We start from the raw sequence: 114,788 nt of genomic DNA, 5'->3' as shown, positions 1-114,788 counted from the left end.
GGGAGTACGTGGCGGCCTTCGTCGCCCGGCACCTGCGGGCCCGCCCCGCGCCCCTGCTCGACGGCCCCGACCCCGCGTACCCGGAGGTGACCTTCCGCTGAGCCCACCTCCGCCGGGCGGGCGCACCGCCCGGCGGAGCCGGCTCAGTCGTCCGGGTCGACCAGCCCCGCCTCGTACGCGAGGATCGCCGCCTGCACCCGGTTGCGCACCCCCAGCCGGATGAACACGCTGGACAGGTAGCCCTTGACGGTGCCCTCCACCAGGTGCAGCCGACGGGCGATCTCGGCGTTGGACAGCCCCGCCCCCACCAGGGCGAGCACGTCGCGTTCCCGGTCGGTGAGCACCGCCGCGCGGTCCCGGGCCGCCGGCCGGCGGGCCATCCGCGTCCCGCTCAGCTCGATCACCCGGCGGGCCACCCGGGGCGACAGGTACGCCCCGCCGTCGGCGACCGCCCGGACGCCGGTCAGCAGTTCCCGGGGATCGCCCGCCTTGAGCAGGAAACCGGTGGCCCCGTCACCGAGCGCCCGGGCGACGTGGTCGTCGTCGCCGAACGTGGTCAGCACGGCCACCGCCGTGCCGGGCACCAGCCGGTGGATCTCGGCGGCGGCGGCCAGCCCGTCCAACCGGGGCATCCGGATGTCCAGCAACGCCACCCGGGGCCGGTGCGCGCGGGCCAGCTCCACCGCGGCCCGGCCGTCGGCGGCCTCGGCGACCACCTCGATCCCCGGGTCGGTGGCGAGGATGGCGCGGACCCCGGCCCGGATCATGGCCTCGTCGTCGGCGAGCAGTACGGAGATGGTCACGGCATCCGTCCCTTCTCGACCAGCCGGCCCTGCGCGAAGCAGAGCCGGTAGGCCGGCTGGGCCAACGGGAAGTTCCCGTCGGTGTAGTACTCGCAGCCGGTCGGCGCGTCGGCGGGGGCCTCCACCTGCCGGCGGGGCAGCCCGGCCAGCTCGGACCGGAGCTGACCGGGCCGCATCCGCTCGTACGTCCCCGAATCCAGCACCGCGTCGGCGGTGACGAACGGGTGGTAGACCAACGCGAGCAGCCCGGCCAGGGCGATCGGCGCCCCGACCGCGACGAGCAGGCTGCGGCGCACCCGCCGACGGGCGTCGCCGAGCCGCCCCGGCAACACGGCTCCCCCGCCCGGGGGCACGGGGTCCGGCTCCGGCGCGGTGGCCGACTCCAACGCGGCACCTGCTTCCGATGCGGTGGCCGGTTCCGGCGCGGTAGCGGTTCCCGGCGCGGTGGGCGGCTCCGGCGTGGTGCCTGCTCCCGGCGCGGTGGCCGACACCGGTGCGGTGGCCGCCCCGGCTGTGCCCGGAGTGCCGGGAAGGCGGGCCGCCACCACGAACCCGCCGTCGCGGGGACCGGCGTCGAGCGTGCCCCCGGCGAGCCGGACCCGTTCGCGCAACGCCAGCAGCCCGGTGCCGGCCGACACCGAGGCCGGCGGCGGCACCGGCGGCGGGGCGTTGCGCACCGACACCTCGACCCCGCCTGCGTCGCGCCGCACCGACACGGTGACCGGGGTGCCGGGCGCGTACCGGGCGGCGTTGGTGAGCGCCTCCCGGACCAGTCCACGCACGGCCAACCCGGTCAGCGCGGGTAGGTCGGCGTCGACCGGGTCGCCGCGCAGCGCGACCGCCATGCCCGCCGCCCGGGCCCCGGCCACCAGCGCGGCCACGTCGTCGACCGGATCCAGCGGGGACGGCCCCGCGTCCGTACGGAGCACCCGGACGATCTCGCCCAGCCGCGCGGTCGCGGCGGTCACGCTGGCGCGCAACTCACCCACGGCCGCCCGGTGCCGGGGGTCGAGGTCGCCGGCCAGCTCCAGGGCACCGGCCCGCAGGGCGATCAGGCTCAGGTCGTGGCCGAGCGAGTCGTGCATGTCCCGGGCGATCCGGGCCCGCTCCCGCAGCCGGACCCGCTCGGCCGCGCCACGCTGCTCCCGGCGCACCGACTCGGCCTGCTCCCAGCCGGCCAGCAGCAGCGCGTGCTGCTGACGGAGGTAGCGGCCGACCAGCCACGGGAACACCCCGGCGAAGATCAGCACGGTGACGAGCAGGAACCAGGTCCGTGGTCGGGCACCGAACAGCTCCAGGTTGAGCAGGGTGCCGCCGACCGCGAGCACCGCGAAGACGACCGCGGCGGGCGCTGCCCGGGGAGCCCGCCGGCCGACCAGGTAGCTGAACACCGGCAGGGCGAAGACGAAGTTCCCGTCGACGGACGAGCCGAGCACCACCAGCACCAGCGCCGGCAGCGGACGCCGCCAGGCCAGCGCCACCGCCGCGCCGAGCAGCAACAGCCCGCCGACCAGCAACAACGCGCTCCGACCGGAGTACGGCGGGGTCAGCCGGGGGTACGTGATCGGCGCGGCGAGCAGCACGCCGAGCAGCACGTCCCCCAACCGCCGCCGGCCACCGTCGAACCGCCGCCCGAGTATCCGCACGCCCTCGGAGGCTACCCACCGGCGGGACCGGTCGACACTGCCGAAAGTGGGTGCGGTCAGATCTCCTCGGCCCAGGCCCGCCAGTCGTCGAGCACCCCATACAGGGCCGGGGTGAGCCAGCCCGGGGCGGACCGGCGGAACACCCCCGGGTCCATCGCCCCGGCCCCGGTCGGCAGCGCACCGAGCAGCTTCGGCACCAGCTCGCCGAGGTTCGCCCAGTGCACCAGCTCCGGCTCGGCGGGCCAGGCGCCGATCACCACCCCGGCCGGCACCGCCCGGCGGTCCAGCGCCTCCAGGGTGAGCGCGGTGTGGTTCAGGGTGCCCAGCCCGGCCCGGGCCACCACCACCGCCGGCGCGCCGAGCGCCACGGCCAGGTCGGCGACGGTCCACGCCTCGCCGGAGGGACGCAGCCCCATCGGGACGAGCAGCCCACCGGCCCCCTCGACGAGCACCAGGTCGTGCTTGTCCGCCTCCTCGCGGACCGCGTCGACGACGGTGTACAGCTCCAGCGGCTCCAGTTCCGCCACCCGGGCGGCGGTCAGCGGGGCGAGCGGGTCGGGGAAGCTGGCCAGCGTCCGGCCGGTCAGCGGGGCGGCCAGCCGGGTCACGCTGTCGACGTCGGAGGGCTCGCCCGTGGCCGTACCGGTCTGGCCGGGCTTGACCACGGCGACCCGCAACCCGGCGGCCTGCGCGGCGGCGGTCACGGCCGCGGTCACCACCGTCTTGCCGACCCCGGTGTCGGTGCCGGTGACCAGCACCGCCCCCTGCCACGGGGCGGTCACGCGGCCACCCCGTCCCGCAGCCCCCGGGCCCCCTCGGGCGCGCACTCCACGACGACGTCCAGCGCCCGCGCGAAGTCGGCCCGGGGCACCCCCGCGTTGAGGGTCAGCCGCAGCCGGGACCGGGGATCGGGGGTGGACGGCGGACGGAAGCAACCGACCGCCACCCCCCGGTCCCGGCACGCCTCGGCCCAGCCCGTGGCGGCCTCCGCGCCCGGGGCGGTCACCGACACCACCCCGGCGGTGGGCGTGGAGACGGTCAGGCCGGCGGCGCGCAGCCGGCGTACCGTCAGGGCAGCCCGGTCGGCGAGTTCGGCGCGCAGGTCGTCCCGGGAACGGGCCAGGTCGACAGCGGCCCGCACCCCGGCGGCCACCGCCGGCGGGAGGGCGGTGTCGAAGATGAAGGTGCGGCCGGTCTCCACCAGGTGCCGGACGAACGGGGCGGGACCGGCCACCACCCCGCCCACACCGCCGAGGGACTTCGAGAGGGTCGCGGTGACCACCACGTCCGGCGCTCCGGCGAGCCCGGCGGCGACCACCGCGCCGGCACCGGCCGGTCCGGTCACCCCGAGCGCGTGCGCGTCGTCGACGAGCAGCAGCGCGCCGAACCGGCGGGCCACCTCGTGCAGCCGGGCGAGCGGGGCGAGGTCCCCGTCGACGGAGAAGACCGACTCGGTGACCACCACCGCCGGCCGACCGGGTGCGGCGGCGAGGGCGGCCTGCACGGCGGCCACGTCGGCGTGCGGGGTGACCACGGTCTCCGCCCCGGAGATACGGCAGCCGTCGATCAGGGAGGCGTGGTTGTGCGCGTCCGAGACGAGCAGGGTGCGGGGCTGGACGAGGGCCCGCAGCGCGCCGAGGTTGGCCAGGTAGCCGGAGGAGAAGACGAGGGCCCGTTCCACGCCGAGCCAGTCGGCGAGGGCGTCCTCCAGTTCGTGGTGCACGTCGGTGGAGCCACGCACCAGCCGGGAGCCGGTCGCGCCGAGCCCGTACGCCCGCAGGGCGGCCTCCGCGGCGGCGGTTACCTCGGGGTGGGTGGCGAGCCCGAGGTAGTCGTTGCCGGCCAGGTCGACCACGGTGTCGTCCGCGCCCCGGGGCCGCAGGCGCCGGGTCAGCCCTGCCTTCGCCCGCAGCTCGGCACGGCGTTCGAGCGCCGCCAGCCAATCCGCCACCGTCACTCCCCTGCTCACCGCCCGACCTCGGCCGCCGCGCCCGGCGACCGTTCCGCCGGGCGAAGTTACCATCCGTACCGGAGCCACCGGCGTGGCGCGGCTCGGCCCCCGCCGGAGCGCCACCCGGGGCCCCGCCGGGGGGCGGCTCGGTGGCGGCTGGAGCCGGCAGAAGCAGGCACACGTCCCGCCCCGGCGGCCTTGTAGGGTACGAGCCATGCCAGAGATCCTCGACCAGGCTCGGACCCAGGTGCTGGAGAACGGCGTCGGCCTCGACGAGGCCGGTGTCCTCGCCGTGCTGAACCTGCCCGACGAGCACCTGACCGCAGCGCTCCAGCTCGCCCACGAGGTGCGGATGCGCTGGTGCGGCCCGGAGGTCGAGGTGGAGGGCATCGTCTCGCTCAAGACCGGCGGCTGCCCGGAGGACTGCCACTTCTGCTCCCAGTCCGGTCTCTTCGCCTCGCCGGTCCGCTCGGTCTGGCTGGACATCCCGTCCCTGGTCGAGGCGGCGAAGCAGACCGCGGCCACCGGGGCGACCGAGTTCTGCATCGTGGCCGCCGTACGCGGGCCGGACGCGAAGCTGATGAAGCAGATGCGTGAGGGCGTGGCCGCGATCCGGGCGGCGGTCGACATCCAGGTCGCCGCCTCGCTGGGCATGCTCAACCAGGAACAGGTCGACGAACTGGTCGAGATGGGTGTGCACCGGTACAACCACAACCTGGAGACCTGCCGCTCGTACTTCCCGAACGTGGTCACCACGCACTCGTGGGAGGAGCGTTGGGAGACCCTGCGGATGGTCCGCGAGTCGGGCATGGAGGTCTGCTGCGGCGGCATCCTCGGCCTCGGCGAGACGGTCGAGCAGCGGGCCGAGTTCGCCGCGCAGCTCGCCGAGCTGGATCCGCACGAGGTCCCGCTGAACTTCCTCAACCCCCGGCCCGGCACGCCGCTGGGCGACCGGCCGGTGGTCGAGGGGAAGGACGCGCTGCGGGCCATCGCCGCGTTCCGGCTGGCCATGCCGCGCACCATCCTCCGGTACGCCGGCGGACGCGAGCTCACCCTCGGCGACCTGGGCACCCGGGACGGTCTGCTCGGCGGCATCAACGCGGTGATCGTCGGCAACTACCTGACCACCCTGGGGCGGCCGGCGACCGACGACCTCAAGTTGCTCGAGGACCTGAAGATGCCGGTCAAGGCGCTCTCCGCGACGCTGTGACGGCGGACCGAACGGTGGGCGTGCAGAGCGACGCGGCACCGGAGAGCACGGTGCGGAGTGGCGCGGCGCTGGACGGCGCGGTGGCCGGGGCCTGGTGCGACCGGTGCGGTGAGCCCGTCGGGGCGGGAGCGCACGAGCCGTGCCGAGCCGCCCGCGCGCTCGAACCGCCCCGGTTCTGCCCGTCCTGCCGACGCCGGATGAAGGTGCAGGTGCTGCCGACCGGCTGGCGGGCCACCTGCGTCGAACACGGCGCCACCGAGAACTGACCCGGATCGCGGCAGATTCCGTCGCCTCACCAGCCCGTCGGCACCCGCCGCTCGTGCTCGTCGCACGGCACCGCTGGATCTTGGACAGTTACCGTCGCCATCCGACGGTAACTGTCCAAGATCTGGCGGCGTGGCCGGTGGAGGCCGGGTCAGACTCGGCGGGATGTTGCCTGACCTTCCCCGCGACGACGCAGCGACGCTGGACTGGCTGGCGTTCGAACAGTCCGGCGTCCTCACCACCGCACAGGCCGCGGGTCTGCTCAGCGAGGGACTGGTCCGCAGCCGGATCCGCACCGGACGCTGGCGGTCGATCTGTCGGGGCGTCCTGCTGACCGGCAACGGCCGGCTGACCCGGGACCAGCAGCTCTGGGTGGCGGTCCTGGTCGCCGGGACGGGTGCCGTGCTGGCCGGGGCCACGGCGGCCACCGAGGCGGGCGTCCGCGGACTGCCCCGGGAACCACTGCACGTACTGGTCCCCGCCGAACGACGTGCCGCCCGGACGGTACTGCGCCGGCTGCCGATCGACATGGCACCCGTGCGTGTGCACCGCACCTGCGTGCTTCCGGCGGAGCATCTCCAGGTCGGTCGGCCGCCCCGCACCACCACCGCCCGTGCCCTGGTGGACGCGGCCGGCTGGGCGCGCGACGAGGCACAGGCGCAACAGGTGCTGGCTGCCGGTTGTCAGCAGCGCCGGGTGCTGCCCGAGGAACTACGGAAGGTGATGATCGCCCTGCCCCGGGCTCCCCGCCGGCAGCTCGTCCGGCAGACGATCGAGGACATCGCAGGCGGCGCGGAAGCACTCTCGGAGCTCGACTTCGTCCGCCTCTGCCGGCGGTACTCCCTGCCCCGGCCGGATCTCCAGCGACGACGGACCGACGCGGCGGGGCGAACCCGGTGGCTGGACGCGTACTGGCAGGCGTACCGCCTGCACGTCGAGATCGACGGCGCGCACCACATGGACGTACACCACTGGACGGCCGACATGCGACGACAGAACGACGTCTGGACGGCGGGTGACCGGATCCTGCGCTTTCCGGCATGGCTGGTCCGCACTCGGCCGGCGGAGGTCGCCGCCGATCTCCGCCGGGCCCTGACCGCCGCCGGCTGGCGTCCCACCGCGTGACGGCTCAATAAGGATCTTGGACAGTTACCGTCCGAATACGACGGCAACTGTCCAAGATCTGCGCAAAGGTGGGTCAGGAGACGGTGCAGGGTGAGCCGTTGAGGGTGAACGCGGTCGGCTTCGGGTTGCTGCCGGTGTGGGTGCCGTTGAAGCCGAAGCTGGTCGACGCCCCCGGCGCGAGGGTGCCGTTGTACGCCAGGTTCGTCGCGGTCACCGCCGCCCCGGACTGGGTGGCGTTCGCCGACCACGCCTGGACCAGCTGCTGACCGGCCGGGAAGCTGAAGCCGAGGCTCCACCCGGTCAGCGTGGCGGTGCCGGTGTTGGTGATGGTCACCGTTGCGGTGAACCCGGTGCTCCAGTCACTTGTGGTGTAGCCGACCCGGCAGGACGACCCCGGCGTGGCCGGCGCGGTGGTCACCGTGACCGTGGGCGAGGGGGCGGACGGGTTGCCGGCGGCGTCCACCGCGACCACGTAGAACGCGTACGCGGTCGCCGGGGTCAGTCCGGTCACCGGGTACGTGGTGCCGGGCACCGTCGCGACCAGGGTGTCCACCGGCCAGTCCTTGCGGTAGACCCGGTAGCCGGTGACGCCGACGTTGTCGGTGGACGGCCCCCAGGCCAGCGTGAGTCCGGTCGGGCCGACCGCCGAGGCGGTCGGGGTGCCGGGCGGGGTCGGCGCGCTGGTGTCCGGGCCGTCACCGGCCGGAGTGGTCACCGACACCACCGCCGAGGAACGCGACAGGTTGCCGGCCCGGTCCCGGGCGGACACCCAGAACCGGTAGTTGCGGGCCGGCATGAGCGAGGTGAGGGTCAGCGTGTTGGTGGTGGCCCGGTGCACGACCAGCGCGTCGCTGCCGACCATCTCCTGGACGATCTCGTAGCCGGCCACGCCGCTGCCGGTGTCGGTGGAGGCGGGCCAGGTCAGGGTGACGCCGGTGGCGCTCAGCCCGGACGCGACCGGGGTGCCGGGCACGGTCGGCGGGGTGGTGTCCGGGGTGGTGCCGGTCGGCTCCTCGCCCCAGACCCGCCGACCGCCGGAGTAGAGCGGCACCTTCGGGTTCGGGCCGGCGGTGGGCTGCCAGGACGGGTCGTTGGTCGGGTCCCAGGTGCCGCCCTCCGGCACCCCGATCTTGAACTGCACCTCCATCCGGTGCTGGGACTGACCGGCCGGGGCGATGGTGTGCCCGGTGCAGTCGACCTCGACGTACCAGAGGTCGCCCTCGACCTGGCGGGCGGTCGACGGGGACGGGCAGCCCTGGGTGTAGCCGGGGGTGACCTGCACCGGGGAGGTGCCGTCGGTGCGGAAGTAGTACCGGTACCTCGCGTCGGTGAGCGCGCGGGCCGGGAAGGCGGACTTGTTGTAGACCATGACCTTGAGCCCGACCGAGCGCGACTCGTTCTGCATGACCGTGGTCTCCACGGTCAGCTCGTCGATGTCCGGCTGCTCGGCGACCGGGAATCCGGCCAGCGGGGTGCCGCCGTACTTCGCGGTCAGCGCGGCCAGCGCGGAGCTGAAGCCGGCGTTGTAGTCGGTGGCCACCTCGTTCATGACGTAGTCCGAGCGGCTGTCGGTGTACGCGTCGTTGGCCGCGGAGGGACCGCCGACCAGCGCGCCGTGGAGCACGTGCCGGGTCTCGGTGGGTACGGTCTGGCTGTCCCACCAGGAGCCGTGCGCGGTGCGGTGGTGCGGGTTCTTCGGCGAGTTCGCCCCGAAGCCGATCTGGTAGCTGGAGTTGCGCGGGTTGTCGCCGAGCGCGTAGTTGATCTGCCGGACGCCGAAGTCGTGGTAGCGCGCCTTGCGGGTCGCGTCAGTGATCTTGTCGCTGTGCAGCAGCGCGACGAACGCGGTGTTCGCGGCGTAGCGCAGCGCGCCCCAGGAGTCGAGCACGGCCATCCCGCCGGGCGAGTACGGCACCCGCTGGCCGTTGACGCCGACGGTCCAGTAGTCGAGCCACCGGTTGGCGTCGTCGAGGTACTTCTGCTTGCCGGTCAGCGCGGCGAGCAGCACGTACGCGCCGAACTGCTTGTTGTCCCAGGCGATCGTCCACTTGTAGGACTTCGTGGTCGACTGGTTCTCGTTGCCGAGCTTGTCGTACTCGGCCTCGGCCTTGGCCAGGTAGCTCGCCTCGCCGGTGGCCCGGTGCAGCCAGATCGCGCCCCAGACCAGCTCGTCCTGGTAGCCGCTCCAGGAGCGGTAGAAGCTGGTCGCGTCGGTGATGCACTCGTGGTAGTTCTTCCGCACCGTGTCGGCGAAGGTGAAGAGCTGCCGGGCGTGGGTGAGCAGGGTGTTCGCGTAGGTCGGGTCGGTGGGCCGGAACACCATCGACGACGCGGCCATCGCCGCCGCCGTCTCTCCGGCCAGGTCCGCCCCGCCACAGCTCGCGTCGATCTTGTACGCCGGCCGCGCCATCGGCATCACCTCGGCCGGGCCCCACCACTTGTGGTCGTCGTCGCCCTTGCCGACCTGTCCGTAGAGGACGTTCGGGGCGGGGTGCGCCTTGATGAAGTAGTCGTTGACGAAGCGCAGGTTGTTGAGCAGGTGCGGCAGTTGGCCGGAGGCGGCGTAACCGGTCCGGTACTCGACCGCGCCCCAGGCGAGCATGGTGGTGCTGAACGCCATCGGGAAGCCGAACTTGACGTGGTCGCCGGCGTCGTACCAGCCGCCGGTCAGGTCGAGGCCGACGTCCGCGCCGTCGCGCAGCGCGGAGTCGCCCCGCCAGGAGACCCGGTTCCAGTCCGGCAGGTCACCGGACTGCTGGGCCTCGTAGAAGAAGAGGGACTTCTGGAGTGCCTCGGCGTAGTTGAAGGCGGGGGCGGCCGTGGCGGGGGTCGGCGCGACGCCGGTGACGGCGAGGCTGAGTCCGGTGGTCAGCGCGGCGCCGGCCGCGACGAGACGCCGGTACCAGGGTGGTGCGGACCGACCGCGGGCGGTGCGGAGACGCATACCGGTGCTCCTGTCCGGTAGGGCGCCCGGCGACGTCGGCGGGACGGCGGGTGGTGGCGCGACGCCGCCGGGCGATGGTGGTGGTGGTGAAGAGTCCGGGAAGCACCGTCCACTCGTACGTGGAAGCGCTCCCATGGATACGCGACAATGTAACGGTCGTCTCACCTGTTTGTGAAGAGCGGTCGCTCGCCGGCACCCCCGGAAGCCTCCGACAACCCCGCCACCAGCGGCGACCCGGCCCGGGGCGACCCCGACCCGGGCCACCCACCCAGGAAAGCCCTTTCCTGTCAAGCCGGAGTGAATCACACCATCGACAACTAAGAATGTAGTGTCTCCGTAGCAGCAGCTCAGCGAGGTTATGTACGGAACGGTGGGTCGACTTTCCGGCTCGCCACAGTGGACGGGTGTCCTGGCATACGAACGTACTGTTGCCGCCGGTGATCCGGGCACGGGACAGTACCGCCAAGCGGTGCCGTCGATGCCGCCGCTCCACTGGAAGACCCTGAGGAGATCGCGATGGCTCTACGACTCGCCGACGGCACCGCCTGGTCAGAGACCCTGGCCCGGGCCGTCCAGACCGCCCCCGAGGCGTTCGACCCCGCCGGCCCCGACGGCACCACCACGCTGCGCAACCTGATCGAGGGCGACTGGGCCTCGACGGGTACGCCCAGCCCGGTGCGCACCCCGGTCGACAACACGATCCTGGTCAACCTGCCCCGGCTGGACGCCGCCACGGCCCGCGCCGCCGTGGTCTCTGCCGCCGCCGCGCACCGCGACTGGGCCGAGACCCCACTGGCCGAGCGGAAGGCCCGGGTCAACGAGGCGCTCGACGCGCTGGGCGCCCACCGCGACCTGCTGGCCCTCCTGCTGGTCTGGGAGATCGGCAAGCCCTGGCGGCTGGCCTGCGCCGACGTGGACCGGGCGCTGGACGGCGTCCGCTGGTACGTCGACGAGATCGACCGGATGCTCGCCGACGGACGCGAGCCGCTCCCCGGCCCGGTCAGCAACATCGCCAGCTGGAACTACCCGATGAGCGTGCTGGTCCACGCCGAACTGGTGCAGCTCCTCGCCGGCAACGCGGTCATCGCCAAGACCCCCTCGCAGGGCGGCGCGGTCTGCCTCACCGTCGCCCACGCGCTGATGCGCCGCGCCGGACTGCCCACCACCCTCGTCTCCGGCGGTGGCGAGGAGCTCTCCGAGGTGCTCGTCCGCGCCCCGGAGATCGGTGCGGTGGCCTTCGTCGGCGGGCGCTCCAACGGCGGGAAGGTCGCCGCCGCGCTGCTCGACTCCGACAAGCGCCACTTCATCGAGCAGGAGGGCCTCAACGCCTGGGGCATCTGGAACTTCTCCCAGTGGGACATGCTCGCCAAGCACCTGAAGAAGGGCTTCGAGTACGGCAAGCAGCGCTGCACCGCGTACCCCCGCTTCGTCGTGCAGCGCGACCTGGTCGACGAGTTCCTCGACATGTACCTGCCGGTGGTCCGCTCGGTGCGTTTCGGTCACCCGCTCGCCGTCGGCGACGACTGGACCGCCGGTGACCCCCTGCCCGAACTGGACTTCGGCCCGCTGATCAGCTCGACCAAGGCCGACGAGCTGCGCCGCAAGGTCGACGAGGCGGTCCGGGGCGGCGCGGTCCCGCTCTACCGGGGCAAGCTCGACGGCGCACCGTTCCTGGCCGGGCAGGACACCTCGGCCTACGTGGCCCCGTCGGTGCTGCTCGCCCCGCCCGGCCGGTCCCGGCTGATGCACGCCGAGCCGTTCGGCCCGGTCGACACCATCGTGGTCGTGGACACCACCGACGAGCTGCTCGCCGCGATGAACGCCTCCAACGGCGCGCTGGTCGCCAGCCTCGCCTGCGACGACGAGGAGGAGGCGGCGAAGCTGGCGGTGGACCTCCAGGCGTTCAAGGTCGGCATCAACAAGCCGCGTTCCCGGGGCGACCGGGACGAGCCCTTCGGCGGCCGGGGCGCCTCCTGGAAGGGCGCGTTCGTCGGCGGTGACCTGCTGGTGCAGGCGGTCACGGTCGGCGGCGACGGACGCCTCTACGGCAACTTCCCCGACTACAACAGCTACCCGGCGACCTGACCGACGGCGGGTGGGGCCCGGCCACGCGCCGGGTCCCACCCGTCGGCCGTCGGAACGCTGGCCCCCGCGCGATCAGGCGCGGGCCGGGCTGGGCCGGGGGTCGAGCGGCAGGGTGACCGTCACCACGGAGCCGTCCCGGTCCAGGCGCATCGGGCGGCCCAGCCGGTGCAGGGTCCGCAGCATCGGCGTGTTGCCGGTGTACACGTGCAGCTCCAGCGCCGCGTACCCGGCCCGGTCGGCCCGGGCGACCAGCCGGCGCAGCAGCGCGCCGCCGAGGCCACGGCGCTGCCGGTCGTCGGCGACCAGCAGCGCCGCCTCGGCCTGGTCTCCCTCGCCGAGCAGGTTCGCCATCGCGACCACCGACTCCGCCGAACCGGCAGGGTCGGTCTCGACGGCGACCAGGGTGGTACCCCGGGCCGGGTCGAGCAGCCGCCGCACCCGCTCCGGCGACGGTCGTCCCGCCCCGGAGAGGTAACGGCGGTGCAGGCTCCGCGCCGAGCACCGCTCGTGCAACGCCAGGACGGCGGGAAGGTCGTCCGGACCGGCCGGGCGTACGACCACCTCGGAGCCGTCGGGCAGCACCAGGGTGACCTGCTCGGCGGCGCGCTGGACGACGGTGGCGGCCAGTTCGACGAGCGCCTGCGCCCGGGCGTACTCGGCCGGGGTGAAGTCCGGCGCGACGCGGGCCAGGTCGAAGGAGCCACCGGCTCCGTCGCCGAGGCGCATCCGGGTGCCGTCGACGCCGGCCGTCACCGTGCCGCCGACGCCGGCCGGACCGGCCACGCCGACGGGCACCGGCCGCCAGGTCACGGTCTCCGCGCCGAGCAGGGCGCGCAGCGCCTCACCGGTCGCGTCCGGGTCGCGGACCAGCCGGGTGGCCAGCCCGAGCACCCGGGTCGGCTGGTCGACCAGGCCGCGCGCCTCGCTGCGGGCCACCCAGCAGTTGCGGCCCCGCCCCTTCTCGACGGCGGCGAGCAGGTCGGCCTCGCCGAGGGTCTCCGGCGCGTCGACGAGGAAGTCGTCCACCGCGCCGGCCTCGGTGGTGTGCACCTGCACGGCGAGGATGTTCACCCCGCGCAGCGCGAGGCTGGCGGTGAGCACGGACAGGTAACCGGGCCGGTCGTCCACGGTGGCCCGGATCCGCCACAGGGTCACGGCCGCCCCCCGGGTGTCGGGGACGCCGGGGCGCCCACCAGGTCGAGCCGGTCGCCGAGGATCACCGCGCTGGCCCGCACCAACTGGGCCAACCGGTCCACCTCGGTGCGGTGGAAGGCCGCCGGGGAGAACATCTCCGTCGCACCGCGGGTCACCACGAGCACCAGCCCGGCCCGGCCGAACGGCGCGACCGCGTGGTGGCCGCCGTCGGGCGCGGTCAGCGCGCGGGAGCGCAGCGGGGTCACCTCCGGCAGGCTGGGCCCGGTCGGGGTACGCCAGCTCGCGTACCCGACGGTGGCCGTGCCGCCGCCCGAGGAGGCCCAGTCGACGGGGACCACCGCCGCCACCGCCCAGTCCGCCGCGAGCAGGCCGGGCACCGCGTCGACCAGGGTGGCCAACCCGTCGGCCGGGTTCGCCGCCACCTGGGTGAGCAGTTCGGCGTCCTGCCCGGTGGCGGTCGGCGCGCCGATCGCCCGCCACACCCCGTCCACCTGGACGCCGGGGATCGCGGCGAGGCCGGCCATCAGCCGCTCCAGCCGGCCGGCGCCCGGCCAGACCACGGTGAAGTCGTCGACCGCACGGCCACCGAGCCGTTCCAGCACCACCACCTGGACGATGTCGGCGCCGGAGACCCCCAGGGTGCGGGCCACCTGGCCGAGCGTGCCGGGCCGGTCCGGCAGGGTCACCCGAACTCTCAGCAGCATGTCTGTCCCCCATCGCTCGGCGGCCGGCGCGTGTTCCCGGCAGGCGGGCCGGTACACGTCCGGCAGGCTGGTCCCCAGCGTGTCCGACGGGCGTTTCGCCCCTGTTGCCGCGCGGTGTCCCGGGCGAAAAACACGTCTTGACACGATGAGCCGAGGTGCCATCAACTATTCGGATGACCGATCCGGCCGTCGACGCGCTCCGGCCGGGGACCGGCTCGGCCCCTCCCGCCGGGTCGCCCCCGCGCGGGCTCGATCTCGACCGGCTCGCCGGCTACCTGGCCACCCACCGGCCCGACCTGGCCGACGGCCCGCCGCGGGCCCGGCTGATCGCCGGCGGGAAGTCCAACCTGACCTACCTGCTGGCCATCGGCGGCCGGGAGGTGGTGCTGCGCCGCCCCCCACTGGGTCACGTACTGGCCACCGCGCACGACATGGCCCGGGAGCACCGGGTGATCAGCGCGCTCGCCCCGACCGGGGTGCCGGTGCCGACCCCGCTGCTGTTCTGCTCCGACCCGGCGGTCATCGGCGCGCCGTTCTACCTGATGGAACGCGTCGACGGAGTGGTCTACCGCGACCGCGCGCAGACCGACCGGCTGAGCGCCGGGCAACGGCGGGACCTGGCCACCGCGATGATGGACACCCTCGCCACCCTGCACTCGGTGCCGCCGGCCGAGGTGGGGCTCGCCGACTTCGGCCGTCCGGAGGGCTTCCTCGCCCGCCAGGTACGCCGCTGGGCCGGCCAGTTGGAGTCCTCCCGCAGCCGGCCGCTGCCCGGCGTCGACGAGCTGCGTGACCGGCTCGCCGCGACGGTCCCGGAGGGGGCGAACGAGGGCCGGATCGTGCACGGCGACTACCGGCTGGACAATCTCCTCGCCACCGTCGAGCCGGTCGCCGTCCGCGCGGTGCTCGACTGGGAGATGGCCACCCTCGGAGACCCGCTGGCCGACCTGGGGCTGCTGCTGACCTACTGGGACGTGCTCGGCGACTCGGACCTCGCCGCCGGCAACCCGGTGGCGGACGGGCTCGGGCCCCGCGCCGGTTTCCCCACCGGCGCCGAGCTGATCGAGCGGTACGCCGGCCGGGCCGACGTGGACGTGGGCCCGCTGCACTGGCACGTGGCCCTCGGCTGCTTCAAGCTCGCCGTGATCTGCGAGGGGATCCACTACCGGCACACCCTCGGGCAGACCCTCGGCGGGGGGTTCGACCGGATCGGCGATCTGGTGGCGCCGCTGGTCGCGCACGGGCTGGCCGCCACCGGCGGCCACGGCTGACCGGCACGCCGCAGGGGAACCGGACGGGACACGAGGGCGGCCCGCGCGCCGCTCGGGGAGGGACACATGGACTTCGGTTTCGACGCCCGCACCACCGAGCTGCGCGAGGCGCTGCTGCGGTTCCTGGAGGAGCGGATCTACCCGGCCGAGGCGGTGCACGCGGAACAGGTCGCGGCGGCCGGTGACCCGTGGGCGCGCCCGCCGGTGCTGGCCGAACTGAAGGCCGAGGCGCGAGCCCGGGGTCTGTGGAACCTCTTCCTCCCCGATCCGCGCCACGGGGCCGGCCTGACCAACCTCCAGTACGCTCCCCTGGCCGAGCTGACCGGCCGCAGCCCGCACCTGGCCCCGGAGGCGCTCAACTGCGCCGCGCCGGACACCGGCAACATGGAGTTGCTCGCCGCGTTCGGCTCCGGGGAGCAGCAGGAGCGCTGGCTGCGTCCGCTGTTGGCCGGCGAGATCCGGTCGGCGTTCTGCATGACCGAGCCGGCGGTCGCCTCCTCCGACGCCACCAACATCGCCACGCGGATCGTCCGGGACGGCGACGAGTACGTCGTCGACGGGCGGAAGTGGTGGTCGTCCGGCGCGATGGACCCGCGCTGCGAGTTGCTGATCGTGATGGGGAAGACCGACCCGGACGGCGAGCGGTACCGGCAGCAGAGCATGATCCTGGTGCCCCGGGACACCCCGGGCGTGACGATCCGCCGGGGCATGACGGTGTTCGGGTACACCGACGCCGCGCACGGCGGGCACGCCGAGATCGACTTCACCGATGTCCGGGTGCCGGTGGCGAACCTGGTCGGGGTGGAGGGGGGCGGCTTCGCCATGGCCCAGGCGCGGCTCGGGCCGGGGCGCATCCACCACTGCATGCGGCTGGTGGGGATGGCCGAGCGGGCCCTGGACCTGATGTGCCGGCGGGTTCTCGACCGGGTGGCGTTCGGCCGGCCGCTGGCCGAGCAGGGCGTGGTCCAGGAGTGGATCGCCGAGTCCCGGGTCCGGATCGAACAGGCCCGGCTCCTGGTGCTCAAGACCGCCTGGCTGATGGACACCGTCGGCAACCGGGGCGCGCACACCGAGATCCAGGCCATCAAGATCGCGGCACCGGCGATGGCGGAGTGGGTGATCGACAAGGCCGTCCAGGCGCACGGCGGGGCCGGGGTCAGCCAGGACACCCCGCTCGCCGCGCTCTGGGCGCAGGCCCGCACCCTCCGCCTCGCCGACGGCCCGGACGAGGTCCACCGCGCCTCCCTCGCCCGCCGCGAACTGCGCCGCCACACCACCGCCTGACGCTTCGGGGTGGCAGAGAACCACTCAGCGTGAGAACTCGCCACCCTTCCACCACGGGCACGCGGCGGGGCCAGGAGGCTGGCACCTGAGCCGCGCAGGGAGACGTCAGGCGGAGGCGCGGGGCACCATGTGGGTGTCGAGGAGGACGTAGGGTGCCGGCAGGTCCTCGCCGCGGATGCGGGAGACCAGCAGGTGGGCCATCTGCCGGCCCATCTCCTCCACCGGCTGGAAGACCGTGGTCAGCGGCGGATCCGACTGCCGGGCCAGCGGCGAGTCCTCGTACCCGACGACCGCCACGTCGTCGGGCACCCGTCGGCCGGCCTCCCGCAGCGCCCGCAACGCGCCGTACGCCATCAGGTCACTGGCGGCGAAGACGGCGTCGAGGTTCGGGCAGGACTCCAGCAGCCGACGCATGCAGGCCGTCCCGCTGCCCTCGCTGAAGTCGCCGTACGCGACCATCGCCGGGTCGACCTGGCCGCCGGTCGCCGCGACGGCCTCCCGGTAGCCGGTCAACCGGGCCAGGCCGGCGCCCATGTCCTGCGGGCCGGCGATCGTGGCGATGCGCCGCCGGCCCTGGGCGGCGAGGTACTCCACCGCCTGCCGGGCGCCGCCGACGTTGTCCACGTCCACGAAGTAGGCGGGCTGGGCCCCGGGTCGCAGCATCCGCGCCGGCCGGCCGCCGAGCACGGTGGGCAGGCCGCGCTCCTCCAGCAGCGTGGGCAGCGGGTCGGCGTCGTGCAGGGAGAGCAGCAGGACGCCGTCGACGTGCTGGTTGGTCAGGTGGTGCTCGACCCGCTCCCGCTCGACCGGCGACTGGGCCATGGCGAGCCAGAGCTGCATCGGGGTCTCCAGCAGTCCGGAGCTGATCCCCCGGACGATGCCGGCGAAGAACGGCTCGGTGAAGACCCGCTCGCCGGACTCGGAGACCACCAGGGCCACCGAGTCGGTACGCTGGGTGACCAGGGCGCGGGCGGCCCGGTTCGGCACGTAGCCCAGCTCGGCGATGGCCTGCTGCACCGCGGCCCGAGCCTCCGGGCTCACCTGCGGCGAGCCGTTGACCACGCGGGAGACCGTCCCGCGTCCGACGCCGGCGCGGGCCGCCACCGCGTCGAGGGTCGGGCGCCCGAGCGAGCGGGTGCGCTGGGTTGTCATCGTCTGCTCCTCCGACGTCGGACGCTTCCGGCGGACCCTCGGGAGAGGGCACCGCCGGAGCCGCCCGTTACTGGCTGGCCGTGCGGCCTATTGTGCGGCCAGACCGTTGCGTCGGATCACCTCGGCGTACCACCTGGCGCTGGACTTCGGGACGCGGAGCTGGCTGTCGTAGTCGACATACACCATGCCGAAGCGCTTGGTGAAGCCCCACGCCCACTCGAAATTATCCATCAGCGACCAGGCGAAGTATCCGCGCAGCGGCACCCCGGCGCTGATCGCCTCGTGCGCGGCCCGCAGGTGGGCGTCGAAGTACGCCAGCCGGTCCGGGTCGTCGACCCGACCGTCGACGACCGCGTCGACGAAGGCCGACCCGTTCTCGGTGACGTACAGCGGCAGGTCGGTGTACTCCTCGTGCACGCGGCGCAGCGTCTCCACCAGACCGGGGGCGTCGATCTCCCAGTCCATGTCGGTGACCGGGACACCCCGGGTGACGAAGCGCACCGACTCGCTTCCCGGCCAGCAGGACGGAGCCCGCCAGTACTTCTCCGGAGCCGTGCCCTCGACCGGCGCGGCGACCACGTGCCGGCTGTAGTAGTTGACGCCGACCAGGTCCAACGGGCTGGAGATGATCTCCAGGTCCTCGTCCCGGACGTGCCCGAAGTCGCTGACCGGACGCAGGTCGGCGACCAGGTCGTCCGGGTACCGCCCGCGCAGGATCGGGTCGAGGAAGAACCGGTTGGCCAACCCGTCGATCCGGCGGGCCGCGTCGGCGTCGTCGGGCGAGTCGCCGGCCGGGGTGACCGGGTAGAGGTTCAGGGTCACCCCCACCTCGGCGGCGTGCCGGCCGGCGCGCAGCGCCTGCGTGGCCAGGCCGTGCCCGAGCATCAGGTGGTGCCCGGCACGGACCGCCTCGACGCCGGCCGAGCGGCCCGGGGCGTGCGCCCCGGAGCCGTACCCGAGGAAGGCCGAGCACCAGGGCTCGTTCAGCGTCGTCCAGTACCGCACCCGGTCGCCGAGGGCGTCGTGCACGAGCGCCGCGTAGTCGGCGAACCGGCTGGCGGTGTCCCGCGCCGGCCAGCCTCCGGCGTCCTCCAACTCCTGGGGCAGGTCCCAGTGGTAGAGGGTCACCCAGGGCTCGATGCCGTGGGCGTGCAGTTCGTCGACGAGCCGGCGGTAGAAGTCGAGGCCCTCCTGGTTCGCCGGTCCGGACCCGCCCGGCTGCACCCGGGGCCAGGAGATCGAGAAGCGGTACGACCTGAGCCCCAGCTCCGCCATCAGCCGTACGTCGGCCGGCATCCGGTGGTAGTGGTCGCAGGCCACGTCGCCGGTGTGCCCGGCGACCGTACGCCCCTCGGTGTGGCTGAAGGTGTCCCAGATCGAGGCGGTCCGGCCGCCCTCGGTCGCGGCTCCCTCGATCTGGTAGGCGGCGGTGGCCGCGCCCCAGAGGAAGTCGGGCGGGAAGGTCAGCTCCGGGCGTTGGTCCAGCAGGTCGACACCGGGTGGGGTGGCGGGGTTGCTCACGACTTGACCGCACCTTCCATGATGCCGCCGATGATCTGGCGGCCGAACAGGATGAACATCACGAACAACGGCAGGGTGGCGATCAACGTTCCCGCGAAGATCTGCGAGTTGTCGGCGAAGTATGCCGTGTTCAGGCTGCGCAGCGAGATCTGCACGGTCGGGTTCGACGGGTCGGCGAGGACCACGAACGGCCAGAAGAACTGGTTCCACTGCTCCATGAAGGTGAGCAGGCCGAGCACCGCGGCGGCCGGACGCAGCGCCGGGGCGACCACGTGCCAGTAGATCCGCCAGGTGGAGCAGCCGTCCACCCGGGCCGCCTCGATCAGCTCGTTCGGCACGGCCTGTTCGGCGTACTGCCGCATCATGAAGATGCCGAAGCCACCGATCAGGAACGGCACCGTCACCGACGGCATCGTGTTCAGCCACTCCAGCTTCGCCATGAGGATGTACAGCGGCAGGACACCGAGCTGGATCGGCACCATCATCGAGGCGAGGATGACCAGCAGCAGCGCGTTCTTGCCCTTGAACTTCAGCTTGGCGAAGGCGAACCCGGCGAGCGAGCCGAAGAAGACCGTGGCGACGGTGATCGTCCCGGAGACCAGGAACGAGTTCATCAGGCCCTTGAGCACGTTCGCGTCGCCGTTGGCGAGCACCCGCTCGATGTTCTCGCCGAGCTTGCCGCCGGGCAGGAACGGCGGCGGCCAGGAGTTCGCCGCGTCGTTGGTGCGGGACGCGATGACGATCATCCAGTAGAACGGGAAGAGGGAGAGGATCACCCCGAGGACCAGGCCGACCCAGGTGAGCGGGCTGGCCTTCCAGAGCTGCGCGGCCTTGTGTCCCCGCTCGCGGCGGGGCGACGGCTGACGTACGGGGGGACGGAGCGTCGTGGTCGTCATCTGCGCACCCTCACTTGTCCGAGCTGATCCGACGGGCCAGCAGGTAGTTCACGACCGACATGAGCGCGATCAGCAGGAACAGCACGAGCGCGACCGCGCCGGCGTACCCCCAGCGGAAGCGGGTGTTCATCACGTCGAGCAGGTACATGGTGATGGTCTGGAACTGGCCTTCGGAGCCGCCCGAGATCCCGCCGGCCCCGCTGGTGAACAGCAGCGGCTCGGTGAAGAGCTGCAACCCGCCGATGGTCGAGATGATCAGCGTGAAGATGATCGTCGGGCGGAGCTGCGGGATGGTGATCGACCAGAACTGCCGTCGCCGGGACGCGCCGTCCAGGGACGCCGCCTCGTACATGTCCTTGCTGATCGACTGCATGGCGGCGAGGTAGATCAGGGCGTTGTAGCCGATCCACCGCCAGTCGACCATGGTGGAGATGGCGAACCAGGAGGCGTACCGGTTGGCCCGCCAGTCGATCGGGTCGATGCCCACCAGGTCGAGCGCCCAGTTGACCAGGCCGAACTCGCGCGCGTAGATCATCGAGAAGATGAGCGCGACCACGGCGGTCGAGGTGATGATCGGCATGGCGATGGCCATCCGGAAGAACGTCTGCGCGGGAAGCCGCCGGTTGAGCGCGTTCGCCAGCATCAGGGCGATCAGCAGCTGCGGCACGGTGGAGAGGACGAACATCCCGAAGGTGTTGTAGACCGCGTTCCAGAACTGCGGGTCGTTCGTGAAGAGCTCGACGAAGTTGTCCAGCCCGACGAAGCTGATCGTGGCGTTCAGCGGGGAGCGGTCGGTGAGCGCGATCCAGACCGTGTATCCGATCGGGTACGCGCTGAAGACGGCGAAGATGACGAAGAACGGCAGGACGTAGAGGTAGGGCGAGTACTTCAGGTCCAGCCGGCTCAGTGCGGCGAGGCGTCCCCGTTCGGCGGGGGCGGGGCGGGGCCGGCGTCCGTCGGGGGGCGCTTCGGCGTGCAGGTCGAGGCTCATCAGCGGTCCTTCACGTCAGGCGACGCCGCCCGTGTCCCGGCGGCGTCGGGCGGCACCGCGGGTGGCGTCGAGGCGTTTCCGCCGTCGACGCCACCCGTGGGCAGCTCGTCCAGGGTCACTTGCCGGCGGCCGCACCGTTCTTCAGCGCTGCTTCCCACTGCTCACCCGCGGACTTGCCCTGCTCGACCGCGCGCAGGGTGTTCTCCACGGCGGTCCGGACCGCGTTGTTCTTCGGGCCGAGGTACACCGGCTTCAACTCGGAGGCGCCAGCGGCGAAGATCTTGCCGACCGGGGCGTTGCTGAAGTACGGGTTGGTGGAGTCGGCGACCGCCGGGTCGGCCAGACCCTGCGGGGACGACGGCAGGTTGCCGACCTTCTTGAAGGCCTCGACGTGGCCCTTCGCGTCGGTCAGGAACTTGACCAGCTTGGCCGCCTCGGCGGCGTTCTTGCTGGACTTCGGCACGGCGAGGAAGGAGCCGCCCCAGTTGCCGCCGCTGCCCGGGGCCTTGGCGATGTCCCACTTGCCGGCCGCCGCGTCGCCGGCCTGCCCCTTGATCACACCGGTCATCCAGGCCGGGCAGGCGATGGTGGCGAAGGTGCCGTTCTTGAAGCCGGCGTTCCACTCGTTGGAGAAGGACTGGAGGTTGTTCGACAGCTTGGCGTCGATCATCTTGGTGGTGAGGTCGTACGCCGTCCGGACGTCCGGGTTCTCACCGATGACCAGCTTGTTGCTCTTGTCGTAGTAGGTGTAGCCGGTGCCGGCGCCGGCGACCTGCATCAGCACCACGTTGAAGAAGTTGGTCGCCGAGTCGACGAACTTGTGCTTGGGGTCGGCGGCGGCGAACTTCTTGCCGGTCTCGATGAAGGCGTCCCAGGTCGGCCAGAGCTGGGCGACCTGCTCCCGGTCGGTGGGCAGGTTGGCGGCCTTGAACAGGTCGCTCCGGTAGCACAGCGCCATCGAGCCGACGTCGGTGCCGAGGCCCAGCACCTTGCCGTCGGGGGTGGTGCCCTGCTCCCACTTCCACGGCAGGAAGTTGCCCTTGAGGTCGTTGGCGCCGTGGTCGGCCAGGTTCACGAACTTGTCGGCCTGGGCGTAGAACTGGACGATGGTGCCCTCCTCGAGGGCGACCACGTCACCGGCGCCGGACCCGGCGGTGATCTGCTGGGTCAGTCGGGTGTTGTAGTCACTCAGGCCGAGTCCCTTGCCCCGTTCCTGGATCGTCACGTTCGGGTTCGCGGCCTCGTACTGCTTGTAGAGCTCGTCGTAGCCGAAGCCCTGGTCGCCGAAGACGTCGACCACGAGGGTGATCTTCCCGCCGGAGCTGCTGCCGGTGTCCGAGTCGTCGCTGCCGCAGGCCGCGACGCTGGCGATCGCCGCGACGGACGCGAGCGCGAGGGCCGCGAACCGCCGGCGGCGGAAGGTGAGGCTCATCCTGACCCCTCTTTCGGTGAGGCTTTCGTGTGTGGTGGGGGCGCCTCGGGAGCGCTCCCATGAGATTGCCGGCGGGTAACGGACGTGTCAATAGATCGTGGGAGCGTTCCCATATCGTTACCGGAATCGGTGATCAACTCCGGACGCGGCAACCCTGGACGTCCGGGATGCGGGACAGCCCGGGACGTCGCATCCCGCGTCGGTCAACCAGGGAACCCGCCGGCCGGCGGGGGTGGACGGTGGGTCGGTCCGGCCGGAATCAGCAGAACCGGCGCAGCAGGGTCTCGGCCCGGCCGGCGTCGAAGACGGACGCGTCGAAGGGGCGGCCCAGCCAGTCGCGCATCGCGTCGTGCTCGGGATGCGCCGGATCGGCCAGGGCGTCGAGCAGGAGGTGGTATCCCGCCGGGCCGCCGACGTCCTCCGGCGGGCAGGCGCGCTCGCCGTCCGGGCAGGCCGGGTAGCGCCCGTCCGGGTCGGCGGTCAGCACGTCCTCCACCACCAGGTCGTGCTCCCACCAGTCGCCGAAGTCGTAGGTGTAGTGGAACCGGCTCCCCTTGCCCACCGCCGTGTCCAGCCGGGTGTCCAGTTCGTCGCGCAACGCCAGCCCGTCGTCCGGGTCGGGGGCGCCGTACTGCACCCCGTCGATCTCGAAACTGTGCAGGTGGCAGTCCCGCCAACCCATGGCGTGCTGCACCACGCGGTGCAGTCGGTCCAGGGTGTACCCACCGGGCACCAGCACCCGCCGCCAGACCGGTGGCCGGACCCCGGCCAGGGAGATCCGCAACTGGAAGATCTGACGCGGCATGCTGTCCATCCTCCCTCGGCATAGGCTGCCAGCATGATCTGCCGAGCGTGCCGGGCGAAACGGCACGGTGACTGCCCGGGCCGGAACTGGTGCGACTGTCAGCACCGTACCCCCGCGCCGACCCCTCCGGTCACCGGTCCGGCCAGCGAATGAGCGTCCGGATTCCGATCCACCGCGCCTGGCCGGGACCGGCCGACGGGCCGCTGGACGACGAGACCCTGACCGCCCTCTACGGTCGCGGCGACCGGCCCCGCCTCCGGGTCAACTTCGTGACCAGCATCGACGGCGCGGTCGCCCTCGACGACTACTCCGCCGGCCTCTCCGGCGAGCCGGACAAGCGGGTGTTCGGGTTGCTCCGGATGCTCTGCGACGCGCTCGTGGTGGCCGCCGGCACCCTGCGGCACGAGGGCTACCGGGCGGTACGCCTCGACGAGACCCGACGCGCCTGGCGGCGGGCGCACGGGCTGGCCGCGTACCCGACGCTGGTGGTGGTCTCCGGCTCGCTCCGCCTCGACCCGGCGCAGGCCGCCCTCGCCGACGCCCCGGTCCGCCCGGTCGTCCTGACCACCGACGACGCCGCCGCCCCCGCCGGGCTGACCGAGGTCGCCGATCTGGTCCGGTGCGGGACCGGCCGGGTCGACCTGGCCGCCGGCCTGGCCGAGCTGCGCCGACGTGGCCTGCACCACCTGCTCTGCGAGGGCGGTCCGCAGCTGTTCGGCGCGCTCACCGCCGCCGACCTGGTCGACGAGGTCTGCCTGACGGTCGCGCCGCTGCTCGCCGGCCCCGGCGCGGGCCGGATCACCGCCGGGTCGGCCGGACCGGCGCGCGACCTGCCGCTGCGGCACGTCCTCGCCACCGACGACGGGGTGCTGATGCTGCGCCACGCCCGGGACTGACCGGGTCGCAACTGGCAACCTGTCGTACCGCTGGGGCAGGATGCAGCACGTGTGCCCTGAGCGAATGCGACTGACCAGCGGAGCCCGGCGATGACCGACAGCCCGGCCGGCGGAGCCCGGCGATGATCGACGACGGCCCGGCGATGATCGACGACGGCCCGGTGACGGCCGACGACGCGTTCGACGGCTCCGGCGAGGCGGTGGGACGGGTTCTCGGCACCGCCGACGCCACCCCGCTCCAGTTCTGGACGGCGGTCTCCGACGACAGCTACCTCCAGCTCGACGACGTGGTGGTCACCCGGCGTGAGCTGCCCGACCGGGAGCCGGTGACCATCGCCGGGGTGGTGACCCAGGTCCGGGCCCGGCACGAGGGCGCCCAGTTCGACTCGGACGTCTTCGCCATCGCCGACGGCACCCTCCCGGCCCAGGTGCAGGAGGCCGCCGAGATCACCACCACCCGGGTCGACCCGGAGCTGTACGTCCCGCCCACCCCGGGCGCGGTGGTGCGCCGCGCCGAGGGCGACGCCCGGGCCCGGGCGCTGCACTTCGACCGGATGGAACGGCGCATCCCGATGGGGACGGGGCGCGACGGGGTGCCGGTCTACCTGAACGCCGACTTCCTCGACGGCAGCCGGGGCGCACACGTGTCGATCTCCGGCATCTCCGGGGTGGCCACCAAGACCAGCTTCGCCACCTTCCTGCTCTACTCGGTGTTCCGCTCCGGCGTGCTCGGCGGCGACGCGGTCAACGCCAAGGCGCTGATCTTCAACGTCAAGGGCGAGGACCTTCTCTTCCTCGACCACCCGAACACCCGGCTCGACGACGCCACCCGCGCGGCGTACGCGAAGCTGGGGCTCGCCGCCGGGGCCTTCCCCGACGTGCGGGTGCACGCCCCGCCCCGGGTCGGCGACTCCTCCGGCACGCCGGACGTCAGCAGCCGGCTCACCGGCGTGGACAGCTTCTACTGGACGCTGAGCGAGTTCTGCGCCGACCGGCTCCTGCCGTACGTCTTCGCCGACGCCGACGACGAACGCCAGCAGTACACGATGGTGGTGCATGCGGTCACCGCCCATCTGGCCCGGTACGCCCAGCCCGCCGACTGCGGGGTGAGCATCGACGGCGTCCGGCTGGGCTCCTACACCGACCTGGTCGACCACATCGTCGAGCAGCTCAACGACGACGAGACCCGCAGCGACTGGACCGGCAGCGCGGTCGGCATCGGCACGGTCAACGCCTTCGCCCGACGGCTGATCGGCAGCAAGAAGGACCTGGGCCGCCTGATCCGCGGCGACCTCGCCACCCGCCGTCCGCACTCGATCAACACGGCGGAGAGCGCCCAGGTCACCGTGGTCGACCTGCACAACCTGCCGGACCGCGCGCAGCGGTTCGTGGTCGGGGTGACGCTGCGCGGCGAGTTCGAGCGCAAGGAGAAGGCCGGCACCGCCCGGCCGTTGCTCTTCGTCGTCCTCGACGAGCTGAACAAGTACGCCCCGCGCGAGGGCTCCTCCCCGATCAAGGAGGTGCTGCTCGACATCGCCGAGCGGGGCCGCTCGCTCGGGGTGATCCTGGTCGGCGCGCAGCAGACGGCGAGCGAGGTGGAACGGCGGATCGTCACCAACTCGGCGATCCGGGTGGTCGGCCGGCTCGACCCGGCCGAGGCGTCCCGCCCGGAGTACGGCTTCCTCCCGCCGGCCCAGCGGCAGCGGGCGCTGCTGGCGAAGCCGGGCACGATGTTCGTCAACCAGCCGGACATCCCGGTGCCGCTCTGCCTGGAGTTCCCGTTCCCGGCCTGGGCCACCCGGGTCTCCGAGGCCGGTCACGCCCCGTCGGGGACGCTCCGGTCCATCACCCAGGCCGCCGACCCGTTCGCCGTGGTCGGCTCCGGCGGCGCCGACGACGACATCCCGTTCTAGGGGGATCGAAACCGGTGAGTGCGAGGAGTGCAGCGCAGCGGAGCCCCGCAGTCACGAACGAAAGGCCAGCACAGTGAAGATCCTGCACACCTCCGACTGGCACGTCGGCAAGGTCCTCAAGGGCCAGTCCCGCGCCGAGGAGCACAAGCAGGTCCTCGCCCAGGTCATCGAGATCGCCCGGCAGGAGCGGCCCGACCTGGTCGTGGTCGCCGGTGACCTCTACGACACCGGCTCCCCCACCCCGGAGGCCACCCGCCTGGTCACCCGGGCGTTGACGGCGCTGCGCCGCACCGGCGCGGACGTGGTCGCCATCGGCGGCAACCACGACAACGGCCCGGCCCTGGACGCGCTGCGCCCGTGGGCCGAGGCCGCCGGGATCGTGCTGCGCGGCAGCGTGCGGGACACCGACCCCGCCGACCTGGTGATCGACGGGACGACCCGGGACGGCGAGCGCTGGCAGCTCGCCGCGCTGCCGTTCCTCTCCCACCGGTACGCCGTCCGCGCGGTGGAGATGTACGAGCTGACCGCCGCCGAGGCCACCCAGACGTACGCCGACCACCTGGGGCGGGTGCTCGCCCGGCTCACCGAGGGCTTCGCCGAACCCGACCGGGTGCACCTGGTCACCGCGCACCTGACCGTGGTCGGCGCGAGCACCGGCGGCGGCGAACGGGACGCGCACACCGTCATGGGGTACGCCGTCCCGGCCACGGTCTTCCCGGGCACCGCCCACTACGTGGCACTCGGGCACCTGCACCGGGCCCAGCGGGTCGACGGGCCCTGTCCGGTGCGGTACAGCGGCAGTCCGATCGCCATCGACTTCGGCGAGCAGGAGAACGTCTGCTCGGTGACGCTGGTCGAGGTGACCGCCCGCACCGCCGCGCAGGTCCGTGAGGTGCCGGTCTCGGCCGCGGTGCCGCTGCGCACGGTCCGGGGCACCCTGGCCCAGCTCGCCGAGCTGGAACCGCCCGAGGGGTGGCTGCGGGTGTTCGTCCGCGAGCAGCCCCGCGCCGGGCTGCGCGAGGAGGTCCAGGACCTGCTCCCCCGGGCGCTGGAGATCCGGATCGACCCGGAGCTGGTGCCGGCCCCGGGTGGCGGGGCGCGCACCGCCCAGCGGGCCGGCCGGTCGCCGCAGCAGCTCTTCGCCGACTACCTGACCGGTCGCGGGCACGACGACGACGGGGTGCGGGAGCTGTTCGACGAGCTGTTCGAGGAGGTCGACCGCTGATGCGCCCGATGCGGCTGGACATGGCGGGCTTCACCGTCTTCCGCGAGGAGACCACCGTCGACTTCACCGACGCCGACTTCTTCGCGCTGGTCGGGCCGACCGGGTCGGGCAAGTCGACGGTGCTGGACGCGATCTGCTTCGCCCTCTACGGCACGGTCCCCCGCTGGGGCGGGGCGCGCGGGCTGGCCAACGCGCTCGCCCCGTCCGCCACCGAGGCCCGGGTGCGGCTGGTGTTCGAGTCCGCCGGGGACCGCTACGTCGCCACCCGGGTGGTCCGCCGGGACGGCCGGGGCACCGTCAAGACCGCCAACGCCGGGTTGCAGCTCATGCCGCCCGGCTTCGACGTCACCAAGCTGGACACCGGGCTCAGCCCGGAGGATCTCGGCGAGGTGCTGGCCGGCACCCCGGCCGAGATGGAGGCGGCGGTCCTGGAGGCGGTCGGGCTGCCGTACGAGCAGTTCACCAGCTGCGTGGTGCTGCCGCAGGGGCAGTTCGCGGACTTCCTGCACGCCAAGCCGGCCACCCGGCAGCAGATCCTGGTCAACCTGCTCGGCCTCGGCGTCTACGAGGAGGTGCAGAAGCGGGCCACCGAGCGGGCCGGGAAGGCCGAGGCGCGGTTGGAGCAGGTCGACCGGGTCCTCGCCGGCCTGACCGACGTCGACGACACGGCCCTGGCCGGGGCGGAGTCCGCCGTCACCCGGGCGCACGAGCTGGCCGGGGCGGTCACGGAGGCCGTACCGGAGCGGGACCGGGCCCGGACGGCGGCGCGGGAGGCACACGCGGCGCTGGCCGCCCTCGACGCCGACCTGGCGGTGCTGGACGCGGTGCGCGCGCCGGACGGGGTGGCCGAGGTGGCCCGCGCGGTCGCGGGCGCGCGGACCGGCGTCGACCAGGCCGCGAAGGCGGTGGCGCTGGCCGAGGAACGCGAGGAGAAGCTCCGCGGCGAGCTGGCCGGGGCGGGTGACGAGAGCGCCCTGCGGCTGCTGCTGAAGGCACACGCCGACCGGGACCGGCTGACCGGTGAGGTGGAGTCGGTGGCGGCGACGCTGGCCGAGGCCGAGGCGGAGCACGAGGCGACGGTGGCGGCGCTGGCCGAGGCGCGGGCGGCGACCGAACGGGCCGAGGTCGAGCTGGAGGCGGCGTTCCGGGCGCACGAGGACGCGAAGACCGCCGACCAGGCGGTGGCGCTGCGGGCGCAGCTGACCGACGGGGCGTGCTGCCCGGTGTGCGAGCAGATGGTGCCCCGGGTGCCGGCGGTCCCGGCCGGCTCGGCGGTGGCCCGGGCCGTGTCCGCCGGGAAGGCCGCACGGACCGCCAGCGACGCGGCGAAGCGGCGGGCGCAGGAGTGCGACACCGCCGCCCGGGAGCGGGAACGGACGCTGGTGCGCGTCCGGGCCCGGCACGACCAGCTGCGGGACCGGCTGGTCGAGGTGGACGCCCAGCTCGCCGGGGCCGCCACCGCCGAGGCGCTGCGGCACGACCTGGCCGAGCACGCCCGGCTGCGGACGGCCCTGGACGAGGCGGCGGGCGCGGTGCGCGCGGGCCGGGACGCCGCCCGGCGGGCCCGGGGCGCGTTCGAGGCCGCCGAGGAGGGGCTGCGGGCCGCGTGGCGGGAGTTCGACACGGTACGGGACCGGCTGGCCCGGTTCTCCCCGCCGGCCGCCGACCGGGACGACGTCGCCGCCGCCTGGACGGGTCTGGCCGAATGGGCCGGCGCGGAGGCGGACCGGCGGCGCGCGGACCGGGTGGACCTGGTGGCGTCGGTGACGGCGGCGGAGGCCGCCGCCGAGGCGGTGGAGGACCGGATCGCCGGCATCTTCGCGGTCGCCGGGTTGCCCCCCGACGACGATCCGGTCCGCGCGGCCACCGTGGCGGTGGAACGCGCCGAGGCGGCCCACCGGCGGCTGGTGGAGCGCCGCGAGCAGGCCGCCGAACTACGCGAGCAGCGGGCCGGGCACGAACGGGAGACCCGGGTGGCCCGTGCGCTCGCCGGTCACCTGCGGGCCAACAACTTCGAGCGGTGGCTGCTGGCGGAGGCGCTGGACGTGCTGGTCGACGGGGCGTCCCGGATCCTGCGGGAACTCTCCGGCGGGCAGTACGACCTGGTCCACGACAAGGGTGAGTTCTTCGTGGTCGACCACCACGACGCCGGCCTGCGGCGCGGGGTGCGGACGCTCTCCGGCGGGGAGACCTTCCAGGCGTCGCTGGCGTTGGCGCTGGCGCTGTCCGAGCAGTTGGCCGGCATGTCCACGACGGCGGCGAGCCTGGAGTCGATCGTGCTGGACGAGGGGTTCGGCACCCTTGACGCGGCCACCCTGGACACGGTGGCCGCCACCCTGGAGGGCCTGGCCGCCCGGGGCGACCGGATGGTCGGGGTGGTCACCCACGTGCCGGCGCTCGCCGAGCGGATTCCGGTGCGCTTCGAGGTCCGCAAGGACGCCCGCAGCGCCCGCGTCGAACGGGTGGGCCTGTGAGTGGGGCGGGGGGGCGTCCGCAGTTCTTCGTGGACGCGTGGGACCCGGCGTACGGGGCGTCGTTCGAGGCGTCCCCGGGTGGCCCGGCCGCGCCGAGCAGCGCCCAGGTCGACCCGGACGTGGAGCTGCCGGCGGCGGACTGGCGGGCGCTCGGTCCCCGGGACGGGGTGCACGCCCCCGAGGTGGTGCTCCTGGTCGACGGGGTGCGCCGGATCGACGCCAGCGTCTGGACGGCCGAGGCCGACGGGGTCTCCTACCCGGGCGTGGCGGCGTCGTACGCGGCCGGCGTGGTCCGCTGCGACCTGGGGCGGGGCGCGGCGGAGATGGCCGGCGCCCGGGTGGCCCGGGGGTTGTTCACGGCCAGCCCGTCGGCGCAGGAGATGGTCGCCGGGTCGGTGCGTTACCCGGTGTACCGGGTCGGCGGCAGCGGCGAGCTGAGCAAGCTTCCGGCCGCCGTGCAGGGTCCGCTGACCGCGCTGGAGGTGGCCGTCTCCGACGCCGCCCGGACCGACGGTGACCTGCTGGTGGTGGACGGTCCGCTGCGGGCCCGGCGGCAGTTGCCCCGCACCCTCGGGTACGTCAAGACCCAGCACAGCCAGTACCTCGACGCCCGGCTGACGGCGGTGGTGACGGCGATGGCGCCGGGGCAGCGGTGTCCGGTGTTCCGGCTCCGGGTGGGCACCGGCTGGGGTGGCTGGTCCTGGTATCTGCGGCTGCCGGTGGCGCGGGGCGCGCCGTGGGCCGGCATCGTCCGGGTGGAGTGCTCGCCCGACCTGGAGCCCACCGACGCCATCGCCCTGGCCGACCTCTCTCTGGTCACCCTCCCCCGGTTCGCCTCCACCCCGTACAAGGACCCGCGCGCCCCGCAGAACCTGGTCCCGATCGCCGGCCTGGAACGCCGGTTGCGCGCCCTGCTCGGCGACGCCCGCCTGCTGCACCGGGCGCTCTCCGCCGCCGCCCGTCGCCGCCGCTGACCGTCGGCGCGGAACACCCGGCGTGCGGCCGTCCGGCGCGACGACCGCCCCGGCGGTCGGGGTTCGGCCGACGGGGATACTGGGCCGCATGGGGCGCAGGCGGGACGCGGACCGGGTGGTCGAACGGGTCGACACCGGTGAGGCCGAGCTGGTGCCGGACCCGGACCGCCCCGGGTCGTGGACCCTGCTGCTCGACGGCGCGCCGCAGTCGCACGTCGACCTGACCGACCCCACCCACCTGGAGTTCGAGTACGTCCGCCGGCTCGCCGCCGCGCTGGACCTGGTCGCCCCGGCCGGCGTACCGCTGCGGGTGCTGCACCTCGGCGGCGGCGCGCTGACCCTGCCGCGCTACCTGGCGGCCAGCCGCCCCGGTTCGACGTCCCGCGTGGTCGAGGTGGACGGGGCACTGGTGGACCTGGTCCGCCGGGGCGTGCCCTGGCCGGCGCAGGCCCGGATCCGGGTCCGGGTCGCCGACGCCCGTGAGGTGGTGGCCACCACGCCCGACGCCGCGTACGACGTCATCGTCGCCGACGTCTTCGCCGGTGCCCGCACCCCCGCCCACCTGACCTCGGTGGAGTACGCCGCCGAGGTGGCCCGGGTGCTGCGTCCGGACGGCTGGTACCTCGCCAACCTGGCCGACGGCCCACCGCTGCGGTACGCCCGCGCCCAGGTGGCGACGGTCCGGTCGGTGCTGCCGGAGGCCTGCCTGGTCGCCGACGCGGCGGTGCTGCGGGGCCGCCGGTACGGCAACCTGGTGCTGGTCGCCGGCCGGGCCGAGCCGCCGGTCGCGGCGCTGACCCGGCGGGCCGCCGGGGACTGGTTTCCCGGGCGGGTGCTCGCCGGGGCGGAACTGGACCGGTTCGTGGGCGGCGCGACCGTGGTCCGGGACGCCGGGGCGACCGCCTCCACGCCGCCGCCACCCGGGCTCTTCTCCGTCCGCCGGTGACCCCCTCGGTGCGAACTGGCGGCGAGCCGGCCGGATGGGGTGTTGTCCGAGGTCATCGGGCCTACTGAGGCTCGTCCGGTTCGGGTTCGGTCGGCGCTGTTGCGGTACTCCGCTGCGGTACTCCTTCGGCGGTGCGGAGGACGTTCCGGGCGGCGGTCGCCACCGGGCAGCCTGCGGCCCGGCAGACCGGGCAGCGTCCGTCGGGTCCGGGCCGGTGATCGCGGAGGACGGTACGAGCGGTGAGGATCAGTCGGTTGCGGATCTGCGCCAGGGACAGGTGAGGGCCGGTCACCGCTGATAGGGGCGCGGCGAGGTCCCGTGGAAAGCCAACACCACCCGCCGCATCCCGTATGCGAGAGGCTACGGTCAGTAGCGAGCTGCAATGGGTCAGGTTCCTACCCCTGAATCAGTGGACGAGTCCGACCCTGGCCGCGAGGTCACGCGCGTCATCTCGGGTGGAACGCGGCCCTTCGAGTAGATCCAAGGTGATCTGACGGGCGTACCCGTTGTACCGGATGGTCTCCGGAGCCGACTCGTACGCCTGCCGCAGCGTCGCCACGGCCGATTCCCTGTCGTCCTTGCCGTAGTGCGCCCGCGCGACCTCGATGAGATGACGTGCCCGACGCGGCCTGGACGGGATCGCTGCCGCGTCATGTCGACGGGCCTGCCGCACCGCCTCGCCTGGCTTCTGCAACTCCACCGCCACGGTCACCGCATGAGCACCCATGATGACCCGGGAGAACGACGTCTGCGGCTGATAGAAGCCCTCCGGCAGACGCTGCGCCACCCGGTCCGCACGATCCCAGTACCGCCAGGCCCGCCCTTCCTCACCGGCACGAGCGGCTACGTACGCGGCCTCGAAGTTCAGCGCACCCCACAGCGCCAGCAGATTCGTGCTCCCGTCGACCGCTTGCGTCTCCAATGCCGACAGCACGTCGAGCGTCACGACCATCGCGGTGTCCCAGTCCCCGGCGTCCCGATGCACCTGGCCCAGGAACCACCCCGCACGTGCAATCGCCTCCGGATCACCGGACTCCTGAGCCGCCACCATCGCCCGGTCCGCCACCCGCCACAGCAACTCGGCAGCGGGCTGGTAGGCGATGAACATCTGCGCGAGCCCGAGCACCTCCGCCCACAAGGCTTGTGCCTGCCGACGTTCGTCGCCCTCGTACGCCAACACGGCGCGTTGCCCGTGCCGAAGCAACCCCGGCAACAATCCGCCCAGCACCGTACGGTGATCAGACGCCTGATGACGTGCCCGCCACGCCATCGCAAGCCGCTCCCTCAGACTGGACAACGACTCCGCCGGCACGTCACCGGAGAACGCGACATGGTTCACGGCATCCCGAACCGACACCAGCGCCGGATGCTCCGGCCCATTGACCACAGCAGACCGGTCACCCAGTTCCACAGCCAACACAGAAACATCGATCTTGAGAGCCCGCGCGATCCGATCCAGCATGTGGATACGCGGCGGCAGAATCCGATCGGTCTCCACCGCCTTGACCCACTCGGCGCTACGACCCACCAAACCACCGAGCACCGCCCGAGTCTTCCCGGACCGCTCCCGGTAGACCTTCAACCGCTGCCCGAACGTCAACTCCGGCAAGGAATCCACCCGGAACCTCCTCGCGTAACGCGGGACGCACCACCGACTCAACGGCGCAACCACACCCAACGCTACCGATCCGCAGGCCGCCCCATAACCCCTCACACGCCGGGAGGCTCCCTATGTCAGCAACAAGGCCATCCCCGCTCAGCGCTGGTTGGTAATCGACACTTGTTGTCCGAGGAACTCGCGGAGGAGCCGGCAGAGGTTCGAGATGGCCCGCTTGTGGTCGTCATCGCTGGCAAGACGGTCCTCGGTCGCACCCTCACCGAAGGTCTCCGCTAGCACCAAAGACCAGAAGGCAAGGCTGCTGCCACGGTGGCGGGCGGACATCCACTCTTGGAACGCCGCCAGCTCGCCCCGGCCACGCGCAAGGTCAAACCCCGTCAGCGCCGAAAACGCTCGCTCGTACCTTGGCAGCCCAACGTACATACCAAGCCGGTGGTCCACATGCCAGAGGAACTCTTCCCAGCTCACCGTGGCATTGTCCCTGACCACGACGGCTTCGGCGTGAAGGAACCACCAGCCGTCGATGAGCTGCGCCAGCAGCAGGGGCGAACGGGGGCGCGGCGGACCGGTGCCGCCAGCGGTCGGCGCCGGCCGTGGCAGAGTGTCCGGGTGACCGCCACCCGGATCCTGCGCCCGCCGCCGGAGCACCGGTTCGCCGAGACGGTACGCGCGCTGACCTTCAGCCCGTACGACCCGTGCGCCCGGATCGCCGCCGGGGCGCTCTGGTGGGCGACCCGTACGCCGGACGGGCCGGCGACCCTGTGCCTGCGCCGGCACGACGGCGACCTGCTCGCCGAGGGGCACGGGCCCGGCGCCGACTGGGTGCTGGAGCGCGCCGACGCGATCGCCGGCCTGCGCGACGACCTGACCGGTTTCGCCGACCTGGCCGGCCGGCACCCGGTGGTGTCCCGGCTGGCCGCCGGCCACCGGGGGCTGCGGATGCCGGCCACCGGCCGGGTCTTCCGGCAGTTGCTGCGCACGGTCCTGGAGCAGAAGGTCACCGGCAAGGAGGCGTACCGGGCCTACGCGGCGATGGTCCGGCACTTCGCCGAGCCCGCGCCGGGGCCGTTTACGCTGCTGCTGCCGCCGGATCCGGCGGCGGTGGCCGCCGCGCCGTACTGGGTGTTCCACCCGTTCGGGGTGGAACAGCGGCGGGCCGAGACGCTGCGCCGGGTCGCCGCCCTCGCCGACCGGCTGGAGGCGTGCGCGGACGCCGCCGAGGCGACCCGCCGGTTGACCGCGATCCCCGGCATCGGCCCGTGGAGCGTCGCCGAGGTGCTCCGGATCGCGTACGGCGACGCGGACGCGGTGAGCGTCGGGGACTACCACGTCCCGAACACGGTGAGCTGGGCGTTGGCCGGTGAGGCGCGCGGGGACGACGCGCGGATGCTGGCGCTGCTGGAGCCGTTCCGGGGACACCGGGGCCGGGTCTGCCTGCTGCTGGCCGCCGGCGGTGTCCAGGCACCCCGTTTCGGGCCGAGGATGCCGCTGCGCTCGTTCGCGACGTACTGACCCCGGTCAGCCGGCCCGCAGGCAGAGCCGACGCAGGGTGGCCGCCAGCCAGCGGGCGTACCCATGCTGGAAGGCCCGCCCGGCGGGGCCGGCCGCCCGCATGACCCAGCGCTCCGGACGGCTGAACGCGCGGATCTCGAACCAAACCCGACCCGCGTCGTCACGTTCCACCACGAACGCCTCCTCGCCGGCCGCCGGGTGACCGGGGAGCGTGCCGTACCCGAAACCGGCCCGGCGGTCGTCGTCGGCGGCCCAGACCACCTCGCACGGGGCGGCGAGCCGCAACGGGCCGACGCCCAGCCCGGAGGTGACGGCGACGCCCGGGGCGGCCCGGGGCGCGTCGGCGGTGATCCGGACGCCGGCGGCGCGGTGCAGCCGCCAGGTGAGCACGGCCGCGCCCGCGACCGCGAAGCAGCCGTCGGGAAGCCGGACCCGGTGCCGCACGTGCCGCCAGCCCGCCGGCAGGTCCCCGGTGCGGGTGGCCCCGACGTGCGGGTAGGTCAGCGGCACGGGCACCTCCGGGGTTCGGCGCGGACCCGGCAAGCGTACGACCGCCGTCGGCGGCCCGGGGCGGCCCGCGCGGACCGCCGGACCGATCGGCTCAGGCCGCCTCGCGCAGGTCGGCCAGGGTCAGCGGGGTACGCCGGGTCAGCAGGTCCGCCAGCTCCGGGATCGATCCGGCCTCGCCGAGGACATCCTTGCCACCGCCGAACTCCGGGCGGTAGCGGCGCACCAGCCGGTAGCGGTACCGGCCCCGGATCAGCTCCACGCTGACCCGCCAGCGCCCACAACAGCCGCAGACGAACTCGCGCACCCGGCGACGGTAGCTCTGACCTGCGGTTTTCCGGATCGGCCACCGGTGACGGACACCCCCGGCGCGGGACACACGACACCGGACGCGCCCGTGATGTGGCTCACCGTCGTCGGTGGTGTCTGGTTGACTGGTCGCCGTGGAGCTGCCGCTGAACCCGCCGGTCGAGCCGATGCTGGCCAAGAGCGTCGCCCGGATCCCCACCGGGGAGCAGATGACCTACGAGCCCAAGTGGGACGGGTTCCGGTGCATCGTCTTCCGGGACGGCGACTCCGTCGAGCTGGCCAGCCGGGGCGGCAAGATGATGACCCGGTATTTCCCCGAGGTCGTCGAGCAGGCCCGTGCGCAGCTGCCGGAGCGCTGCGCGGTCGACGGCGAGTTGATCGTGATCCGGCGCGACGGTCCCGACGGGCAGCCCCGGCTCGACTTCGAGCTGCTCGCCCAGCGGATCCACCCGGCCGCGTCCCGGGTGCGGCTGCTCGCCGAGACCACCCCCGCCGACTTCGTCGCCTTCGACCTGCTGGCGATCGACGACGAGGTGCTGCTCGACCTGCCCTACGCGCAGCGCCGGGCCCGGCTGGAGGCCGCGCTGGCCAAGGTGCGTCCACCGGTGCACGTCACCCCGGTCACCACCGACCTGGAGACCGCACGCCGGTGGTTCGACGTCTTCGAGGGCGCCGGGCTGGACGGGTTGATCGCCAAGCCGGCCGACCTGCCGTACGAGCCGGGCAAGCGGCTCATGTTCAAGGTCAAGCACGCCCGCACCGCCGACGTGGTGGTGGCCGGTTTCCGCTGGCACAAGTCCGGCCCGGTGGTCGGCTCGCTGCTGCTCGGCCTCTACGACACGCAGGGCCTGCTCCACCAGGTCGGGGTCTGCGCCTCGTTCACCATGGCCCGCCGCCGCGAGCTGCTGACCGAGCTGGAACCGTACCGGGACGTCGGCGACGACCACCCGTGGGCGCACGGCGACCACGAGCGCGGCCAGCGCATCCCGGGCGGGGTGAGCCGCTGGACCGGCGGCAAGAACCTGGAGTGGGAGCCGCTGCGCCCGGAGCTGGTGGTGGAGGTCGGCTACGACGCGATGGAGGGCGACCGCTTCCGGCACACCGCCCAGTTCGTCCGCTGGCGGCCCGACCGCGACCCACGCTCCTGCGGGTACGACCAGTTGGAACGCCCGGTCCGCTTCGACGTCGACCAGGTGCTGCGCGGTGATCCGGTGCCGACGACCGGGCCGAGCTGACGCCGACACGATCCTGGAGGGCAGGCTGTGCGCCGTAACCCCGATCCGCCCCCGACCCGTCGGGCCCGTTTCGCGCTGGCCGGGTTCGTCGCGGCGGCCCTGGTCGCCACCGGCTGCACCCTGCCGACGTTCGCGCCCCGGGCCGAGGTGGAGGGCGAGGCGTCGGTGGCCCCGCTGGGCGCGACCCCCCGGTGGCGGGCCTGCCCGGAGACCGCCGAACAGGTGGCCGGCCGCGCCGCGCCGGGCATGCGGTACGAATGCGCCCGCATCGCCGTACCGCAGCGGTGGGACACCACCGGCGGGCCGGCGACCGCCACCCCGGGCGGCGGCGCGACCTTCGAGATCGCGCTGCTGCGGGCCCGCTCCACGAAGCAGCGCGACCGGATCGGGTCGCTGCTGGTCAACCCGGGTGGCCCGGGTGGTTCCGGCGTCGACACGGCGGTCTACCTCTCCCTCGGGGAGCAGTTCGGCGGCCTGCCGGCCTCGGTGACCGAGCGGTTCGACATCGTCGGCTTCGACCCGCGCGGCGTGGCCCGCTCCAGTCCGGTCGAGTGCATCTCCGACACCGACCTCGACGCCAGCTTCGGCTACGACCCCGACCCGGAGTCGACCGCCGCCTTCGACGGTCTGGTCGCCCTCAACCAGCGGATCGGCCAGGCCTGCGGGGCGAAGTACGGCGACCGGCTGTCGTTGTTCGGCACCGAGCAGGCCGCCCTGGACATGGACGCGGTGCGCGCCGCCGTCGGCGACGAGAAGCTGACCTACCTGGGGTACTCCTACGGCACCCTGCTCGGCGCGGTCTACGCGCAGCGCTTCCCGGAGCGGGTCCGCGCGCTGGTGCTCGACGGCGCCATCGATCCCCGCCAGGACGCGGTGGAGGCGTCGGAGGGCCAGGCGAAGGGCTTCGAGCGGGCGTTCGGCAACTTCGTCCGCTGGTGCTCCACCAACGCCGACCGTTGCCCGCTCGCCCCGGACGCCCGGGCGGCGGTGACCTCGGCCATCGACAAGGCCCGGGTCTCGCCGGTGCGGGGCGCGGACGGGCGGGAGGCCACTGCCGGCTGGGTCTTCTACGCGGTCATCTCCTCGCTCTACACCGAGCAGGGGTGGCAGGAACTGGCCCGCGCGATCGACCAGTTGGCCGAGGGCGACCCGGCCGGTGTGTTCCGCCTCGCCGACGCGTACGCCGGACGGAACCCGGATGGCACCTACACGAACCTGTTCGACGCCAACCTGGCCGTGAACTGCGCCGACGACGAGGAGCGGCCGAGCCTCGAACGGATCCGCCAGCTCCAGGGGCAGTGGCGCAGGGCGTACCCGCTGTTCGGGCCGGCACTGGCGGTGGGACTCCTGACCTGCGCGAAGTGGCCCGCCGAGCCCGACCCGTACCCGACCGGGAAGGCCGACGGCGCACCGCCGATCCTGGTGGTGGGCACCACCGGCGACCCGGCCACGCCATACGAGCAGACCCCGGCGCTGGCCGCGATGCTCGGGGTGGGGCGGGTCCTCACCTGGGAGGGCGAGGGGCACACCGCCTACCCGCAGACCACCTGCGTCACCGAGGCGGTCGACGCCTACCTGATCGACCTGACCGTGCCGGCGGAGGGACTGCGCTGCCCGGCACGCTGACCCGCACCGCCCCCGTCACTGTCACCGGCCCCGCCACCCGCACCGGCCAGCCGGCTGTGCCATCCTCAGCGGCATGTCTGACCTGGTGTTCCGGACAGCGGTCCGGGCCGATCTGCCCGCAGTGGTCGCCCTGCTCGCCGACGACGTCCTCGGCCGGAGCCGGGAGGCCACGGTGGTCGACGAGGCGTACGAGCGGGCCTTCGCGGACATCTCCGCCGACCCCCGCAACCACCTCGTGGTCGCCGAGCAGGACGGCGAGGTGGTCGGCTGCCTCCAGGTCACCTACATCCCGGGCCTGGGCCGGCACGGCGCGGAACGTGCCCTGGTCGAGTCCGTCCGGGTGCGCGCGGACCGCCGGGGCGCGGGGATCGGCCGGGCCCTGATGACCTGGGTGGTCGACCGCGCCCGCGAGCAGGGCTGCGCGCTGGTGCAGCTCACCACGGACAAGCGCCGGGCCGACGCGCACCGGTTCTACGTCGGCCTCGGGTTCGTCGCCAGCCACGAGGGGATGAAGCTGCCGCTCTGACGCGGCTCCCGGCTCCCGGCTCCCGGCTCCCGGCTCCCGGCTCCCGGCTCCCGGCTCCCGGCTCCCGGCTCCCGGCTCCCGGCTCCCGGCTCCCGGCTCCCGGCTCCCGGCTCCCGGCTCCCGGCTCCCGGCAGGATGATGCCTCCACCGACGCTGTGGAGCTGCCCGCACAGACGGGGCAGTCGGTGCCTCCTTCCCTCGCCCCGGCCGCCACCAGCGGCGCTGCCCTCCAGCGGCCTCGCCCTGACCGTGTCGGAGGCATCGGTTCCGCGATCGTGGCGGCCCTCCAGCACGCGATCGGAACGACGGTCGCGGGTCCTGCTCAGCAGGCGGGGACGTACCGGTAGCACAGGCGGGGCAGCTCTACACTGCCCGAACCGATGACTTCCCTCCCGGGGAACGGAAGCGGGTACGCGCCGCCGCTCCCGGCCGGCACCAGCAGCCGGCCGGACTTCCGCACCGACCAGCGCCCGGACGACACCGGTTATGGGACGCCGGGCAGCGGGCCGCCGGCACCGAATGCCGGGCACCGGCGAGGAGGGCGCGACGGACGGTGCTGCACTAGATTCTCCGCATGGCACGGGCTCGGCTGGCACCGGCGGCGTGGACGGCACGGCTGCCTCCCGTGGCCTGGTTGGTTCTCGCCGCCGCGCTGCTGGTCACCGCCGCGTTCACCCGTTGGCGTACGGTCACCGGCGACCCGGTCGTCGCCGCGACGCTGGAGCAGAAGGTGGCCGCGGTGGGCGCGGTGGCCGGCCCCTGGCTGGTCGGGGCGACCACGTTGCTGGTGGTGACCCGGGCGGTGGCGGTCGCGGCCGGACGCCCGCAGCGGCTGCTCCGGCTGGTCGGCACCGCCCTGGCGGTCGTCCTGGTGGTGGTGCTCGGGGTCATCGCGGTGTCGCTGGTACGGACCGTCGATCCCTCGTTCGACACCGACCGGGGTCCGGTGTCCACCCAGCCCGGGCCGGCGCTGCTCCCCGCCGCCGGAGCGCTGCTGGCCTGCCTGGTGGGCATCTGGTCGGCACCCACGCGTCCGGCCGTCGCGGGGCCGCCCCGGTCACGCTGGCGGCGGGCCGGGGTGCTGCTCCTGGCCACCGGCTGGGCGACGGTCGCGGTCGCGGTCGGGCTGCCGTCCTGGCGACGCGAGTACCCGGACCGGGTCGAGGTGGACGCCAGCCTCGACCTGGTCTTCGTGGCGCTGCCCTTCGCCCTGGTCGGCGCGCTGCTGGCGGTGCCGTCGCTGCTGCGCACCGGCACGGCCCGCCGGCCGTGGCGGGAGGCGAGCCGGGGCTGGTCGATCGCCACGACGCTGGGCTGCGGCAGTTCGATCGGGGCGATCTGGTACTTCGTGGCGAACGATCCGTACCGGCAGGCGGCCGGCATGTCCTCGGCCCGGCCGGGCGCGGGCACCGCCCTGGCGCTGCTCGGCTGCGTGCTGATCGCGGTCTCCGGGGCGCTTCCCGACGACCGCTGAGGCCCGTCACCGACGGGCGGCGCCCACCCGGGCCGGTCGTCAGGCCCCGCAGAGGATCTCGCCGTGCAGGATGGTGAACCAGCCGTCGTCGGCGGCCGCCCACTCCCGCCACCCCGTCGACAGGCGGGCCAGGTCCTCCTCGGTGGCGAGGCCGGACGCGCGCACCTGCTCGGCCATGGCCGAGTGCCGGATCCGGTCGGCCCACATGCCGCCCCACCACTGCCGGTCCTCCGGGGTGGCGAAGCACCAGGTGCTGGCCGTGGCGGTGACGTCGGTGAACCCGGCGGCGCGGGCCCAGGAGAGCAGCCGCCGACCGGCGTCGGGCTCGCCGCCGTTGGCGCGGGCGGCCCGCTGGTACAGGGTGAGCCACTCGTCCAGCTCGGGCACCCGGGGGAACCAGGTGAACGCGGCGTAGTCGCTGTCGCGGGCGGCGACGATCCCACCGGGTCGGCACACCCGACGCATCTCCCGCAGGGCCCGGACCGGGTCGGCCACGTGCTGGAGCACCTGGTGCGCGTGGACCACGTCGTACGCCGCGTCGGGCAGGTCCAGCGCCTGCACGTCGGCGACCACGAAGTCGACGTTGTCCCGGCCCCGGGCGGTCGCCTCGGCCCGCGCGAGATCCAGGGCCTCCCCGGTGACCTCCAGCGCGGTCACCCGCGCCACCCGTCCGGCCAGGTCGACGGTGATGGTGCCGGGCCCGCAGCCGATGTCGAGCAGGGCCTGGTCGGAGGCGAGGTGGGGCAGGAGGTAACCGGCGGAGTTCTCCGCGGTACGCCAGCGGTGCGACCGCAGCACCGTCTCGTGGTGTCCGTGCGTGTAGACGTTGCGGGCGGCGACCATGACGGGACCTCCTCGTTCCGGATGCCCCGAACCTAGCCGCCTCTTCCCTGGATGCGGGACGTCGATCCCGCCAGGCGAGATACGCCGCCTCAGTCGGCCTCCGGCCGGGCCCGGGACGGCTGCACCCGTTTGGGCTCACCGGGCATCTTCGGGTGGTCCGGAGGGTACGGCAGGTCGCCCGAGCCGGCGGCGTCGTCCCGGTCGGCCCACTCCAGTAACGGGGTGATGTCCCACGGACGGTCGTCGATGCCGGCGTGCGGGTCGCCCCGCTCGGCCAGCCGCGCCGGCACGCTGCCGAGGTGGAAGTCGTCCGGGTCGACGTCGGGCAGTTCGTCCCAGTCGACCGGGGTGGAGACGGTGGCCCGGGCGTTGGCCCGTAACGAGTACGCGCAGGCGATCGTCCGGTCGCGGGCCATCTGGTTGTAGTCGACGAAGACGTGCGCCCCGCGCTCCTCCTTCCACCAGGCCGTGGTGATCAGGTCAGGGCGACGGCGTTCCAGCTCGCGGGCCAGGGCGATGGTGGCCCGACGCACCTCGGTGAAGGTCCAGCGCGGCTCGATGCGCAGGTAGACGTGGACGCCCCGGCCGCCGGAGGTCTTCGGCCAGCCCGTCGCGCCGAGTTCGTCGAGCAGGGCCCGCAGCTCGCCGGCCGCCGTCACCGCGTCGGCGAAGTCGGTGCCGGGCTGCGGGTCCAGGTCGACGCGGAGTTCGTCGGGCCGGTCCACGTCGGCGGCGCGCACCGGCCAGGGGTGGAAGACGATCGTGCCCATCTGCGCCGCCCAGGCGACGTACGCCAGGTCGACCGGGCAGAGTTCGTCGGCGCTGCGACCGCTGGGGAACTCGATCCGGGCCGTCCGGACCCACGGCGGCACACCCCGGGCCGGCACCCGCTTCTGGAAGAACATCTCTCCCTCGATGCCCTCGGGGAAGCGTTGCAGCGTGGTGGGGCGGTCCCGCAGCGCCCGCATGATCCCGTCGCCCACCGCGAGGTAGTACTGGAAGACGTCGGCCTTGGTGTAGCCCCGCTCGGGGTAGATCACCCGGTCCGGGCTGCTCAGTCGTACGGTGTGCCCGGCCACCTCGATCTCGACGGCCGATGCCTTCGTGCCACCCATGCCGCGACCATATGTCACACCGGTGACAGAGGACTTATTCTTGCCGGGTGAGTCTTTCCGAGAGCGAACTGCCCCGCACCGAGGACGAGTGGCGCGTCCGGCTCAGCCCGGAGGAGTTCCGGGTGCTGCGCCAGGCCGGCACCGAGCGCCCGTGGACCGGCGAGTACGTCGACACCAAGACCCCCGGCGTCTACCACTGCCGGGCCTGCGGTGTGGAACTCTTCTCCAGCGACACCAAGTTCGACTCGCACTGCGGCTGGCCGAGCTTCGACGACGCGCTGCCGGGTGCGGTCAAGGAGATCCCGGACAACACGCTCGGCATGCGGCGCGTCGAGATCCGCTGCGCGCGCTGCGACAGCCACCTGGGGCACGTCTTCCACGGTGAGGGCTTCACCCCGAAGGACACCCGGCACTGCGTCAACTCGGTGTCCATCCGGCTGGAGCCGCGCGAGGCCTGAGCCGCGAGGGCTGAGCCGCGCGCACCGGGCCACCCGACCGGACGTTTTCTCCTCCGTTCCGCCACCATGCCGTCGTCCGATGGCGCACCCTCAGGGCATGACTGTCGGTGGGGGGTTCCGTCATGGCGACCTGTGAGGTCTGCGGCAACGACTACTGGATGGCGTTCGAGGTCCGGACGGTCAGCGGTGACTCGCACACCTTCGACTCGTTCGAGTGCGCGGTGCACAAGCTGGCGCCGGTGTGCGAGCACTGCCAGCTGAAGATCGTCGGGCACGGCGTCGAGGTGTCCGGCCGGTTCTTCTGCTCGGCGCACTGCGCCCGTACCGTCGAGGGTGAGCGGGCCGCCGCGATCGCCGACACGGTCGGTGCGCGTCCGGCCTGACGGGCACCGGACGCGACCACCGCGGACCGTGCGTGTCGCACCGACCGTCGTCGCGGTGGCCGCGTCCGGCGGTACGTGTCAGGGCGTCAGCGCCCGCGATCCGTACCCGTACTCGGAGACCACCTCGCCGTCGGGTCCCCGCAGGGCCGCGCGGTCACCCTTGTCGTTCCAGATCGGGCGTCCGCTGCCGTAGGAGAAGCCGCCCCACTCGGGGTGGTGCTGGTTGGTGTAGATCCGGATCCGCTGCCCCGGCTGGAGCACCGTGCCGGGCGGGAACTCGAAGTCCTGGCCGGCGTCGTCGGCCCCGAGCGTCCAGCCGCTGATGTTCGCGGCCACGGTGCCCCGGTTGACGATCTCGACGTACTCGTCCGCCTGGGTGTACTTCACGTCGCCCCGGTTGCGCACGGTGGTGATGACCACGTCCGGCCGTCCGGCACGGGCGAAGATCGCGACGATGTCCGCGCTGTTCGCGCCGTTCTCCGGGCTGACGAACGTCCGGACGACCTGGCCACCGCGCTTGAAGCCGCTGATCACCACGCCGTACTCGACCCCGTCGATCGTCACGGTCTCCGGCGAGACGAACGTCGGCAGGTCGACCACGTCGTCCGGGGTCGGACCGTTGTTCGGGGTCTCGTTGTGGTGGAAGCGGAAGCTGAAGTCCGACTCGGTGCCGTCCTCGAAGGCCACCCGCACGACGAGGTCCACGTCGAAGTGCTGGGCCGGCATGCCCGTGATGGGGAAGTTCTCGTGCGTGTACGTGCCGAGGGTGAACTCGGTGCCGTCGGTCTGCACCTCGACGGAGCCGCCGCGGAAGACGTACCCGCTCTGGCCGGAGCCGGCCGGGGTACCCCACCGGACGTGCTCGGTGCCGAGTCCGTTGAGATTCGGCGGGCTGACGCTCAGGGACGACCAGCTGCCGGTCGTCAGGGCAGTGCTCATACAACCTCCATCGACGCCACGAATTCGGACTTTTCCGCACACAATGATATTTGTTGATTATTAACGGCATGCGAAGGGTGTCCGCTTGGCGACATGGGCTTGCGTCCGAGCGATCCTCCGGTCAGGCCGCCGACCGGGGGCACTAGCCTGGCGGGATGCTGCCCCGCACCCCGGTTCTCCGGGTCTCCTCGTTCGCCGACCTGGACGCCCGCACCTTCCACGACCTGCTGAAACTGCGCATCGACGTGTTCGTGGTGGAGCAGGCCTGCGTCTATCCGGAGCTCGACGGGCGGGACGTCGAACCGGGCACCCGGCACCTCTGGCTGGCCGAGGACGGCGTACCGGTGGCGTACCTGCGGATCCTGGCCGACCCGGGCGGCGTCGAGCGGATCGGCCGGGTCGTGGTGGCCCCGTCGGCGCGCGGCGGCGGCCACGCCGGGCGGCTGATGACCGAGGCGCTCGCCGTGGTCGGGCACCGCCCGAGCGTCCTGGAGGCGCAGTCGCACCTGGTCGGCTTCTACGCGCGGTACGGCTTCAACGCCAGCGGCCCGGAGTACGTGGAGGACGGCATCCCGCACACCCCGATGCGCCGGGAGGCCACGGCCTGACCGACCCCGGCCTCGACGATCGACCGGGGTCGGCGGCGACGCCGGAACGGATCAGGGCAGGGTGGCGACGATGTCGGCGATCGAGCGGCGACGGCCGGTGTAGAAGGGGATCTCCTCGCGGACGTGCCGGCGGGCCCGGGAAGCACGCAGGTCGCGCATCAGGTCCACGATCCGGTGCAGCTCGTCGGCCTCGAAGGCGAGCATCCACTCGTAGTCGCCGAGGGCGAACGAGGCGACCGTGTTCGCCCGCACGTCCGGGTAGCCACGGGCCATCCGGCCGTGCTCGGCGAGCAGCTCCCGCCGCTCGGCGTCGGGCAGCAGGTACCACTCGTAGGACCGCACGAACGGGTAGACGCAGATGTAGGCCCGCGCCTCCTCGCCGGCCAGGAACGCCGGGATGTGGCTCTTGTTGAACTCCGCCGGCCGGTGCAGCGCCATCTGCGACCAGACCGGGGTCATCGCCCGCCCCAGCGCGGTGCGCCGGAACCGGCCGTACGCGTCCTGGAGGTCGTCGCTGGAGGACGAGTGCCACCAGACCATCAGGTCGGCGTCGGCGCGCAGCCCGGCGACGTCGTAGGTGCCCCGGACCACGACGTCCTTCCCGGCCAGTTCCTCGACGAGGGCGTCGGCCTCGGCGACGACGTTGTCCCGCAGGGCCGGCAGCGGGCCGGTGGCCCGGAACACCGACCACATGGTGTAGCGGATGCTGTCGTTCAGCTCCCGCAGCCGGGCCGCATTGGTCTGCTCGGTCTGCTCGGTCATGTCGCCGCTCCTCCCAGTGCACTGATGATCTCTTCGGCCGCCGTCTCGCCGGACCGCACGCAGACCGGGATGCCCACCCCGTCGTACCCGGCCCCGGCCAGGGCCAGCGTCGGGTGTGCCGCCCGCAGCGCCGTCCGGGCCGCCGCCACCCGGTCGGAGTGTCCCGGGGTGTACTGCGGCAGCGCCCCACCCCACCGTTGCACGTGGCTGCCCAGTGGCGTCGGCAGCGTCGTGCCGAGCACGCCGGACAGCTCCCGGTGCACGGTGGCGACCAGGTCGGCGTCGGAGAGCTGCAACTGCTGCTCCTCGCCGTACCGGCCGACCGAGGCACGCACCAGCGCCACCCCGTCCGGCCGGCGCAGGTGCCCCCACTTGGTGGTGAAGAAGGTGGCCGCCTTGATCAGCAGCCCCTCGGTGCCGGGCACCAGGAAGCCGGAGAGGGCGGGCAGCTCCGGCTCGGGCAGGGCCAGGCTGACCAGGGCGACGCTGGCGTAGTCCAGCCCGCCGATCCGGGTCGCCGCCGCCGGGGCCGCCTCGGCGAGCAGCCGCGCCGCCGGACGGGCCGGCACGGCCAGCACCACCGCGTCGACCTCCACGGACTCCGGGTCCCGGGTGGGGCCCACGGTCAACCGCCACCGCCCGCCCAGCGGGGTGAGGTCGCGGACCGTCGCGCCGAGCCGGATCGTCGCCCCGCTGGCCCTCGCCGCCGCCTCGACCAGCCGGCTCATCCCGCCGGCCAGCGCGCCGAAGACCGGTGTCCCCGGGGCCCGGGGCGCGGCGGCCTGCGCCGCCCGGACCGCCCCGGTGAGGGTGCGCTCCACCCGGGCCGCGCGGGCCAGCGCCGGCATGGTGGTGACCAGGGAGAGGTCGTCGGCCCGGCCGGCGTAGACGCCGCCGAGCATCGGGTCGACCAGCCGGTCCACCACCTGGTCGCCGAGGCGGGCCCGGACCAGCGCGCCGACCGCGACGTCCTCGTCCGGGCCGAGCAACGGCTTCCCGCCGTCGAGGTCGGCCGCCGCGGTCGGCTCGGCCACCGTCGCCACCTTCTCCAGATCCCCCGGTACGCCCACCAGCGTGCCGCCCGGGATCGGGCGCAGTCCCCCGTCGACGGCGAGCGCGGCCTGCCCGACGGTCGGGTGCACGATCTCGGCGGCGAGTCCGAGCCGGCGGACCAGGGCCACCGCCCCGGACTCGCCGCCGGCCGGGTCACGCATCAGGAACGACTCCGCGCCGAACTCCACCGGCCCGCCGGCCAGGCTGCCGGTGCGCAGCTTGCCGCCGAGCGCGCCGGACTGCTCGTACACGGTGACCTCGGTGCCGGCGGGGGCGCGGTCGTGCAACCGGACGGCCGCGGCCAGCCCGGTGATCCCACCGCCGATGACCGCGATCCGCCACGGTCGCCGCATCGTCGCCTCCGGTCAGTCGACGGGCCGCGCGGACACCTCGTGCACCAGCGCGACCACCCGGGTCAGCACGTCGGGGTCGGTCTCCGGCAGGACGCCGTGACCGAGGTTGAAGACGTGACCGGGGGCGGCCCGGCCCTCGTCGAGGATGCGTCGCACCTCGGCCTCGACCACCGGCCAGGGAGCGAAGAGCACGCACGGGTCGAGGTTGCCCTGGACCGCGCGCTCCGGGCCGATCCGCTTCGTGGCGACGTCCAGCGGGGTACGCCAGTCCACGCCGACCACGTCGGCGCCGGCCTCCCCCATCGCGGTCAGCAGCTCGGCGGTGCCCACTCCGAAGTGGATCCGGGGCACCCCGGCGTCGGCCAGCCCGGCCAGCACCTTCGCCGAGTGCGGCTGCACGTAGCGGCGGTAGTCGGCCTCGGAGAGCGCGCCGGCCCACGAGTCGAAGAGCTGCACCGCGGAGACCCCGGCGGCGACCTGGACCCGCAGGAACTCCAGCGTCACCTCGGCGAGCCGGCCGCAGAGCGCGTGCCACAGCTCGGGGTCGCCGTACATCAGCGCCTTGGTCTTCGCGTGGGTCCGCGACGGGCCGCCCTCGACCAGGTAGCTGGCCAGGGTGAACGGCGCGCCGGCGAACCCGATCAGCGGGGTGTCGCCCAGCTCGGCGACGAGCAGCCGGACCGCCTCGTCGACGTACGAGACGTCGTCGACGGTGATCGGCCGGATCCGGTCGACGTCGGCGCGGGTGCGCACCGGCTCGGCGACCACCGGGCCGGTGCCCGGCACGATGTCCAGGTCGACGCCGGCCGCCGCGACCGGCACCACGATGTCGCTGAACAGGATCGCCGCGTCCACGCCGTGCCGGCGGACCGGCTGGAGGGTGATCTCGGCGACCAGCTCGGGACGGCGGCAGGACTCCAGCATCGCCACGTTGGCCCGGATCTCGCGGTACTCCGGCAGCGACCGCCCGGCCTGCCGCATGAACCAGACCGGCGTGTGCGGGCCGGGGCGCCGACGACAGGCCCGGACGAAGGGCGAGTCGACGGTGCGGGATGCTCCGCCCGCGCTCCGGCGGGTGTCTCCGTCTCGGGCAGCGCCGCCCGCAGTGGTGGTGGTCATCGCCGCAATCGTGCCACGTCCACCGTGACCGCCGGTCGCCCGGGTTGCGAAGGACACGCCTCCGAGAGCCACCGGACGGTCACGCTGCGCGTTCCCGGTAGCCGGTACGGCGACAGCGGCGGCGACGAGCGGTCCGGTGCCGGCGCGCCGTCCGCCAGCCGGACGCGGCGGCGGCTTAGGCTGCCCGCATGTCCCCTCCGATCGCGCTCCCGGAGACCTTCGCCCGCGCGGTCGCCGGGTTGCGGTCGGTGGCGACCCGGCCCGAGATCGTGATGGAGGAGGTGGGCGCTCCGAAGCGCCTCGCCCCGTTCGCCTTCGCCCTCTCCGCCACCGTGCTGCGCGACGACGACGAGGTCGCCACCGGGCGGCTGATCCTGCTCCACGATCCGGCCGGGCACGAGGCGTGGCAGGGCACGCTACGACTGGTCAGCTACGTCACCGCGGACCTGGAGTCCGACCTCGCCGCCGATCCGCTGCTGCCCGGGGTGGGCTGGACCTGGCTGACCGACGCGTTGGAGGCCCAGGACGCGGGCCACCGGGCGCTCGGCGGCACGGTCACCCAGACCATGTCCACCCGGTTCGGCGACCTGGCCGGCCCACCGGCCACCGGGGACATCGAGATCCGGGCCTCGTGGACCCCGCTCGACGACAACCTGGCCCCGCACCTGCACGCCTGGTGTGTGCTGCTCGCCTCGACCGCCGGCCTGCCACCGCCGGGGGTGACCGCGCTGGCCGACCGCCGGTCCGCCGCCACCGGCTGACGCCGGCACCGCGCCCCGGCGGCCCGAGGGTCCCGCCGGGGCGTCACCGCTGCGGGCCTCCCGGCCGGGCGTGTCCGGTCGGGCCGGACGCAACGGTCCGCAGGCCGGTCGCCGTGACACGACGACCGGCCTGCGGACCGACGGGAAGCGCGGTGGGTCAGAGGTACTTCTCGGCCTCGTCGCAGACCGCGTCGAGACCCTTCACCGCCTGGTCGTAGGCGGCCTTGTTGTTGGCCGCGGCGGCGGCCAGCGCGGTGGTGAGCTTCTCCAGGCAGTTCGCGATGACCTTCTTCTGCCGGGCCTGCTCGTCGCGGTCGTTCTTGGTGCCGGTGAGGTCCTGCTGGGTGTCGGTCAGCTTGTCCTTGGCGGTCTGCAACTCGCCCTTGAGCTTCTCGATCTCCTTGACCCGGGTGTCCCGGTCGGTCGTCCGGGCGACCAGGTTCTTCTCGGTGCGCTCCAGGTCACCGCTGGTGTTGAGGTACAGCCCGGTCATCACCCCGCCGAGGACGAAGAGCAGGCCGGCCACGATCGCCAGCACGAGCACCGCCCGGCCGCGTCCGCCACCTCCCCCCGAGGTGGTCGCCGGCGGGTACCCGGGCGGGCCGGACATCGGCGGGCCGTAGGGCTGGCCGGAGGTGGGCGTGTACTGACCTGGCACCGGCCCGCCGGAGGTCGGGCCGTAGGCGGCCGGTGCCGGCGTCTCGGCCGGCGGCGCGGACTGCGGGTAGCCACCGGGGTAGCCGGGCTGCTGCGGGTATCCGGCGGCGGGCGGCGCGGACTGCGGGTAGCCCGCCGCGGGTGACGCGGACTGCGGGTAGCCGGTCGCCGGTGGCGCGGACTGCGGATACCCGGCCGGCGGCTGGGCCGACAGCGTCGGGTCGACACCGAACTGCTGGGTCGGCTCGTGCCCCTGCGGTTCGCGCTGGGAGCCGTACAGCCCGCCGCCGGGGCCGGCCGGCGGCTGCTGCGGGTACCCCGGCGGGGGGTACCCGCCGGTGGGTGGCTGGGTCATGGCTACTTCCTCCGAGTGGGCTGGTCCGGCTCCGGCTGACGGGGCGGACCGGGCGGGTGCGGGGCGCGTGGGCGGACGGATCAGCAGATGTCGAAGCCGTCGCACGCGGTCTTGATCGGCACGGCCAGGCCGATGCCCTCGGCGTTGCGGGCCTTGGCGGTGGCGATGCCGACGACCTGCTTGGCGCTGTTGATGACCGGACCCCCGGAGTTGCCGGGGTTGATCGGAGCGTCGAACTGGATCACGTCACCGCCGCCGTTCTCCGCCTTGCGGAAGGCGCTCACCACCCCCGTGGTGACGCTGTCGGTGAGGCCGAGCGGCGCGCCGACGACGACGATCTGCTGCCCGGACTTCACCGGGGTGGCGGCGGTGACCAGGCCGGTGAACTTGGCCGCCGTCCGCAGGTGGGCGACGTCGTTCTCCTCGTCGACCTTGACGATGGTGGCCGGGAACCGCTGGTCGGTGCGCTCCAGGAACACCTGGCGCTCGCCGCTGGTCCAGAGCGACTCGACCACGTGGTAGTTGGTGAACAGGTTCGCCCCGCCCTCGGAGTTGGGCTTGCCGACGGCGAACGCGGTGCCGGTGGAGGTGCCGGCCCGGACCCGGAAGACGCTGCGCAGCACCGTCTCGGCGATCTCCTCCGGGTTGAACACCGTGCCGGCCTGCTTCTCCAGCTCCTCCGTGCGCTGTTCCACCCCGTCGAGGCGGACGCCGTCGCGGTCCTGCGCGGTGGCCAGGTCGCTGCGGGTGTCGCCGAGCCGGTCGTTGAGCACGTGGATCTGGTACGCCTGGACGCCGGACACCAGGACCAGCAGCAGCGCCAGCAGCAGGGCGGCGCGGGGCAACCATCCGGAGCGCTGGCGACCGGCGGGCGCGTCGACCGGGTAGGGGGTGCCCGGGAAGGCCGGGCCGGAGGCGGCCGGAGGCTGGCCGGGCGACCAGGTCGTCGGGGCGGGCGCCGGGGACCCGCCGGTCGCCGGGCGCGGCGGGGCCGGCGGTGGCCCGGTCTCGCCGGCGGTCGGCCAGGTGCCCCGGGGTGCGGGCACCGCGGCCGGGGCGGCGTAGCCTGCCGGGGCCCCCGGGTGTCCCCCGCCTGTCGGGGGCTGGCCGGGGACCGGGGCGGAGCCCGCCGGAGGCGCGGGCCAACCGCCCACCGCCGTCCGTGGCGGTTCCATCCGTGGTGGCAACGGACCCGGTCGACTCCCCTGCTCACCGGAACCGGGTGCCGGCCCGACCGGTCCACCGTCCTGCGGCCCGTACCCCGCCGTCATGATTGCCACGTCCTCCCCGGTGAGCTGCCTGCCGGCCGGCCACCGGCGCTGCGCCGGCGGTGGGCCCGATGGACCGTACCGGCCCGGAACGACATTGTCTCCCCTCTTGTCCACTCCCCCGACACGGCGGTACCAGGGGCGGCCGCCGACACGCACCGGAGGAGGCTGCGCGCACCCGATCGCCGCGCGCACTAGGGTTGTCAGGTGACCGACGAACCACCCCTGCGCCGTCGGGCCGCCGAACGCCGACCGGGAAACGAACCGCAGCACCCGCCATCGGCCGCGCCGGAGCCGACGGACGCGGGGACCGAAGCGACCGCCGAGCAGCCCGTACCCCTGACCGCCCCCCGGGAGGGCACACCCGCGCCGGCGGCCACATCGGCCGCGCTGGCCGAGGTGGTGGCCCGGTTCGCGGCGGGCACCGGACCGGTGGCCATCGACGCGGAACGCGCCTCCGGATACCGCTACAGCCAGCGCGCCTACCTGGTCCAGCTGCGCCGTGGCGGGGCCGGCACCGTCCTGATCGATCCGCTGCCCCTGCCCGACCTGTCCGCCCTCGACGCGGTGATCGGCCCGGCCGAGTGGGTGCTCCACGCGGCCAGCCAGGACCTGCCCTGCCTGGCCGAGCTGGGGCTGCGCCCGCGTCGGCTGTTCGACACCGAACTGGCCGCGCGGCTGGCCGGATTCGAACGGGTCGGCCTGGCCGCGCTTACCGAACACCTACTGGGTTACACCCTGGAGAAGCACCACTCGGCGGCGGACTGGTCGAGCCGGCCGCTGCCGGAGTCCTGGCTGACCTACGCCGCCCTGGACGTGGAGCTGCTGGTCGACCTCCGCGACGCGCTCGCCGCCGAGCTGGAACGGCAGGGCAAGCAGGAGTGGGCGGCGGAGGAGTTCGCCGCGCTGGTCGCCGCCGGCGCACGGCCGCCCCGGGTGCGGGCCGAGCCGTGGCGGCGCACCTCCGGCATCCACCGGCTGCGCGGCGCGCGGGCCCAGGCGCGGGTCCGGTCGATGTGGTACGCCCGGGACCAGATCGCCGCCCGGCGGGACGCCGCCCCGGGACGGGTGCTCCCCGACTCGGCGATCGTCGCCGCCGCCGAACTGGACCCGAAGGACGAGAAGACGCTGCTGACCCTGCCCGGTTTCGGTGGCCGGTCGGTGCGCCGGCTGGCCCGTACCTGGCTGGCGGCGTTGGAGGACGCCCGGCAGCTGCCCGAGGACGCGCTCCCGGTCAGCCCGGTGGTGGAGGGTCCACCTCCGCCGCACCGGTGGGCGGAACGGGACCCGGTGGCCGCCGCGCGGCTGGCCCGGTGTCGCGAGGTGGTGGTCCGGATCGCCGGGGAGCACCGCCTGCCGCCGGAGAACCTGATCGCCCCGGACTCGATCCGCCGGCTGGCCTGGACCCCGCCGGACGAGATCACCGAGGAGACCGTGACCGAGACCCTGCGTGGGTTCGGCGCGCGGAACTGGCAGCTCGGCCTGCTGGTGCCGGAGCTGACCGCCGTCCTGCCCACACCGTGACGGCGCACACCCACCCCGGAGGTCCGGGGTGGGTGTGGTGTGGGACACACGGAGGGCACGGGCACGCGTGGTTACCGGTGAGTAGCATGCGAGGAACCACGCCCGTGCCGGCGACCTTCGTTCGGTCCGGAGCGCCGCCTGTCGGCGCGCAGGCCGAACCACGGTCGAAAAGGAGGCTCCAGTGCCCCGTGAAGTTCGGGATGTCGTCTTCGTCGACGGCGTCCGCACCCCGTTCGGCAAGGCGGGTGGCATGTACGCCAACACCCGCGCCGACGACCTGGTCATCCGCTGCATCCGGGAACTGCTGCGGCGCAACCCGCAGCTGCCGCCGGAGCGGGTCGAGGAGGTGGCCATCGCCGCCACCACCCAGATCGGCGACCAGGGCCTGACCATCGGCCGGACCGCCGCCCTGCTCTCCGGACTGCCGAAGACGGTGCCCGGCTACGCCATCGACCGGATGTGCGCGGGCGCGATGACCGCGGTGACCACCGTGGCCGGGGGCATCGCGATGGGCGCGTACGACGTGGCCATCGCCGGTGGCGTCGAGCACATGGGGCGGCATCCGATGGGCGAGGGCGTGGACCCGAACCCGCGCATCCTCGCCGAGAAGCTGGTCGACCCGTCCGCCCTGGTGATGGGGGCCACCGCGGAGAACCTGCACGACCGGGTCCCGCACGTCACCAAGGAGCGCGCCGACGCGTTCGCGCTGGCCTCGCAGCAGAAGACCGCGAAGGCGTACGCCAACGGCAGGCTCCAGCCCGACCTGGTCCCGGTCGCGATCCGCGACGAGGAGGGTGGCTGGGGGCTGGCCACGGCGGACGAGGCGCCCCGGGACACCTCGCTGGAGAAGCTCGCCACCCTGAAGACCCCGTTCCGCCCGCACGGCAAGGTCACCGCGGGCAACGCCGCCGGACTCAACGACGGCGCCACCGCCAGCCTGATCGCGGCCGAGTCCACCGCCCGCGAACTGGGCCTGCCGGTCGCCATGCGGCTGGTGTCGTACGGCTTCGTCGGCGTCGAGCCGGAGGTGATGGGCGTCGGCCCGATCCCCTCGACCGAGAAGGCGCTGCGGATCGCCGGCCTGGGCATCGAGGACATCGGCCTGTTCGAGCTGAACGAGGCGTTCGCCGTGCAGGTGCTGGCCTTCCTCGACCACTTCGGCATCGCCGACGACGACCCCCGGGTCAACCCGTGGGGCGGCGCGATCGCCATCGGTCACCCGCTCGCCTCCTCGGGCGTCCGGCTGATGACCCAGCTCGCCCGGCAGTTCGCCGAGCACCCCGAGGTCCGGTACGGCCTCACCGCCATGTGCATCGGCATCGGCATGGGCGGATCGGTCATCTGGGAGAACCCCCACTGGAAGGGTGAGAACGAGTGAGCACGATCGCCGCGGCGAACGAGGTGGTCACGAAGGCGCTGCTGCGCCAGGTGAACGTGCCGGGCCTGGACCGGCCGGCCGCCCTGATCACCCTCGACAACGGCTTCGACCACACCAAGCCGAACACCCTCGGGCCGGGCGGGCTGACCAGCCTGGACGAGGCGATCACCGAGGCGCTGGCCGGGAATCCGGCGTTCGTCGCGGTCACCGGCAAGCCGTACGTCTTCTGTGTCGGCGCGGACCTGGTCAGCCTGCCGCAGATCGCCGACCGGGAGCAGGCGCTGGAGGTCGGCCGGCTCGGCCACCGGGTCTTCGCCCGGCTGAAGGACAGTGACGTCCCGACGTTCGCCTTCGTCAACGGCGCGGCGATGGGCGGCGGCCTGGAGCTGGCGCTGCACTGCCACTACCGGACGCTCTCCGGCGGCGCGGCGGCCCTGGCCCTGCCGGAGGTGTCGCTGGGTCTGGTCCCCGGTTGGGGCGGCACCCAGCTCCTGCCCAACCTGATCGGCATCCCGGCCGCCACCCAGGTGGTCATCCAGAACCCGCTGATGCAGAACAAGATGCTCCGGCCGAAGCAGGCCGCCGAGATGGGCATCGCCGACGTGCTGCTGGAGCCGGCGGACTTCCTGGAGCGGTCCCTGGAGTGGGCCGCCCGCGTGGTGCGCGGCGAGCTCACCGTGTCCCGGCCGGAGGTCGACCGGGACATGTGGGACGGCGTGCTCTTCTTCGCCCGGCAGATGCTCGACCAGCGGCTGCACGGCGCGGTCCCGGCCGCGAACCGGGCCCTGGAGCTGCTCGCCCTGGCCAAGGAGGCCGACTTCGCCACCGGCACCGCCGCCGAGGACGAGGCCCTGGCCGACCTGGTCTTCTCCGAGGAGCTGCGCAGCGGCCTGTACGCCTTCGACCTGGTGCAGCGGCGGGCCAAGCGGCCGGTCGGCGCGCCCGACAAGGGGTTGGCCCGCGAGGTCACCAAGGTCGGCATCGTCGGCGCCGGCCTGATGGCCAGCCAGCTCGCGCTGCTGTTCGCCCGCCGCCTCCAGGTGCCGGTGGTGATGACCGACCTGGACCAGTCCCGGGTGGACAAGGGTGTCGGCTACGTGCACGCCCAGATCGAGAAGCAGGTCTCCAAGGGCCGGATGGACAAGGGCACCGCCGCCAAGCTGTACGGCCTGGTCTCCGGTTCGGTCGACAAGGCCGTCTTCGCCGACGCCGACTTCGTCATCGAGGCGGTCTTCGAGGACCTGGGCGTCAAGAAGCAGGTCTGGGCCGAGCTGGAGAAGATCGTCTCGCCGGAGGCGGTGCTGGCCACCAACACCTCCTCGCTCTCGGTGACCGCGATGGCCGCCGACCTGGAGCACCCCGAGCGGGTGGTGGGCTTCCACTTCTTCAACCCGGTGGCGGTGCTGCCGCTGCTCGAGATCGTCCGGGGCGAGCGGACCGACGACGCCGCCCTGGCCACCGCGTTCGCCGTCGGCAAGCAGCTGCGCAAGTCCTGCGTGCTGGTCGCCGACGCCCCGGCGTTCGTGGTCAACCGGCTGCTCACCCGCTTCCTCGGGGAGATCTTCTCGGCCGTGGACGCGGGCACCCCGCTGGAGGTGGCTGACAGCGCGCTGGACCCGCTGGGCCTGCCGATGCGCCCGCTGGCCCTGCTCCAACTGGTCGGCCCGGCGGTCGCCCACCACGTGGGCGGCACCCTGCACGCGGCCTTCCCGGACCGGTTCGCGGTCAGCGACAACCTGAAGCGGATCGCCGAGTCGGGCCAGCCGGTCATGGTGGACGACGAGGTGAACCCGGAGGTGGCGAAGCTGCTGGTGGTCGGGGACGCGCCGTTGACCGCCGAGCAGGTCCGGCAGAACGCGCTGGACGCGCTGGCCCAGGAGATCCGGCTGATGCTCGACGAGGGCGTGGTGGCCGAGGCGCAGGACATCGACCTGTGCATGATCCTCGGTGCCGGCTGGCCGTTCCACCTTGGCGGCGTGACGCCGTACCTGGACCGGACGGGCACCTCGGAGCGGGTCACCGGGGCACGGTTCCTGCCGCCGGGGGCGGCGAGCCTGCCCGCCTGATCCGACCCAGCGGGGTCGGTACGCCGGTCGACGGCGTGCCGGCCCCGCTGCCGTCCGGTGGGACGGTCCACGCCGGACGGTGGAGCGTCCATCGGCGCGATGGTCATGTCGGTGCGGCTGGTTAGGATCACGCGTCCATTCCTGAGATCTGGAGCATCGATGTCCCAGCCGCACCACCCCCCGCAGCCGGAGTACGGCTCTGCCACCCCCCAGCCGTCCGGCATGCCCGGCCAGCCGTACGGGGCCGACCCGATGGCGGGCGGGTTCGCGCCGCCGCCGAAGAAGAAGTCCGGCGTCGGCAAGGTCCTGCTGATCGTCCTCGCCGTGGTTCTGGTGCTCTGTGTCGGCGGCGGCATCGCCATCTGGGCCACCGTGAAGGACGACGTCGGCGAGGTCGTGGAGGCCACCAAGACCCGGGTGGTCGCCCCGGAGACGCTCAACGGCCGGCCCAAGGTCACCGAGCCGGCGCTGGTGGCCGCGTCGGAGCAGATGGCCGCCGAGATCAAGAAGGACGTGCCGGAGGCGACCAGCCAGGTCGGCGGCTTCTACGGCGACCCGGCCAAGAACGACCTGGTCATGATCGTCGGGGTGTCCGGCGTGATGGCCGACCCGCAGAAGGAGATGAACGACGCGATCAGCGCCATCTCCGGGCAGCTCGGTGCCACCAACATGGCCGCCGTGGAGCCGGGGCCGCTCGGCGGCGACGCCAAGTGCGGCGACGGTTCCTCCGAGGGCGTCAAGCTCGGCATCTGCGTCTGGGCCGACCGGGGCAGCCTCGGCATGGTGGTCATCTACTTCAAGACCGGCAAGGAGGCCGAGGCGGAGTTCGGCACCATCCGCGCCGCGATCGAGCAGCGCAACTGAGTCGTCGACAAAGGGGCCCCTCCCGTGCGGGAGGGGCCCCTTCGCGTTCCGGGTCAGGCCGTGGCGGCCCGCTCGGCGGCGCTGCGCGACACACAGAACCCTGACGGAGGACATCCCATCAGGACGACGGTCATGGCGGCACGGCTGGTTAGGATCACGCGTCCATTCCTCCGATCTGGAGCGTCGATGTCCCAGCCGCACCACCCCCCGCAGCCGGAGTACGGCTCTGCCGCCACCCAGCCGTCCGGCGCGCCCGACCAGCCGTACGGGACCGACCCGGCGGCTGGTTTCCCGCCGCCCCCGCAGAAGAAGAAGTCCGGCGTCGGCAAGATCCTGCTGATCGTCCTCGCTGTGGTGCTGGTGCTCTGCGTCGGCGGCGGAATCGCCATCTGGGCCACCGTCAAGGACGACGTGGGCGAGGTCGTGGAGGCCACCGGAACCCGGGTGGTCGCCCCGGAGACGCTCAACGGCCGACCCAGGATCACCGATCCGGACGCGGTGGCCATGGCGGAGGAAATCAGGGCCGACAACGCCAAGAACGTGCCGCAGGCGACCAACACGGTCGCCGGCGTCTACGGTGACGTGGCGAAGGGCGACGTGGTCCTGATTGTCGGGATGTCCGTTCTGATCGACGAACCGGAGGAGGATCTGGACGCCATGCTCAAGAGCTTCTCCGCGGAGTTCACGGTCGGCGTCGTGGTCACCGTGCCGCCGGGCCCGCTGGGCGGCATCGCCAAGTGCGGCGACGGCTCCTCCGAGGACGTCGGACTCGGCTTCTGCATGTGGGCCGACCGGGGCAGCCTCGGCGTCGTCATCGGCTTCTCCAAGACCGGCAAGGAGGTCGAAAGGGAGTTCGGCACCATCCGCGCCGCCATCGAGCAGCGCGACTGAGTCGTCGACAAAGGGGCCCCTCCCGTGCGGGAGGGGCCCCTTCGCGTTCCGGGTCAGGCCGTGGCGGCCCGCTCGGCGGCGCTGCGCAGCACGCAGAACTCGTTGCCCTCCGGGTCGGCGAGGACGACCCAGCCGGTGCCGTCCGGCCGGCGCTGGTCGTCGACCTGGGTCGCGCCGAGGGCGAGCAGGCGCTCCACCTCGGCGTTCCGGTCCCGGTCGGCCGGCTCCAGGCAGACGTGCATCCGGTTCTTCACCGTCTTGCCCTCCGGCACCTGCACGAAGATCACCATCGGGCCGCCCGGCGGCAGCAGCATCGCCTCCGGGTCTCCGGGAAAGTCGTCGGGCTGACGGTCACAGCCGTAGACCTCGGCCCAGAAACCGGCGAGGGCGTAGGTGTCGTGGCAGTCGATGGTGACGCTGCGAACTCCTGAACTCACGATTCACTCCGTACGAGGATGGGCCGCGCCCCGCGTGCGTCGACTGTCAGCGGCACCGGCGGCGAGGCGCGGGATTGATCATGGTGGACATCGACCGCACCTCCTTTCCCTGCTCGGGCTGACCGGGTGATCATGTCGCGCCCCGCTCCGGCCGGCAACCGAATTACCGCCGCCGTCAGTCGGCGGTCGGGGCGGCGGCTCCGCCGCCGGGCAGGGCGGCGGTGGTCACCGCCGCGGAGGCGCTGACCACCGGGGTGGCGTCCGCCGCCGGCAGGGTCACCGTGACCTCCAGCCCGCCGCCGGGCTGGGCGACGACCTTGACGCTGCCGCCGTGCGCGTCGCAGACCGCCCGGACGATGGAGAGACCGAGCCCGGAACCGCGTGCCCCGGTCCGCTCCCGCCCGCCGCGCCGGAACGGCTCGAACAGCCCCGGTACGTCGGCCTGGTCCACCTCGAAGCCGGTGTTGCCGACGACCAGCCAGGACTCCCGCCCGTCGGAGCCGGTGCGCACCCAGAGCCGGCCGTGCAGGTGGTTGTAGCGCACCGCGTTCTCGATCAGGTTGCCGGCGAGCCGGCCGAGCAGGCCGGGGTCGCCGACCACCGGGGCGGGCTCCAACGCGGTCTCCACCCGCAGCTTGATCCGCTCCACCTCCCGGCGGACCGCCGACAGCGCGCCGGCGGTGCCGTCGGCCAGGTCGCACTCGGTCTTGCGGCCGAGCCGACGCCCCGCCTGGGCCTCGCTGCGGGCCAGCACCAGCAGCGCGTCGACCAGGCCGTTGGCCCGTTCGGAGGCGTCCCGGACGACGGTGGCCATCCGGCGGAACTCGGCGGTGTCCGCCTCGTCGTCGGAGAGCGTCACGTCGATCTCGGTCCGCATCACCGCCAGCGGTGTGCGCAGCTCGTGGGAGGCGTTGGCGACAAACCGTTTCTGTGCCTCGAACGCCTCGGCGATCCGGTCCAGCATCGCGTCGAAGGTCTTGGCCAGCTCGGCCACCTCGTCGTCCGCCCCGGAGTAACCGATCCGCTGGTCCAGGGTGGCCTCGCCGAGCCGGCGGGCGGTGGAGGTGACCTGGTGCAGCGGACGCAGCGCCCGGCCGGCCACGGCGTACGCGCCGGCCACCCCGACCACACTGATCGCCAGCAGGGCGACCAGGCCCTTGGCGAGCAGTTCCCGGGACGCGGCGTCGACCAGTTGCCGCTGCCACTGCCCGGCGTCGAGGGTGCGCCCGTCGGCGAGCACCACGGTGGTGCCGGGCAGCAGCTCGTCGGTGGGCCGCAGCGCGTCGCGCACCAGCAGCCAGGCGAGCAGGACGAGGATCGCGCCCGCGCCGATCAGCAGGATGCCGTTGAGCAGGGTCAGCCGCAGCCGCAGCGTGGGCCGCAGCCGGGGGCGGCGGGTCAGGTAGAGGGTCATGACGGGTCTCCGGCGGTCCGGTAGCCGGCCCCGACCACCGTCTCGATCAGCGGCGGGTCGCCGAGCTTCTTGCGCAGGGTCATCACGGTGACCCGGACGATGGTGGTGAACGGGTCGGTGTTGGCGTCCCAGACCCGTTCCAGCAGTTCCTCGCTGGAGACCACCGCACCCCGGGCCTTGAGCAGTTCGCAGAGGACGCCGAACTCCTTGTTGGTCAGGTCGACCGTCGACCCGCCCCGGGTGACCACCCGACGGGCCGGGTCGAGCACCAGGTCGGCCAGCTCCAGCACCGGCGGCGCGGGCGGGGTGGCCCGCCGGCCGAGCGCCTGGACCCGGGCGACCAGCTCGTCGAAGGCGAACGGTTTGGGGAGGTAGTCGTCGGCCCCGAGCTGGAGCCCCTCCACCCGGTCGGAGACGGTGCCGCTGGCGGTGAGCATCAGCACCCGGGTGAGGGTGCCGGAGGCGGCCAGCTCGGCGCAGATCTGGTCGCCGTGCACGCCGGGCAGGTCCCGGTCGAGGATGACCACGTCGTACCGGGTGACGAAGGCCATCTCGTGCCCGGCGTCCCCGTCGTACGCGACGTCGACCGCCATGCCCCGGCGGCGCAGTCCCCGCACGATCGCGTCGGCGAGGTTGCGCTCGTCCTCGACCACCAGTACCCGCATTCCCGGCCTCCTCGCTGCTGCCCACCACAACCTAGTGTCGGCCGCCAAACGCGAGGTCGTCGCGGGCCTCCGTCGCCCCCCGCGAGGGCGTTGCAAAGAAGCTTCGGGTACGCGATGCTGCATGAAACATGTCTACGGAACGGACCGTGATGGCCGCAGCGACGCAGGACCGGGACGTCGTCTACCGGGTCTTCCGGTTTCCGGCGGACCTCGACGACGGCACGGTGCTCGGCGTACGACCCGACGACGACGGACTCGTCCTGGGCGGACCGCCGGCTGAGCTGGCGTACGCCGATCCGCACACCGGCGTCCGCACCCGGTACGACGTGGGCCGCTGGGTCTCCCCGCCGGTCCGGGTCGGGTTCGGGGTCCACCAGGTGGTCCCCTCCTGGACCGCCCACACCCCGACGGGCTGCTGGGTCCAGGTGGAGGTGTGCGGCTGGACCGACGACGCCCCGACCACCGACTGGTACGTCCTGGCCCGGTGGGCCGCCGACGACGAGGGGATCCGCCGCACCTCCGTACCCGGGCAGCGGGACCAGCGGGCCGAGGTGGACACCGACACACTGACCGTGACCGGCGCGGCGGCGACCGGCTGGCAGGTGCGGGTGACCCTGGCCCGCCCGGTCGGCGCCACCGTCGGGCCCACCCTGCGGACGGTCGGCGCGGTCGCCTCCGGTCCCCGCCCGACGGCTCCCCCATCCGCGCCCACCGCCCCCACCCCGGCACGGGCGGACGGCACCGGTCCGACGCGAGCGGACGGAACCCATACGACGCCGACCGACACCGGTCCGACGCCGACCGACGGCACGGCACGGAACGCGGCGACGGGTGACCCGGCGGCGCGCGGCCGGGTGCTGGCGGTGCCGACGTTCTCGCAACGGCTGCACGCCGGACACCACCCCCACTGGGGCGGCGGCGGGGACTCCTGGTGCAGCCCGACCTGCGTCGCCATGGTGCTGGCCTACTGGGGCGGCGGCCCCGCGCCGGAGGAGTACGCGTGGGTGGACGCGGCCGACCCCCGCCCGGAGGTCGACCACGCCGCCCGGCACTGCTACGACCACGCCTACCGGGGCGCGGGCAACTGGCCCTTCAACACCGCCTACGCCGGCCGTTACGGGATGGACGCCTTCGTCACCCGGCTGCGGTCGCTGGCCGAGGCGGAACGGTTCGTCGCCGCCGGGGTGCCGCTGGTGTTCTCCGCCGCGTTCCGTACCGGTGACGTGCCCGGCCTCGACTACGACACCAAGGGACACCTGATCGTGCTTGTCGGTTTCACGCCCGACGGCGACCCGGTGCTCAACGACCCGTACGCGTCGGACGACGCCGGGGTGCGCCGCACCGTCGACCGGCACCGGTTCACGGCGGCCTGGCAGGGGGGCAGCGGCGGGGTGGCGTACGTCATCCGCCCGCCCTCGGTGCCGCTGCCGCCGCCGCCCGCCCAACCGAACTGGTGACCGCCCGGCCCGGTCCGGCACGTCGCGCACACCGCCGGCCGGGCGTCGCCGCCGGGGCGTCGGCCTGATGCCGGCCGGAGTCCCGGCCGGTCCGCGCGGTCAGCGCGGCAGCCACCAGAGGCGGAACGAGCCGTCCCACTGCTGGCAGAGCAGCAGTTCCGGGTAGAACCGGCAGTCGCCGTAGCTGCCGGGCAGCACGTCCAGGATCCGGGGTCGGCCGCGCACGACGTCGAACTCGGCCACCAGCAGTCCCCGGTCCCGGATCTCCCGGGAGGCGACCGGCGGCCCACCTTCGACCGGCGTCTGCAACCCGTTCCAACTGCCCAGGTTGGCAAGTTCCCGGCCGGTCGCGAGGTCCAGCAGGACGACCTTCTCCCGGACCGGACTGACCGACGTGGTCGCCACCAGCCGGTCCCCGACCGGAAAACCCGCCATCCACCGGGGGTCGTGCCACACGGTCCGGCCGGTCGCCCGGTCCAGCGTGCGCATCCCGCCGGCCTGCTCCCAGGAGCACAGCAGCGCGCCGCACGGGGTGACGTACGCCACCGAGGGCAGGTCGACCGTCCAGCGCCGGTCCAGCCGGTCCAGCCCGTACGCGGTGAGCGTCGGCGGGTCCATCCGGACCGCCAGCAGCAGGTCATCGACCACCTGGCCACCCATGTCGACGTCCGAGGGGCCCGGGTGGACCGGCCCGTCGGCCAGCACCCGGCCGGAGTCGGCGTCCCGCACCTCGATCCGCCCCGACGGGCGGGTCCACACCAGCCGGTCGATCCCCCGCTCGGCGAAACGGTAGTCGGTCCGGTCCGGAGCCCCCGACACCGACCAGTGCACCGCCCCGGTCGCCGGGTCGACCACCCGGACCGAGTGCCCGTCCTCCCCGCCGGGGACGGTCAGCAGCACCCGGCCGCCCTCGGTCAGCATCGGCGAGCCGGGCTGACGCCACCGTTCCCGCCCGGTCTCGGTCTCCAGGGCGACGGTGAGCGTGCTCTCCCGTCCGCCGACGGTGCTGGTCACCAGAAGGACCCCGGCGTCAGCGGCCATCGGCCAGATCCTCGGCGCGTCCGGCACCGTCCGCCGCCAGCGGGCACGCAGCGTCGACGACGCCGCCCGGCCGTCGTCGGGCAGGTCGTAGGCGGTCAGCTCCCGGTCGTCCGGCACGCCGCCGGAGCGGGGACCGACCACCACCAGTTGGTCACCGACGAGGTACGCCTCGGCCCCGGCGCGGCCGGGCACGGTCACCGAGACCCGCCGGGGTGCCGGGGCCGCCCCGGCCAGGGTGACCAGGACGAGGCCGAGCACCAGCGCGACCCGCCAGGGCCGCGGCACTCCCGGTCGACGCCCCACCGCCGGTTCCGGGTCGTCGCGCACCTCACCCAGATCGATCAGCGCCATCCGTTCCTCCCCGCGCCCCACCCGCCACCGCGGGGTCCCGGCGTGCCGGCCGCTGCCCGCGATCGGCACCGGCGGTGGCAAAAGCGACAAGACCTCTCGCGTACGATGGCGCGTCGTGGCTGTGCCGGTGGTAGACCCCTCGTTGAAGTCCGCGTCCGTGTCCGCTGCGGCCGACCCGCCGGAGAGGACCCGACCGGCGACCGGTCGGTTCGGCCGTGCCGACGCGTTGGCCATCGGAGCCTATGTGCTCCTCGGCGTTCTCGTGTGCCTGAACTACTGGGGGGACATCGAGAACCGGGTCTCCTCGCACCTGCCCACCGACCACAGCTGGTTCGAGTGGCTCTTCTCGCACGGCGCGTACTCCGTGCGGCACCTGGAGAACCCGCTCTTCTCCGAACGCCAGAACGCCCCGGACGGGGTGAACATGATGGCGAACACCTCGCTGCTCGGGGTGACCCTGCCGCTGGCGCCGCTGACCCTCCTGCTCGGTCCGCAGGTGGTCTACGCCCTCTACCTGGGCGGGGCGCTGGCCGCCACCGCCGCCACGTCGTACTGGGTGCTCTCGCGTCGGCTCGTCCGCTCCCGGGCGGCGGCGTTCGTCGGCGGCGCGTTCCTCGGGTTCGCGCCGGGCATCGTGCACCACGCCAACGGGCAGCCCAACTTCGTCTCGAACTTCCTGCTGCCGCTGATCGTGGCCCGGGTGCTCCGTCTCGGCGAGCCGGGCCGGTGGCGGCGCAACGGCGTGGCGCTGGGGCTGCTGGTGGCGTACCAGATCTTCGTCAACGAGGAGATGCTGCTGCTCACGGCGCTCGCCTGCCTGGTGATCGTGGTCGTGTACGCGTTGTCACGCTGGCGGTCCGCGCGGGCCCAGGCCGGCACCTTCCTCGCCGCCCTCGGGCTCGGCGGCGGGCTGGCGCTGCTGCTGACCGCGTACCCGATCTGGTTCCAGTTCAACGGCCCGCAGTCCTACCGCGGCCTCCAGGGTGGCGTCTTCCACAGCTGGGGCGAGGACCTGGCTGCCTTCGTCACCTTCGCCCGGGACACCCTGGCCGGGGACCCGGCGGTCGAGAAGACCATCGGGCTGACCGAGCAGAACACCTGGTTCGGCTGGCCGGTGGTGCTCGTCACGCTGGCGGCGATCGTGCTGCTCTGGCGGCGTTCCCTGGCCGCGCGGATCGCGGCGGTGCTGGTGGCGGTCTTCACCGTGGCGTCGCTCGGCCCCCGGATCCGACTGAACGGCGAGGAGACCGAGGTCTACGGCCCCTGGCACTACATCCCCGACGACCTGCCGCTGGTCGAGATGATGATGCCCACCCGGCTCACCCTGGTGGTGACCGGTGCGGTGGGTGTCCTGCTCGCGCTGGCCTGGGACACGGCCGCCCGGAGCGGCCGGGGCGTCCCGGCGACCGGCGTCAACGGTCAGCCGGCCGACGTCGAGCCCGGCGTCCCGGACGCCGGTACGGCCACCGCCGGAGCCCGCCGCCGCTGGGTACGCCCCGTCGGGTGCGCCGCCGTCGCGCTGGCGGTGCTGCCGCTGATCCCCCGGCCGCTGCCGGCCCAGCAGATCGACCCGCCGCCCGCGTTCATCACCTCCGGCGCCTGGCGGCCGTACGTGCCCGACGGCCGGACGCTGGTGCCGGTGCCCATCCCCAGCAACGTGCACGGCCTCTCCACGCTGCGCTGGAGCGCGCTGACCCGGCACGAGTTCCCGGTGCCCGGCGGCTACTTCATCGGGCCCGGCCCGAACGACGAGGGCATGTTCGGCGCGCCGAACCGCCCGACCAGCACCCTGATCTACTCCACCATGGACAAGGGCGCGGCACCGGAGCTTACCGACGAGGACCGCCGCCGGGCGGTCGAGGACCTGCGCTACTGGCGGGCCTCGGTGGTGGTGCTCGGCGCGCACCCCCGGGAGGCGGCGCTGCGCGACCTGATGACCGGCCTGCTCGGCGAGCCCCGCCGGGTCGACGACGTGTGGCTCTGGGACGTCCGTCCCCTGGTCTGACCCCGCCGACTGCGCCGCCCCGCCCGATGGGGTGGTTGCAGGGGTCCCTTCCTACCGCATTTTGCCGAGGAGGGGACCCCTGCAACCACCTGACAGGCGGTGGGTCGGTCAGTCGGTGCGGGTGGTGATCGGGCGGACGTCCCAGAGCCAGACGTCCCGTTCCCGCCGGGCCGGGCCGACGAGCTGCTCGACCGTCTGCCGCAGCGGCTCGACGTTCTTCTGGTCGACCGGCAACACCATGATCGCCGCCCGCCAGTAGCGCAGCTCGTCCAGGGAACGACGACGCTCCCGGTCGTCCAGCTTCGGGGCGCGTCCGGTGGTCGCCACCTCCTGGAGGATCTCGCCCACCCCGCTGGGGCGGCCCCCGAACCGGCCCGGGTCACCGGTGTTCCCGTTGCGGGGCGCGAGGAAGTACCCGCCAGGGATCTTGAAGTCCAGGTTGGTCGAGGCGGCCCAGCGCATGCCGTGGGTGTTGCCCATGCTCGGCACCGGCACCGGCACCAGGGTCTGCTCGGCCGCGACGTAGCGCCGCCACTGGTCGGAGGTGATGAAGTCCGGCACCGGCGGGCGGCTGGTCACCTTCAGCGGCATCGGGGCGATCGGCAGCAGCGCCATGACCAGGCCGGCGCCGACCAGGGTGCGGGTGTGCTGGGCCAGCGGACGCGTCGCCCAGGCCCGCTCGACGGCGATGGCGAGCAGGACACCGATCACCACCGTCGTGATCATCCCGAACCGGGTGGGCACCACCGCGTCCAACAGCGGCAGGTGGACCAGCCACTCCCACGGGCCGGTGAAGAGCTCCCGGTCCCACCAGGAGATCCGCTCGCCGAGCGAGAGCACGGCGTAGAAGACGCCGGTCACCGCGAGCGCCCGGACGACCAGCTCCCGGCGCAGCCAGAGCACGATGCCGACGGTGATCAGCGCCAGGCTCCAGCCGAAGAAGGCGTTCTCCTCGGAGTAGTTGGGGGCCAGGTTGGCGTTGGCCCGTTCGTTGCCGCCGAGGGTCGGCGAACCCGGCGTCACGAACGCCGCGATGTCGTTGCCGTAGTCGCGGACCGCGTCGCTGAGCCCGTGGTACGCCATCGGGCCGCCGAACTGGACGTAGAGCGGGTACGCCAGCAGCGACCCGGCGACCAGGGTGCAGACACCGAGCGCGACCGCCATCGGCCGCCACGCCGCCGACCAGAGGTCCCGCCGCTGGGCGACCACGGCGATCAGGAAGATGCCGCAGGCCATCGCGGTGAAGAGCAGGATCTCCTCGTTGATGAACGCCTGCCAGGTGACCAGCAGCGCCAGGATCACCCCGTCCCGGACCGGACGCCGCGAGCGGGTGATCACCAGCACCCGCCAGACGATGAACGGCAGCAGCCACTGGGAGATGATGTTCGGGTGCCAGTTGGCGTGCGAGAGCATCGCCGGTGAGAACCCGCAGAACCAGCCACCCACCACGGCGGCCAGCGGGGTCCGCACGACGTGCCGCGAGAGCACGTAGTACCAGGTCGAGGCGGTGCCGGCCAGGGCCAGGGTGACCAGCACCACGAAGGTCACCGCTGGGCCGAAGAGCAGCGTGACCGGCACCATCGGGATACCGAGCGCCAGGATGGCCGTGTTGGCCATCAGGTTGACCCCGTCGGGGTAGTTGAACTGCTCGGTGTAGAACGGGAACTCGCCGTGCAGCACCACCCGCACCGAGTGGGCGAGGAAGAACTGCACCTGGGCCGGGTCGCTGCTGTAGAGCGAGGCGACCCGACCGGCCGGGTCGACCCAGATCTGACTGGTCACCCAGATCGCGGCGAGCAGGAAGAGCCCGAAGACGCCGACGTCGCGCCGCCAGGTGGGCCAGCGTCGCCGACCGGCGGTGGTCCCCACCGGGGCACCGGGGGCATCCGGAGCGTCGGCGTCCGCCCGGTTGACCGCCGGATCTGCGCCGGTCGTGGTCCCGTCGGCCGGGCCTCCGTCGGACGTCCGCTCGTCGACCGACCCGGCGGCGACCTGCCCGGTCGACGCTGTCGGGTCGCTCTCCGGGCCGGTGGTGGCGGATTCCAGCGTGGATACCCCACGGGGCACGGCAGGCGTCACAGTCGGCGGAGTCTACCGGAGCTGAGAAAAGCCACGAAAACGGCGGGGACGCCCGGGTCGGACGCCACACAGCCCGCGTCCAGCCTACGCCCAGCGGGCCGAGGTGCCGGTCGGGGGCCATCGGACATCTCGTAGCATGTGGCTTCCGGACCGGGCAGATCGATCGGGGGCGTACACGTGGCTTCAGCCCGCTGGCGCGGCAGGACGGCCACGGCGCTACTGGCGCTGGCCGTGACGACGGCCGGCTGTGGGCCGGTCGCCGAGCGGCAGCAGGCCCGGCTTCCGGTCGGCTACGACTCCCTCGACGGCGCTCTGGCGGTCTGGCCGGCGCGGGGTGGCCTCTCCGCCGACGCCGACGCGACGACGGCGGTCACCGAGGTGGTCCGTGACTGGCGCTCGCCGGTCGACGACCGGGTCCACCTGCCCACCTCGGGGATCCTCTGGTCCGGCGAGGTCGGCGGCACGCGGCTCGCCCTGGTCGCCGCCGACGTTCCCGGGGAGAGCGCCTCCTGGCTGCTCCAGCTCACCGGCGACGGATCGCGCTACGCGGTCACCCACGCCGTCGAGTACACCGACCCGGGCTACCTGGTCTACGCCGACGTCCTGCCGGTGCAGCTCGGTGACGAACGCCGCTACCTGACCTCCGCCCGGGTGGAGCGCCTGCTCGGACCGGACGGACGGGCGCTGGCCGTCACCGACGGGCTGACCGGGCCGGTCGCCGTGCCGGCCTGCGCGGCCGTCCCGCTGACCGCCACGCTGCGGGCCACCGAGTCGCTGCCGCGCGGCCGGGCCACGGACCGCCTGCTCGACCTGGGTACGGCCACCGAAGCGCCCCGCTACCCGCTGGTACGGGACGAGTCCGGGGCCGGACAGCGGGCCCTGCACGGGCTGGACACCTGCCAGCTCGCCGGTGAGGACGGCCCGTTCGTCAGCGTCCCCCGCCGGGTGCGGGACCGGGACGCGCCCGAATCGGTGCCGCGTTCCTGGCCGATGGAGCAGGTCACCGCCCGGGTGCTCGGTGAGATCACCGTCGACGGCGGCGCGCCGGCCGAGTTGAAGCAGCTCAGCTGGGAGAGCGAGGCCGGTCCGATGACCGCCCTGGTGCACCGCGCCCCCGGCGGGGGCCCGACCGTGGTCTCCTCCGCCGACCGGACCAGCACCCTCCAGACGTACGTGCTGCCGGTGCCGGGTCAGCCGCTGGTGGTGCTGAGCTGGCGGGCCAACCGGACGACCTCCCTGTCCACCCCGCCGGGCACCCGACGGCTGCTGGACCGCCCCGGCCTGGTGGTCGTGCCGCAGCCGGAGTCCACGCAGACCTTCAGCCTGGCCAACGCCGAGCGCACCTACTACCGCTCGGTCAGCGGTCGCTGACACCCCACCCGCGGCGGTGACCCGGTCAGCACGACGCGGAACGGCCCGCACCCCGAGTGGGGGTGCGGGCCGTTCCGCGTCGGTCAGTTCTGCGAACGGGCGTCGTCCGCGGGCAGCCGCACCGGTTCGCTGACCTCCTCGTCCAGGCCGGAGATCCAGCCGGTGACGTCGCGGGCCACGTCCTGCGCGGTCAGGCCCAGGTCGGCGAGGATCTGCGCCCGGGTGCCGTGCGGATGCCAGTCGGCCGGCACGCCGAGGTCCCGCAGCGGAACCCGGACGTCGGCGTCGCGCATCGCCTGGGCCAGCGCGCTGCCGACGCCGCCGGTGCGCACGCCGTCCTCCACGGTGACCACGAGCCGGTGCGCGGCGGCCAGCTCGACCAGCTCCGCCGGGACCGGACGCACCCAGCGCGGGTCGACCACGGTGACCCCGTAGCCCTGCTCGGCGACCCGGCTGGCGACCTCCATGCCGAGCTGGCCGAAGGAGCCGACCGCGACCAGCAGCACGTCGGTACGCGCCGACTCGGCCAGCACGTCCACCGGACCGACCCGGCGCACGGCGGGCAGGTCGGCGGCGACCGCGCCGGTCGGGAAACGGACGATGGTCGGGCCGTCGTCGACGGCGACCGCCTCGCGCAGCTCCTCGCGGAGCGTGGCGGCGTCCCGGGGCGCGGCGATCCGCAGGCCGGGCACCACCCCGAAGACCGACATGTCCCACAGGCCGTAGTGGCTCGGTCCGTCCGGGCCGGTGACGCCGGCCCGGTCCAGCACGAAGGTGACCGGCAGCTTGTGCATGGCCACGTCCAGCAGGACCTGGTCGAAGGCCCGGTTGAGGAAGGTCGCGTAGACCGCCACCACCGGGTGCAGGCCGCCGAGCGCCAGCCCGGCCGCCGAGGTGGCCGCGTGCTGCTCGGCGATGCCGACGTCGTAGACCCGGTCGGGGTGCTTGCGGGCCAGCTTGGCGATGCCGGTGGGCTCGGCCATGGCGGCGGTGATGCCGACCACGTCGGGCCGCTCGTCGGCGATCGCGACCAGTTCCTCGGCGAAGACGTGGGTCCACTTCACCGACGGCGCGGCGGTCGCCTTGCCGGTGGCGATGTCGAACGCGCCGGGGCCGTGGAAGCAGTCCGCCTCGTCCTCCTCGGCGGGGCGGTAGCCGTAGCCCTTGCGGGTGACCGCGTGCACGATCACCGGGCCGCCGAAGTTCTTCGCCGCCCGCAACGCGGACTCGACCGCGCCGACGTCGTGCCCGTCGACCGGGCCGACGTACTTGATGCCGAGGTCCTCGAACATCGCCTGCGGGGCGACCGCGTCCTTGATGCCCCGCTTGACCGCGTGCAGCACCTCGTACATCGGCTTGCCGACCAGCGGGGTGGAGCCGAGGGCGTCCTTGACCGTGTCCAGGATCTTCTCGTAGCCGGGGTTGAGCCGCAGCGTCGAGAGGTGGTCGGCGAGGCCGCCGATGGTCGGCGCGTACGACCGGCCGTTGTCGTTGACCACGATCACCAGGGGGTTGCCGGCGGTGGCGATGTTGTTCAGCGCCTCCCAGCACATGCCGCCGGTGAGCGCGCCGTCGCCGACCACCGCGACCACGCTGCGCTGCTCACCCCGGAGCTGGTACGCCTTGGCCAGGCCGTCGGCGTAGGAGAGGGCGGTGGAGGCGTGCGAGTTCTCGATCAGGTCGTGCTCGCTCTCGGCCTGGCTCGGGTAGCCGGAGAGGCCGCCGCGCTGCCGCAGCCGGTCGAAACCGGCCTGCCGGCCGGTGAGGATCTTGTGAACGTACGCCTGGTGGCCGGTGTCGAACAGGAGCCGGTCCCGGGGGGAGTCGAAGACCCGGTGCATGGCGATGGTCAGCTCCACCACACCGAGGTTCGGGCCGATGTGCCCGCCCGTGCGGGAGACCTTGCCGACCAGGAAGTCCCGGATCTCGGCGGCGAGGATGTCGAGTTCCTCGGCGGACATCCGCTTGACGTCCTGCGGACCGCGCACCGTGGCCAGTAGCCGGCCGTGGTTGGCCGTGTCCTCTTCAACACTCATGAGGGTTGAGTCTATCGGCCGCCGCACAGTCCGCAGTCCGGGCCGCAACCCGGCCGGAGCCGCCGTCGACCACCCGGAGCCGGCGCGGCGCCGGCGTGGCAACGGCGGCCCGGGGCGGTCCGGACGGCGTCCACGAGCCCAGCACGGCGGCCCGGCCGGCCCCGGTGACCGAGGGCACCGCCCCGGGCAGGCCGTGCCAGGAGAGCCAGCCCAGCAGCGCGAACGCGTACGCCTCCTTCGCCTGCGCGGGCACCCCCAGCTCGTCGGTGGTGCGCAGTCGCCAGCGCCCCGCGCCGAGGGCGGCCAGCCGGCGCAGGAGGGTGGGATTGCGCACCCCGCCCCCGGCCGCGACCACCTCCAGAACCCGGTGCCGGTCGCACTCGGCGGCCACGGTCCGGGCGGTCAGCTCGGTCAGCGTGGCGAACACGTCGTCGACCGGCACCACCGCGTCCAGCGCGGCGAGCCGGTCGTCCAGGTAGCCGGCGTGGAAGAGTTCCTTCCCGGTCGACTTGGGCGGCGGCGCGGCGTAGTAGGGCTCGGCGAGGAGCAGATCCAGCAGGTCGGCGTGCACCCGCCCGGCCGCCGCCCGTGCCCCGTCGAGGTCGCAGGGCGCGTCCAGGAGGCGGCGGGCCGCCGCGTCGAGCAGGGCGTTCGCCGGGCCGATGTCGTAGCCGAGCGGCGGAGCGTCCGGCGCGACCACGGTGAGGTTGGCGATGCCACCGAGGTTCAGCGCCGCCCGGGGCCCGGTGGCCGCCGCGTCGGCGAGCAGGAGGGCGTCGAAGGCCGGGACCAGGGGAGCGCCCTGACCGCCGGCGACCACGTCCGCGCTGCGCAGGTCGCTGAGCACCGGTACGCCCACCCGGGCGGCCACCCGGGCCGGGCTGCCGAGTTGCAGGGTGCCCCGGGCCCGCCCGGACTCGACCCAGTGGAAGACCGTCTGCCCCGGCGAGACGACCAGGTCGGCCCGGCCGCCGGCCAGCTCCACGCCGACCGCCGCCGCCTCGGCGAACACCTCGCCGAGGCGGTTGTCGAGCCGGCAGACCGCCTCGACCGTGGTGGCGTTCGGCGGCAGCAGCGCACCGATCGCGGCGCGCAGTCCGTCGTCGTAGTCGACGCTCCGGTGGCCGAGCGGGCGCAGCAGCAGCGTCTCCCCCTCCACCGCGAACTCGGCGGCGACCACGTCCACCCCGTCGTACGAGGTGCCCGACATCAGTCCCACGATCCGCAGCACGGCTCAGCCCTCCCTGGCCGGCGGCAGCAGCAGCCCGACCAGTTCCACGTGCTGGGTCATCGGGAACAGGTCGAACCCGCGCAGGGCGGCCAGCCGCCAGCCGGCGGTGGCGAAGGTGCGTACGTCGCGGGCGAAGGCGGCCGGGTCGCAGGCGACGTACGCCACCGCGCGCGGCCCGGCGGCGACCAGGTCCCGCACCACCCGCGCGCCCGCGCCGGAGCGGGGCGGGTCGAGCACCACCACGTCGACCGGGCCGGTGATCCGGCGGCGGGCCAGCGCGGTCTCCACCCGGGCCGGCACCACCTCGACCCGGTCGAGGTCGGCCAGGTTCTCCCGGGCCGCCCGGACGCCGTCGGCCGCCGCCTCGACCATGGTGACCCGACCGGTCGGTCCGACCCGGTCGGCGAGCGCGGCGGCGAAGAGACCGGCCCCGCCGTAGAGGTCCCACGCGGTCTCGCCGGGACGCGGCGCGAGCAGCTCCAGCACCGCCGTGACCAGGGTGTCCGCCGCAGCCGGGTGGACCTGCCAGAAGGCGGAGGCCGGAATCGTCCAGTCCCGGCCGGCGGCCACCTCGCGGACCGTGGCCGGGCCGCGTACCGGGGTGGCGACCCCGTCGGCGAGCGCGGTGACGGTGACGTCGCCACCGGTGGAGGCGACGGTCTCCACCGCCTCGGCCGCCGGCCAGTCGGTCGCCAGCACCGGCAGCTCCTGGACGGCCGGGTGGGCGATCAGGCAACGGTCGATCGGGACGACCTCGTGCGAGCGGTGCTTCAGCAGCCCGGCCCGACCGGCCGCGTCGACCGCGTAGCGGACCCGGGAACGCCAGCCCAGCGGACCGCCGGGCAGCGCCGCGACCTGCGGGTCGAGCGCGTCCAGCTCGGCGTCGGTGAGGCCGCCGAGCCGGGTGAGCTGCTCGCGTACCACCGCCACCTTCCACTCCCGCTGCGCCGGTGGCGCGACGTGTTGCAGGTCGCAGCCGCCGCAGCGGCCGGGGCCCGCGTACGGGCAGGGCGGCTCGACCCGCTGCGGCGCGGCCTGGAGCACGGTCACCGCGTCGGCCCGGAGGAACCCCCGGTGCACCTCGGTGACCTCGGCGACCACCCGTTCGCCGGGCAACGCGTGCCGGACGAAGACCACCTGTCCGTCGAGTCGTGCCACGCAGTGCCCGCCTGGGGCGACCGCCCCGACGGTCAGTTCGATCCGTTCGGCCTCCTCCGGCCCGGTCCGGGTGTCCGCTCCGGCCACCTCCGGCTCCATTCGTGCGTCCTCCACCTCGACGTCGACGTCACTCACCGCCGGCCTCCCGTCCCCGGTCGCCATCCTCGCCGGGCGCCGCCGTCGGCACCGGCGGGACGGTCGGCGGAAGGGTACTGCGCGGGGCCACCCGGGGGCCCCGGGCCGGTCCCCGGCTCAGCGTCGCGTCGAACCGGGTCAGGTCCTTGCCCCGGGACGAGGCGAGCTGCCAGGGCACGCTGGTCACCATCACCCCGGGCTCGAAGAGCAGCCGGGTCTTCAGCCGCAACGCGCTCTGGTTGTGCAGCAGGTTCTCCCACCAGCGGCCCACCACGTACTCGGGGATGAAGACGGTGACCACGTCGCGGGGCGACTCCCGGCGGGTGGAGGCGACGAAGTTCAGGATCGGCCGGGTGATCTCCCGATACGGGGAGTCGACCACGGTCAGCGGCACCGGCACCGCCCGCCGTTCCCACTCGGCCTGGAGTTCCCGGGTGTCCTTGTCGTCCACGTTCACCGTCACCGCGGTCAGCGTGTCGGGGCGGGTGGCCTGCGCGTACGCCACCGCCCGCAGGGTCGGCTGGTGCAGCTTGCTGACCAGCACGATCGCGTGGTTGCGGGCGGGCAGCACGGGCCGCCCGTCGTCCGGGGTCAGCTCGACGGCGACCCGGTCGTAGTGCCGCCGGATGGCGACCATCAGCCCGTAGATCACCGCCATCGCGGCGATGGCGATCCAGGCGCCGAGGAGGAACTTGGTGATCAGCACGATGACCAGCACGGTCGCGGTCAACGCCATGCCGAACCCGTTGATCGCCCGGGAGCGGACCATCCGGCGGCGGGCCTGGGCGTCCCGCTCGGTGCGCAGCAGCCGGTTCCAGTGCCGGATCATGCCCGCCTGGGAGAGGGTGAAGGAGACGAACACCCCGACGATGTAGAGCTGGATGAGCTTCGTCACCTCGGCCTGGAAACCGACGATCAGCACGATCGCGAAGACGGCCAGGAAGAGGATCCCGTTGGAGAAGGCCAGCCGGTCGCCCCGGGTGTGCAGCTGCCGGGGGAGGAACCGGTCCTGGGCGAGGATCGAGCCGAGCACCGGGAAGCCGTTGAAGGCGGTGTTCGCGGCCAGGAAGAGGATCAGGGCGGTCGCTCCGACCACCACGAAGAGCAGCACCGACCCGGAGCCGAAGATCGTCTCGCCGAGCTGGGCGGCCACCGTCTTCTGGACGTAGCCCTCGGGACCGGAGACGATCTGCAGCTCCGGGTCCTCGACGAACTGGAGGCCGGTCAGCCGGGCCAGCCAGATGATGCCGACCAGCATGGTCACCGAGACCGTGCCCAGCAGCAGCAGGGTGGTGGCCGCGTTGCGGCTCTTCGGCCGTTTGAACGCCGGCACCCCGTTGGAGATCGCCTCCACGCCGGTGAGCGCTGCGCAGCCGGAGGAGAAGCTGCGCAGCAGCAGGAAGGCCATGGCCAGGCCGGTCATGTCGCTCCACTCGGCGACGATCTCCAGGCCGGCGCTGGGGGCACGGAGGTCGTGGCCGAGCAGGAAGACCCGGACCAGACCGGTGAGGATCATGCCGACGATGACGATGATGAAGCCGTAGGTCGGGATGGCGAAGGCGGTGCCCGACTCCCGCAGGCCGCGCAGGTTGATCGCGGTGAGCAGCACCACCGCGGTCACCGCGACGAGCACCTTGTGGGTGGCGACGAACGGGATCACCGACCCCAGGTTGGCCACCCCGGAGGAGACCGACACCGCGACGGTCAGCACGTAGTCGACGAGCAGCGCGCTGGCCACCCCGATGCCGAACCGGGGGCCGAGGTTCACGGTGGCCACCTCGTAGTCGCCGCCGCCGGAGGGGTAGGCGTGCACGGTCTGCCGGTAGCTGGCGACCACGGTCAGCATCACCACGACAACCGCGAGGGCGATCCACGGGGAGAAGAGGTACGCCGACGCGCCCGCGATGGAGAGGGTCAGCAGGATCTCGTCGGGGGCGTACGCGACGCTGGAGAGCGCGTCGGAGGCGAAGACCGGCAGGGCGATCCGCTTCGGCAACAGGGTGTGCTGGAGTCGGTCCGACCGGAACGGACGACCGACGAGGAGTCGCTTCAGCAGCGAGGTGGGACTGGCCACAACCGCTAAGCGTACGGCGGGTCGGAGCGGCTCACCCGGGGTGCCCGACCAGTCCACGGGCCGGAGGCGGGGTAGCGTCTCCTCCGCGCCGGGGCGGCGGACGTGGCAGGCTCGCAGACGACCACGCCCGTCGGGGCGGAGGGATGCGCACCGTCGGGAGGGGACGCCGTGCATGTCGTGATCATGGGGTGCGGCCGGGTCGGCTCCACCCTCGCCCAGAACCTGGAGTCACGGGGCCACTCGGTGGCCGTCATAGACCAGGACGCCGACGCCTTCCGGCGGCTCAGCCCGGACTTCGCCGGGGTCACCGTGACCGGTGCCGGGTTCGACGGGGACGTGCTGCGCCAGGCCGGCATCGAGCGGGCGGACGCCTTCGCGGCGGTCTCCAGCGGCGACAACTCCAACATCATCTCGGCCCGCCTGGCCCGGGAGACGTTCGGCGTGGCCCGGGTCGCCGCCCGGATCTACGACCAGCGTCGGGCCCAGGTCTACGAGCGTCTCGGGATCCCCACGGTCGCCACCGTCCGGTGGACCGCGGACCGGATGCTGCGGCACCTGATCCCCGAGGGGAACGTGGAGATCTTCCGCGACCCGACCAGCACCGTGTCGATCATCGAGGTGCCGACGCACAAGGACTGGATCGGCCGGCCGCTGCGGGCGCTGGAGGAGTCCACCGGCGCGCGCACCGCGTACCTGACCCGCTTCGGCATCGGCACGCTCCCCACCGCCTCCACGGTGGTGCAGGAGGGTGACCAGCTCTTCATGCTGGTCACCGACGACATCGCGGCGGCGGTGACGGCGGTGGCCGTGGCGCCGCCGGAAGGAGGGCACTGAGCATGCGCATCGCCATCGCCGGGGCGGGCAACGTGGGCCGCTCGATCGCCCAGGAGCTCATCGACAACGGCCACCAGGTGATGCTCATCGAACGCCAGCCCCGGATGCTCCGCCCGGACCGGGTGCCGGGCGCCGACTGGGTGCTGGCGGACGCGTGCGAGCTGAGCAGCCTGGAGGAGGCCGAGATCGCCGACTGCGACGTGGTGGTCGCGGCGACCGGCGACGACAAGGTCAACCTGGTGGTCTCCCTGCTGGCCAAGACCGAGTTCGCGGTGCCCCGGGTGGTCGCCCGGGTCAACCGCGCGGAGAACGAGTGGCTCTTCACCGAGCAGTGGGGGGTCGACGTCGCGGTGAGCAAGCCGCGGGTGATGGCCGCCCTGGTCGAGGAGGCGGTCACCGTCGGCGACCTGGTCCGGCTGATGACCTTCCGGCAGGGCGAGGCGAACCTGGTCGAGATCACCCTGCCCCCGGCCGCCCCCTACGTCGGGCAGCCGCTGCGGGACGTGCCGCTGCCCCGGGACAGCGCGCTGGTGGCCATCGTGCGCGGCAGACGGGTGCTGGTGCCCAGCCCGGACGACACGATCGAGGTCGGCGACGAACTGGTCTTCGTCTGCACCGCCGAGGTCGAGGACGCGGTCCGCGCGGTGGTCCTCGGCCCGGACAGCGTGGAACGCACCCGCAACGGCGGTTGAGTCGCCCCACCGGGCCGGAGAACGGTGGCGGTCGCGCGCCGTCGGGATCCGGCGCCGGTCGCCGGTGGCGCGGTGGCTCAGGCGGCGGGGGTCGCGGGAGCGGCCGGCTCCCGGGTCACCCGACGCACCACCCAGACGGTGATCAGCAGCAGCAGCGCGTACGGCGGGTAGCCGAGCGCCAGCCGGGCGATACCCAGTGCGGTGTCCATGTCGGCGAGGTACAGCGCGGCCTGCACGCCCACCTTGGCCAGCCAGACCACGCCCCAGAGCGCGGTCAGCCAGGTGAAGGTGCGCACCAGCCGGGGATCCTGCCGCCACTCGGACTTGCCGCCGGCCGCCAGCACCGACCAGATCCACCCGACCAGCGGCTGCCGGATCGCGGCCGAGCCGAGCAGCACCAGCCCGTACGCGATGCCGTAGAGGATGCCGGGCAGGTAGAAGGTCTTCTCGTCGCCGGTGCGCCAGGCGATCGCCGCGCCGACGGCGATGCCGAAGAGGCCGTTGACCGCGTGCCGGACCGGGCGGCGCTGGACCAGGCGGAGCGCGGCGATCAGCAGCGCCACCCCGATCGACGCGATGATCGCCGGCCGCAGGTCGGTGACGATGTTGGCCACCACGAAGACGACCACCGGCACGCTGGACTCGACCAGCCCACGCCAGCCGCCGAGCTGGTCGGCCATCTGCTCGGCGAGGGTCGGCAGGCGCTCCTCGTCAGACGAGTCGTCCCGGGGCGGGGCGGTCGGGTGCTGCCCAGTGGTCATCGGTACGTCCTCCGCTCGCGGGCCCGTCACCGTGGCGGCTCGAGCTCGTAGTACGGGTTGTAGATGACCTTGCGGTCGTCCCGCACGGCCACCCGCCCCCGTGCGGTGAGGTGGCGGCCCGGCTCGATGCCGTCGATGTGCCGACGGCCGAGCCAGACCAGGGTCACCACGTCGCTGCCGTCGTAGAGATCGGCTTCCAGCGTCGGCAGGTTGGTCCGGGGCGTGTACACCACGGTACGCAACCGGCCGGACACCGAGACGACCTCGCCGCGTCGGCACTGCCGGGCGGGGACCCCGCCACACTCGGCGCTCTCCCGGCGCAGCTCCTGCGCCTCGATCTCGGCCTCGTCGGCGGTGAGCCGGCGCAGCAGGCGACGCAGCGACACCCGCCCCTCGTCGGTCACCATGACCTCCGCGTCACCCTCTCCCCGCCGACCGGCGGCCCGGTACCCGACCGAGCCGGCACCGGGCCGGCGTACCCCGTCAGCGTACGCCGACGGTCGCACTTCCCGGTGCCGCCGGTCGGGGGGACCGGTCAGGCCTCGGCGGAGCCGTCGGCGCCCTGGGCCGCCGCCTGCGCCTGGTGCTGGGCCGCGACCTCCTTGGGCAGGCGCAGCGGCAGCGGCTCCCGCACCGGCTTCGCCTCCTGCCCCCGGTCGACCACCAGCCCGTCGAGGCACTCGGCCAGCGGACCGGCCGCCGCCGGGTCGACCGCCGCGACGCCCTGGTAGACGCCCCGGACCATCCAGCGCGGGCCGTCCACCCCGATGAACCGCAGGTCGGTGATGCCGTCCGGGGTGCGCACCCGGGCCCGCAGCTCGGTGCCGTACTCCCCCGGCATCTCCTGGGCGGCGGCCCCGTCGTTGAACAACGACTGCCGGATCTCCTCGCGGACCTCGTCCCAGATGCCGTCGCTGCGCGGCGCGGCGAAGACCCCGAGCTGGAGCGCGTTCTCCCCGTGCACCAGCACGACCTGCTGGACCACGCCCTGCGGGTCGGCCTGCACCCGCACCTCCACCCCGGGCACCGCCGGGATGTGCAGGCTGCCCAGGTCGAGTCGCTGGACGTCGTCGGACACCTCGGAGATGTCGTACGGGCCGCGGGCCGCCGCGCCCGCGGTCGACTCGTCGGTGTCCGGCCCGACCCGGGACTCCGCGGCCCGCTCGTCGCGGGCGTGCCGCCCGGAACCGGCCCGCTTTCGAGAGAAGATCACTGCGCCCACCCTCCGCTGTTCGCACTCACCGTGCCACCTCTTCCGTCTGGTCGCCCGCCCGCCCCGCCGTCGGCCGGCGGTGGGACGAGGCCGGCGTGCCCGCCGGTCGACCCGTGTCCACCGGCCCCGCGACGCGAGTCGGGCAGCTCGGTCACCGGATGGAAAGCGACCCGCTCCACCCGCTGCACGACGAGCTGCGCGATCCGGTCGCCACGGGAGATCCTCGCCGGGCTCACCTGATCGTGGTTGATCAGGTTGACCATGATCTCACCCCGGTAGCCGGCGTCGACCGTACCGGGAGCGTTGAGCACCGTCACGCCGAGCCGGGCGGCGAGTCCGGAGCGCGGATGCACCAGGCCGACGTACCCGTCGGGCAGCGCCAGGGCGACGCCGGTGGGCACCAGGGCCCGCTCGCCCGGCGCCAGGTCGACGTCGACGGCCGCCACCAGGTCGGCCCCGGCGTCGCCGGGATGAGCGTACGCCGGCAGCGGCAACTGCGGGTCGAGCTGCCGTACGGGTACGGGTACAGGGTCGTTCACGTCGCCTCTTCCTCCGGTTCGCTCCGGTGACCCTGCCATCCTGCCGGTTCGGACGCCCGCGCCGCGCCGTACCCTCGGACTGTGAGCCTGTCGCCTTCCTCCCCGCCCAGCCCACCCGGCACGCACGCCGAGCGGCTCACCCTGCCGTGGTGGCTCTGGCTGGGCGGCGTCGCGGTCGCGCTGCTGCTCGCCGTCGAGATCTGGATGGGCGCCCCCGGCGTGCGGGCCTGGCTGCCGTTCGTGGTGCTCCTGCCGGCCACCGCCGCCGGGCTGTGGTGGCTGGGGCGGATCCGCGTCGCGGTCGGCGACGGCGAACTGCGGGTGGACGACGCCCGCCTGCCGGTGCGCTTCGTGGCCGACGTGGTGCCGCTGGACGCGGACGGCCGGCGCGAGGTGCTCGGCGTCGGGGCCGACCCGCTCGCCTTCGTGGTACAGCGGCCGTGGGTCTCCGGTGCGGTGCAGGTGCTGCTCGACGACCCGGCCGACCCGACCCCGTTCTGGGTGGTCAGCACCCGGCACCCGGTGCGGCTCGCGGCGGCCCTGCTGGCGGCCCGGGACGCCGCCACCGGCCGGCGGGAGACGGTCTCCGCCGAGGCCGCCGACCCGACCGGCGGCTGATTCCGCCCGCCCCGGCCGGCAGGGGTGACCACGCCCGCCTCGGGCCGGACGGCGGTCAGGACACGATCGGCGGCAGGCCGGGCAGTCCGCGCCGCTGCCAGCGCAGGTCGGCCCGGATCTGGTCGCCCACCGAGCGGGTCGCCCGCCGGTTGAGGTAGCTCGCCACCGCCGCGCCGGTGAGGAACGGCCCGAGCGTGGTCAGGTTGCGGCCGAAGCGCTTGAGCAGGCTGTCCCGCAGTTCCCGCCGGGCGGCCGTGCCGAGTACCGCCGCCACCCCGACGCCGGGCGCCATCGGGTTGATGCCCCGCTGGCTGGCCCAGGAGTGCAGCAGCGCCACCGCGCGCGGGGTGCCCCCACCCGGCAGCGGAACGCCGTAGACCTCGTGCAGTTCACCGATCAGCTTCAGCTCGATCGCCACCACGGCGACGGTCTCCGCGGCCAGCAGCACCGGCGCGGAGAGCAGGGTCGGGGTGACCGCCCACTCCACGGCGGCGACGCCGCCACCGGCCGCACCCACCCCCGCCGTCGCCCGGGAGGCGTTGCGGACCAGGCGTTCGGCGAGCGCCTCGCCCTCCAGCCCGGCGTGGTGGCGACGCAGGGTGGCCAGGTCCCGCACGGGTACGTACGGCGCGATCTCGCCGACCGTCTCGGTCATCCAGCGCAGCGCGGCCCGGGGCTTGAACAGGTCGGTCAGACCTCGGGCGCGGGCCTGACCGACCAGCCGGGTCAGCAGCTGTCGACGCCGCCCGGCGGGCAGGTCGTCGGCGGTCAGCGCGGCGACGGTCGCCCCCAGTTCGTCGCCGGCCGACGGGCCCCCCGGTCCGCCACCGGGCGACGTGTCCCCCGGTCCCCCGTCGGGCGACCGGCCCCCTGGTCCGTCGTCGGGCGACCGGCCCTCTGGAACGCTGTCGGGCGACGGGCCCCCTGGAATGCTGTCGGGCGACGGGCCCGACCCCGCCGTGGTCGCCGGCTCCGGGGTCGGCTCCGTCCCGCGTCCGCTCATACCGTCGCCCTCCCGTGTCGTGCGCCGTCCGGGAAACCACCCGCACCGTCACCGAGTGAAGCAGCTCCCGCACAGCGGCGCACGACGATCGCGTCCCGCGACGTCTCCGGGGAACCGTCGCGGGGACACGGTCAGACGCACTCGCGGCAGATCAGTTCCCCGTTGCGCTCGGTCGCGAGCTGACTGCGGTGGTGGACCAGGAAGCAGCGGGCACATCGGAACTCGTCCTGCTGCATCGGTAGCACCTTGACTGTCAGCTCCTCGTCGGCCAGGTCGGCGCCGGGAAGCTCGAAGCTCTCGGCCACCTCGGCCTCGTCGACGTCCACGGCGCCCGACTGTGAGTCGACCCGCCGGGCCTTGAGCTCTTCCAGGCTGTCCTCGCCGAGGTCGACCTCGTCGCGACGCGGGGCGTCGTAGTCGGTGGCCATCGGTTTCACTCTCCCATTTCGATATGGTCGCTACCCGGTTGTCACGCCGGACGACGCTGTTCCGGTTCCGCTGGCCGGCCACCACAGTGTCGGTCACCCGACCCGACGGCCGGTCGGGTCGGGGCTTGCCAGAGGAACGTCCCCCAGCGAGCGCGGTACCTTACCCCCCTCTGGGCGAGGCATGTATACCGCTCTCGTGGCATGGATGTACGCCCTCGTCCCCAAAGATGTTCCCAATGTGACTCAGGCGACACGAAGATAGGGGTAGTCCTACCCGCTCGCCGGTCGGCGCGCCGGCATGTCCGGCTGTTTCCACGCGTCCGCCGGACAACCGATAACCTCAGCGGCGTACCCGACGGCCCGTCCGTACGGCCGCCCCGTCGTGGGCCGTCCTCGTCCACCTCTCCCGGGGGAGCGCCCAGATGAGCTTTGCGCGAGTGCGAGCACTCGTTGTCGTCGGTCTGCTGGCGGTCTTCGCGCTGGTCTTCTCGGTCGTGGCGCTGGTCAAGGACAGCCAGAGCGACGCCGGCACCGCGAAGGGCTGTCCGGCGGGGTGGCCGCTGGCCGACGTCACCCTGCGCGAGTCCAAGGACGTCAAGATCAACGTCTACAACGCCACCGAGAAGGCGGGCCTGGCCACCAGCGTGGCCGACGACTTCCGCAACCGGAACTTCCAGGTGAAGAAGGCCAGCAACGACCCGCAGAAGCGCTCCGTCGACGAGGTGGCCGCCCTGCGGTACGGGCCGAAGGGCGTCGGCTCGGCCCACCTGCTCCGCGCGTACTTCCTCAACCAGGCCGTCTACGAGTACGACGCCAAGCGCGAGGACGACGTGGTGGACGTGGTGATCGGCAGTGGCTTCCAGCAGCTCGCCACCCTGACCGAGGTCAACCAGTCCCTCGGCGACCTCGGTTCGCCCCAGGCGCCGGAGAACACCTGCCCGGCGCCGGTCGAGGACTAGCCGGTCGTCACCCTCCGGCCCGGGCCCACCCGGGTCCGGGCCGGAGGGCGGACGTCACGGCCCGCCGGAGGCGTCCAGGTCGGCGAGCCGGTCGTGCAGCGCGTCGTACAGGGCGGGTGGCGCCGCGACCAGCATGTCCGGGCCGGGGGCACTCCCCCGCAGCCCGGTGACGCGCAGCCCCGCCTCGGCCGCCACCAGGGCGCCGGCGGCCATGTCCCAGGCGGCCAGCCCCTTCTCGTAGTACACGTCCACGCGTCCCTCGGCGGCCAGGCAGAGGTCGAGCGCGGCGGCCCCCAGCCGGCGGATGTCCCGTACGTGCGGAATCAGCTCGGCGACCACCCGCGCCTGGTGCGCCCGGCGGGCCGGGTCGTAGCCGAATCCGGTGGCGACCAGCGCCTGACCGAGATCGGTCTCGGCGGAGCCCCGCAGCCGCCGTCCCGCCCGGTACGCGCCGCCGCCGAGGGTGGCGGTCCACTCGTCGCCGGTGGCGATATTGCGGACCACGCCGGCGACCACCCGGCCGTCGACCTCGGCCGCCAGCGACACCGCGTGGTACGGCAGGCCGTAGAGGTAGTTGACCGTGCCGTCGATCGGGTCGACGATCCACCGGACGCCCCCGGCGGCGGCCGGCGGGCCCTCGCCGTACTCCTCGCCCAGCACCGCGTCCCCGGGGCGCAGCCGGCGCAGTTCCCCGGTGACCTGCTTCTCCACCGCCCGGTCGGCGGCGGTCACCACGTCGGTGGCGGTGCTCTTGGTGGCGACCGCCGCGACTCCCTCGCCCCACATCCGGTGGGCCGTCGCGGCCGCCGCCCGGACCACCCCGACGGCAACCTCGAGCAGTTCCGCTGGCCTCGCCGCGCCCATGGTGTCCCCTTCCGCACGTCCGGGACGTCCGTGTCGCCCGCGAGTATCATCCTTACAAAGTCCACAAGTTCGCCAATTTCGCGGCCTCCGGCCGCCGGTACGCCGTGCGGCGCAGGATGATCGCCGCAGACGGCGTTACAATTCACCCCTGCCCACGCGCCACGGACCGCCAGACGACCGGCCGGCCCGGGACACGGGGGTCCCTCAACCACATCGCCCGACGCGGTGCCCCATGCTGCGCCGGACGAACCCGGCCGTGCTCGCTCATCGCCTCCGGAAGGTCATTCGTGACAGAACCCCGCCACACCGGCGCCGACGTACGCTCGCTCACCGACACGCTGATCGCCCACGCGCAGAGCGCCGGCGGACAGTTGACGTCGGCCCAGCTCGCGCGCACCGTCGAGTCCGCTGAGGTGACTCCGGCCCAGGCCAAGAAGATCCTGCGCGCGCTCTCCGACGCGGGCGTGACCGTGGTGGTCGACGGTTCGGCGAGCACCCGCCGCCGGGTCGCCGCCGCCCGGTCGGCCACACCGGCGTCCCGGGCCACCACCGCCAAGACCACCAAGAAGACGGCCGCCCCGGCCCCGAAGCAGGCCCCCGCCGCCGAGGAGGCGACACCGGCCCCGCGCAAGGCCGCCCCCCGCAAGGCCGCCGGCGCCACCGTGGCCGGGGCCGCCAAGGCGACGCCGGCCAAGGCCGCCAAGGCGACCCGGGCCACCAAGGCGACCGCCGGGGCGGGTGCTCCCGGCGTCCCGGCCAAGGCCGCCGGCAAGGCCAAGGGCGAGGGTCCCGACGGCGACATCGATCCCGAGGAACTCGCCGCCGAGATCGAGGACGTGGTCGTCGAGGAGCCGGTCGAGCTGGCCCAGGCCGCCGAGGCCGACGCGGCCAGTTCCGCCAGCGACAACGACTTCGAGTGGGACGACGAGGAGTCCGAGGCCCTCAAGCAGGCCCGGCGGGACGCCGAACTCACCGCCTCCGCCGACTCCGTCCGCGCGTACCTCAAGCAGATCGGCAAGGTCCCGCTGCTCAACGCCGAGCAGGAGGTGGAACTCGCCAAGCGGATCGAGGCGGGGCTCTACGCCGCCGAGCGGCTGCGCCTCGCCGAGGAGGGCGAGGAGAAGTTCACCCGCGAGATGCAGCGCGACCTGGGCTGGATCTCCCGGGACGGCGAGCGGGCCAAGAACCACCTGCTGGAGGCGAACCTGCGGCTGGTGGTCTCCCTCGCCAAGCGGTACACCGGGCGGGGCATGGCCTTCCTCGACCTCATCCAGGAGGGCAACCTCGGCCTGATCCGCGCCGTCGAGAAGTTCGACTACACCAAGGGCTACAAGTTCTCCACCTACGCCACCTGGTGGATCCGCCAGGCCATCACCCGCGCCATGGCCGACCAGGCCCGCACCATCCGCATCCCGGTGCACATGGTCGAGGTGATCAACAAGCTCGGCCGGATCCAGCGCGAGCTGCTCCAGGACCTGGGCCGCGAGCCCACCCCGGAGGAGCTGGCGAAGGAGATGGACATCACACCCGAGAAGGTGCTGGAGATCCAGCAGTACGCTCGGGAGCCGATCTCCCTGGACCAGACGATCGGTGACGAGGGGGACAGCCAGCTCGGTGACTTCATCGAGGACTCGGAGGCCGTGGTCGCGGTCGACGCGGTGTCGTTCTCGCTGCTCCAGGACCAGCTCCAGCAGGTCCTCCAGACGCTCTCCGAGCGCGAGGCGGGTGTGGTCCGGCTGCGCTTCGGCCTGACCGACGGTCAGCCACGGACGCTGGACGAGATCGGTCAGGTGTACGGGGTGACCCGGGAGCGCATCCGGCAGATTGAGTCCAAGACCATGTCGAAACTCCGGCACCCGTCCCGGTCCCAGGTTCTGCGTGACTACCTGGACTGAGCGGCCACGTCAACAAACGGTGTCGGTTTGATCACCACACGTACAACACGCCATGCCGACCGGCCGGTTGCACGATTGTGATCGTTGACGTGGCACCCTTGGTGCACGGCACACTGTCTCCCATGTGTGACCCCGGTCCCCCGCGGGCACACTGGGAAGGCAAAGCCCGGCAAGGGTGTTGCACGATAGGTGAGCAATGACCGACGAGAGTGTTCATCGGTGACGACCAGAGGAGGAAGGCGATGACCCCGACCCTCACGCCGCCGCCCGAGACGGTGGCTCCCCCAGCTGCCGATGAACGGTGCGACCGCTGCAATGCTGCCGGCAAGCTCCGCATCACTCTGGCTGGTGGGAGCGAGCTGGTGTTCTGTGGGCACCACGCGAACAAGTACGCGGAGGATCTGGTGAAGATCACCGTGCGGTACGCGACGGACCCGGAGTTCACCTGGCGTGGCGCCGATCTGATGGCGAACTAACCGCAAACCCGACATACGGACCGGGAGCCCCACGGGGCTCCCGGTCCTTTCGTATGCTCCGACCCGACCCGGTGCCCGCGTTTCTCCAACGGCCCGGCCGCCCCTCCGGGCCACCGCAGGACGCTCCGGCAGCCCCTGACGCGCCCTCGGGCAGCCCTCTGCCGGTCCCGGGCCGCTGGCGACCCCTCAGAGCCCGGCACCGGCCCTGCGGCTCTCCACACAGCGCCCGGAACCGGGCGCGGGGCATGTTCCGTTCCCGCCCGGTCCACACCCCCTCACCCGCCCGGATCCCGACGGCCGCCCGCCGGGACGCGCCGGCGGTCAGAGGGTCTGGACGGTGGCGATACGTTCCTCCAGCTGCTCGATGGTGGCCTGGGCGCTCGGCGGCCCGCCGCAGAGCCGGCGCAACTCCGCATGGATCTTGCCGTGCGGTTGGCCGGTGCGGTGGTGCCGCGCGGCCACCAGGGCGTTGAGCTGTCGCCGGAGAGCCACCCGCCGCTGGGCGGCGCTCATCGGGGGCGGTGGCGCGGCGGCCACCGGTTCCGCGGTCCGGGTGGCGGCCCGTCGGCGTTGGGCGGCGAGTTGCTCGGCCTGCCGCTTGCTCAGCAGCAGTGAAACCTGGTCGGCGGTGAGCAGGCCGGGCAGGCCGAGGTACTCCTCCTCCTCGGGGGTGCCCGCCTGGGCGGCGGTGCCGAACGACGCGCCGTCGAAGATCACCTGGTCCAGCTCGGCGGTGGCGGAGAGCGCGGTGAAGCGCTTCTCCAGCTCGCCACTGGCCTGGTCGTCCCGCTGGGCCCGCTCCAGCAGGTCGTCGTCGAAACCCTCCTGCTCCTTGGGCTTGCCGAGCACGTGGTCGCGTTCGGCCTCCATCTCGCTGGCCAGCCCGAGCAGGTGCGGCACGCTCGGCAGGAAGACCGAGGCGGTCTCCCCCGGCCGGCGGGCCCGGACGAACCGTCCGATGGCCTGGGCGAAGTACAGCGGCGTGCTGGCACTGGTCGCGTAGACGCCGACCGCCAGACGGGGGATGTCGACCCCCTCGGAGACCATCCGCACCGCGACCATCCAGCGCTGGTCGGACGCGGAGAAGGTGGCGATCCGGGCCGAGGAGCCGGCGTCGTCGGAGAGGACCACGGCGGCCTTCTCTCCGGTCGCCTGTTCGATCAGCTTGGCGTACGAGCGGGCGTTCTGCTGGTCACTGGCGATCACCAGGCCACCGGCGTCGCCCATCCCCGCCTTACGCAGCACGGTCAGCCGGGCGTCCGCCGCGCGCAGGACCTGCGGCATCCAGTCGCCGGCTGGGTCGAGGGCGGTCCGCCAGGCCTGCGCGACGAGATCCTGGGTCATCGGCTCGCCCAGCCGGGCGGCCAGTTCGTCCCCCGCGTTGGTACGCCACCGGGTCTCCCCCGAGTACGCCAGGAAGAGCACCGGCCGGACGACGCCGTCGCGGAGCGCGTCGGAGTAGCCGTAGACCGAGTCGGCGCGGGAACGGAGCAGGCCGTCCCCACCCCGCTCGTAGGTGACGAACGGGATGGGATTGTCGTCCGAGCGGAACGGCGTACCGGTGAGCATCAACCGGCGCACCGCCGGCTCGAAGGCCGCTTTCACCCCGTCACCCCAGGAGCGGGAGTCCCCGGCGTGGTGGATCTCGTCGAGGATGACCAGGGTCCGACGCGTCAGGGTGCGCCGTTTGTGCACGTGCGGGGCCATCCCGACCTGCGCGTAGGTGACCACCGCGCCGTGGAAGTCGGCGGAGGAGTGCAGGTCCGCGTTGCGGAAGGCGGCGTCGAGTTGGATGCCGATCCGGGCCGCCGCCAGCGCCCACTGGGTCTTCAGGTGCTCGGTCGGCGCGACCACCGTGACCGCGTCGACGGTGCCGTCGACGAGCAGCTCCGCGGCGATCCGCAGGGCGAAGGTGGTCTTACCCGCGCCGGGGGTGGCGACCGCGGTGAAGTCGGGGTCCCGGCGACGCAGGTACTCCACCAGAGCCTTGCGCTGCCAGGCACGCAGTGACGGAAACGTCTCGATCGCCGGCAACGGGGCAGGCACGCAACCGCTCCTCTCCGACCGCCGTAGGTTCTTCCGACCGCCGCAGGCGGAACCCGGCCCGGGGCCACGGATACCGCCGCCCATGAAAACGCCTCCGCGCCGGATGCCGCGAAGGCCGGATCAGCATAACCAGGACACCCCGCCGGGTGCCCGGCGACACCACGCGCCCTCGGTCACACCCACCACGTCACCACCACCACGTCACCACCACGCCGTCCCACGGGCTCTTCCGCCCCTCCCACCGTCCGCCGCCCGCCTTCCCGCCGCTCACCGCCCGCCGTCGTCGCCCGCCGCTGAGGTGGTTGCAGGGGTCCCCTGCTCGGCAGAAAGCGGTAGGAAGGGTCCCCTGCAACCAACCAACGCGCGAGCCCGCCCAGCCACCCGCCACCGGAGCAGAACCCCGCCGTCAGGAGGCGGGTGGGCCGTCGGCGTGGGGTGGGGGCCGGAAGGTGGGCACCGGGGCGGACCACCGCCGGCGCAGCGCGACCAGGCGGAGCCCGAAGACCAGGGCCGCGGCGGCGGTCAGCGGGGCGGGGCCGGTGCGGCCGAGACCGTCCAGTGCCACCACGGCGGTCGCACCGACCAGGGCGGCGACGGCGTAGATCTCCCGGCGCAGCACGACCGGGATCTCCCCGGTGAGCAGGTCCCGGACGAGGCCGCCGCCGATCCCGGTCAACATGCCCACCAGGCACGCGCCGACCGGCGGCACCTGCGCGTCCAGGGCGCGGAGCGTGCCGGTGACCGTGAACAGGGCCAGTCCGGCCGCGTCCAGCACCAGCACCGTGGTCCGCAAGCGGGCGAGGTGGGGGTGCCACCGGAACACGATCGCCGAGGTGACCACGGCGGTGGCGGCGTAACGCCAGTCGGCGAAGGCGAGTGGGGGGACCTCGTCGACGACGAGGTCCCGGAGGATGCCGCCGCCGAGCGCGGCCACGAAGCCGACGAAGACGACACCGAAGAGGTCGAGCCGCTTGGCCACCGCGGCGGACGCCCCGGAGGCGGCGAAGACGGCCACGCCGACCAGGTCGGCCAGGAGCAGGGCGGTGGAGGTGGTCACCGCCGCAGGTTACGTGGGCGGCCGGGCGGGCCGCCCACGGTCAGTCGCCCCAGGAGTCGTAGATCTCCTTGCACGCGGGACAGACCGGGGAACCGGGCTTGGCCGCCTTGGTCACCGGGAACGTCTCCCCGCAGAGCGCGATCACGAACGTGCCCATCACGGCACTTTCGGCGATCTTGTCTTTCCGGACGTAGTGGAACATCTCCGGACCGGTGTCGGCGTCCTTCAGCTCCGGACGCTCGAGAACCTCTGTGCTCACGTCGCACCTCCAACTTTTCAGTTTGGCAGGTCACTTCCGCATGGTCCAACGGAGAGGCCCCAGGCCCGCGTCGTACGGTGGCGGCGTGACCGACTTTCACATTCAACACGGCGGTGAGGTGGCCGAGGCGCTGCGGGCCGGGCGTCCGGTGGTCGCCCTGGAGAGCACCATCGTCTCGCACGGGCTGCCCCGGCCGGACAACCTGCGGGTGGCCCGGCAGATCGAGCAGGCGGTACGGGACGCGGGCGCGGTGCCGGCGACCATCGGCATGGTGGGCGGCCGGCTGGTGGTGGGGCTCGACGACACCGAGCTGACCCGGCTGGCCACCGCCGACGGCGTGGCGAAGCTCTCCGTACGCGATCTGGCGGTGGCGGCCGCGACCGGCGTGGACGGCGCGACGACGGTGGCCGCGACCAGCGCGGTGGCCGCCGCCTCGGGAATCCGGGTCTTCGCCACCGGCGGCCTCGGTGGGGTGCACCGGGAGGCCGCGCAGTCCTTCGACGAGTCGGCCGACCTGACCACCCTGGCCCGCACCCCGATCGCGGTGGTCTGCGCCGGGGTCAAGTCGATCCTCGACGTCGGGGCGACCCTGGAGCGGTTGGAGACGCTCGGCGTCGGGGTGGTGGGCTACCGCACCCGACGGTTCCCGGGCTTCTTCGTCACCGACGGCGGCTTCGACCTGGACTGGTCGGTCGACTCGCCGGAGCAGGTGGCGGCGGTCCTGGCCGCCCGCGCCGCGCACGGTCTGCACGACGGTGGACTGGTGGTGGCCAACCCGCTCCCCGCCGACGAGCAGCTCGACCGGGACCTGCACGACCGGACCCTCGCCGACGGGCTGGCCCTGCTCGACCGGGACGGGATCACCGGCAAGGCGGTGACCCCGTACCTGCTCTCCCACTTCCACTCGGCCACCGAGGGGGCGAGCCTGGCGGTGAACGTCCGGATCATCCTGCGCAACGCGGACCTGGCCGCGCGGATCGCGGTGGCCGCCGCCGGGACCGACGCCGGATGAGCCGTCCGGGTCGGGTGGTGGTGGTCGGCGACGTCGTGACCGACGTGGTCGCGGTGGTCGCCGGCCCGCTGGCGACCGGCTCGGACACCCCGGCCGCGATCCGGGTCGGCGGGGGTGGGCAGGGCGCGAACACCGCCGCCTGGCTGGCCGAGATCGGCGTACCGGTCACCCTGGTCGGGGCGGTCGGTGACGACGAGGCGGGCCGGGCCCGCGTCGCCGAGCTGACCCGGGGCGGGGTGGACTGCGCGGTCACCGCGTACGGCGACCGGCCGACCGGCAGCGTGGTGGTGCTCGCGTCGGGCGAGGAGCGGACCATGCTCACCGAGCGCGGGGCGAACGAGCGGTTGTCCGCTGGACAGGTACGGCAGGCCCTGGCCGCGCTGCCGGACGCGCGGCACCTGCACCTGTCGGCGTACCCGTTGCTGGACGCCGCGTCGCGCGACGCGGGACTGGCGGCGCTGGCCGCCGCACGCGCGGCCGGGCTCACCACCAGCGTCGACGCGGCCTCCGCGGCACCGCTGCGGCGGGTCGGCGCGGCGGCCTTCCTCGACTGGGTACGCGACGTCGACCTGCTCCTGGTCAACTCCGACGAGGCGGAGGTGCTCGCCGGCGGCACCGATCCGACGCAGCGGGCCCGGACGCTGACCGCCACGGCACGGCACGTGGTGGTCAAGTGCGGATCGGCGGGCGCGGTGTGGGCCGGGCCGGACGGCGCGGTGACGACGGCGTCCGCCCGGCGGGTGACGGTGGTGGACGTCACCGGGGCCGGGGACGCCTTCGCGGCCGGACTGCTCGCCGGCTGGCTGGCCGGGGCGACCCCGGCGGTGGCGCTGGCCCGCGCCGGTGAGCTGGGTGCCCGCGCGGTCGGCGGGATCGGGGCGCGGCCGGTGCGGTGACGCCGGGTGCTACAGCTCGGCGTCGATGACCCGGTGCGGGCGGTCCTCGGTGGCGGCGAGGCTTCGCGGTGGCGGTGCCTCCCGGCGCGGCGCCCGGCGGAACATCCGGTGCTCCTCCTTGGGCGGCCGGTCGTTGGCGATCAGCACCGCCAGCCAGGGGATGAGCACCATGCCGACACCGCAGAGCGGCAGCCAGAGCCAGAGCAGTGGAGCCTGCACACTGACCAGGACCGCGCCCACGACCAGGCAGGCCGCCCGGATGGACATCATCACGAGATACCGTCGCTGGCGGCTGCTGAGCTGGTCATTCTGGCTGCGTGGGGCGTCGGTGATCAGGATCGGCTCGTACGCCTGTCGCTTCACCACGACCTCCTCGAGGGATTCGACCCATCCTGTCACCTCGCGGCCGGTGGCGGCGACAATCGACGCGACCGCTTCGGTCCGGCCCGCGCCGCGCTCCGCAAGTGGGCAGCGGTTCCGCCGACCCGCACCGTCGACGGGCGGACGCGCCGGCTCAGCCCTTCGCCGCCCGGGCCACCGCCTTCTGCTGCTGCTTGTACTCCCGGACCTGGCGCAGCGACGCCACGTCGGTGATGTCGGCCACCGACCGGTACGCGTCCGCGTCGCCGTACCCGCCGGCCGCTTCCCGCCAGCCCGTCGGCTGGACGTCGAACCGCTTGCCGAGCAGGGCCAGGAAGATCTGCGCCTTCTGCCGGCCGAAACCGGGCAGCTCGGTGAGGCGGCGCAGCAGTTGGGCACCGTCCGCGGCCTCGGTCCAGATCCGGGCGGCGTCCCCGTCGTACCGTTCGACGAGCACCCGGCACACCTCCTGCACCCGGGCGGCCATCGCCTTCGGGAACCGGTGCAGGGCCGGGGGTCGGGCGAAGACCTCGACCAGCGCTTCCGGGTCGTACGCCGCCAGCTCCCGGGCGTCCGGCGTGTGCCCGAGCCGCTGAGCCAGCACGTACGGCGAGGTGAACGCCTTCTCCAGCGGGATCTGCTGGTCCAGGACCATGCCGACCAGCAGGGCCAGCGGATCGTCGTTGAGCAGCCGGTTGGCCTCGGGGTCGATGGGCAGCGAGAGCGTCATGTGCCTCATCCTGCCCGGCCGGGCTCGGCCGACCGCCGCGACGTACCGGGCCGGGGTTGAAGTGGATCGCCACGCGGACGGCGGGTGGTCACGACGACGTGCTCCGCGCCCGTCCTCCGGTCCGGATGTCGTGGGTGGTGCCGGTGCCGTCCGAACGGGCAGGCAGGATGACGAGGTGGACGAATACGACATGCTGCTCTCCCCCGCCGGGATCGACCGGTTGCGCACCGCGCTGACCGACGCCGGTTTCACCGCCTCCGGGGTCGCCGACCGGCTCGGGCCGCAGGCCACCGCGGCGATGGGCCGCAACGACTACCGGGCCGCCCTGCGCGCGACCGAGGGCCGAGACCCACTCGGCACGCTGATCCGCCTGTTCATCTGCGAGCAGACCGAGCCGGCGGGGTCGGTCGCCGCCGCCCTCGCTCCGCTGACCGTGACCGAGGCCCTCGACGCCGGGCTGGTCGAGCCGTCCGGCGACGGCCTGCGCGCCGGCATCGACCTGGAGCCGTACGGGGACGACTGGTGGATGCTCGCCGACCTGCCGGCCAGCGCCCGGCCCGGCCCGCTGCCCGCCGAGCACGTGCTGGGCGTGGGCGGGGCGACGCAGACCCTGCTCGGCGCGACGGTCCGCCGGCCGGTGGAGACCGCCCTCGACCTCGGCACCGGTTCCGGCGTCCAGGCCCTGCACCTGGCCACCCACGCCCACCGGGTCACCGCCACCGACGTCTCGGCGCGGGCGTTGCGGTTCGCGGCGACCACCGCCGCGCTCAACGGGCAGGAGTGGGAGCTGCTCCGCGGTGACCTGGTCGCCCCGGTCGCCGGCCGCCGGTTCGACCTGGTGGTGAGCAATCCCCCGTTCGTGGTCGGACCGGGGACGACCACCCACGTCTACCGGGACTCCGGCCGGGTCGGCGACGCGGTCGGCGCGGAACTCGCCGCCGCCGCCCCCGGGCTGCTCACCGACGGTGGCACCATGCAGTACCTCGCGAACTGGGTGCACGTCACCGGCGAGGACTGGGGCGAGCGGGTCGCCGGCTGGTTCGCCGGCACCGGGTTGGACGCCTGGGTGGTCCAGCGTGAGGTGGCCGACCCGATGGCGTACGTGAACCTGTGGCTGACCGACGTCGGCGAGACCCCCGACCCGCACCGGATGGCGGCCTGGCTGGACTGGTTCGACGCGCACAAGGTGGAGGCGGTCGGCTTCGGCATCGTCAACCTGCGCAACGGCGGCCACGACGACCCGGTGGTCCGGGTGGAGGACCTGCGGCAGCGGGTCGAGGCGCCGATGGGTGACCACGTCGCCACGTGGTTCGACCGGCAGGACTGGCTGCGCGCGCAGGACACCGAGGGGCTGTTGGCGCACCGGTTCCGGGCGGCCGAGGGGTTGCAGCTCCGGCAGGAGGCGACCATGGGCGACGACGGCTGGGCGGTGGACCGGCAGGTGCTGGCCGCGCCGCACGGGCTGCGGTGGAGCGAGGAGATCGACCCGCTCGTGCTGGCCCTGGTCGGGGGCGCGGACGGCCGGCTGCCGCTGCGCGACCAGCTCGCCCTGCTGGCCGCCGCGCACGACGTCGCCCCGGACGAGCTGGCCGAGGCCGCCGGTCCGATCGTGGCGCACCTGGTCGAGCGGGGCTTCGTCGAGCCGGTGACCGCCTGATGCGGGCGGTGGTGCAGACCGTCGGCCGGGCCAGCGTGACGGTGGACGACGAGGTGGTCGGGGCGATCACCGACGGCCTGTTGGTGCTGCTCGGGGTGACCCACACGGACACGCCGGAGACCGCCCGGACGATGGCCCGCAAGATCCACGAGCTGCGCGTCCTCGACGACGAGCGGTCCGCGACGGAGACCGGAGCGCCGGTCCTGGTGGTCAGCCAGTTCACGCTCTACGGCGACGCCCGCAAGGGACGCCGGCCGAGCTGGACCGCCGCCGCGCCGGCCGAGGTGGCCGAACCGCTGGTCACCGAGGTCGTCGAGGCGCTCCGGTCGAGAGGCGCCACGGTCGCCACCGGCCGGTTCCGCGCCCACATGCTGGTCGAGAGCGTCAACGTCGGCCCTCGGACGATCCTCCTCGACCTCTGACCGGCCACGCCCGCCGGGTGGGGGGCGACCGAACGTCGGCACGGCTGGCGGGGTGACGCCGTGGCGTAACCCCGCCATCGTTCCCTGTTCACCGGCGCGGACGACGGCGGTAGAACCGTCGCATGCCTTCCCCCTCGTACCCATTCGCCTCCGGCCGACGCCGGCTGGTCGCCGCCGTCGCGGCGGCCGGTCTGGTCGCGGCCGGCGTCGCCGCGGTCCGGACCCCCGCGACGGCGGCCGGACCGGCCCCGGCGCCACCGGCCGCGTCCCGGGACTCCCACACGGTCACCCTGATCACCGGTGACCGGGTCACCGTCACCACGCTCGCCGACGGCAGCGCCACCGCCGACGTGGACCGGCCGGAGGGCGCCACCGGCGGGGTCCGCGTCCAGCAGACCGGCGACGACCTGTACGTCCTCCCCGACGAGGCCCTGCCGTTGCTCGGCACGCTCGACCGGCGGTTGTTCAACGTCACCGACCTCATCGAGATGGGCTACGACGACGCCCGCTCCACCACCCTGCCACTGATCGCCACCTATCCGACGGCGAACCGTGCGGCCCGCCCGGCCACGCCTCGGGGCACCACCGTCGTACGCGATCTGCCCAGCATCCGGGGTGCGGCGCTGACCGCCGACAAGAAGCAGGCCCGCGCCCTGTGGACCAGCCTGACCCCGGCTCCGGCGACCCGCTCGGCGGGCGGGCTCGGCGGTGGGGTCGCCAAGCTCTGGCTCGACGGCCGGGTCAAGGTCGGCCTGACCGAGAGTGTGCCCCAGGTCGGCGCGCCGGCGGCCTGGGCGGCCGGCCACGACGGCAGCGGGGTCACCGTCGCCGTCCTCGACACCGGCGTCGACGCCGGTCACCCCGACCTCGCCGGTCAGCTGGGCCGGACGGTCAGCTTCGTGCCCGGTGAGGAGGTCCGCGACGCCCACGGGCACGGCACCCACGTCGCCTCGACCATCGCGGGCACCGGCGCGGCCTCCGGTGGCGCGAACCGGGGCGTGGCACCCGGAGCGGACCTGATCGTCGGCAAGGTGCTCGACGACGCCGGGTACGGCCAGAACTCCTGGATCATCGCCGGCATGCAGTGGGCGGTCGAGTCCGGGGCGGACGTGGTCAACATGAGCCTCGGTGACGGTTCGCTGACCACGGGGACCGATCCGATGGCGCTCGCCGTGGACAACCTCACCGCGCAGCACGGCACCCTCTTCGTCGTCGCCGCCGGCAACTCCGGCCCGGAGACCATCGGCTCCCCCGGCACGGCCGCCGGCGCGCTGACCGTCGGGGCGGTGGACAAGCAGGACGAGCTGGCCTGGTTCTCCAGCACCGGCCCGCTGGCCGGCACCGGGCGGCTCAAGCCCGACCTCACCGCGCCCGGCGTGGCGATCAGCGCGGCCCGGTCGCAGCAGTCCCCCGGCACCGGCATGTACCAGAGCATGGACGGCACCTCGATGGCCACCCCGCACGTGGCGGGAGCCGCGGCGATCCTGGCCCAGCGGCATCCGGAGTGGACCGGACCGCAACTCAAGGAGGCGCTGATGAGCAGCGCCCGGGGCCTCGCCGACACCTACCAGCCCTACCAGGTCGGCACCGGCCGGCTGGACGTCGCGGCGGTGGTGCGCAGCACCGTACGGGCCACCGGCTCGGCGTTCTTCGGCAGCTTCGACTGGCCGCACGAGCCCACCGACGCCCCGGTTACCCGACCGGTCACCTTCACCAACTCCGGCACCGCTCCGGTCACCCTCCGGCTCGCCGTCACCGGATCCGGCCCGTTCACCCTGGGCGTCTCCTCGGTGACCGTGCCGGCCGGCGGCACCGCCGAGGTCCCGGTGACCGGCGATCCCCGGACCGACGGGACCGGCCGGCACACCGGCTACCTGGTGGGCACCGACGCCGCCACCGGCGCGGCGCTGACCCGTACCGCGCTCGGACTGGTCAAGGAGGACGAGCGGTACGACCTGACGGTGACGCTGCGCGGCCGGGACGGCAAGCCGGCCAGCTCGACCGTGGTGGTGCACCGCGCCGGCGCGCAGTTCACCGACCAGTTCCCGGTCGACGGCGAGCGGACGCTGCGCCTGCCGCCGGGCACCTACACCGTGCAGACGACGCTGGACGTGCCGGGCGAGCGGCCGGACTCCCTCGGTTTCGCCCTGCTGGTCGACCCGGAGACGGTGCTCGACGGCCCCGCCGAGGTGGTGCTGGACGCCCGCCGGGCCCGGTTGCTCGACACCGCCACCCCGCAGCGCACCGAGGACCGGCAACGCAAGATCGACTACACCGTGCGGTACGGCGACGGCAACCGCGACTTCCGCCAGGCCCTCCAACTGCCGGTGCGCTACGACGACCTCTACGTCTCGCCGACCGAGTCGCCCGTCCGGAGCGAGTTCACCCTGGCCACCCGGTGGCGCAAGGGCGAGCCGATGCTCGGGCTGCGGGTGCCCGGCCTGCCCTCGATCGACGCGACCGTCCAGCCGGGCAGCACGCTGACCGCCGGCAGCCGGACGCTGCGCACCGTCCACGTGGGCAACGGAACCCCCGCCGAGTACGCCGGGCGTGACGTCCGGGGCGCGGTGGCGGTGGTCACCCGCAGCGACGTCGTCGGCCCGGCGGAGCGCGCCGCTGCGGCGGCCGAGGCGGGAGCGGCGCTCCTGGTGGTCGTCAACGACGGCGTCGGCGTCCTCAACGAGGTCGTCGGCGACGCGCCGATCCCGGTCGTCACCGTGCACCGCGACGCCGGGCGGCAGCTCGTCGCGGCGGCCCGGAAGGGCCGGATGGTCGGGGTGACCCAGACCCCGTACGCCGGCTACCTCTACGACCTGGTCCGGGTCTACTCCGACCGGGTGCCGGACCGGCCGCTGACCTACCGACCCACCCACCGCGACCTGGCCCGGATCGACGCCCGGCACCACGCCGTCCGGGACACCGAGGGCAGCGGCTACCGGTACGACATGGTGTTCAGCCCCTCGTTCGGCTTCCAGGAGGCCGAGCGGCACCCCGGCACCCGTACCGAGTGGGTCACGCCGGACGTGGCCTGGCACGAGACGCACCGGCAGGACACCTGGCTGGACGCGTCCCACCACGACACGTACCGCCGCGGGACGAGCACCCGGCACGACTGGTTCGCCCCGGCGGTCCGACCGGCCTTCAGCCGGGCGTTCGCCCTCCAGAACGGCCGCTACCGGGACAACCTCCAGGTCAACGTGCACGCCTGGAGCCCCTCCGGGGCCACCCTGGAGCACGGCGGCCACCACGAGTGGGGCGAGATGCCGACCCACCTGCGGCTCTACCAGGGCGACACGCTGCTGCACGAGAACCGGTACGCGTCCGACCTCCAGTGGAAGGCGGTGCCCGCCGGCACACTGCCGTACCGCCTGGTGCTGGACGCCGAACGGCCGGCCGAGCGGTGGCGGCTCTCCACCCGGACCCACACCGAGTGGGACTTCGTCTCCTCCTCGAACCAGGCCGACAACTTCGTCCCGTTCGCGCTGCTCCAGCTCGACTACGCGCTGGAGACCGACCTGCGCGGTGACGTGCCCGCCGGTCGCCGGCAACCGATCAGCGTCACCGCCGGTCCCCAGCCCGGTGGCACCGGCACCGGCCGGGTGACCCGGGTCGACCTGGCGGTCTCGTACGACGACGGCATGAACTGGCAGTCAGTCACCCTGCGTAAGGGAAGCGACAACCGGTGGACCGGCTCGATCACGCCGCCGAAGCGGCCCGGTGGTTTCGTCTCGGTGCGCGCCTCGGCCCGCGCCGATGCCGGGTTCGCCATCCGGCAGGAGATCATCCGGGCCTACGGCCTGCGGTGAGATGGTTCGAGCGGCCCCGGGACGAGGCATGTCCCGGGGCCGCTCGGCGCCCCTGCGGCCACCACGGGAGCCTGTCCCAGCCACCGGACGAGGTCGGGGACTGTGCGGGGCAGGGCCGCGTGTCCCATACTCTCCGTGTCGTCGCAGGCGGAGGGAGGCTGCCACCGGTGCTGGGCGCCCTGGGGCTGGGTCCGGAGGACGAGACGGTCTACGGCCTGCTGGTCCGCCGCGCGCAGGCCGATCCGACCGAACTCGCGACCGCCCTGCGGACGTCCGACGAGGCGGTCACCGCGGCACTCACCCGCCTGATGGCGTACGGCCTGGTCAAGCACGGGCCCGGCGACACGTACGCGGTGGCTCCCCCCGCGGTCGCGCTGGGTGCGCTGATCAGCGAGCGACGCACCGCCCTGCGCAGCGCCGAACTGGCGCTCGTCACCCTCGCCGAGGAGTACCGCAGTGCGGTCGCCGGACGGGCCGTCGACGAACTGTTCGAGGTGGTCACCGGGGTCGACGCGGTCCGCCACCGGTTCGCCCAGGTGCAGCACGCCGCCCGACACGAGGTACGCAGCTTCGTCACGCTGCCGTTCATCGCCGTTCCACCGGGCACCAACGCGGTCGAGTCGTCGGCGGTACGCCAGGGAGTGCGGTTCCGGGTGGTGGTGGACCGGGTGGCACTCGCCGAACCCGGCGTGGTCGCCGAGACCCTGGAGTCGCTGCGCGACGGCGTCGAGGTCCGGGTGGTCGACTCGCTGCCCATCAAGCTGATCCTGGCCGACGCGGAACTGGGCCTGGTGCCGTTGACCGCCACGGCCGCCGGGGAGCCCGGTGCGGTACTGCTGCACCGCACCGGGCTGTTGGCCGCGATGGACGCGCTCTTCGAGATCGTGTGGCAGCACGCCCACCCGCTCACCGTCTCCGTCGCGGGTGGCCTGGTCGACCGGCCCGAGGGCGATGCCGGGAGCCCGACCGACCTGGACCGACGCGTCCTGGGGTTGCTGCTGGCCGGGCTCACCGACCAGGTCGTCGCCGCCCAGCTCGGCCTGTCGTTGCGGACCCTGCAACGGCGGCTGCGGTACCTGATGGACCTCGCCGGCGTGCAGACCCGGATGCAGCTCGGCTGGCACGCCGCCCGGCACGGATGGTTGTGAGCCCCGCCCGCCGTCGCACGAGCAGCCGCCGATCGCGTCGGTCAGAAGAAGAGGCCGCGACGCTGGAGCGACTGGCGGAGCCAGCCGTCGAGCTGGGCGGCCCAGTCGGTCTGCTGGGCGGAGGCGTGGTCCACGGTGAACCGGCCGAACGCGTCCCGTCCCTCGGTGAACAGGCCACCCCGCTTGTCGATCTCCAGGACGACCTGGATGTGCTGCGGGTTCGTGACGAAGGTCAGTTCGAGCTGGTTGATCCCGCTGGCGTACTGCGGCGCGGGGTAGAACTCGATCTCCTGGTAGAACGGCAGGTGCTGCTGCACGCCGTAGATCCGGCCCCGCTCCACGTCCGCGCGGGAGAACCGGAAGCCCAGCCGCAGCAGCGCCTGGAGGATCTGCTCCTGGGCCGGCAGCGGGTGCACCGCGACCGCGTCCAGGTCGCCCTTGTCGACCGCCCGGGCCACTTCCAGCTCGGTACGCAGCCCCATCGTCATGCCGTGCAGGTGCTGCCCGTAGAGGGTGGTGAGCGGGGTCTCCCACGGCACCTCGAAGCGGAACGGCACGTCGTACCGCTGACCGGCCTCCAGCCGGAACGCGCCGGTGACCTGCTGGCGGTGGAACTCCTGGGTGGTCTCGTACTCGCTGTCGCCGCTCTCCACCTCGACCCGGGTGACCAGGCCGAGCGCCAGGTACTCGATGTCCGTCGCGTGGTCCCCACCGAGCACCTGGATCCGCCCCTCCAGGTGTCCGCCCGGGCGGCAGTTGGGGTTGGTCAGCACCGTCTCGACCGACGGACCGCCCACGCCCATCGCCTGCATGAGTTTCTTGAAGACCACACCGACCTCCGATTATCTTGTCGTGGCGGCCTGGCTGGCCGACCGGTGGCAACGTAACCGGCCAGCGCAAACAGCGCCACACGTTCGCCGGCTGTTCCTGTCGGTTCCCCGATCGCCTCACTCCCGTTTCACGCGCCTGACGGCAAGCTGTGTGTCACCGGCGCCACTGGCCCGGTACGCGCGAAGTTGACGCGGGGAGGCGACAGAGATGGTTCTGCAGATGAGCGAGCACCCGATGACCCCGGCCACGACCGACACCGACGACCACGCGTCCGTGGAGACCCTGGTGGACCTGGACGCCACCGACGAGCGCGGCACGTCGACCGACCTGGTCCGGGCCTACCTCAACGGCATCGGGCGGACCAAGCTCCTCACCGCCGCCCAGGAGGTCGACCTCTCCAAGCGGATCGAGGCCGGCCTCTTCGCCGAGGAGAAACTGAACACCTGCACCCCGGTCTCCGCCCAGCTCCGGGCGGACCTGGAGGTCGTCGCGGCCGAGGGCCGCGCCGCCAAGGACCACCTGCTGGAGGCGAACCTGCGGCTGGTGGTGAGCATCGCCAAGCGGTACACCGGGCGGGGCATGGCCTTCCTCGACCTCATCCAGGAGGGCAACCTCGGCCTGATCCGCGCCGTCGAGAAGTTCGACTACACCAAGGGCTACAAGTTCTCCACCTACGCCACCTGGTGGATCCGCCAGGCCATCACCCGCGCCATGGCCGACCAGGCCCGCACCATCCGCATCCCGGTGCACATGGTCGAGCAGGTCAACCGGATGGTCCGGGTGCGTCGTGAGCTTTCGGTGTCGCTGGGCCGCGAGCCCACCGTCAGCGAGGTGGCCGTCGCCCTCGGGGTGCCGGAGTTCCAGATCATCGAGCTGATCTCGTACGACCGGGAGCCGGTCAGCCTGGACCAGGCGGTCGGCGAGGACGGCGAGAGCGCCCTCGGTGACTTCGTCGCCGCCGTCGACCCCCGTCAGGAGCCCGGCGACGAGATCGCCAACGGGCAGCTCCGCCAGGAGGTCCGGATCGTGCTGGCCACCCTCTCCCAGCGGGAGGAGGCGGTGATCCGGCTCCGGTTCGGCCTCGACGACGGCCGGCAGCGCACCCTCGACGAGGTCGGCCGGGAGTTCGGCCTCTCCCGGGAGCGGATCCGGCAGATCGAGAAGGTGACCCTGCTCAAGCTGCGTGACCCGGAGCGGGCGCAGCGGCTGGAGGCGTACGCCAGCTGACCGGCACCACACGAGGGCCCCGGCGGTTCGCCGGGGCCTCGGCCGTGCCCGGCGGAGAATGACCGCGACCACCAGGAGCGGACGTCGATCGAGGGAGGCAGTCGTGAACTGGACGCTGGAGGTCGTGGTGGTGCCGGTCACCGACGTCGACCGGGCCCGGGACTTCTACGCCCGGCAGCTCGGCTTCACCGTCGACCACGACACCCGGATGGGCGACGACGTACGGATCGTCCAGTTGACCCCGCCCGGCTCGGGCTGTTCGGTGGTGATCGGCACCGGTGCGGTGCCCCGGATGCCACCGGGCTCGCTCAAGGGACTCCAGCTCGTCGTGCCGGACCTGCGCCGGGCCCACGCCGAGCTGACCGCGCGCGGCGTACCGGTCAGCGAGATCCAGGTCGTCGGCGAGAATCCGCGCCCGGTGCCGGACCCGCTGGACAACGTCGGGTTCTTCTTCTTCGAGGACCCGGACGGCAACGGCTGGGCGGTGCAGCAGATCTCCAGCCGGGGGTGACCTCACGCCGGCTGCTCCGCCAGGGCCGTACGGTCAGATCCGGCGGGGGCCGGTGTCCGGGCGGGTCGCGGCGGTGCCGATCCGGACGCCGGCGTGCAGCACCGAGATGCCGTCGGCGCGCACCAGCACCGGGTTCAGGGTGAGCGCCCGGACGCGGGGCTGCTCGTCGGCGAGCCGGCCGACCCGGAGCAGCAGGTCGACCAGGGCCTCGCGGTCGACCGGCTCGGCCCCCCGGTAGCCGCGCAGCAGGGGTGCCGCGCGCGGCTCGTCGACCAGCTCGCGGGCGTCCCGGTCGGTCAGCGGCACCGCGCGCCAGGCCCGGTCGCCGAGCAGCTCGGTGGCGACCCCGCCCAGCCCGAAGCCGACCACCGGCCCGAACGTCGGGTCCTCCACCAGCTCCACCACACACGCCACCCCGGGCGGCACCATCGCCTGGACCAGGGCGTCCGCACCGAAGACCGCCGCCATCTCGTCGTACGCCCGGCGCACCGCGAGCGGGTCGGCCAGGTCGAGGCGGACCGCACCGAGGTCGAGGCGGTGCCGCAGCCCGACGGCCGCCGCCTTCAGCGCCACCGGGACACCGAGCCGCCCGGCGGCCTCGACGGCCTCGTCGGCCGAGCGCACCGGCACCGAGCCGACCACTTCGACGCCGTACGCGGCGAGCAGGCGGTCGGCCTGGTCGGGGCCGTCGACGCGGATCGCCGCCTCGGCCGCGACGGCGTCGACGTCGGGCAGTTCGGGCAGGGTGCCCGGGGACCGACGCAGCCAGTCCGCGTACGTGGTGACCCGGGCCAGCGCCCGGACCGCCTCCTCCACCCCGGAGTACGCCGGCACGTCGGCGGGGAGTCCCCCGGCCAGGAAGGTCGCCACCACCGGCTTCCCCACGTCCAGCACGCCGACGAGCGCGGCGGCGAGGTCCGCCTCGGTGTCGGCCAGTTGTCCGGGCAGCGGCGGGGCGAACGCCACGACCAGCGCGTCGACCCGCTCGTCCGCGGCGGTGCGGGTCAGGGCCAGGGCCAGCTCGCTCGCCCCGGCCTGCGGCCCGACGTCGCGGGGGTAGCCGACGGCGACGTCGAGTCCGTGCGCCGCGCAGGCGGTGGCGGCGAGCACGGTCAGCGCGGAGGAGTTGCCGACCACGCCGACCCGCCGGCCGGCGGGCAGCGGCTGCTTGGCCAGCAGCACCCCGACGTCGAGGAGTTCGGCCACGGTGTCCACCCGGATCACGCCGGACTGGGCGAAGAGCGCGCTGACCGCCACCTCGTCCGGGCCGCCGGGCAGAGCGGCGGGACGGGCCGGGGAGGCGAGCGCCACCACCGGTTTGGCCCGGCCGATCCGCCGGGTCAACCGGGCGAACTTGCGTGGGTTCCCGAACGTCTCCAGGTAGAGCATGATCACGTCGGTGGCCGGATCGTCCTGCCAGTACTGGAGCAGATCGTTGCCGGAGACGTCGGCCCGGTTGCCGGCGGAGACGAAGCTGGACAGCCCCAGGCCGCGCCGGTCCGCCTCGGCGAGCACGGCCACCCCGAACGCGCCGGACTGGCTGAAGAAGCCGACCCGACCGGCGGGTGGCAGCACCGGGGCTCCGGTGGCGTTGAGGCGTACCGCCGGGTCGGTGTTGGCGATGCCCAGGCAGTTCGGCCCGACCACCCGCATCCCGGCGGCATGCGCCTGGCGGACCAGGGCCCGCTGCGCCGCCGCCCCCTCCGCGCCGGCCTCGGCGAACCCGGCGGAGATCACCACCAGGCCGTGCGCACCGGCCGCCGCCGCGTCGGCCACCACGGCCGGCACCGCCTCCGGGGCGACCGCGACGACCGCCAGGTCCACCGGCGCCCCGGCCTCGACCGCCGACGGGTACGCGGACAGCCCGGCGACCGTGGCCGCGCTCGGGTGCACCGGGACGACCACCCCGGCGAACCCGAAGTCCCGCAGGTGCCCGAGCACCGCCGCGCCGACCCCCTGCCCGGTGGCGCTGGCACCGTAGACGGCCACCCCTCGTGGGGCGAGCAGCCGGGCGATCGACCGGGCCTCGGTGCGCTGCTCGCGGCCCCGCTGCACCTGGAGGGTCTGCTCGGTCGGCGCGATCGGGAAGCTCAGGTGCACCACCCCGTCGGCGAACTGCCGCTGGACCTGGTACCCGAAGTCGGCGAAGACCCGCAGCATCGCCCCGTTGGCCGGGAGCACCTCGGCGACGAAGGAGGTGATCCCGGCGCGCCGGGCCGCGTCGGCGAGGTGCTCCAGCAGCACCGAACCGATGCCCCGCCCCTGGTAGGCGTCCTCCACCACGAACGCCACCTCGGCGTCGGGTGAGCCGGGGCCGAGCCGCTCGTACCGGCCGACCGCGACGATCCGGTCGCCGGCCAGCACCACGAACGCCTCCCGGTCGTGGTGGTCGACGTACACGAACCGGTGCAGGTCCCGCTCCGGGATGCGCGGGTACGGGGAGAAGTAGCGCAGGTAGCGGGTGCGTTCGGAGAACCGGGAGTGCATCGCCACGATGCCCGGCGCGTCGTCCGGGTGGATCGGCCGCAACTGGACGGTCGTACCGTCGCTGAGCAGCACGTCCACCGGCGGTTCCACCGTGCTCACGTCCGGCACCTCCCCGGCTGGTTCACCTCTCGCGGTCGCACGCCCGCCTCGCGCGGTCAGTCCCTCGGGTCGTGCGGGTCGAGCCCGAACAGCGGGAAGACCGACCGGCGGGTGGCGGCGATCGCCCGGTCCACCGCGTCGGGCTCGCCGGTGGGCTGCCACGGCTCGTGCGCCGGGTCCACGCCGTCACCCATCCGCAGCGGCACCTCTCGGCCGGGACGGCGGGCGGCGGCCAACGCCCGCCAGGCCGGCGGGGTGAGGGTGGCCGGGTCGACCGGCTCGCCGGTGGCCACCGCGAGCAGGTGGGTCCAGGCCCGGGGCACCACCTCGACCAGGGCGTAACCCCCGCCGCCGGTGGCCACCCAGCGGCCCTCGCACAACTCGTCGGCGAGCGCCCGTAGGGCCAGGTAGGTGGCCCGTTGCCCGTCGACGGAGAGGCGCAGGTCGGCCAGGGGGTCCAACCGGTGCCCGTCCGCGCCGCACTGGGTGACCAGCACCTGGGGGCGGAACGCACGCAGCACCGACGGCACCACCGCGTGGAACGCCCGCTGCCAGCCGACGTCGTCGGTGCCCGGTGGCAGCGGCAGGTTGACCGCGCTGCCCGGGGCCGCCGGGCCACCCGTCTCGTCGGGGAACCCGGTGCCGGGGAAGAGCGCGAGAGGGCTCTCGTGCAGGCTGACCGTCAACACCCGGGGCTCGTCCCAGAAGATCTGCTGCACGCCGTCGCCGTGGTGCACGTCCACGTCGACGTAGGCGATCCGCTCCGCGCCGAGATCGAGCAGACGGGCGATGGCCACCGCCGGGTCGTTGTAGACGCAGAACCCGGCGGCCCGCCCGGCCATGGCATGGTGCAGCCCGCCGGCCACGCTGACCGCACGCCGGGCCTCGCCGCGCCAGACCGCCTCGGCGGCGGCCACGGTCGCGCCGGCCACCAGCGCGCTGGACTCGTGCATGCCCTCGAAGACCGGGTTGTCCGAGGTGCCCAGGCCGTACCCGGAGAAGAACGGGTCGTGCGGGGCCGCGCGCACCGCGTCCAGGTAGTCCGGCCGGTGCACCCGGGTCAGCAGTGCCTCGTCCGCCGGCGCGGGCCGGACCAGGCGCACCCCGGGCCGGTCGAGCACGCCCAGTTCGCGGGCGAGCGCGACGGTCAGCTCCACCCGTACCGGATCGAGGGGATGGTCACCGAGGTCGTAGGCGAGCAGCGCCTCGTCCCAGACCACCACGGTGTCGTCGGACATGTGGTCATCGTCGCACGCGGACGGAGCCCGCCCCATGGTGCGGGGCGGCCCCGCCGCCGCTGGACCGGGCCGGTCGGCGTGCCGGCTACGCGCCGGTGGCGACCGGCCGGTCCGGGTCGGCCACCCAACCGCTCCACGAGCCGACGTAGAGGGCCGCGTCGGGCCGGCCGGCGAGGTGCAGCGCCAGCACCGTCTGCGCGGCGGTCACCCCGGATCCGCAGTACGCCCCGACCGGCTGGCCGTCGGTGACCCCGGTGGCCGCGAACCGGTCCCGCAGCGCGTCGGCGGAGGCGAAGCGGCCCCCGGTGACGTACTCCGGGGCGGGCAGGTTCGCCGCGCCGGGGATGTGCCCGGCCACCGGGTCGATCGGCTCGGTCTCGCCCCGGTAGCGCGGAGCGGCCCGGACGTCGAGCAGCACCGCCCGGTCGGCGGCGGCGAGCCGGGCGGCGGCGTCGGCGTCGAGCACCGGCAGCCCGCCGGGGCGGACGGTGACGTCACCGGGCGCGGGAGCGGGAACGTCGGTGGCGACCGGCAGACCGGCGGCCACCCAGTCCGGGAAGCCCCCGTGCAACAGCCGGACCGGGCGGTGCCCGGCCCAGCGCAGCGTCCACCAGGCACGCGCGGCGGCCATCCCGTCGCCGCCGTCGTACACCACCACCGGGTGCCCCTGCCGGACGCCCGCGCGGCGTAGCGCCGCCTGGAGCGCGGCCGGGTCGGGCAACGGGTGCCGGCCGGCGGATCCGGGCGGGCCGCAGAGCTCGGTGTCCAGGTCGACGAAGACCGCACCGGGCAGGTGACCGGCGGCGTAGTCGTCCCGGCCGGGTGGGCCGGCGAGCCGCCAGCGGACGTCGAGCAGGGTGGGCGGGTGGCCCTGACCGATCTCGACGGCCAGTTCCGCCGCCTCGACCAGTAGATCATCGGTACCGGACATGGCGTCCAGTTAACCCCATCGCACCGTCCTGACCGGCGGTTCGCCAGCGGTCGCCGACCGGTCAGCGGGGTAGCATCGGTGGTCGGGAGGACCTGCGACGTGAAACATGATCTGGTCGACACGACCGAGATGTACCTGCGCACCATCCTCGAACTCGAGGAGGAGGGGGTGCCGCCGCTACGCGCCCGGATCGCCGAGCGGCTCCGGCAGAGCGGTCCGACCGTCAGCCAGACCGTCGCCCGGATGGAACGTGACGGGCTGCTCACCGTCGAGGGCGACCGGCACCTCGCGCTGACCTCGTTGGGACGCAGCACGGCGGTCTCGGTGATGCGCAAGCACCGTCTCGCCGAACTGCTGCTGGTCAACGTGATCGGGATGCCCTACGAGGAGGCCCACGAGGAGGCCTGCCGGTGGGAGCACGTGATGAGCGACGCGGTGGAGAAGCGGGTGTACGACCTGCTCAACCGGCCGACCCGGTCTCCGTACGGCAATCCCATCCCGGGGCTGGAGGAGTTGGGCACACCGGAGCAGCCGACCACCGAGGCGGCCGACGGTGAACGCAACCTGGCCTTCCCCGGTCTCGTCGGCACGGTGACCGTGCGGCGGATCTGCGAGAGCCTGCAGACCGACGGGGACGTGCTGCGTCAACTGCACGCCGCCGGGGTGGACCCGGGTGCCCGGGTGACCGTCGCCCAGGAACGGGACTCCGTCACCATCGACCGCTCGGGTGAGAAGATCCGTCTCCCCCGCGAGGTCGCCTCCCGGGTGTTCGTCGCCGCCGGCTGAGCCGTCGGTCCCCTTCCCCGGTGCCGTGCCGGGCGGTGGTTCGCCGTCCGGCTCAGTCGGTGACGTACGGGCAGTGCCGGCAGCCACGCCCGCAGCAGGTGCCGCGCCGGGCGAGGAAGCCGGCGGTGAGCACGAAGAGCCCGGTCGACGGGTCGGGGTAGCCGGCCTCGCCGGCGGCCAGCGCGGCGGCGTGCGCGGCGAGGATCCGCTCCCGGTCCGGGTGGTCGAGGGGCAGCCGGGACGGGTGCGGTTCGGTCAGCGCCCGCGCCGCCAACGGCAGCCGTTTCCCGGTCACGGGCGGCGTGCGAGAACGTACGACAAGCCGGTCATACGTGCACCACTGCGATCCGCTGGTCCTTGGGCCGGTCCGGCTCGTCCACGAGCTTGCTCATGTCGTCCGGATCGCTGGTGAGAAGCACCACCGGGCGGGCGAGTTCCAGGGCGGTCGCCGCAACCATGGCGTCGATCGCGCACCGGTGCCCGGACAGTCCGGCGGCCCCGAGCAGTTCACCCGCCCGCCGGCCCAGTTCCGGCGTCACCGACTGCACCGAGATCCGGGACAGCACCCGGTGTACGGCCGCGTCCCGTGGACCACCGCGTAGCACCTCGGCAAGGGTCACCGAACTGACGGCCACCCGGGCGCCACGCTCTCGCGCGATCTCCAGGAAAGCCCGCACCTTCGGCTGCCCTGCTGCGAGTTTCACGAGCCCTTCACTGTCGAGAACCAATCCTCCGCCGGCACCTACTGGGCGTCTGGCCACGAATTCCTCGCCTCGGTCAACAGTTCATCGGAGACCGGTCCGTACTCCGACTCGAGTAGCGCCGCGAGTTCCCCGAGCAGGTCCAACTCAAGTTGCCTGGCAACTGCTTCGGTGACGTACTGGCTGAACTCTCCACGGCCGACCCGTTGCTGAACAGCGGCCGTGAGGTCTTCGGGCATCGACACGCTGACCTTGCGAGCCCGTCCGACGAGTCGGAGCCGGCGGCCGGGCTCCGGGGTGCCGCCGCTCAGGGCCTGCACCACCTCGGCCTGGAAATCCGGCGACGCCTTGCTCAGATCGTGGAGTGCACGCAGCATCTCCGGCAGGGTCGGACGAACAAGGTCCGCAGTGGGCTCCAGGTGCGGGAGGAGATCGCCACTGTCGTCGTCATCTGCCGATCGGGAAGGAAGCGGTTCGGCGGTCACTCGACCATACTACCGCCGGTAGCAACGCCTCCCAACCGCCTCGGACACCTGCGGACAAAGTGTTTGGTCTTGCTGGTTCCCGGGCGCGGCACACCACATCCCTGCCGCAGCGACCGCCCGGCCCCTCCACGGGCTCGGGCGGTCGCTGTCTTTCAGACCCGGCCGGCGTCCCGCGACCAATCTCGCAGGACGCCAGCCGAGCCCACGTCACCACCGAGCAATTCGACGTTGCATCAATGCAACTCCGCCCGGTTCAGCTGCAGCCGCTGGTGGAGCCGCAGCCCTCGCAGACGTAGCAGCTGCCGGCGGGACGCATCTTCGTACCGCAGGTGAAGCAGAGCGGCGCGTCGGCGGCCTTGCCGATCACCGCCTCCAGCAGCTCGGTGGAGGAACCGACCGACGACGCCGGCTTGGCGACCGGCGCCTCAACCACCGGCTCCGGCTTCGTCTCGACCGGGGCGGAGGCGGCCATCGCGGCGAGGTCCGCGCCGCCCTCGGCCGCCTCCGCCTCGGCCCGCATCTGGGCGGTCCGCTCGGCGGCGGTGAAGATGCCCAGCTCGGCACGGGTGTCGTAGGGCAGGAAGTCCAGCGCCAGGCGACGGAAGATGTAGTCCATCACCGAGGCGGCGATCCGCACGTCCGGGTCGTCGGTCATCCCGGCCGGCTCGAACCGCATGTTGGTGAACTTGCTGACGTACGTCTCCAGCGGCACGCCGTACTGAAGGCCGATGGAGATGGCCACCGAGAACGCGTCCATCACGCCGGCCAGGGTCGAGCCCTGCTTGGACATCTTGAGGAAGACCTCGCCCAGACCGTCGTCGGGGTACGACGAGGCGGTGAGGTACCCCTCGGCGCCGCCGACGGAGAAGCTGACCGTCTGGGACGGACGCTTCTTCGGCAGCCGCTTGCGCACCGGGCGGTACTCGACGACCTTCTCCACGACCTTCTCGACCTCGGTCGAGGCGGTCTCGGTGCCCTTGTTCGGCTTGGCCGCCGAGAGCGGCTGGCCGACCTTGCAGTTGTCCCGGTAGATCGCCAGCGCCTTGAGGCCGAGCTTCCAGCCCTCGAAGTAGATCTTCTCGACGTCCTCGACGGTGGCCGCCTCCGGCATGTTCACCGTCTTGGAGATCGCGCCGGAGATGAACGGCTGGACGGCCGCCATCATCCGCACGTGACCCATCGGGGCGATCGAGCGCTCGCCCATGGCGCAGTCGAAGACCGGGTAGTGCTCCGGCTTGAGCCCGGGGGCGTCCACCACGTGACCGTGGTCGGCGATGTGCTCGATGATCGCCTCGACCTGCTCCTCCGGGTAGCCGAGGCTGCGCAGCGCGCGGGGCACCGTCTGGTTGACGATCTGCATCGAGCCGCCGCCGACCAGCTTCTTGAACTTGACCAGCGCCAGGTCCGGCTCGACGCCGGTGGTGTCGCAGTCCATCATCAGGCCGATGGTGCCGGTGGGGGCGAGCACGCTGGCCTGCGCGTTCCGCCAGCCGTTCCGGTCACCGACCTTGTTGCCCTGGGTCCACTGCCGGGTCGCCTCGCGGACGATCGCGGTGGCGACGGTGCCGCTCGGCTTGATCTCGTCGTTCGCGGCGGCGTGCTTGCGCATGACCCGCTTGTGCGGCTCGGCGTTGCGGGCGTAGCCGTCGTACGGGCCGACGATGCCGGCCAGCTCGGCCGAGCGGCGGTACGCCGTGCCGGTCATCAGCGAGGTGATCGCGGCGGCGAGCGAGCGCCCCTGGTCCGAGTCGTACGGCATGCCGGAGGCCATCAGCAGGGCGCCGAGGTTGGCGTACCCGATGCCGAGCTGGCGGTAGGCGCGGGTGGTCTCGCCGATCTTCTCGGTCGGGAAGTCGGCGAAGCAGATCGAGATGTCCATCGCCGTGATGACCATCTCGACGGAGCGGACGAACTTCTCCACCTCGAAGCCCCCGTCGGCGCGGAGGAACTTCATCAGGTTCAGCGAGGCCAGGTTGCAGGAGGAGTTGTCCAGGTGCAGGTACTCCGAGCACGGGTTCGAGGCGGTGATCCGCCCGGTCTCCGGGCAGGTGTGCCAGTCGTTGATCGTGTCGTCGTACTGGAGGCCGGGGTCGGCGCACTCCCAGGCCGCCTCGGCGATGGAGCGGAACAGCTTCTTCGCCTCGACCGTCTCGATGGTCGCCCCGTCGAGCCGACCGCGCAGGTCGAACCCGCCGTCGTTCTCCACCGCCGTCATGAACTCGTCGGAGACCCGGACCGAGTTGTTGGCGTTCTGGTACTGCACGCTGACGATGTCCGCGCCGCCCAGGTCCATGTCGAACCCGGCGTCGCGCAGCGCGCGGACCTTGTCCTCCTCGCGCGCCTTGGTGACCACGAACTCCTGGATGTCCGGGTGGTCCACGTCGAGGATGACCATCTTGGCCGCGCGCCGGGTGGCCCCGCCGGACTTGATGGTGCCGGCCGAGGCGTCCGCGCCGCGCATGAAGCTGACCGGGCCGGAGGCGTTGCCCCCGGAGGAGAGCAGCTCCCGGGAGGAGCGGATCCGGGAGAGGTTCACCCCGGAGCCGGAGCCGCCCTTGAAGATCAGCCCCTCCTCCTTGTACCAGTCGAGGATCGAGTCCATCGAGTCGTCGACGGCCAGGATGAAGCAGGCGCTGACCTGCTGCGGCGACGGCGTGCCGACGTTGAACCAGACCGGCGAGTTGAAGCTGAACACCTGGTGCAGCAGCATCCAGGTCAGTTCGTGGGCGAAGACCTCGGCGTCGGCCGGGCTCGCGAAGTAGCCGTACTTCTCACCGGCGGCCCGGTAGGTGCCGACCACCCGGTCGATGAGCTGCTTGAGCGACCACTCCCGCTCCGGGGTGCCCACCGCGCCCCGGAAGTACTTGGTGGTCACGATGTTGGCCGCGTTGACGCTCCAGGTCTCCGGGTACTCGACCCCGCGCTGCTCGAAGTTGATCGAGCCGTCCCGCCAGTTCGTCATCACGACGTCCCGGCGCTCCCAGGTCACCTCGTCGTACGGGTGCACCCCCTCGGTGGTCCACACCCGCTCGACCTTCAGCCCGGTGCCCGCAGCACCGTTCTTCGCCGCCCGCGTACGACTGGCTGTCACGCCGTCCCCCGCCATCTCATCCGCCCCCTCGTCTGCGCGGCCACCCGGCCACGCGTCGTCACTTGTCCCTTGGAAAAACTCAGCTGGTGTGGTCGGCCACTGCGGCCGGGGCCCCGTCGCTCCCGGCACCGACCCGGGCGCGCGCCGCCGCCCGCAGCGTCTCGATCTCGCGCTCGAAGTCGGCCAGCGAGTCGAACGACCGGTAGACGCTGGCGAAGCGGAGGTAGGCCACCTCGTCCAGGTCCCGCAGCGGGCCCAGGATCGCCAGCCCCACCTCGTGACTCGGAAGCTCCGCCGCGCCCTTGGCCCGCACGGTCTCCTCGACCTTCTGCGCCAGCAGGGCGATCGAGTCCTCGTCGACCGGCCGCCCCTGGCAGGCCTTGCGGACCCCGCCGATGATCTTCGTCCGGCTGAACGGCTCGGTCACCCCGCTCCGCTTCACCACCGCGAGAACCGCCTCCTCCACCGTGGTGAAGCGTTTGCCACATTCCGGGCAGGCCCGGCGACGCCGGATCAACTGGCCGTCGTCGGCCTCCCGCGAGTCGACCACCCGGGAGTCGGCGTGCCGGCAGTACGGGCACCGCATCGCCGCACCTCCTTCATCGATCGCGGTCGCGCCCCGTTCCCGGACACGCGTGATCACGGCGGAACCATCGGTCGATGGCCGGCCGCCGTGGGCGCGAACGAGAAGTGCGGTCGGTAGTCGAACCCAACCTATAGGCGACTTACACCCATGTGACTACTACATCTAGGGGTCGACCGTATGCCTCCGGCCGACGGTGGTCAAGTTGAGCGACACGTCCGGCGCGTCACGTCGAACCCCCCACGTCCAACGCCCGGGACCGGGTGCCGGTTACCCCCGGACGAGGCGCGAATCGAACATGAGTTCGAGTGGACGTACCATTAAACAGAAATCCGCCCCCTCCAGGGACGGATTTCCCGGCGACACGCCGGAATATGGTCGTACAGACGTTTGAAAATGACCCATCCCACCTATACGGTCGGGAACAACCGGGCGCGGGCGCCGTCGAGGCGTCCCGGCTCGCCACCGTACGCACCACGAGCCGCCGAGGCACCCAGCGCCGACCAGGGAGGACGGACGTGTCGACCGAGGACCGGGCCAGCCGGCCGAAGCCCCCGCAGCAGATCGCCGAGGCGGGGCCTCCGGCCACCCGCCGTCGCGCCGCGCGCAGCCGGACGGGGCAGCCCGCGGTGCGCCCGGTCGCCCCGGTGGTCAGCGCCTTCCCCGACCCGGCCACGGTCGACCTGACCGCCCGGCAGCGACGGATCCTGGAGTTCATCCGGGACTGGGTCGACCGCCACGGTTACCCGCCCAGCGTGCGGGAGATCGGCGAGGCGGTCGGGCTGGTCTCCCCGTCCAGCGTCGCCTACCAGCTCAAGGAGCTGGAGCGGAAGGGCTTCCTCCGGCGCGACCCGAACCGTCCCCGCGCGGTGGACGTCCGCCCGCCCAGCGACATGATCGACGACGAGGCGACCCGCTCGCAGCGGCCGGCCCCGGCGTACGTGCCGATGCTCGGCCGGATCGCCGCCGGTGGACCGATCCTCGCCGAGCAGGCCGTCGAGGACATCTTCCCCCTCCCCCGCGAGCTGGTGGGCGAGGGCGAGGTCTTCATGCTCCAGGTCAAGGGCGACTCGATGCTCGACGCCGCCATCTGCGACGGGGACTGGGTCGTGGTCCGGCAGCAGCCCACCGCCGACAGCGGCGAGATCGTGGCCGCGATGCTCGACGGCGAGGCGACCGTCAAGACGTACCGCCACCGCGACGGGCACGTCTGGCTGATGCCGCAGAACCCGGCGTTCGACCCGATCCCCGGTGACGACGCCACCATCATGGGACGCGTCGTGGCGGTCCTCCGCCGCATCTGACCCCGGTCCAGCCGTATCCGGCCCTGGTGGTCCACCAGGGGGCCGTCGCCGCACCGTCGACGGCCCGGTCGCCGGTCTACCGCGCGGTCAGTACCGGGTGCCCCGGTAGTCGTGGCCGGGGCCGTTGGCGGGCCCGTACCCCTCCGGGTCGTGTCCGCCCCGGCGGCGGTGCTCCTCCTCGCCCCGCCGTCGACCGGACGGGCCACCCCGGCGCGGCGGTTCGGCCCGGCCGCCGCCGTACACGCCGCCGGAGGAGCCGCCACCGTACCCGCCGTCGCCGCCGTGGCCGCCCCGACCGCCCGAGGGGCCCCGGCCACCGTCCCGGTAGCCGCCACGTCCGCTGGCGGGCGGGCCGCCGTACACGTTCGCCCCGCCCTGACCGCCGTAGACCGCGCCTCCGGCGGGCGGGGCCGCGCCGCCGTAGACGTTCCCCCCACCGGCCCGACCGGCCGGACGGCCACCGGCGGCCGGCTGGCCACCGTAGACCGCGCCCCGCTGCGGCTCCCGGCCGGGCGGTGGCGGAGCGCCGGGGCGGCCGGGAGCACGACGGTCGACGTCGTCGCGGCCCGGCACCTCACCGCTGACGTACACGTCGTCGCCGCTGCGCTTGGTCGCCTCCGGTGGGCGGCGACGGGCCCGGACGATACCGACGATCCCCGCCCCGACCAGCAGCGCGCCGAGCACACCGACCGCCGCGATCAGGTACGTGATGTCGTCCAGGCTGAGCCCGTCCAGGAAGGAGCGGTCGGCCGCCTCCTTGGCCTTCGACTTGCCGGCCACCGGCGCGGCGCCCTTGCTCGACGGCGGGTACGCCAGGATGTCGACCTTCGCCTCCTCGCCCAGCTGACCGACGTCGGAGACGGTGACGAAGAGCTTGCCGTCGGGGGTGTAGGAGATGGCCTCGCCGAACGGGTCGGCCAGCGGGGTGACCCGGGGTTCGCCCTTGGTCAGGGCGGCCACGATGTCGCCACCGGTCACGTCGTACTCGAACGCGTCGGCGTAGGTGCGCAGCACCACCCGGCTGCCGTCGGGTGAACGGGCCGCCCCGGTGATCGCGATCCGCCCGGGCCCGTGGAACACGTTGGGGGTGTTGGTCTTGGGCAGGCCGATCTCGCCGAGCTTCTGCATCGGCACCGGCTCGGCGTTGTTCTTCTTCAGGGCCGCCGTCGGGGTGAAGATCTGCGCCTTGCCGCTGAGCGTCTTGGTGATGATCAGCGGTTTGCCGTCGTCACCGATCAGCAGCGCCTCGGCGTCGTGCGGTTTGCGCTCCGGGTAGGCGACCCGGTGCAGCTCGGGCTGCTCCGAGCCGTCGACCGGCATGGTCCACAGCGCCACCCGCTCGCGCTTCTGGTCGTTGTCGCCGATGTCGGCGATCCAGAGCGTCTCGCCGTCCGGGGAGAGGGCCAGGTCCTCCGGGTCCAGCGGCCCCTGCCCGGAGTACCGGACGGTCTTGGTGACCTCGCACTTCGCGTCCAGGAAGAAGATCCGCTTGTGGCTGTCGACGTCCGTGCTGT

Annotated in this window: 102 protein-coding genes (2 of these 102 only partly in view); 46 read left to right on the top strand and 56 right to left on the bottom strand. The window is 73.5% G+C overall.

The features are described 5' to 3' along the window. A protein-coding gene (locus QSK20_RS05550) for an alpha/beta hydrolase family protein (protein ID WP_285787460.1) crosses the window boundary here: on the top strand, positions 1 to 101 show its 3' portion. The gene continues 1,006 nt to the left of window position 1, outside the view; only the last 101 of its 1,107 coding nucleotides appear in the window; its start codon lies beyond the left edge, outside the window; it ends in the stop codon at positions 99 to 101. A gap of 42 nt (positions 102 to 143) precedes the next feature. Here QSK20_RS05550 and QSK20_RS05545 read toward each other — a convergent pair whose 3' ends face one another. The 4 genes from QSK20_RS05545 to QSK20_RS05530 are packed head-to-tail and all read right to left on the bottom strand — an operon-like array spanning position 144 to position 4,400. Next, positions 144 to 803, bottom strand: a complete 660-nt coding sequence (locus tag QSK20_RS05545) for a response regulator transcription factor (RefSeq protein ID WP_285787459.1) — start codon at positions 801 to 803, stop codon at positions 144 to 146. After that, entirely contained in the window at positions 800 to 2,449 is a 1,650-nt protein-coding gene (locus QSK20_RS05540) for a sensor histidine kinase (RefSeq protein WP_285787458.1), read from the bottom strand. The genes QSK20_RS05545 and QSK20_RS05540 overlap by 4 nt, the downstream gene beginning before the upstream one ends. A 56-nt stretch (positions 2,450 to 2,505) precedes the next feature. Next, the gene (gene bioD / locus QSK20_RS05535) at positions 2,506 to 3,207 is read right to left on the bottom strand and encodes a dethiobiotin synthase (protein ID WP_088985202.1); all 702 of its coding nucleotides are present in this window, start codon (positions 3,205 to 3,207) and stop codon (positions 2,506 to 2,508) included. A 20-nt stretch (positions 3,208 to 3,227) separates the two neighbouring features. Beyond that, complete coding sequence (locus tag QSK20_RS05530; protein ID WP_285787671.1) at positions 3,228 to 4,400, bottom strand: 8-amino-7-oxononanoate synthase; 1,173 nt, start codon at positions 4,398 to 4,400, stop codon at positions 3,228 to 3,230. A 214-nt stretch (positions 4,401 to 4,614) separates the two neighbouring features. On the opposite strand from QSK20_RS05530, the gene bioB reads away from it, so the two are divergent. The 3 genes from bioB (at position 4,615) to QSK20_RS05515 (ending at position 6,999) form a co-directional block, all read left to right on the top strand. Beyond that, on the top strand, positions 4,615 to 5,610 hold the full coding sequence (bioB, locus tag QSK20_RS05525; RefSeq protein ID WP_285787457.1) for a biotin synthase BioB: 996 nt from the start codon (positions 4,615 to 4,617) through the stop codon (positions 5,608 to 5,610). A 50-nt stretch (positions 5,611 to 5,660) separates the two neighbouring features. Continuing rightward, a complete protein-coding gene (gene bsaP, locus QSK20_RS05520) occupies positions 5,661 to 5,876 on the top strand; it encodes a biotin synthase auxiliary protein BsaP (protein ID WP_285787670.1) in 216 nt (71 codons plus the stop codon). 163 nt (positions 5,877 to 6,039) lie between these two features. Next, positions 6,040 to 6,999 carry a putative endonuclease domain-containing protein gene (locus QSK20_RS05515; RefSeq protein WP_285787456.1) on the top strand — a complete coding sequence of 320 codons (960 nt, stop codon included), beginning with the start codon at positions 6,040 to 6,042 and terminating at the stop codon, positions 6,997 to 6,999. Between the two features lie 73 nt (positions 7,000 to 7,072). Here QSK20_RS05515 and QSK20_RS05510 read toward each other — a convergent pair whose 3' ends face one another. Continuing rightward, a complete protein-coding gene (locus QSK20_RS05510) occupies positions 7,073 to 9,943 on the bottom strand; it encodes a glycoside hydrolase family 9 protein (protein WP_285787455.1) in 2,871 nt (956 codons plus the stop codon). Positions 9,944 to 10,459: 516 nt separating this feature from the next. Here QSK20_RS05510 and QSK20_RS05505 point away from each other — a divergent pair. Then, positions 10,460 to 12,028, top strand: coding sequence for an aldehyde dehydrogenase family protein (locus QSK20_RS05505; protein ID WP_285787454.1), 1,569 nt, complete (start codon positions 10,460 to 10,462; stop codon positions 12,026 to 12,028). A 72-nt stretch (positions 12,029 to 12,100) separates the two neighbouring features. On the opposite strand, the gene QSK20_RS05500 is transcribed toward QSK20_RS05505, so the two are convergent. Continuing rightward, positions 12,101 to 13,183 (bottom strand): GNAT family N-acetyltransferase, encoded by a 1,083-nt coding sequence (locus QSK20_RS05500; RefSeq protein WP_285787453.1) that lies wholly within the window; start codon positions 13,181 to 13,183, stop codon positions 12,101 to 12,103. Next, positions 13,180 to 13,887 carry an ACT domain-containing protein gene (locus QSK20_RS05495; protein ID WP_285787452.1) on the bottom strand — a complete coding sequence of 236 codons (708 nt, stop codon included), beginning with the start codon at positions 13,885 to 13,887 and terminating at the stop codon, positions 13,180 to 13,182. The genes QSK20_RS05500 and QSK20_RS05495 overlap by 4 nt, the downstream gene beginning before the upstream one ends. Before the next feature lie 173 nt (positions 13,888 to 14,060). Between QSK20_RS05495 and QSK20_RS05490 the strand changes: the two genes are divergently transcribed. Next, on the top strand, positions 14,061 to 15,158 hold the full coding sequence (locus tag QSK20_RS05490; protein WP_285787451.1) for a phosphotransferase family protein: 1,098 nt from the start codon (positions 14,061 to 14,063) through the stop codon (positions 15,156 to 15,158). A 66-nt stretch (positions 15,159 to 15,224) separates the two neighbouring features. Continuing rightward, positions 15,225 to 16,442 carry an acyl-CoA dehydrogenase family protein gene (locus QSK20_RS05485; protein WP_285787450.1) on the top strand — a complete coding sequence of 406 codons (1,218 nt, stop codon included), beginning with the start codon at positions 15,225 to 15,227 and terminating at the stop codon, positions 16,440 to 16,442. A gap of 105 nt (positions 16,443 to 16,547) precedes the next feature. Here QSK20_RS05485 and QSK20_RS05480 read toward each other — a convergent pair whose 3' ends face one another. The 6 genes from QSK20_RS05480 to QSK20_RS05455 all read right to left on the bottom strand — a co-directional run bounded on the left by QSK20_RS05480 (position 16,548) and on the right by QSK20_RS05455 (position 23,239). Beyond that, a complete protein-coding gene (locus QSK20_RS05480) occupies positions 16,548 to 17,594 on the bottom strand; it encodes a LacI family DNA-binding transcriptional regulator (protein ID WP_285787449.1) in 1,047 nt (348 codons plus the stop codon). Between the two features lie 87 nt (positions 17,595 to 17,681). Continuing rightward, positions 17,682 to 19,115, bottom strand: a complete 1,434-nt coding sequence (locus QSK20_RS05475) for a GH1 family beta-glucosidase (RefSeq protein WP_285787448.1) — start codon at positions 19,113 to 19,115, stop codon at positions 17,682 to 17,684. Further along, positions 19,112 to 20,011 (bottom strand): carbohydrate ABC transporter permease, encoded by a 900-nt coding sequence (locus QSK20_RS05470; protein WP_285787447.1) that lies wholly within the window; start codon positions 20,009 to 20,011, stop codon positions 19,112 to 19,114. The genes QSK20_RS05475 and QSK20_RS05470 overlap by 4 nt, the downstream gene beginning before the upstream one ends. Positions 20,012 to 20,021: 10 nt before the next feature. Further along, positions 20,022 to 21,002, bottom strand: coding sequence for a carbohydrate ABC transporter permease (locus tag QSK20_RS05465; protein ID WP_285787446.1), 981 nt, complete (start codon positions 21,000 to 21,002; stop codon positions 20,022 to 20,024). 115 nt (positions 21,003 to 21,117) lie between these two features. Next, complete coding sequence (locus QSK20_RS05460; protein ID WP_285787445.1) at positions 21,118 to 22,434, bottom strand: extracellular solute-binding protein; 1,317 nt, start codon at positions 22,432 to 22,434, stop codon at positions 21,118 to 21,120. Between the two features lie 259 nt (positions 22,435 to 22,693). Then, positions 22,694 to 23,239, bottom strand: a complete 546-nt coding sequence (locus QSK20_RS05455) for a plasmid pRiA4b ORF-3 family protein (RefSeq protein ID WP_285787444.1) — start codon at positions 23,237 to 23,239, stop codon at positions 22,694 to 22,696. Positions 23,240 to 23,388: 149 nt separating this feature from the next. Here QSK20_RS05455 and QSK20_RS05450 point away from each other — a divergent pair, with 149 nt between their 5' ends. The 6 genes from QSK20_RS05450 to QSK20_RS05425 all read left to right on the top strand — a co-directional run bounded on the left by QSK20_RS05450 (position 23,389) and on the right by QSK20_RS05425 (position 31,667). After that, the gene (locus tag QSK20_RS05450) at positions 23,389 to 24,135 is read left to right on the top strand and encodes a pyrimidine reductase family protein (protein WP_285787443.1); all 747 of its coding nucleotides are present in this window, start codon (positions 23,389 to 23,391) and stop codon (positions 24,133 to 24,135) included. 143 nt (positions 24,136 to 24,278) lie between these two features. Then, a complete protein-coding gene (locus QSK20_RS05445; protein ID WP_285787669.1) occupies positions 24,279 to 26,048 on the top strand; it encodes an ATP-binding protein in 1,770 nt (589 codons plus the stop codon). Positions 26,049 to 26,121: 73 nt separating this feature from the next. Then, the gene (locus tag QSK20_RS05440) at positions 26,122 to 27,273 is read left to right on the top strand and encodes an exonuclease SbcCD subunit D (RefSeq protein WP_285787442.1); all 1,152 of its coding nucleotides are present in this window, start codon (positions 26,122 to 26,124) and stop codon (positions 27,271 to 27,273) included. After that, positions 27,273 to 29,747, top strand: a complete 2,475-nt coding sequence (locus QSK20_RS05435) for an AAA family ATPase (RefSeq protein ID WP_285787441.1) — start codon at positions 27,273 to 27,275, stop codon at positions 29,745 to 29,747. The genes QSK20_RS05440 and QSK20_RS05435 overlap by 1 nt, the downstream gene beginning before the upstream one ends. Next, positions 29,744 to 30,721, top strand: a complete 978-nt coding sequence (locus QSK20_RS05430) for a hypothetical protein (RefSeq protein WP_285787440.1) — start codon at positions 29,744 to 29,746, stop codon at positions 30,719 to 30,721. Before QSK20_RS05435 ends, QSK20_RS05430 begins: the two co-directional genes overlap by 4 nt. Positions 30,722 to 30,809: 88 nt before the next feature. Next, positions 30,810 to 31,667, top strand: coding sequence for a spermidine synthase (locus QSK20_RS05425; RefSeq protein WP_285787439.1), 858 nt, complete (start codon positions 30,810 to 30,812; stop codon positions 31,665 to 31,667). A 406-nt stretch (positions 31,668 to 32,073) separates the two neighbouring features. On the opposite strand, the gene QSK20_RS05420 is transcribed toward QSK20_RS05425, so the two are convergent. Both QSK20_RS05420 and QSK20_RS05415 read right to left on the bottom strand, forming a co-directional pair. Then, positions 32,074 to 33,285 carry a helix-turn-helix domain-containing protein gene (locus tag QSK20_RS05420; protein ID WP_285787438.1) on the bottom strand — a complete coding sequence of 404 codons (1,212 nt, stop codon included), beginning with the start codon at positions 33,283 to 33,285 and terminating at the stop codon, positions 32,074 to 32,076. 138 nt (positions 33,286 to 33,423) lie between these two features. Further along, positions 33,424 to 33,753, bottom strand: a complete 330-nt coding sequence (locus QSK20_RS05415; protein WP_285787437.1) for a hypothetical protein — start codon at positions 33,751 to 33,753, stop codon at positions 33,424 to 33,426. Positions 33,754 to 33,894: 141 nt separating this feature from the next. Here QSK20_RS05415 and QSK20_RS05410 point away from each other — a divergent pair, with 141 nt between their 5' ends. Next, a complete protein-coding gene (locus tag QSK20_RS05410; protein WP_285787436.1) occupies positions 33,895 to 34,797 on the top strand; it encodes a DNA-3-methyladenine glycosylase family protein in 903 nt (300 codons plus the stop codon). Between the two features lie 6 nt (positions 34,798 to 34,803). Here QSK20_RS05410 and QSK20_RS05405 read toward each other — a convergent pair whose 3' ends face one another. After that, complete coding sequence (locus QSK20_RS05405) at positions 34,804 to 35,307, bottom strand: DUF1990 domain-containing protein (protein ID WP_285787435.1); 504 nt, start codon at positions 35,305 to 35,307, stop codon at positions 34,804 to 34,806. Positions 35,308 to 35,398: 91 nt separating this feature from the next. Next, entirely contained in the window at positions 35,399 to 35,611 is a 213-nt protein-coding gene (locus QSK20_RS05400) for a hypothetical protein (RefSeq protein ID WP_091464281.1), read from the bottom strand. 136 nt (positions 35,612 to 35,747) lie between these two features. Between QSK20_RS05400 and QSK20_RS05395 the strand changes: the two genes are divergently transcribed. From QSK20_RS05395 to QSK20_RS05380, 4 genes are all read left to right on the top strand, one after another. Continuing rightward, entirely contained in the window at positions 35,748 to 36,848 is a 1,101-nt protein-coding gene (locus tag QSK20_RS05395) for an ATP-dependent DNA ligase (RefSeq protein WP_285787434.1), read from the top strand. A gap of 27 nt (positions 36,849 to 36,875) precedes the next feature. Beyond that, on the top strand, positions 36,876 to 38,474 hold the full coding sequence (locus tag QSK20_RS05390; protein WP_285787433.1) for an alpha/beta hydrolase: 1,599 nt from the start codon (positions 36,876 to 36,878) through the stop codon (positions 38,472 to 38,474). A gap of 73 nt (positions 38,475 to 38,547) precedes the next feature. Beyond that, complete coding sequence (locus tag QSK20_RS05385; RefSeq protein WP_285787432.1) at positions 38,548 to 39,000, top strand: GNAT family N-acetyltransferase; 453 nt, start codon at positions 38,548 to 38,550, stop codon at positions 38,998 to 39,000. A gap of 574 nt (positions 39,001 to 39,574) precedes the next feature. Beyond that, positions 39,575 to 40,474 carry a hypothetical protein gene (locus QSK20_RS05380; protein WP_285787431.1) on the top strand — a complete coding sequence of 300 codons (900 nt, stop codon included), beginning with the start codon at positions 39,575 to 39,577 and terminating at the stop codon, positions 40,472 to 40,474. Positions 40,475 to 40,513: 39 nt separating this feature from the next. On the opposite strand, the gene QSK20_RS05375 is transcribed toward QSK20_RS05380, so the two are convergent. Together QSK20_RS05375 and ligD are read right to left on the bottom strand one after the other, a co-directional pair. Continuing rightward, positions 40,514 to 41,317 carry a class I SAM-dependent methyltransferase gene (locus QSK20_RS05375; protein ID WP_285787430.1) on the bottom strand — a complete coding sequence of 268 codons (804 nt, stop codon included), beginning with the start codon at positions 41,315 to 41,317 and terminating at the stop codon, positions 40,514 to 40,516. Between the two features lie 89 nt (positions 41,318 to 41,406). Continuing rightward, the gene (ligD, locus tag QSK20_RS05370) at positions 41,407 to 42,432 is read right to left on the bottom strand and encodes a non-homologous end-joining DNA ligase (RefSeq protein ID WP_285787429.1); all 1,026 of its coding nucleotides are present in this window, start codon (positions 42,430 to 42,432) and stop codon (positions 41,407 to 41,409) included. A gap of 47 nt (positions 42,433 to 42,479) precedes the next feature. Between ligD and msrB the strand changes: the two genes are divergently transcribed. Next, a complete protein-coding gene (msrB, locus tag QSK20_RS05365) occupies positions 42,480 to 42,890 on the top strand; it encodes a peptide-methionine (R)-S-oxide reductase MsrB (protein ID WP_285787428.1) in 411 nt (136 codons plus the stop codon). A gap of 122 nt (positions 42,891 to 43,012) precedes the next feature. Then, complete coding sequence (locus QSK20_RS05360; protein ID WP_285787427.1) at positions 43,013 to 43,273, top strand: metallothionein; 261 nt, start codon at positions 43,013 to 43,015, stop codon at positions 43,271 to 43,273. A gap of 78 nt (positions 43,274 to 43,351) precedes the next feature. Here the strand turns inward: QSK20_RS05360 and QSK20_RS05355 are convergent, their stop codons facing one another. Further along, positions 43,352 to 44,212 carry a lamin tail domain-containing protein gene (locus tag QSK20_RS05355; protein ID WP_285787426.1) on the bottom strand — a complete coding sequence of 287 codons (861 nt, stop codon included), beginning with the start codon at positions 44,210 to 44,212 and terminating at the stop codon, positions 43,352 to 43,354. Between the two features lie 155 nt (positions 44,213 to 44,367). Between QSK20_RS05355 and QSK20_RS05350 the strand changes: the two genes are divergently transcribed. Continuing rightward, positions 44,368 to 44,820, top strand: coding sequence for a GNAT family N-acetyltransferase (locus QSK20_RS05350; protein WP_285787425.1), 453 nt, complete (start codon positions 44,368 to 44,370; stop codon positions 44,818 to 44,820). Between the two features lie 51 nt (positions 44,821 to 44,871). Here QSK20_RS05350 and hemQ read toward each other — a convergent pair whose 3' ends face one another. The 3 genes from hemQ to hemE are packed head-to-tail and all read right to left on the bottom strand — an operon-like array spanning position 44,872 to position 48,107. Further along, a complete protein-coding gene (hemQ, locus tag QSK20_RS05345; protein ID WP_285787424.1) occupies positions 44,872 to 45,582 on the bottom strand; it encodes a hydrogen peroxide-dependent heme synthase in 711 nt (236 codons plus the stop codon). Further along, positions 45,579 to 46,988 (bottom strand): protoporphyrinogen oxidase, encoded by a 1,410-nt coding sequence (gene hemG / locus QSK20_RS05340; RefSeq protein ID WP_285787423.1) that lies wholly within the window; start codon positions 46,986 to 46,988, stop codon positions 45,579 to 45,581. The genes hemQ and hemG overlap by 4 nt, the downstream gene beginning before the upstream one ends. Positions 46,989 to 47,000: 12 nt before the next feature. Further along, positions 47,001 to 48,107, bottom strand: coding sequence for a uroporphyrinogen decarboxylase (hemE, locus tag QSK20_RS05335; protein WP_285787422.1), 1,107 nt, complete (start codon positions 48,105 to 48,107; stop codon positions 47,001 to 47,003). A 188-nt stretch (positions 48,108 to 48,295) separates the two neighbouring features. Between hemE and QSK20_RS05330 the strand changes: the two genes are divergently transcribed. After that, positions 48,296 to 48,868: a DUF3000 domain-containing protein gene (locus QSK20_RS05330; protein WP_285787421.1), complete on the top strand. Its 573-nt coding sequence runs from the start codon at positions 48,296 to 48,298 to the stop codon at positions 48,866 to 48,868. A 157-nt stretch (positions 48,869 to 49,025) separates the two neighbouring features. Here QSK20_RS05330 and QSK20_RS05325 read toward each other — a convergent pair whose 3' ends face one another. Both QSK20_RS05325 and QSK20_RS05320 read right to left on the bottom strand, forming a co-directional pair. After that, a complete protein-coding gene (locus QSK20_RS05325) occupies positions 49,026 to 49,880 on the bottom strand; it encodes a hypothetical protein (RefSeq protein WP_285787420.1) in 855 nt (284 codons plus the stop codon). 80 nt (positions 49,881 to 49,960) lie between these two features. Next, positions 49,961 to 51,151 carry a S1C family serine protease gene (locus QSK20_RS05320; protein ID WP_502888862.1) on the bottom strand — a complete coding sequence of 397 codons (1,191 nt, stop codon included), beginning with the start codon at positions 51,149 to 51,151 and terminating at the stop codon, positions 49,961 to 49,963. A gap of 204 nt (positions 51,152 to 51,355) precedes the next feature. Here QSK20_RS05320 and QSK20_RS05315 point away from each other — a divergent pair, with 204 nt between their 5' ends. From QSK20_RS05315 to QSK20_RS05295, 5 genes are all read left to right on the top strand, one after another. Then, complete coding sequence (locus QSK20_RS05315; protein ID WP_285787418.1) at positions 51,356 to 52,672, top strand: ribonuclease D; 1,317 nt, start codon at positions 51,356 to 51,358, stop codon at positions 52,670 to 52,672. 181 nt (positions 52,673 to 52,853) lie between these two features. Continuing rightward, complete coding sequence (locus QSK20_RS05310) at positions 52,854 to 54,050, top strand: thiolase family protein (protein WP_285787417.1); 1,197 nt, start codon at positions 52,854 to 52,856, stop codon at positions 54,048 to 54,050. Continuing rightward, positions 54,047 to 56,116: a 3-hydroxyacyl-CoA dehydrogenase NAD-binding domain-containing protein gene (locus QSK20_RS05305; protein WP_285787416.1), complete on the top strand. Its 2,070-nt coding sequence runs from the start codon at positions 54,047 to 54,049 to the stop codon at positions 56,114 to 56,116. The genes QSK20_RS05310 and QSK20_RS05305 overlap by 4 nt, the downstream gene beginning before the upstream one ends. 159 nt (positions 56,117 to 56,275) lie before the next feature. Next, positions 56,276 to 56,980, top strand: a complete 705-nt coding sequence (locus QSK20_RS05300; RefSeq protein WP_285787415.1) for a hypothetical protein — start codon at positions 56,276 to 56,278, stop codon at positions 56,978 to 56,980. Positions 56,981 to 57,166: 186 nt separating this feature from the next. Next, positions 57,167 to 57,871 carry a hypothetical protein gene (locus QSK20_RS05295; RefSeq protein WP_285787414.1) on the top strand — a complete coding sequence of 235 codons (705 nt, stop codon included), beginning with the start codon at positions 57,167 to 57,169 and terminating at the stop codon, positions 57,869 to 57,871. A 53-nt stretch (positions 57,872 to 57,924) separates the two neighbouring features. Here the strand turns inward: QSK20_RS05295 and QSK20_RS05290 are convergent, their stop codons facing one another. The 3 genes from QSK20_RS05290 to QSK20_RS05280 all read right to left on the bottom strand — a co-directional run bounded on the left by QSK20_RS05290 (position 57,925) and on the right by QSK20_RS05280 (position 60,387). Then, a complete protein-coding gene (locus QSK20_RS05290; protein WP_285787413.1) occupies positions 57,925 to 58,308 on the bottom strand; it encodes a VOC family protein in 384 nt (127 codons plus the stop codon). Between the two features lie 175 nt (positions 58,309 to 58,483). Further along, entirely contained in the window at positions 58,484 to 59,710 is a 1,227-nt protein-coding gene (locus QSK20_RS05285; protein ID WP_285787668.1) for a sensor histidine kinase, read from the bottom strand. 8 nt (positions 59,711 to 59,718) lie between these two features. Beyond that, positions 59,719 to 60,387 (bottom strand): response regulator transcription factor, encoded by a 669-nt coding sequence (locus QSK20_RS05280; protein ID WP_285787412.1) that lies wholly within the window; start codon positions 60,385 to 60,387, stop codon positions 59,719 to 59,721. A 128-nt stretch (positions 60,388 to 60,515) separates the two neighbouring features. On the opposite strand from QSK20_RS05280, the gene QSK20_RS05275 reads away from it, so the two are divergent. After that, entirely contained in the window at positions 60,516 to 61,844 is a 1,329-nt protein-coding gene (locus QSK20_RS05275; protein WP_285787411.1) for a C39 family peptidase, read from the top strand. Between the two features lie 99 nt (positions 61,845 to 61,943). On the opposite strand, the gene QSK20_RS05270 is transcribed toward QSK20_RS05275, so the two are convergent. Then, positions 61,944 to 63,236 carry an outer membrane protein assembly factor BamB family protein gene (locus QSK20_RS05270; RefSeq protein WP_285787410.1) on the bottom strand — a complete coding sequence of 431 codons (1,293 nt, stop codon included), beginning with the start codon at positions 63,234 to 63,236 and terminating at the stop codon, positions 61,944 to 61,946. Between the two features lie 115 nt (positions 63,237 to 63,351). Between QSK20_RS05270 and QSK20_RS05265 the strand changes: the two genes are divergently transcribed. Continuing rightward, complete coding sequence (locus QSK20_RS05265; protein WP_285787409.1) at positions 63,352 to 65,241, top strand: DUF6311 domain-containing protein; 1,890 nt, start codon at positions 63,352 to 63,354, stop codon at positions 65,239 to 65,241. Between the two features lie 108 nt (positions 65,242 to 65,349). Here the strand turns inward: QSK20_RS05265 and QSK20_RS05260 are convergent, their stop codons facing one another. Then, positions 65,350 to 67,110 carry a DUF6311 domain-containing protein gene (locus tag QSK20_RS05260; protein WP_285787666.1) on the bottom strand — a complete coding sequence of 587 codons (1,761 nt, stop codon included), beginning with the start codon at positions 67,108 to 67,110 and terminating at the stop codon, positions 65,350 to 65,352. A 387-nt stretch (positions 67,111 to 67,497) separates the two neighbouring features. Between QSK20_RS05260 and QSK20_RS05255 the strand changes: the two genes are divergently transcribed. Continuing rightward, the gene (locus QSK20_RS05255) at positions 67,498 to 68,691 is read left to right on the top strand and encodes a hypothetical protein (RefSeq protein WP_285787408.1); all 1,194 of its coding nucleotides are present in this window, start codon (positions 67,498 to 67,500) and stop codon (positions 68,689 to 68,691) included. An 83-nt stretch (positions 68,692 to 68,774) separates the two neighbouring features. Here QSK20_RS05255 and dxs read toward each other — a convergent pair whose 3' ends face one another. The 4 genes from dxs to QSK20_RS05235 are packed head-to-tail and all read right to left on the bottom strand — an operon-like array spanning position 68,775 to position 75,325. Then, on the bottom strand, positions 68,775 to 70,727 hold the full coding sequence (gene dxs, locus QSK20_RS05250) for a 1-deoxy-D-xylulose-5-phosphate synthase (RefSeq protein WP_285787407.1): 1,953 nt from the start codon (positions 70,725 to 70,727) through the stop codon (positions 68,775 to 68,777). Beyond that, entirely contained in the window at positions 70,717 to 71,958 is a 1,242-nt protein-coding gene (locus QSK20_RS05245; protein ID WP_285787406.1) for an anhydro-N-acetylmuramic acid kinase, read from the bottom strand. The genes dxs and QSK20_RS05245 overlap by 11 nt, the downstream gene beginning before the upstream one ends. Positions 71,959 to 71,961: 3 nt before the next feature. Then, on the bottom strand, positions 71,962 to 73,215 hold the full coding sequence (locus QSK20_RS05240) for a class I SAM-dependent RNA methyltransferase (RefSeq protein ID WP_285787665.1): 1,254 nt from the start codon (positions 73,213 to 73,215) through the stop codon (positions 71,962 to 71,964). A 28-nt stretch (positions 73,216 to 73,243) separates the two neighbouring features. Then, positions 73,244 to 75,325 carry an APC family permease gene (locus QSK20_RS05235; RefSeq protein WP_285787405.1) on the bottom strand — a complete coding sequence of 694 codons (2,082 nt, stop codon included), beginning with the start codon at positions 75,323 to 75,325 and terminating at the stop codon, positions 73,244 to 73,246. Between the two features lie 168 nt (positions 75,326 to 75,493). Here QSK20_RS05235 and QSK20_RS05230 point away from each other — a divergent pair, with 168 nt between their 5' ends. Next, entirely contained in the window at positions 75,494 to 76,159 is a 666-nt protein-coding gene (locus QSK20_RS05230) for a potassium channel family protein (protein WP_285787404.1), read from the top strand. Positions 76,160 to 76,161: 2 nt separating this feature from the next. After that, positions 76,162 to 76,851, top strand: coding sequence for a potassium channel family protein (locus QSK20_RS05225; RefSeq protein WP_285787403.1), 690 nt, complete (start codon positions 76,162 to 76,164; stop codon positions 76,849 to 76,851). Positions 76,852 to 76,928: 77 nt separating this feature from the next. Here QSK20_RS05225 and QSK20_RS05220 read toward each other — a convergent pair whose 3' ends face one another. The 4 genes from QSK20_RS05220 to dut form a co-directional block, all read right to left on the bottom strand. Then, positions 76,929 to 77,612 (bottom strand): DUF3159 domain-containing protein, encoded by a 684-nt coding sequence (locus tag QSK20_RS05220; RefSeq protein WP_285787402.1) that lies wholly within the window; start codon positions 77,610 to 77,612, stop codon positions 76,929 to 76,931. A gap of 26 nt (positions 77,613 to 77,638) precedes the next feature. Then, positions 77,639 to 78,019 (bottom strand): OB-fold nucleic acid binding domain-containing protein, encoded by a 381-nt coding sequence (locus tag QSK20_RS05215; protein ID WP_285787401.1) that lies wholly within the window; start codon positions 78,017 to 78,019, stop codon positions 77,639 to 77,641. A 128-nt stretch (positions 78,020 to 78,147) separates the two neighbouring features. Beyond that, entirely contained in the window at positions 78,148 to 78,825 is a 678-nt protein-coding gene (locus QSK20_RS05210) for a DUF3710 domain-containing protein (protein WP_285787400.1), read from the bottom strand. After that, positions 78,822 to 79,403: a dUTP diphosphatase gene (gene dut / locus QSK20_RS05205; RefSeq protein ID WP_285787399.1), complete on the bottom strand. Its 582-nt coding sequence runs from the start codon at positions 79,401 to 79,403 to the stop codon at positions 78,822 to 78,824. The genes QSK20_RS05210 and dut overlap by 4 nt, the downstream gene beginning before the upstream one ends. A gap of 42 nt (positions 79,404 to 79,445) precedes the next feature. Between dut and QSK20_RS05200 the strand changes: the two genes are divergently transcribed. Further along, positions 79,446 to 79,982 (top strand): DUF3093 domain-containing protein, encoded by a 537-nt coding sequence (locus QSK20_RS05200; protein WP_416900541.1) that lies wholly within the window; start codon positions 79,446 to 79,448, stop codon positions 79,980 to 79,982. 55 nt (positions 79,983 to 80,037) lie between these two features. On the opposite strand, the gene QSK20_RS05195 is transcribed toward QSK20_RS05200, so the two are convergent. Together QSK20_RS05195 and QSK20_RS05190 are read right to left on the bottom strand one after the other, a co-directional pair. Then, positions 80,038 to 80,985, bottom strand: coding sequence for a hypothetical protein (locus QSK20_RS05195; protein ID WP_285787398.1), 948 nt, complete (start codon positions 80,983 to 80,985; stop codon positions 80,038 to 80,040). 131 nt (positions 80,986 to 81,116) lie between these two features. After that, complete coding sequence (locus QSK20_RS05190) at positions 81,117 to 81,413, bottom strand: DUF4193 domain-containing protein (protein ID WP_088980060.1); 297 nt, start codon at positions 81,411 to 81,413, stop codon at positions 81,117 to 81,119. Between the two features lie 437 nt (positions 81,414 to 81,850). Here QSK20_RS05190 and QSK20_RS05185 point away from each other — a divergent pair, with 437 nt between their 5' ends. Continuing rightward, positions 81,851 to 82,372, top strand: coding sequence for a LytR C-terminal domain-containing protein (locus QSK20_RS05185; protein ID WP_285787397.1), 522 nt, complete (start codon positions 81,851 to 81,853; stop codon positions 82,370 to 82,372). 54 nt (positions 82,373 to 82,426) lie between these two features. On the opposite strand, the gene QSK20_RS05180 is transcribed toward QSK20_RS05185, so the two are convergent. Further along, complete coding sequence (locus QSK20_RS05180; protein WP_285787396.1) at positions 82,427 to 83,236, bottom strand: inositol monophosphatase family protein; 810 nt, start codon at positions 83,234 to 83,236, stop codon at positions 82,427 to 82,429. 287 nt (positions 83,237 to 83,523) lie between these two features. On the opposite strand from QSK20_RS05180, the gene QSK20_RS05175 reads away from it, so the two are divergent. Together QSK20_RS05175 and QSK20_RS05170 are read left to right on the top strand one after the other, a co-directional pair. Beyond that, positions 83,524 to 85,131 carry an RNA polymerase sigma factor gene (locus QSK20_RS05175; protein ID WP_285787395.1) on the top strand — a complete coding sequence of 536 codons (1,608 nt, stop codon included), beginning with the start codon at positions 83,524 to 83,526 and terminating at the stop codon, positions 85,129 to 85,131. A gap of 242 nt (positions 85,132 to 85,373) precedes the next feature. Next, on the top strand, positions 85,374 to 85,607 hold the full coding sequence (locus QSK20_RS05170; RefSeq protein ID WP_091463143.1) for a DUF7455 domain-containing protein: 234 nt from the start codon (positions 85,374 to 85,376) through the stop codon (positions 85,605 to 85,607). Positions 85,608 to 85,928: 321 nt separating this feature from the next. Here the strand turns inward: QSK20_RS05170 and QSK20_RS05165 are convergent, their stop codons facing one another. The 3 genes from QSK20_RS05165 to QSK20_RS05155 all read right to left on the bottom strand — a co-directional run bounded on the left by QSK20_RS05165 (position 85,929) and on the right by QSK20_RS05155 (position 88,969). After that, positions 85,929 to 87,653 carry a DEAD/DEAH box helicase gene (locus QSK20_RS05165; protein ID WP_285787394.1) on the bottom strand — a complete coding sequence of 575 codons (1,725 nt, stop codon included), beginning with the start codon at positions 87,651 to 87,653 and terminating at the stop codon, positions 85,929 to 85,931. A gap of 406 nt (positions 87,654 to 88,059) precedes the next feature. Further along, complete coding sequence (locus QSK20_RS05160) at positions 88,060 to 88,710, bottom strand: trimeric intracellular cation channel family protein (RefSeq protein WP_285787393.1); 651 nt, start codon at positions 88,708 to 88,710, stop codon at positions 88,060 to 88,062. 40 nt (positions 88,711 to 88,750) lie between these two features. Next, the gene (locus tag QSK20_RS05155) at positions 88,751 to 88,969 is read right to left on the bottom strand and encodes a DUF3039 domain-containing protein (RefSeq protein WP_145833625.1); all 219 of its coding nucleotides are present in this window, start codon (positions 88,967 to 88,969) and stop codon (positions 88,751 to 88,753) included. A gap of 85 nt (positions 88,970 to 89,054) precedes the next feature. Between QSK20_RS05155 and QSK20_RS05150 the strand changes: the two genes are divergently transcribed. Both QSK20_RS05150 and QSK20_RS05145 read left to right on the top strand, forming a co-directional pair. Further along, a complete protein-coding gene (locus tag QSK20_RS05150) occupies positions 89,055 to 89,981 on the top strand; it encodes a pseudouridine-5'-phosphate glycosidase (RefSeq protein ID WP_285787392.1) in 927 nt (308 codons plus the stop codon). After that, positions 89,978 to 90,877, top strand: a complete 900-nt coding sequence (locus QSK20_RS05145) for a carbohydrate kinase family protein (protein WP_285787391.1) — start codon at positions 89,978 to 89,980, stop codon at positions 90,875 to 90,877. Before QSK20_RS05150 ends, QSK20_RS05145 begins: the two co-directional genes overlap by 4 nt. 9 nt (positions 90,878 to 90,886) lie before the next feature. Here QSK20_RS05145 and QSK20_RS05140 read toward each other — a convergent pair whose 3' ends face one another. Further along, the gene (locus tag QSK20_RS05140) at positions 90,887 to 91,240 is read right to left on the bottom strand and encodes a DUF3099 domain-containing protein (protein WP_285787390.1); all 354 of its coding nucleotides are present in this window, start codon (positions 91,238 to 91,240) and stop codon (positions 90,887 to 90,889) included. Positions 91,241 to 91,391: 151 nt separating this feature from the next. Continuing rightward, entirely contained in the window at positions 91,392 to 91,976 is a 585-nt protein-coding gene (locus QSK20_RS05135) for an HhH-GPD-type base excision DNA repair protein (protein ID WP_285787389.1), read from the bottom strand. Positions 91,977 to 92,142: 166 nt separating this feature from the next. Between QSK20_RS05135 and QSK20_RS05130 the strand changes: the two genes are divergently transcribed. From QSK20_RS05130 to QSK20_RS05115, 4 genes are all read left to right on the top strand, one after another. Next, complete coding sequence (locus QSK20_RS05130) at positions 92,143 to 93,624, top strand: DUF7782 domain-containing protein (RefSeq protein WP_285787388.1); 1,482 nt, start codon at positions 92,143 to 92,145, stop codon at positions 93,622 to 93,624. After that, a complete protein-coding gene (gene dtd / locus QSK20_RS05125) occupies positions 93,624 to 94,046 on the top strand; it encodes a D-aminoacyl-tRNA deacylase (protein WP_285787387.1) in 423 nt (140 codons plus the stop codon). The genes QSK20_RS05130 and dtd overlap by 1 nt, the downstream gene beginning before the upstream one ends. Positions 94,047 to 94,168: 122 nt before the next feature. After that, on the top strand, positions 94,169 to 97,852 hold the full coding sequence (locus QSK20_RS05120; protein ID WP_285787386.1) for a S8 family serine peptidase: 3,684 nt from the start codon (positions 94,169 to 94,171) through the stop codon (positions 97,850 to 97,852). A gap of 167 nt (positions 97,853 to 98,019) precedes the next feature. Continuing rightward, positions 98,020 to 99,000: a helix-turn-helix domain-containing protein gene (locus QSK20_RS05115; protein WP_285787385.1), complete on the top strand. Its 981-nt coding sequence runs from the start codon at positions 98,020 to 98,022 to the stop codon at positions 98,998 to 99,000. A 41-nt stretch (positions 99,001 to 99,041) separates the two neighbouring features. Here the strand turns inward: QSK20_RS05115 and QSK20_RS05110 are convergent, their stop codons facing one another. Next, positions 99,042 to 99,830: a sporulation protein gene (locus QSK20_RS05110; protein ID WP_285787384.1), complete on the bottom strand. Its 789-nt coding sequence runs from the start codon at positions 99,828 to 99,830 to the stop codon at positions 99,042 to 99,044. A 220-nt stretch (positions 99,831 to 100,050) separates the two neighbouring features. Here QSK20_RS05110 and sigB point away from each other — a divergent pair, with 220 nt between their 5' ends. Together sigB and QSK20_RS05100 are read left to right on the top strand one after the other, a co-directional pair. Continuing rightward, positions 100,051 to 101,058, top strand: a complete 1,008-nt coding sequence (sigB, locus tag QSK20_RS05105; protein WP_285787383.1) for an RNA polymerase sigma factor SigB — start codon at positions 100,051 to 100,053, stop codon at positions 101,056 to 101,058. A gap of 103 nt (positions 101,059 to 101,161) precedes the next feature. Then, positions 101,162 to 101,569 carry a VOC family protein gene (locus tag QSK20_RS05100; RefSeq protein WP_285787382.1) on the top strand — a complete coding sequence of 136 codons (408 nt, stop codon included), beginning with the start codon at positions 101,162 to 101,164 and terminating at the stop codon, positions 101,567 to 101,569. Between the two features lie 33 nt (positions 101,570 to 101,602). Here QSK20_RS05100 and QSK20_RS05095 read toward each other — a convergent pair whose 3' ends face one another. The 3 genes from QSK20_RS05095 to QSK20_RS05085 all read right to left on the bottom strand — a co-directional run bounded on the left by QSK20_RS05095 (position 101,603) and on the right by QSK20_RS05085 (position 106,324). Continuing rightward, complete coding sequence (locus QSK20_RS05095; protein ID WP_285787381.1) at positions 101,603 to 104,155, bottom strand: bifunctional acetate--CoA ligase family protein/GNAT family N-acetyltransferase; 2,553 nt, start codon at positions 104,153 to 104,155, stop codon at positions 101,603 to 101,605. A gap of 56 nt (positions 104,156 to 104,211) precedes the next feature. Next, positions 104,212 to 105,393, bottom strand: coding sequence for an acetoin utilization protein AcuC (locus tag QSK20_RS05090; RefSeq protein WP_285787380.1), 1,182 nt, complete (start codon positions 105,391 to 105,393; stop codon positions 104,212 to 104,214). Positions 105,394 to 105,478: 85 nt separating this feature from the next. Next, entirely contained in the window at positions 105,479 to 106,324 is an 846-nt protein-coding gene (locus QSK20_RS05085; RefSeq protein ID WP_285787379.1) for a sulfurtransferase, read from the bottom strand. A gap of 99 nt (positions 106,325 to 106,423) precedes the next feature. Between QSK20_RS05085 and QSK20_RS05080 the strand changes: the two genes are divergently transcribed. Then, entirely contained in the window at positions 106,424 to 107,110 is a 687-nt protein-coding gene (locus QSK20_RS05080) for an iron-dependent transcriptional repressor DtxR (protein ID WP_088980075.1), read from the top strand. 52 nt (positions 107,111 to 107,162) lie between these two features. On the opposite strand, the gene QSK20_RS05075 is transcribed toward QSK20_RS05080, so the two are convergent. From QSK20_RS05075 to nrdR, 5 genes are all read right to left on the bottom strand, one after another. Continuing rightward, entirely contained in the window at positions 107,163 to 107,405 is a 243-nt protein-coding gene (locus QSK20_RS05075) for a DUF5522 domain-containing protein (protein WP_285787378.1), read from the bottom strand. Positions 107,406 to 107,436: 31 nt separating this feature from the next. Next, on the bottom strand, positions 107,437 to 107,871 hold the full coding sequence (locus QSK20_RS05070; RefSeq protein ID WP_285787377.1) for a type II toxin-antitoxin system VapC family toxin: 435 nt from the start codon (positions 107,869 to 107,871) through the stop codon (positions 107,437 to 107,439). Beyond that, a complete protein-coding gene (locus QSK20_RS05065; RefSeq protein ID WP_285787376.1) occupies positions 107,853 to 108,296 on the bottom strand; it encodes a hypothetical protein in 444 nt (147 codons plus the stop codon). The genes QSK20_RS05070 and QSK20_RS05065 overlap by 19 nt, the downstream gene beginning before the upstream one ends. Before the next feature lie 253 nt (positions 108,297 to 108,549). Next, a complete protein-coding gene (locus QSK20_RS05060; RefSeq protein WP_285787375.1) occupies positions 108,550 to 111,402 on the bottom strand; it encodes a vitamin B12-dependent ribonucleotide reductase in 2,853 nt (950 codons plus the stop codon). 64 nt (positions 111,403 to 111,466) lie between these two features. Then, positions 111,467 to 111,973: a transcriptional regulator NrdR gene (gene nrdR, locus QSK20_RS05055; RefSeq protein WP_285787663.1), complete on the bottom strand. Its 507-nt coding sequence runs from the start codon at positions 111,971 to 111,973 to the stop codon at positions 111,467 to 111,469. Positions 111,974 to 112,488: 515 nt separating this feature from the next. On the opposite strand from nrdR, the gene lexA reads away from it, so the two are divergent. Next, entirely contained in the window at positions 112,489 to 113,274 is a 786-nt protein-coding gene (gene lexA / locus QSK20_RS05050) for a transcriptional repressor LexA (RefSeq protein ID WP_285787374.1), read from the top strand. An 87-nt stretch (positions 113,275 to 113,361) separates the two neighbouring features. On the opposite strand, the gene QSK20_RS05045 is transcribed toward lexA, so the two are convergent. Then, on the bottom strand, positions 113,362 to 114,788 hold the 3' portion of the coding sequence (locus tag QSK20_RS05045; RefSeq protein WP_285787373.1) for a hypothetical protein. The gene runs 205 nt beyond the window's last position; the window shows 1,427 of its 1,632 coding nt (coding positions 206-1,632); its start codon lies beyond the right edge, outside the window; it ends in the stop codon at positions 113,362 to 113,364.

Source organism: Micromonospora sp. NBRC 101691 (assembly GCF_030269285.1).
In the GTDB taxonomy this organism is placed as follows: domain Bacteria; phylum Actinomycetota; class Actinomycetes; order Mycobacteriales; family Micromonosporaceae; genus Micromonospora; species Micromonospora echinospora.
Note: the sequence above shows the minus strand (reverse complement) of the source record. Positions and strands in the feature narration are given on the sequence as shown.

Bases quoted from the DNA above. Each gene is read 5' to 3' on its own strand.
- bioB (WP_285787457.1), top strand. From the start codon at position 4,615: ATGCCAGAGATCCTCGACCAGGCTCGGACCCAGGTGCTGGAGAACGGC.
- QSK20_RS05515 (WP_285787456.1), top strand. From the start codon at position 6,040: ATGTTGCCTGACCTTCCCCGCGACGACGCAGCGACGCTGGACTGGCTG.
- QSK20_RS05510 (WP_285787455.1), bottom strand. From the start codon at position 9,943: ATGCGTCTCCGCACCGCCCGCGGTCGGTCCGCACCACCCTGGTACCGG.
- QSK20_RS05505 (WP_285787454.1), top strand. From the start codon at position 10,460: ATGGCTCTACGACTCGCCGACGGCACCGCCTGGTCAGAGACCCTGGCC.
- QSK20_RS05495 (WP_285787452.1), bottom strand. From the start codon at position 13,887: ATGCTGCTGAGAGTTCGGGTGACCCTGCCGGACCGGCCCGGCACGCTC.
- QSK20_RS05490 (WP_285787451.1), top strand. From the start codon at position 14,061: ATGACCGATCCGGCCGTCGACGCGCTCCGGCCGGGGACCGGCTCGGCC.
- QSK20_RS05485 (WP_285787450.1), top strand. From the start codon at position 15,225: ATGGACTTCGGTTTCGACGCCCGCACCACCGAGCTGCGCGAGGCGCTG.
- QSK20_RS05480 (WP_285787449.1), bottom strand. From the start codon at position 17,594: ATGACAACCCAGCGCACCCGCTCGCTCGGGCGCCCGACCCTCGACGCG.
- QSK20_RS05470 (WP_285787447.1), bottom strand. From the start codon at position 20,011: ATGACGACCACGACGCTCCGTCCCCCCGTACGTCAGCCGTCGCCCCGC.
- QSK20_RS05465 (WP_285787446.1), bottom strand. From the start codon at position 21,002: ATGAGCCTCGACCTGCACGCCGAAGCGCCCCCCGACGGACGCCGGCCC.
- QSK20_RS05460 (WP_285787445.1), bottom strand. From the start codon at position 22,434: ATGAGCCTCACCTTCCGCCGCCGGCGGTTCGCGGCCCTCGCGCTCGCG.
- QSK20_RS05455 (WP_285787444.1), bottom strand. From the start codon at position 23,239: ATGCCGCGTCAGATCTTCCAGTTGCGGATCTCCCTGGCCGGGGTCCGG.
- QSK20_RS05450 (WP_285787443.1), top strand. From the start codon at position 23,389: ATGAGCGTCCGGATTCCGATCCACCGCGCCTGGCCGGGACCGGCCGAC.
- QSK20_RS05445 (WP_285787669.1), top strand. From the start codon at position 24,279: ATGATCGACGACGGCCCGGTGACGGCCGACGACGCGTTCGACGGCTCC.
- QSK20_RS05435 (WP_285787441.1), top strand. From the start codon at position 27,273: ATGCGCCCGATGCGGCTGGACATGGCGGGCTTCACCGTCTTCCGCGAG.
- QSK20_RS05425 (WP_285787439.1), top strand. From the start codon at position 30,810: ATGGGGCGCAGGCGGGACGCGGACCGGGTGGTCGAACGGGTCGACACC.
- QSK20_RS05385 (WP_285787432.1), top strand. From the start codon at position 38,548: ATGTCTGACCTGGTGTTCCGGACAGCGGTCCGGGCCGATCTGCCCGCA.
- QSK20_RS05380 (WP_285787431.1), top strand. From the start codon at position 39,575: ATGGCACGGGCTCGGCTGGCACCGGCGGCGTGGACGGCACGGCTGCCT.
- QSK20_RS05375 (WP_285787430.1), bottom strand. From the start codon at position 41,317: ATGGTCGCCGCCCGCAACGTCTACACGCACGGACACCACGAGACGGTG.
- ligD (WP_285787429.1), bottom strand. From the start codon at position 42,432: ATGGGTGGCACGAAGGCATCGGCCGTCGAGATCGAGGTGGCCGGGCAC.
- QSK20_RS05360 (WP_285787427.1), top strand. From the start codon at position 43,013: ATGGCGACCTGTGAGGTCTGCGGCAACGACTACTGGATGGCGTTCGAG.
- QSK20_RS05355 (WP_285787426.1), bottom strand. From the start codon at position 44,212: ATGAGCACTGCCCTGACGACCGGCAGCTGGTCGTCCCTGAGCGTCAGC.
- QSK20_RS05350 (WP_285787425.1), top strand. From the start codon at position 44,368: ATGCTGCCCCGCACCCCGGTTCTCCGGGTCTCCTCGTTCGCCGACCTG.
- hemQ (WP_285787424.1), bottom strand. From the start codon at position 45,582: ATGACCGAGCAGACCGAGCAGACCAATGCGGCCCGGCTGCGGGAGCTG.
- hemG (WP_285787423.1), bottom strand. From the start codon at position 46,988: ATGCGGCGACCGTGGCGGATCGCGGTCATCGGCGGTGGGATCACCGGG.
- hemE (WP_285787422.1), bottom strand. From the start codon at position 48,107: ATGACCACCACCACTGCGGGCGGCGCTGCCCGAGACGGAGACACCCGC.
- QSK20_RS05330 (WP_285787421.1), top strand. From the start codon at position 48,296: ATGTCCCCTCCGATCGCGCTCCCGGAGACCTTCGCCCGCGCGGTCGCC.
- QSK20_RS05325 (WP_285787420.1), bottom strand. From the start codon at position 49,880: ATGACCCAGCCACCCACCGGCGGGTACCCCCCGCCGGGGTACCCGCAG.
- QSK20_RS05320 (WP_502888862.1), bottom strand. From the start codon at position 51,151: ATGACGGCGGGGTACGGGCCGCAGGACGGTGGACCGGTCGGGCCGGCA.
- QSK20_RS05300 (WP_285787415.1), top strand. From the start codon at position 56,276: ATGTCCCAGCCGCACCACCCCCCGCAGCCGGAGTACGGCTCTGCCACC.
- QSK20_RS05295 (WP_285787414.1), top strand. From the start codon at position 57,167: ATGTCCCAGCCGCACCACCCCCCGCAGCCGGAGTACGGCTCTGCCGCC.
- QSK20_RS05280 (WP_285787412.1), bottom strand. From the start codon at position 60,387: ATGCGGGTACTGGTGGTCGAGGACGAGCGCAACCTCGCCGACGCGATC.
- QSK20_RS05275 (WP_285787411.1), top strand. From the start codon at position 60,516: ATGTCTACGGAACGGACCGTGATGGCCGCAGCGACGCAGGACCGGGAC.
- QSK20_RS05270 (WP_285787410.1), bottom strand. From the start codon at position 63,236: ATGGCGCTGATCGATCTGGGTGAGGTGCGCGACGACCCGGAACCGGCG.
- dxs (WP_285787407.1), bottom strand. From the start codon at position 70,727: ATGAGTGTTGAAGAGGACACGGCCAACCACGGCCGGCTACTGGCCACG.
- QSK20_RS05240 (WP_285787665.1), bottom strand. From the start codon at position 73,215: ATGGAGCCGGAGGTGGCCGGAGCGGACACCCGGACCGGGCCGGAGGAG.
- QSK20_RS05225 (WP_285787403.1), top strand. From the start codon at position 76,162: ATGCGCATCGCCATCGCCGGGGCGGGCAACGTGGGCCGCTCGATCGCC.
- QSK20_RS05220 (WP_285787402.1), bottom strand. From the start codon at position 77,612: ATGACCACTGGGCAGCACCCGACCGCCCCGCCCCGGGACGACTCGTCT.
- QSK20_RS05215 (WP_285787401.1), bottom strand. From the start codon at position 78,019: ATGGTGACCGACGAGGGGCGGGTGTCGCTGCGTCGCCTGCTGCGCCGG.
- dut (WP_285787399.1), bottom strand. From the start codon at position 79,403: ATGGCAGGGTCACCGGAGCGAACCGGAGGAAGAGGCGACGTGAACGAC.
- QSK20_RS05195 (WP_285787398.1), bottom strand. From the start codon at position 80,985: ATGAGCGGACGCGGGACGGAGCCGACCCCGGAGCCGGCGACCACGGCG.
- QSK20_RS05190 (WP_088980060.1), bottom strand. From the start codon at position 81,413: ATGGCCACCGACTACGACGCCCCGCGTCGCGACGAGGTCGACCTCGGC.
- QSK20_RS05180 (WP_285787396.1), bottom strand. From the start codon at position 83,236: ATGGGCGCGGCGAGGCCAGCGGAACTGCTCGAGGTTGCCGTCGGGGTG.
- QSK20_RS05170 (WP_091463143.1), top strand. From the start codon at position 85,374: ATGACCCCGACCCTCACGCCGCCGCCCGAGACGGTGGCTCCCCCAGCT.
- QSK20_RS05145 (WP_285787391.1), top strand. From the start codon at position 89,978: ATGAGCCGTCCGGGTCGGGTGGTGGTGGTCGGCGACGTCGTGACCGAC.
- QSK20_RS05135 (WP_285787389.1), bottom strand. From the start codon at position 91,976: ATGAGGCACATGACGCTCTCGCTGCCCATCGACCCCGAGGCCAACCGG.
- dtd (WP_285787387.1), top strand. From the start codon at position 93,624: ATGCGGGCGGTGGTGCAGACCGTCGGCCGGGCCAGCGTGACGGTGGAC.
- QSK20_RS05120 (WP_285787386.1), top strand. From the start codon at position 94,169: ATGCCTTCCCCCTCGTACCCATTCGCCTCCGGCCGACGCCGGCTGGTC.
- sigB (WP_285787383.1), top strand. From the start codon at position 100,051: ATGAGCGAGCACCCGATGACCCCGGCCACGACCGACACCGACGACCAC.
- QSK20_RS05090 (WP_285787380.1), bottom strand. From the start codon at position 105,393: ATGTCCGACGACACCGTGGTGGTCTGGGACGAGGCGCTGCTCGCCTAC.
- QSK20_RS05085 (WP_285787379.1), bottom strand. From the start codon at position 106,324: ATGTCCGGTACCGATGATCTACTGGTCGAGGCGGCGGAACTGGCCGTC.
- QSK20_RS05060 (WP_285787375.1), bottom strand. From the start codon at position 111,402: ATGGCGGGGGACGGCGTGACAGCCAGTCGTACGCGGGCGGCGAAGAAC.
- nrdR (WP_285787663.1), bottom strand. From the start codon at position 111,973: ATGCGGTGCCCGTACTGCCGGCACGCCGACTCCCGGGTGGTCGACTCG.